106 protein-coding genes, 5 tRNA genes and 1 pseudogene (2 of these 112 running past the window's edge) are annotated in these 113181 nt (G+C 63.6%); 83 read left to right on the top strand and 29 right to left on the bottom strand.

The window, feature by feature from the left end; genetic code table 11:
* The 3 genes from TO66_RS08720 to TO66_RS08730 form a co-directional block, all read left to right on the top strand.
* On the top strand, positions 1-6 hold the 3' portion of the coding sequence (locus tag TO66_RS08720) for a glutathione S-transferase family protein (RefSeq protein WP_044461957.1). 654 nt of this gene lie to the left of the window's left edge; only the last 6 of its 660 coding nucleotides appear in the window; its start codon lies beyond the left edge, outside the window; the stop codon is at positions 4-6.
* 8 nt (positions 7-14) lie between these two features.
* Positions 15-821 carry a DUF4892 domain-containing protein gene (locus TO66_RS08725; RefSeq protein ID WP_044461958.1) on the top strand — a complete coding sequence of 269 codons (807 nt, stop codon included), beginning with the start codon at positions 15-17 and terminating at the stop codon, positions 819-821.
* Positions 822-913: 92 nt separating this feature from the next.
* Positions 914-1966 (top strand): AI-2E family transporter, encoded by a 1053-nt coding sequence (locus tag TO66_RS08730; protein ID WP_044461959.1) that lies wholly within the window; start codon positions 914-916, stop codon positions 1964-1966.
* Positions 1967-2610: 644 nt separating this feature from the next.
* On the opposite strand, the gene TO66_RS08735 is transcribed toward TO66_RS08730, so the two are convergent.
* Together TO66_RS08735 and TO66_RS08740 are read right to left on the bottom strand one after the other, a co-directional pair.
* Positions 2611-3645, bottom strand: a complete 1035-nt coding sequence (locus TO66_RS08735; protein WP_044461960.1) for a HAMP domain-containing sensor histidine kinase — start codon at positions 3643-3645, stop codon at positions 2611-2613.
* Positions 3645-4412, bottom strand: a complete 768-nt coding sequence (locus TO66_RS08740; protein ID WP_044461961.1) for a response regulator — start codon at positions 4410-4412, stop codon at positions 3645-3647. Before TO66_RS08740 ends, TO66_RS08735 begins: the two co-directional genes overlap by 1 nt.
* Before the next feature lie 311 nt (positions 4413-4723).
* On the opposite strand from TO66_RS08740, the gene pyrF reads away from it, so the two are divergent.
* Positions 4724-5422, top strand: a complete 699-nt coding sequence (gene pyrF / locus TO66_RS08745; RefSeq protein WP_044461962.1) for an orotidine-5'-phosphate decarboxylase — start codon at positions 4724-4726, stop codon at positions 5420-5422.
* Between the two features lie 88 nt (positions 5423-5510).
* On the opposite strand, the gene TO66_RS08750 is transcribed toward pyrF, so the two are convergent.
* Entirely contained in the window at positions 5511-6518 is a 1008-nt protein-coding gene (locus TO66_RS08750; RefSeq protein WP_044461963.1) for an NADP-dependent oxidoreductase, read from the bottom strand.
* 232 nt (positions 6519-6750) lie between these two features.
* Here TO66_RS08750 and TO66_RS08755 point away from each other — a divergent pair, with 232 nt between their 5' ends.
* The 3 genes and pseudogenes from TO66_RS08755 (at position 6751) to TO66_RS34265 (ending at position 9684) form a co-directional block, all read left to right on the top strand.
* On the top strand, positions 6751-7512 hold the full coding sequence (locus tag TO66_RS08755) for an SDR family oxidoreductase (RefSeq protein WP_044461964.1): 762 nt from the start codon (positions 6751-6753) through the stop codon (positions 7510-7512).
* A gap of 1209 nt (positions 7513-8721) precedes the next feature.
* Positions 8722-8775: pseudogene (locus TO66_RS34260) on the top strand (hypothetical protein); the annotation flags it as partial.
* Between the two features lie 204 nt (positions 8776-8979).
* Complete coding sequence (locus TO66_RS34265; protein WP_409077189.1) at positions 8980-9684, top strand: methyl-accepting chemotaxis protein; 705 nt, start codon at positions 8980-8982, stop codon at positions 9682-9684.
* A 90-nt stretch (positions 9685-9774) separates the two neighbouring features.
* Here TO66_RS34265 and TO66_RS08765 read toward each other — a convergent pair whose 3' ends face one another.
* Positions 9775-10545 (bottom strand): hypothetical protein, encoded by a 771-nt coding sequence (locus tag TO66_RS08765; protein ID WP_080926003.1) that lies wholly within the window; start codon positions 10543-10545, stop codon positions 9775-9777.
* 366 nt (positions 10546-10911) lie between these two features.
* Between TO66_RS08765 and TO66_RS08770 the strand changes: the two genes are divergently transcribed.
* The 4 genes from TO66_RS08770 (at position 10912) to TO66_RS08785 (ending at position 11322) form a co-directional block, all read left to right on the top strand.
* A tRNA-Glu gene (locus TO66_RS08770) sits at positions 10912-10987 on the top strand.
* Positions 10988-10989: 2 nt separating this feature from the next.
* Positions 10990-11065: transfer RNA gene (locus TO66_RS08775), tRNA-Gly, on the top strand.
* A gap of 102 nt (positions 11066-11167) precedes the next feature.
* Positions 11168-11243 (top strand) — tRNA-Glu (locus TO66_RS08780).
* Positions 11244-11246: 3 nt separating this feature from the next.
* Positions 11247-11322: transfer RNA gene (locus TO66_RS08785), tRNA-Gly, on the top strand.
* A 226-nt stretch (positions 11323-11548) separates the two neighbouring features.
* Here the strand turns inward: TO66_RS08785 and TO66_RS08790 are convergent.
* Positions 11549-15067, bottom strand: a complete 3519-nt coding sequence (locus tag TO66_RS08790) for a GLUG motif-containing protein (protein WP_044461967.1) — start codon at positions 15065-15067, stop codon at positions 11549-11551.
* 308 nt (positions 15068-15375) lie between these two features.
* Positions 15376-18636, bottom strand: a complete 3261-nt coding sequence (locus TO66_RS08795; protein WP_082061050.1) for an autotransporter outer membrane beta-barrel domain-containing protein — start codon at positions 18634-18636, stop codon at positions 15376-15378.
* Positions 18637-18993: 357 nt separating this feature from the next.
* Between TO66_RS08795 and TO66_RS08800 the strand changes: the two genes are divergently transcribed.
* The 4 genes from TO66_RS08800 (at position 18994) to TO66_RS08815 (ending at position 25052) form a co-directional block, all read left to right on the top strand.
* Positions 18994-19755, top strand: a complete 762-nt coding sequence (locus tag TO66_RS08800) for a molecular chaperone (RefSeq protein ID WP_310732174.1) — start codon at positions 18994-18996, stop codon at positions 19753-19755.
* Positions 19756-20252: 497 nt separating this feature from the next.
* On the top strand, positions 20253-20771 hold the full coding sequence (locus TO66_RS33875) for a fimbrial protein (RefSeq protein ID WP_227698228.1): 519 nt from the start codon (positions 20253-20255) through the stop codon (positions 20769-20771).
* Positions 20772-20989: 218 nt separating this feature from the next.
* On the top strand, positions 20990-21985 hold the full coding sequence (locus TO66_RS08810) for a fimbrial protein (RefSeq protein WP_044461970.1): 996 nt from the start codon (positions 20990-20992) through the stop codon (positions 21983-21985).
* A gap of 217 nt (positions 21986-22202) precedes the next feature.
* Complete coding sequence (locus TO66_RS08815) at positions 22203-25052, top strand: ATP-binding protein (protein ID WP_044461971.1); 2850 nt, start codon at positions 22203-22205, stop codon at positions 25050-25052.
* Between the two features lie 16 nt (positions 25053-25068).
* Here TO66_RS08815 and TO66_RS08820 read toward each other — a convergent pair whose 3' ends face one another.
* The 3 genes from TO66_RS08820 to TO66_RS08830 all read right to left on the bottom strand — a co-directional run bounded on the left by TO66_RS08820 (position 25069) and on the right by TO66_RS08830 (position 27206).
* A complete protein-coding gene (locus TO66_RS08820) occupies positions 25069-25707 on the bottom strand; it encodes a LysE family translocator (protein WP_044461972.1) in 639 nt (212 codons plus the stop codon).
* Position 25708: 1 nt separating this feature from the next.
* The gene (locus tag TO66_RS08825) at positions 25709-26479 is read right to left on the bottom strand and encodes a 2OG-Fe(II) oxygenase (RefSeq protein WP_044461973.1); all 771 of its coding nucleotides are present in this window, start codon (positions 26477-26479) and stop codon (positions 25709-25711) included.
* Between the two features lie 100 nt (positions 26480-26579).
* On the bottom strand, positions 26580-27206 hold the full coding sequence (locus TO66_RS08830; RefSeq protein WP_044461974.1) for a serine-tRNA(Ala) deacylase AlaX: 627 nt from the start codon (positions 27204-27206) through the stop codon (positions 26580-26582).
* A gap of 91 nt (positions 27207-27297) precedes the next feature.
* Here TO66_RS08830 and TO66_RS08835 point away from each other — a divergent pair, with 91 nt between their 5' ends.
* Positions 27298-28281: a LysR family transcriptional regulator gene (locus TO66_RS08835; RefSeq protein WP_044461975.1), complete on the top strand. Its 984-nt coding sequence runs from the start codon at positions 27298-27300 to the stop codon at positions 28279-28281.
* 76 nt (positions 28282-28357) lie between these two features.
* On the opposite strand, the gene TO66_RS08840 is transcribed toward TO66_RS08835, so the two are convergent.
* Both TO66_RS08840 and TO66_RS08845 read right to left on the bottom strand, forming a co-directional pair.
* Positions 28358-28765 carry a PA2817 family protein gene (locus tag TO66_RS08840; protein ID WP_007931642.1) on the bottom strand — a complete coding sequence of 136 codons (408 nt, stop codon included), beginning with the start codon at positions 28763-28765 and terminating at the stop codon, positions 28358-28360.
* Between the two features lie 82 nt (positions 28766-28847).
* Positions 28848-31295 carry an acyl-CoA dehydrogenase gene (locus TO66_RS08845; RefSeq protein ID WP_044461976.1) on the bottom strand — a complete coding sequence of 816 codons (2448 nt, stop codon included), beginning with the start codon at positions 31293-31295 and terminating at the stop codon, positions 28848-28850.
* Between the two features lie 243 nt (positions 31296-31538).
* Between TO66_RS08845 and TO66_RS08850 the strand changes: the two genes are divergently transcribed.
* The 4 genes from TO66_RS08850 (at position 31539) to TO66_RS08865 (ending at position 34705) form a co-directional block, all read left to right on the top strand.
* Positions 31539-32198 (top strand): transglutaminase family protein, encoded by a 660-nt coding sequence (locus TO66_RS08850; protein ID WP_044461977.1) that lies wholly within the window; start codon positions 31539-31541, stop codon positions 32196-32198.
* A gap of 42 nt (positions 32199-32240) precedes the next feature.
* Positions 32241-32864: a glutathione S-transferase family protein gene (locus tag TO66_RS08855; RefSeq protein WP_044461978.1), complete on the top strand. Its 624-nt coding sequence runs from the start codon at positions 32241-32243 to the stop codon at positions 32862-32864.
* Positions 32865-32996: 132 nt separating this feature from the next.
* Positions 32997-33929, top strand: a complete 933-nt coding sequence (locus TO66_RS08860) for an ABC transporter ATP-binding protein (RefSeq protein ID WP_044461979.1) — start codon at positions 32997-32999, stop codon at positions 33927-33929.
* The gene (locus TO66_RS08865; protein WP_044461980.1) at positions 33926-34705 is read left to right on the top strand and encodes an ABC transporter permease; all 780 of its coding nucleotides are present in this window, start codon (positions 33926-33928) and stop codon (positions 34703-34705) included. The genes TO66_RS08860 and TO66_RS08865 overlap by 4 nt, the downstream gene beginning before the upstream one ends.
* 48 nt (positions 34706-34753) lie before the next feature.
* Here TO66_RS08865 and TO66_RS08870 read toward each other — a convergent pair whose 3' ends face one another.
* Complete coding sequence (locus tag TO66_RS08870) at positions 34754-35269, bottom strand: DUF2062 domain-containing protein (RefSeq protein WP_044461981.1); 516 nt, start codon at positions 35267-35269, stop codon at positions 34754-34756.
* A gap of 147 nt (positions 35270-35416) precedes the next feature.
* Between TO66_RS08870 and TO66_RS08875 the strand changes: the two genes are divergently transcribed.
* The 12 genes from TO66_RS08875 to TO66_RS08930 all read left to right on the top strand — a co-directional run bounded on the left by TO66_RS08875 (position 35417) and on the right by TO66_RS08930 (position 46896).
* On the top strand, positions 35417-37648 hold the full coding sequence (locus TO66_RS08875) for a DNA internalization-related competence protein ComEC/Rec2 (RefSeq protein WP_044461982.1): 2232 nt from the start codon (positions 35417-35419) through the stop codon (positions 37646-37648).
* A gap of 102 nt (positions 37649-37750) precedes the next feature.
* Positions 37751-38386, top strand: a complete 636-nt coding sequence (locus TO66_RS08880; RefSeq protein ID WP_044461983.1) for a MotA/TolQ/ExbB proton channel family protein — start codon at positions 37751-37753, stop codon at positions 38384-38386.
* Positions 38383-38811 (top strand): biopolymer transporter ExbD, encoded by a 429-nt coding sequence (locus TO66_RS08885; protein WP_044461984.1) that lies wholly within the window; start codon positions 38383-38385, stop codon positions 38809-38811. The genes TO66_RS08880 and TO66_RS08885 overlap by 4 nt, the downstream gene beginning before the upstream one ends.
* Positions 38811-39821: a tetraacyldisaccharide 4'-kinase gene (lpxK, locus tag TO66_RS08890; protein ID WP_044461985.1), complete on the top strand. Its 1011-nt coding sequence runs from the start codon at positions 38811-38813 to the stop codon at positions 39819-39821. The genes TO66_RS08885 and lpxK overlap by 1 nt, the downstream gene beginning before the upstream one ends.
* A 24-nt stretch (positions 39822-39845) precedes the next feature.
* Positions 39846-40031, top strand: a complete 186-nt coding sequence (locus TO66_RS08895) for a Trm112 family protein (protein WP_044461986.1) — start codon at positions 39846-39848, stop codon at positions 40029-40031.
* On the top strand, positions 40028-40792 hold the full coding sequence (gene kdsB, locus TO66_RS08900) for a 3-deoxy-manno-octulosonate cytidylyltransferase (protein WP_044461987.1): 765 nt from the start codon (positions 40028-40030) through the stop codon (positions 40790-40792). The genes TO66_RS08895 and kdsB overlap by 4 nt, the downstream gene beginning before the upstream one ends.
* Positions 40792-41256 (top strand): low molecular weight protein-tyrosine-phosphatase, encoded by a 465-nt coding sequence (locus TO66_RS08905; RefSeq protein ID WP_044461988.1) that lies wholly within the window; start codon positions 40792-40794, stop codon positions 41254-41256. The genes kdsB and TO66_RS08905 overlap by 1 nt, the downstream gene beginning before the upstream one ends.
* Positions 41253-42272 carry a UDP-N-acetylmuramate dehydrogenase gene (gene murB, locus TO66_RS08910; protein WP_044461989.1) on the top strand — a complete coding sequence of 340 codons (1020 nt, stop codon included), beginning with the start codon at positions 41253-41255 and terminating at the stop codon, positions 42270-42272. Before TO66_RS08905 ends, murB begins: the two co-directional genes overlap by 4 nt.
* A gap of 253 nt (positions 42273-42525) precedes the next feature.
* Positions 42526-42996, top strand: a complete 471-nt coding sequence (locus TO66_RS08915) for a (2Fe-2S)-binding protein (RefSeq protein ID WP_044461990.1) — start codon at positions 42526-42528, stop codon at positions 42994-42996.
* Positions 42993-45311, top strand: coding sequence for a xanthine dehydrogenase family protein molybdopterin-binding subunit (locus TO66_RS08920; protein ID WP_044461991.1), 2319 nt, complete (start codon positions 42993-42995; stop codon positions 45309-45311). Before TO66_RS08915 ends, TO66_RS08920 begins: the two co-directional genes overlap by 4 nt.
* Positions 45311-46306, top strand: coding sequence for an XdhC family protein (locus tag TO66_RS08925; protein ID WP_044461992.1), 996 nt, complete (start codon positions 45311-45313; stop codon positions 46304-46306). The genes TO66_RS08920 and TO66_RS08925 overlap by 1 nt, the downstream gene beginning before the upstream one ends.
* Positions 46303-46896 carry an NTP transferase domain-containing protein gene (locus tag TO66_RS08930; protein ID WP_044461993.1) on the top strand — a complete coding sequence of 198 codons (594 nt, stop codon included), beginning with the start codon at positions 46303-46305 and terminating at the stop codon, positions 46894-46896. The genes TO66_RS08925 and TO66_RS08930 overlap by 4 nt, the downstream gene beginning before the upstream one ends.
* Positions 46897-47045: 149 nt before the next feature.
* Here the strand turns inward: TO66_RS08930 and rne are convergent, their stop codons facing one another.
* Entirely contained in the window at positions 47046-50288 is a 3243-nt protein-coding gene (gene rne, locus TO66_RS08935) for a ribonuclease E (protein ID WP_044461994.1), read from the bottom strand.
* A gap of 715 nt (positions 50289-51003) precedes the next feature.
* On the opposite strand from rne, the gene rluC reads away from it, so the two are divergent.
* From rluC to TO66_RS08950, 3 genes are read left to right on the top strand one after another with little or no spacing between them, the layout of a single operon-like run.
* On the top strand, positions 51004-51963 hold the full coding sequence (rluC, locus tag TO66_RS08940; RefSeq protein ID WP_044461995.1) for a 23S rRNA pseudouridine(955/2504/2580) synthase RluC: 960 nt from the start codon (positions 51004-51006) through the stop codon (positions 51961-51963).
* Positions 51953-52615 (top strand): HAD-IA family hydrolase, encoded by a 663-nt coding sequence (locus TO66_RS08945; protein ID WP_044461996.1) that lies wholly within the window; start codon positions 51953-51955, stop codon positions 52613-52615. Before rluC ends, TO66_RS08945 begins: the two co-directional genes overlap by 11 nt.
* A 20-nt stretch (positions 52616-52635) precedes the next feature.
* Positions 52636-53625 (top strand): S49 family peptidase, encoded by a 990-nt coding sequence (locus TO66_RS08950; protein WP_044461997.1) that lies wholly within the window; start codon positions 52636-52638, stop codon positions 53623-53625.
* A 51-nt stretch (positions 53626-53676) separates the two neighbouring features.
* Here TO66_RS08950 and TO66_RS08955 read toward each other — a convergent pair whose 3' ends face one another.
* Positions 53677-54255 carry a nucleoside triphosphate pyrophosphatase gene (locus TO66_RS08955; RefSeq protein ID WP_044461998.1) on the bottom strand — a complete coding sequence of 193 codons (579 nt, stop codon included), beginning with the start codon at positions 54253-54255 and terminating at the stop codon, positions 53677-53679.
* Between the two features lie 105 nt (positions 54256-54360).
* Between TO66_RS08955 and TO66_RS08960 the strand changes: the two genes are divergently transcribed.
* The 12 genes from TO66_RS08960 (at position 54361) to TO66_RS09010 (ending at position 64240) form a co-directional block, all read left to right on the top strand.
* Positions 54361-54888, top strand: coding sequence for a YceD family protein (locus TO66_RS08960; protein WP_009047832.1), 528 nt, complete (start codon positions 54361-54363; stop codon positions 54886-54888).
* A gap of 13 nt (positions 54889-54901) precedes the next feature.
* Positions 54902-55084 (top strand): 50S ribosomal protein L32, encoded by a 183-nt coding sequence (rpmF, locus tag TO66_RS32355; RefSeq protein ID WP_003179396.1) that lies wholly within the window; start codon positions 54902-54904, stop codon positions 55082-55084.
* A gap of 3 nt (positions 55085-55087) precedes the next feature.
* Positions 55088-56098: a phosphate acyltransferase PlsX gene (gene plsX / locus TO66_RS08965; protein ID WP_080926000.1), complete on the top strand. Its 1011-nt coding sequence runs from the start codon at positions 55088-55090 to the stop codon at positions 56096-56098.
* A 126-nt stretch (positions 56099-56224) separates the two neighbouring features.
* Positions 56225-57163 (top strand): ACP S-malonyltransferase, encoded by a 939-nt coding sequence (gene fabD, locus TO66_RS08970; RefSeq protein ID WP_044462000.1) that lies wholly within the window; start codon positions 56225-56227, stop codon positions 57161-57163.
* A gap of 16 nt (positions 57164-57179) precedes the next feature.
* Positions 57180-57920, top strand: a complete 741-nt coding sequence (fabG, locus tag TO66_RS08975) for a 3-oxoacyl-ACP reductase FabG (RefSeq protein WP_044462001.1) — start codon at positions 57180-57182, stop codon at positions 57918-57920.
* A gap of 196 nt (positions 57921-58116) precedes the next feature.
* Positions 58117-58353, top strand: coding sequence for an acyl carrier protein (acpP, locus tag TO66_RS08980; protein ID WP_003175607.1), 237 nt, complete (start codon positions 58117-58119; stop codon positions 58351-58353).
* Positions 58354-58464: 111 nt separating this feature from the next.
* Positions 58465-59709: a beta-ketoacyl-ACP synthase II gene (gene fabF, locus TO66_RS08985; protein WP_044462002.1), complete on the top strand. Its 1245-nt coding sequence runs from the start codon at positions 58465-58467 to the stop codon at positions 59707-59709.
* Positions 59709-60524: an aminodeoxychorismate lyase gene (gene pabC, locus TO66_RS08990; RefSeq protein ID WP_044462003.1), complete on the top strand. Its 816-nt coding sequence runs from the start codon at positions 59709-59711 to the stop codon at positions 60522-60524. Before fabF ends, pabC begins: the two co-directional genes overlap by 1 nt.
* Positions 60525-60527: 3 nt before the next feature.
* Positions 60528-61745, top strand: a complete 1218-nt coding sequence (gene mltG / locus TO66_RS08995) for an endolytic transglycosylase MltG (RefSeq protein WP_044462004.1) — start codon at positions 60528-60530, stop codon at positions 61743-61745.
* Between the two features lie 19 nt (positions 61746-61764).
* Complete coding sequence (tmk, locus tag TO66_RS09000) at positions 61765-62397, top strand: dTMP kinase (RefSeq protein ID WP_044462005.1); 633 nt, start codon at positions 61765-61767, stop codon at positions 62395-62397.
* Positions 62390-63376, top strand: coding sequence for a DNA polymerase III subunit delta' (locus tag TO66_RS09005; protein WP_044462006.1), 987 nt, complete (start codon positions 62390-62392; stop codon positions 63374-63376). Before tmk ends, TO66_RS09005 begins: the two co-directional genes overlap by 8 nt.
* 78 nt (positions 63377-63454) lie before the next feature.
* Positions 63455-64240 carry a TatD family hydrolase gene (locus TO66_RS09010; RefSeq protein WP_044465979.1) on the top strand — a complete coding sequence of 262 codons (786 nt, stop codon included), beginning with the start codon at positions 63455-63457 and terminating at the stop codon, positions 64238-64240.
* 217 nt (positions 64241-64457) lie between these two features.
* Here the strand turns inward: TO66_RS09010 and TO66_RS09015 are convergent, their stop codons facing one another.
* Positions 64458-65591, bottom strand: coding sequence for an aminotransferase class V-fold PLP-dependent enzyme (locus TO66_RS09015; protein ID WP_044462007.1), 1134 nt, complete (start codon positions 65589-65591; stop codon positions 64458-64460).
* A 78-nt stretch (positions 65592-65669) separates the two neighbouring features.
* On the opposite strand from TO66_RS09015, the gene TO66_RS09020 reads away from it, so the two are divergent.
* The 8 genes from TO66_RS09020 (at position 65670) to TO66_RS09055 (ending at position 73116) form a co-directional block, all read left to right on the top strand.
* Positions 65670-66308, top strand: a complete 639-nt coding sequence (locus tag TO66_RS09020; RefSeq protein ID WP_022643179.1) for a TetR/AcrR family transcriptional regulator — start codon at positions 65670-65672, stop codon at positions 66306-66308.
* Positions 66309-66446: 138 nt separating this feature from the next.
* Positions 66447-67415 (top strand): GTP 3',8-cyclase MoaA, encoded by a 969-nt coding sequence (locus tag TO66_RS09025; protein WP_044462008.1) that lies wholly within the window; start codon positions 66447-66449, stop codon positions 67413-67415.
* 204 nt (positions 67416-67619) lie between these two features.
* Complete coding sequence (locus TO66_RS09030; protein ID WP_044462009.1) at positions 67620-68222, top strand: DUF4823 domain-containing protein; 603 nt, start codon at positions 67620-67622, stop codon at positions 68220-68222.
* Between the two features lie 21 nt (positions 68223-68243).
* Entirely contained in the window at positions 68244-68807 is a 564-nt protein-coding gene (locus tag TO66_RS09035) for a DUF1285 domain-containing protein (RefSeq protein WP_044462010.1), read from the top strand.
* Between the two features lie 71 nt (positions 68808-68878).
* Positions 68879-69592: a GntR family transcriptional regulator gene (locus TO66_RS09040; protein WP_044462011.1), complete on the top strand. Its 714-nt coding sequence runs from the start codon at positions 68879-68881 to the stop codon at positions 69590-69592.
* Positions 69589-70587 (top strand): ADP-ribosylglycohydrolase family protein, encoded by a 999-nt coding sequence (locus TO66_RS09045; protein ID WP_044462012.1) that lies wholly within the window; start codon positions 69589-69591, stop codon positions 70585-70587. Before TO66_RS09040 ends, TO66_RS09045 begins: the two co-directional genes overlap by 4 nt.
* Before the next feature lie 152 nt (positions 70588-70739).
* The gene (locus TO66_RS09050) at positions 70740-72206 is read left to right on the top strand and encodes a cytosine permease (protein ID WP_044462013.1); all 1467 of its coding nucleotides are present in this window, start codon (positions 70740-70742) and stop codon (positions 72204-72206) included.
* The gene (locus tag TO66_RS09055; protein WP_044462014.1) at positions 72199-73116 is read left to right on the top strand and encodes a PfkB family carbohydrate kinase; all 918 of its coding nucleotides are present in this window, start codon (positions 72199-72201) and stop codon (positions 73114-73116) included. Before TO66_RS09050 ends, TO66_RS09055 begins: the two co-directional genes overlap by 8 nt.
* A 32-nt stretch (positions 73117-73148) precedes the next feature.
* On the opposite strand, the gene TO66_RS09060 is transcribed toward TO66_RS09055, so the two are convergent.
* The 5 genes from TO66_RS09060 to TO66_RS09080 form a co-directional block, all read right to left on the bottom strand.
* Complete coding sequence (locus TO66_RS09060) at positions 73149-73529, bottom strand: hypothetical protein (protein WP_044462015.1); 381 nt, start codon at positions 73527-73529, stop codon at positions 73149-73151.
* A gap of 124 nt (positions 73530-73653) precedes the next feature.
* A complete protein-coding gene (locus TO66_RS09065) occupies positions 73654-73908 on the bottom strand; it encodes a hypothetical protein (RefSeq protein ID WP_044462016.1) in 255 nt (84 codons plus the stop codon).
* A gap of 33 nt (positions 73909-73941) precedes the next feature.
* On the bottom strand, positions 73942-74259 hold the full coding sequence (locus TO66_RS09070; RefSeq protein WP_044462017.1) for a hypothetical protein: 318 nt from the start codon (positions 74257-74259) through the stop codon (positions 73942-73944).
* Positions 74260-74288: 29 nt separating this feature from the next.
* Positions 74289-75560: an MFS transporter gene (locus TO66_RS09075; protein WP_044462018.1), complete on the bottom strand. Its 1272-nt coding sequence runs from the start codon at positions 75558-75560 to the stop codon at positions 74289-74291.
* A 108-nt stretch (positions 75561-75668) separates the two neighbouring features.
* Positions 75669-76316, bottom strand: coding sequence for an HD domain-containing protein (locus TO66_RS09080; RefSeq protein WP_044462019.1), 648 nt, complete (start codon positions 76314-76316; stop codon positions 75669-75671).
* A gap of 207 nt (positions 76317-76523) precedes the next feature.
* Between TO66_RS09080 and TO66_RS09085 the strand changes: the two genes are divergently transcribed.
* The 12 genes from TO66_RS09085 to TO66_RS09140 all read left to right on the top strand — a co-directional run bounded on the left by TO66_RS09085 (position 76524) and on the right by TO66_RS09140 (position 89051).
* Positions 76524-77003, top strand: coding sequence for a GNAT family N-acetyltransferase (locus TO66_RS09085; protein ID WP_044465980.1), 480 nt, complete (start codon positions 76524-76526; stop codon positions 77001-77003).
* A 437-nt stretch (positions 77004-77440) separates the two neighbouring features.
* Complete coding sequence (locus tag TO66_RS09090) at positions 77441-78439, top strand: 2-dehydro-3-deoxygalactonokinase (protein ID WP_044462020.1); 999 nt, start codon at positions 77441-77443, stop codon at positions 78437-78439.
* A gap of 13 nt (positions 78440-78452) precedes the next feature.
* Positions 78453-79073 (top strand): 2-dehydro-3-deoxy-6-phosphogalactonate aldolase, encoded by a 621-nt coding sequence (locus TO66_RS09095; RefSeq protein WP_044462021.1) that lies wholly within the window; start codon positions 78453-78455, stop codon positions 79071-79073.
* 48 nt (positions 79074-79121) lie between these two features.
* Complete coding sequence (dgoD, locus tag TO66_RS09100; RefSeq protein WP_044462022.1) at positions 79122-80270, top strand: galactonate dehydratase; 1149 nt, start codon at positions 79122-79124, stop codon at positions 80268-80270.
* Positions 80271-80340: 70 nt separating this feature from the next.
* A complete protein-coding gene (locus TO66_RS09105) occupies positions 80341-81687 on the top strand; it encodes an MFS transporter (protein WP_044462023.1) in 1347 nt (448 codons plus the stop codon).
* Positions 81669-82547, top strand: coding sequence for an SMP-30/gluconolactonase/LRE family protein (locus TO66_RS09110; protein WP_044462024.1), 879 nt, complete (start codon positions 81669-81671; stop codon positions 82545-82547). The genes TO66_RS09105 and TO66_RS09110 overlap by 19 nt, the downstream gene beginning before the upstream one ends.
* A gap of 48 nt (positions 82548-82595) precedes the next feature.
* Entirely contained in the window at positions 82596-83414 is an 819-nt protein-coding gene (locus TO66_RS09115; RefSeq protein WP_044462025.1) for an SDR family oxidoreductase, read from the top strand.
* A 61-nt stretch (positions 83415-83475) separates the two neighbouring features.
* Complete coding sequence (locus TO66_RS09120) at positions 83476-84492, top strand: substrate-binding domain-containing protein (protein ID WP_044462026.1); 1017 nt, start codon at positions 83476-83478, stop codon at positions 84490-84492.
* Between the two features lie 91 nt (positions 84493-84583).
* The gene (gene araG, locus TO66_RS09125; RefSeq protein WP_177330393.1) at positions 84584-86098 is read left to right on the top strand and encodes an L-arabinose ABC transporter ATP-binding protein AraG; all 1515 of its coding nucleotides are present in this window, start codon (positions 84584-84586) and stop codon (positions 86096-86098) included.
* A 14-nt stretch (positions 86099-86112) separates the two neighbouring features.
* Positions 86113-87078, top strand: coding sequence for an L-arabinose ABC transporter permease AraH (gene araH, locus TO66_RS09130; RefSeq protein ID WP_044462028.1), 966 nt, complete (start codon positions 86113-86115; stop codon positions 87076-87078).
* Between the two features lie 10 nt (positions 87079-87088).
* Positions 87089-88168, top strand: coding sequence for an aldose epimerase family protein (locus TO66_RS09135; protein WP_044462029.1), 1080 nt, complete (start codon positions 87089-87091; stop codon positions 88166-88168).
* 85 nt (positions 88169-88253) lie between these two features.
* A complete protein-coding gene (locus tag TO66_RS09140; RefSeq protein ID WP_044462030.1) occupies positions 88254-89051 on the top strand; it encodes an IclR family transcriptional regulator in 798 nt (265 codons plus the stop codon).
* A 92-nt stretch (positions 89052-89143) separates the two neighbouring features.
* Here TO66_RS09140 and TO66_RS09145 read toward each other — a convergent pair whose 3' ends face one another.
* The gene (locus tag TO66_RS09145; protein WP_044462031.1) at positions 89144-90196 is read right to left on the bottom strand and encodes an NAD(P)-dependent alcohol dehydrogenase; all 1053 of its coding nucleotides are present in this window, start codon (positions 90194-90196) and stop codon (positions 89144-89146) included.
* 181 nt (positions 90197-90377) lie between these two features.
* Here TO66_RS09145 and TO66_RS09150 point away from each other — a divergent pair, with 181 nt between their 5' ends.
* Positions 90378-91268, top strand: coding sequence for an AraC family transcriptional regulator (locus TO66_RS09150; RefSeq protein ID WP_044462032.1), 891 nt, complete (start codon positions 90378-90380; stop codon positions 91266-91268).
* Between the two features lie 172 nt (positions 91269-91440).
* On the opposite strand, the gene TO66_RS09155 is transcribed toward TO66_RS09150, so the two are convergent.
* Positions 91441-93105: an electron transfer flavoprotein-ubiquinone oxidoreductase gene (locus TO66_RS09155; protein WP_044462033.1), complete on the bottom strand. Its 1665-nt coding sequence runs from the start codon at positions 93103-93105 to the stop codon at positions 91441-91443.
* Between the two features lie 548 nt (positions 93106-93653).
* Between TO66_RS09155 and TO66_RS09160 the strand changes: the two genes are divergently transcribed.
* The 11 genes from TO66_RS09160 (at position 93654) to TO66_RS09210 (ending at position 101622) form a co-directional block, all read left to right on the top strand.
* The gene (locus tag TO66_RS09160; RefSeq protein WP_044462034.1) at positions 93654-94403 is read left to right on the top strand and encodes an electron transfer flavoprotein subunit beta/FixA family protein; all 750 of its coding nucleotides are present in this window, start codon (positions 93654-93656) and stop codon (positions 94401-94403) included.
* A 2-nt stretch (positions 94404-94405) separates the two neighbouring features.
* Positions 94406-95335, top strand: coding sequence for an electron transfer flavoprotein subunit alpha/FixB family protein (locus TO66_RS09165; protein WP_044462035.1), 930 nt, complete (start codon positions 94406-94408; stop codon positions 95333-95335).
* Positions 95336-95415: 80 nt separating this feature from the next.
* Positions 95416-96240 (top strand): ABC transporter substrate-binding protein, encoded by an 825-nt coding sequence (locus TO66_RS09170; protein ID WP_044462036.1) that lies wholly within the window; start codon positions 95416-95418, stop codon positions 96238-96240.
* A 9-nt stretch (positions 96241-96249) separates the two neighbouring features.
* Positions 96250-96606 carry a DUF4398 domain-containing protein gene (locus tag TO66_RS09175; RefSeq protein ID WP_044462037.1) on the top strand — a complete coding sequence of 119 codons (357 nt, stop codon included), beginning with the start codon at positions 96250-96252 and terminating at the stop codon, positions 96604-96606.
* The gene (locus TO66_RS09180; RefSeq protein ID WP_044462038.1) at positions 96603-97415 is read left to right on the top strand and encodes an OmpA family protein; all 813 of its coding nucleotides are present in this window, start codon (positions 96603-96605) and stop codon (positions 97413-97415) included. The genes TO66_RS09175 and TO66_RS09180 overlap by 4 nt, the downstream gene beginning before the upstream one ends.
* A 200-nt stretch (positions 97416-97615) precedes the next feature.
* Positions 97616-99055: a PLP-dependent aminotransferase family protein gene (locus TO66_RS09185; RefSeq protein ID WP_044462039.1), complete on the top strand. Its 1440-nt coding sequence runs from the start codon at positions 97616-97618 to the stop codon at positions 99053-99055.
* A gap of 78 nt (positions 99056-99133) precedes the next feature.
* Positions 99134-99631: a hypothetical protein gene (locus tag TO66_RS09190; RefSeq protein ID WP_044462040.1), complete on the top strand. Its 498-nt coding sequence runs from the start codon at positions 99134-99136 to the stop codon at positions 99629-99631.
* Between the two features lie 167 nt (positions 99632-99798).
* On the top strand, positions 99799-100053 hold the full coding sequence (locus TO66_RS32360) for a YkgJ family cysteine cluster protein (protein WP_080925997.1): 255 nt from the start codon (positions 99799-99801) through the stop codon (positions 100051-100053).
* 42 nt (positions 100054-100095) lie between these two features.
* Entirely contained in the window at positions 100096-100701 is a 606-nt protein-coding gene (locus tag TO66_RS09200; RefSeq protein WP_044462042.1) for an START domain-containing protein, read from the top strand.
* Between the two features lie 125 nt (positions 100702-100826).
* The gene (locus tag TO66_RS09205; protein WP_044462043.1) at positions 100827-101060 is read left to right on the top strand and encodes a hypothetical protein; all 234 of its coding nucleotides are present in this window, start codon (positions 100827-100829) and stop codon (positions 101058-101060) included.
* Positions 101061-101280: 220 nt separating this feature from the next.
* Complete coding sequence (locus TO66_RS09210) at positions 101281-101622, top strand: ribonuclease E inhibitor RraB (RefSeq protein WP_044462044.1); 342 nt, start codon at positions 101281-101283, stop codon at positions 101620-101622.
* Positions 101623-102029: 407 nt separating this feature from the next.
* Here the strand turns inward: TO66_RS09210 and TO66_RS09215 are convergent, their stop codons facing one another.
* Positions 102030-102842, bottom strand: coding sequence for a cytochrome c (locus TO66_RS09215; protein WP_044462045.1), 813 nt, complete (start codon positions 102840-102842; stop codon positions 102030-102032).
* Between the two features lie 699 nt (positions 102843-103541).
* Between TO66_RS09215 and TO66_RS09220 the strand changes: the two genes are divergently transcribed.
* From TO66_RS09220 to TO66_RS09230, 3 genes are all read left to right on the top strand, one after another.
* Positions 103542-104747 (top strand): acetyl-CoA C-acetyltransferase, encoded by a 1206-nt coding sequence (locus TO66_RS09220; RefSeq protein WP_044462046.1) that lies wholly within the window; start codon positions 103542-103544, stop codon positions 104745-104747.
* A 25-nt stretch (positions 104748-104772) separates the two neighbouring features.
* The gene (locus tag TO66_RS09225) at positions 104773-106917 is read left to right on the top strand and encodes a 3-hydroxyacyl-CoA dehydrogenase NAD-binding domain-containing protein (RefSeq protein ID WP_044462047.1); all 2145 of its coding nucleotides are present in this window, start codon (positions 104773-104775) and stop codon (positions 106915-106917) included.
* Between the two features lie 105 nt (positions 106918-107022).
* A complete protein-coding gene (locus tag TO66_RS09230; protein ID WP_044462048.1) occupies positions 107023-107751 on the top strand; it encodes an amidotransferase in 729 nt (242 codons plus the stop codon).
* A gap of 91 nt (positions 107752-107842) precedes the next feature.
* Here TO66_RS09230 and TO66_RS09235 read toward each other — a convergent pair whose 3' ends face one another.
* The 3 genes from TO66_RS09235 to TO66_RS09245 form a co-directional block, all read right to left on the bottom strand.
* Positions 107843-108814 carry a magnesium and cobalt transport protein CorA gene (locus tag TO66_RS09235; RefSeq protein WP_044462049.1) on the bottom strand — a complete coding sequence of 324 codons (972 nt, stop codon included), beginning with the start codon at positions 108812-108814 and terminating at the stop codon, positions 107843-107845.
* A gap of 130 nt (positions 108815-108944) precedes the next feature.
* Positions 108945-109667: a 1-acyl-sn-glycerol-3-phosphate acyltransferase gene (locus tag TO66_RS09240; protein WP_044462050.1), complete on the bottom strand. Its 723-nt coding sequence runs from the start codon at positions 109665-109667 to the stop codon at positions 108945-108947.
* Positions 109668-109872: 205 nt separating this feature from the next.
* Positions 109873-110562 carry a crotonase/enoyl-CoA hydratase family protein gene (locus TO66_RS09245; RefSeq protein ID WP_044462051.1) on the bottom strand — a complete coding sequence of 230 codons (690 nt, stop codon included), beginning with the start codon at positions 110560-110562 and terminating at the stop codon, positions 109873-109875.
* 318 nt (positions 110563-110880) lie between these two features.
* On the opposite strand from TO66_RS09245, the gene TO66_RS09250 reads away from it, so the two are divergent.
* Positions 110881-110970, top strand: a tRNA-Ser gene (locus tag TO66_RS09250).
* 405 nt (positions 110971-111375) lie between these two features.
* Here the strand turns inward: TO66_RS09250 and TO66_RS33225 are convergent.
* The 3 genes in view from TO66_RS33225 to TO66_RS09265 are tightly spaced (each overlapping or abutting the next) and all read right to left on the bottom strand, a layout consistent with a single transcriptional unit that may run on beyond the window.
* Positions 111376-112323 (bottom strand): hypothetical protein, encoded by a 948-nt coding sequence (locus TO66_RS33225; RefSeq protein WP_156162047.1) that lies wholly within the window; start codon positions 112321-112323, stop codon positions 111376-111378.
* Complete coding sequence (locus TO66_RS09260) at positions 112323-112898, bottom strand: YmfQ family protein (RefSeq protein ID WP_044462053.1); 576 nt, start codon at positions 112896-112898, stop codon at positions 112323-112325. The genes TO66_RS33225 and TO66_RS09260 overlap by 1 nt, the downstream gene beginning before the upstream one ends.
* On the bottom strand, positions 112895-113181 hold the 3' portion of the coding sequence (locus TO66_RS09265) for a baseplate J/gp47 family protein (protein WP_044462054.1). Its footprint extends 784 nt past the window's final position; the window shows 287 of its 1071 coding nt (coding positions 785-1071); the start codon falls outside the window, past its right edge; the stop codon is at positions 112895-112897. Before TO66_RS09265 ends, TO66_RS09260 begins: the two co-directional genes overlap by 4 nt.

The raw sequence follows: 113181 nt of genomic DNA on the forward strand, positions 1-113181 counted from the left end.
CGATGAGAGCACCCATGCGTCTATTCACTGTCCTGCTGTTGTCCTGCACCAGCCCCTTGCTGTTCGCCGCCGATTTGCCCGGCAGCCATGACCTGCCGATCGTGCCGCGCATGACCGACGCGCAGATCGTCGATTACCGCGCCCCCGCCGAGATGGAGCGGATCTACCCCATGGGCTCGATCCGCAAGATCAGCGGGCAGCTGCGTTTCGACGGCCAGGTCGGTGCGCGGGGCACCACCACTTCGGTGACCTACGAATTGCCGCCGGAACATTCCTCGACCGCGGCCTTTACCGCCGCCCGCGAAGCCTTGCAAGGGCAGGGCGCCGAACTGTTGTTCTGGTGCCAGGCACGGGATTGCGGGGAAAGCAGCCTGTGGGCCAACGAGGTGTTCGGCAATGCCAAGCTGTACGGTGCCGATGCCCAGCAGGCGTATCTGCTGCTGCGCCTGGCCGCGCCCAACGAGCAATCGCTGGTGGCCCTGTACAGCATCACCCGGGGCAATCGCCGGGCGTACCTGCATGTCGAGCAATTCGACGCCAGTACGCCGCTGGGCGAGTTGTTGCCGACCTCGGCCACGCTGTTGCGCCAGCTCAAGGACACCGGCGAGCTGGACTTGCCCAGGCTCGCGGGCGATCCCCAGCCGACCTGGCTGATGTTGTTGTCGCGCGGGTTGAATCTGGATACCACGTTGCGGGTCAGTGTCTCCGGCGCGAACGCCGAAGCCTGGCGCCAGGCCCTGATCGGCCAGGGCGTACGGGCGGCGCGCATGGAAACCGGGGACGACAAGGCCCCGGGCCTGCGCCTGGAACTGTTGCGCTGAGTCGTTGCATCGCACTGCTGTAGGGAACCGGCCTGGGTGAACGCGCTGCCGTTCGCCTACGCTGGTTGAGTTGACCTTTCTCGAGAATCCATATGCTCAATAATGATCGCCTGCTGGTGCAGATCCTGCTTCTGGTGCTGTTCGGTGCCAGTTTCTGGGTCATGGCGCCGTTCTGGTCCGCGTTGTTCTGGGGAGCGGTCCTGGCGTTCGCCAGCTGGCCGCTGATGCGCTTGCTGACCCGCTGGCTGCATGGCCGCGAGTCCCTGGCCGCGGCGGTGCTGACCCTGGGCTGGATGTTGCTGGTGGCGGCGCCGCTGGTGTGGCTCGGCCTCAACCTGGCCGACCATGTGCGCGACGCTACGGGTTTTATCAAGGATGTCCAGGTCGATGGCCTGCCCGAGGCGCCGGCCTGGCTGGCGACCGTGCCTGTTGTCGGCGGGCGGCTGGTCGGGTTGTGGAACAGCATCGACCAGCAGGGCGCGGCGCTGATGGTGGCGGTCAAGCCTTACCTGGGGCAGGTCGGCAATTGGCTGCTGGCGCGCAGCGCGCAGATTGGCGGCGGGATCCTCGAACTGACGCTGAGCATCGTCTTCGTGTTTTTCTTCTATCGCGACGGCCCGCGCCTGGCGACCTTCGTCCATCGGCTGCTGGAGCGGCTGATCGGCGACCGCGCCGGCTACTACATCGAACTGGTGGCCGGGACGGTGCAACGGGTGGTCAACGGGGTGATCGGCACCGCGGCAGCGCAGGCGATCCTGGCCCTGGTCGGTTTCCTGATCGCCGGGGTGCCCGGCGCGCTGGTGCTGGGGATCGTGACGTTCCTGCTCAGCCTGATTCCCATGGGCCCCCCGTTGGTGTGGGTGCCCGCCACCGCCTGGCTGGCCTGGAAAGGCGAGTACGGGATGGCGGTGTTCCTCGGCATCTGGGGCACCTTCATCATCAGCGGCGTCGACAACGTGCTCAAACCCTACCTGATCAGCCGCGGCGGCAACCTGCCGCTGGTGATCGTCCTGCTCGGCGTCTTCGGTGGCCTGATCGCGTTCGGCTTTATCGGCCTGTTCATCGGCCCGACCCTGCTGGCCGTGGCCTACAGCCTGTTGACCGACTGGAGCGCCAGCCAGGCGCGGGTGGAAGACAAGCGCTGACCCGAGCGGCGATGCGTTCTAAAAATCGAAGCATGCCGCGCTTCCCGTAGCCGCTGCCGAGCGTGAGCGAGGCTGCGATCGGCAACGCAGTTGCCGCCAAGCCTGGCTCTGCGGTGCGTCAGTTGGAATGCGTAGCCTGGGTTTGCGCCTGCGTTGCAGGCGATCGCAGCCTCGCCGGGGCTTGGCAGCGGCTACAGGTTTTGCGGTGGGTGATAAATCGAGGTGTGCCGCGCTTCCTGTAGCCGCTGCCGAGCGTAAGCGAGGCTGCGATCGGCAACGCAGTTGCCGCCAGGCCTGACGCCGCGGTGGGGCGGTTGGAATGCGTTGTTTGGGGTTGCGCCTGCGTTGCAGGCGATCGCAGCCTCGCTGGGGCTCGGCAGCGGCTACAGGTTTGCGGTGGGTGATGAATCGAGGTGCGCCGCGCTTCCCGTAGCCGCTGCCGAGCGTGAGCGAGGCTGCGATCGGCAACGCAGTTGCCGCCAAGCCTGGTTCTGCGGCGCGTCAGGTGAAATGCGTTGTCTGGGTTTGCGCCTGCGTTGCAGGCGATCGCAGCCTCGCTGGGGCTTGGCAGCGGCTACAGGTTTGCGGTGGGGGATAAATCGAGGTGTAGCCCATTCCTTTGCGCCGGGCGCTATGCGAACGGCTCAGGTGCGGGGCAGGCGCATCACGGCCGTCAGGCCGCCTCCGGGGGTTTCTTCCAGGCACAGTTGCCCGCCCAGGCGTTCGGCGGCTTCGCGGGCAATGGTCATGCCCAGGCCGACGCCACCGGAGTTGCGATTGCGCGAACCTTCCAGGCGGTAGAAGGGCTCGAACACCGCTTCGCGCTGGTCTTCGGCGATACCCGGCCCCTGGTCGATCACCCGGATCAGCACTTCCTCACGGCTGTCCTGCAGGCTGATACGCGCGTGGCCGGCATAGCGCAGGGCATTGTCCAGCAGGTTGTTCAGGCACGAGCGTAGGGCCATCGGCTGTACCTGCAGGGGCATGCAATGGCCGCTGGTCTGCACATCGGCGCCCTGGTCCTGGGCATTTTCACAGAGCGACTCCACCAGCGCCTGCACATCCATCCACTGCACGGCCTCGCTGGTGCGCTGCTCGTGCAGGTAGCTGAGGGTCGCATCGAGCATGCCGATCATGTCGTCGAGGTCCTGGCGCATCTGGCCCTGCAGCTTGTGGTCCTCGATCTGCTCCAGCCGCAGCTTGAGGCGTGACAGCGGCGTGCGCAGGTCATGGGAAACCGCGCCGAGCATGCGCCCGCGCTGCTTGACCTGTTCGCGGATGCGCTGCTGCATCAGGTTGAAGGTATGCGCGGCCTGGCGCGCCTCCCGCGGGCCGGATTCCTCCAGCGGCGGGCTGTCGAGGTCTTCGCTGAGGCGTTCGGCGGCGTCGCTCAGGCGCTGGATCGGCCGCGTCAGCAGCTTGGCGCCGTACCAGGCGGCGATGATCAGCGAGATGAACTGAAAGGTCAGCGGCACGATCGGCCCGCCGAACCAGGGGCGCGGCGGCCGATGCTCGAAGCGCCCGTTGGCCGCGGGCTGGCCGCCGAATTCGCCGGCGGGCGGGCGCGGTGGCGGACCGTACAGGTGGAACCAGAAGAAGGCCAGCAGGTGGGCGAGCACGATCGCGATCAGCAACACGCCGAACAGGCGGCCGAAGAGCGTATCGAAGCGCCCGCGCATCAGCCGATGTCCCGGGCGTCGAACAGATAGCCTTCGCCGCGTACGGTCTTGATCAACTGCGGCGATTTCGGGTCGTCGCCGAGCTTCTGTCGCAGGCGCGAGACCAGCAGGTCGATGCTGCGGTCGAAGGCTTCGATGGAGCGCCCGCGCGCAGCGTCCAGCAACTGTTCTCGGCTCAGTACCCGACGCGGGCGTTCGATGAACACCCAGAGCAGGCGGAACTCGGCATTGGACAGCGGGACGACCAGGCCCTCGGCGGAGATCAATTGGCGCAACACGCTGTTCAGGCGCCAGTTGTCGAAGCGGATATTGGCCCGCTGTTCGGTGCGGTCGTCGCGTACCCGGCGCAGGATGGTCTGGATCCGCGCCACCAGTTCCCGCGGCTCGAAGGGCTTGGCCATGTAATCGTCGGCCCCCAGCTCCAGGCCGATGATCCGGTCGGTGGGCTCGCAACGGGCGGTGAGCATCAGGATCGGGATGTCCGACTCGGTGCGCAGCCAGCGGCACAGGGACAGGCCGTCTTCGCCGGGCAGCATCAGGTCGAGCACCACCACATCGAAGTGTTCCGCTTGCAGGGCCTGGCGCATCGCGGTCCCGTCGGTCACGCCGGTGGCGTGGATATTGAAGCGGGCCAGGTAGTCGACCAGCAGTTCGCGGATCGGGAGGTCGTCGTCGACGATCAGGGCGCGGGTGTTCCAGCGTTTGTCGTCACCGCTGGTGCCGGGCGCTTTCTGATCGTCGTTGAGAGGAGCTGGAGTGTTATGCATGCGTGCGATCATCTGCCAGTTAGGCTGCCGGCCAGAAAACCAAGGCGGCGAGGGCTTCAGCATAGGCGTCCGGCCCGGGGGCTGGAAGTGCTGTTGGGGAGTGTTGCGGCTGGCGAGGGTAGCCGGGCTGGTTGTTGCCGGCGTGTCGGAAGTGTATCGGGCTCGACACAATCGCCGCCAAGGGCCGCCGTCGGCAGGTTTGTGGCGACGGGCAACGGCCGTTGGCGATGAATTACCGATCATCGGGTCCCGGAGCGTCGTCGCTTGCGCTACAATCCGCGCCGATTTCGACTTGCCTGAGAGCCCCCTTCATGTCCGCTTGCCAGACTCCTATCATCGTCGCCCTGGACTTTCCCACCCGTGACGCCGCACTGAAACTGGCCGATCAGCTGGACCCCAAGCTGTGCCGGGTCAAAGTCGGCAAGGAACTGTTCACCAGTTGCGCGGCGGAAATCGTCGGCACCCTGCGCGACAAGGGCTTCGAGGTGTTCCTCGACCTGAAATTCCATGACATTCCCAACACCACCGCCATGGCCGTCAAGGCCGCCGCGGAGATGGGCGTGTGGATGGTCAATGTGCACTGTTCCGGCGGCCTGCGCATGATGGCTGCCTGCCGCGAAGTGCTGGACCAGCGCAGCGGCCCGAAACCGCTGCTGATCGGCGTGACCGTGCTGACCAGCATGGAGCGCGAGGACCTGGCCGGCATCGGCCTGGATATCGAGCCCCAGGAGCAGGTGCTGCGCCTGGCCGCCCTGGCGGAAAAAGCCGGCATGGACGGCCTGGTCTGCTCGGCCCTGGAAGCCCAGGCGCTGAAGACCGCACACCCGTCGCTACAATTGGTGACCCCGGGGATCCGTCCGGCAGGCAGCGCCCAGGACGACCAGCGGCGCATCCTCACCCCGCGCCAGGCGCTGGACGCCGGTTCCGACTACCTGGTGATCGGCCGCCCGATCAGCCAGGCGGCGGACCCGGCCAAGGCGCTGGCGGCCGTGGTGGCAGAGCTGGCGTAAGCGGCGACTGCCAGAACGATCGCGGGCAAGCCTCGCTCCTACAGTGTAGGAGCGAGGCTTGCCCGCGATGCTTTTCAGCCCTTGCTGATCAATCGACCTTCAACACCAGCTTGCCGAAGTTCTCGCCGCTGAACAGTTTCATCAGCGTTTCCGGGAACGTCTCCAGCCCCTCGACGATGTCCTCCTTGCTCTTGAGCTGCCCCTTGGCCATCCAGCCGGCCATTTCCTGCCCGGCGGCGGCGAACTGGGCGGCATAGTCCATCACCACGAAACCTTCCATGCGCGCGCGGTTGACCAGCAGCGACAGGTAGTTGGCCGGTCCCTTGACCGCTTCCTTGTTGTTGTACTGGCTGATGGCGCCGCAGATCACCACCCGCGCCTTGAGGTTCAGGCGGCCGAGCACGGCGTCGAGAATATCGCCGCCGACGTTATCGAAATACACGTCGACGCCTTTCGGGCATTCGCGCTTGAGCCCGGCGTGGACGTCTTCGCTCTTGTAGTCGATGGCCCCGTCGAAGCCCAGTTCGTCGATCAGGAACCGGCACTTGTCCTGGCCACCGGCAATGCCGACCACCCGGCAGCCTTTGATCTTGGCGATCTGCCCGGCAATGCTGCCCACTGCGCCGGCGGCGCCCGACAGCACCACGGTGTCGCCGGCTTTCGGCGCGCCGACGTCCAGCAGGGCGAAATAGGCGGTCATGCCGGTCATGCCCAGGGCCGACAGGTAGCGCGGCAGCGGCGCCAGCTTCGGGTCAACCTTATAGAAGCCGCGTGGCTCGCCGACGAAGTAGTCCTGTACCCCCAGGGCTCCATTGACGTAGTCGCCGACGGCGAAGCCGGGGTGGTTCGAGGCGATCACCTGGCCCACGCCCAGGGCGCGCATGACTTCGCCAATGCCCACCGGTGGGATATAGGACTTGCCTTCGTTCATCCAGCCGCGCATGGCCGGGTCGAGGGACAGGTAGTGGTTCTTCACCAGGATCTGGCCCGCCGCCGGTTCGCCGACGGGCACCTGCTGATAAGTGAAGGTTTCGCGGGTCGCCGCGCCCACCGGGCGCTTGGCGAGCAGGAACTGGCGATTGGTCTGGGCTGTCATGGCTGGCACTCGAGGCTCAATGGAGCCTTAGTTGATAGACCTTGCGCTGCCGGCCCGCAAGGTTTGCCGACGAGGCGAATGGGTATCGATCCAGTGGCGTGATGGTGGGCCCGGAGCGTTCATCACTGCAGTGCATGAGGGGGCAACCGGTGCCCTGATAGTGCTGCCGCGCCGCGTGTACCTGAGTCTAGACTGGCCGCACCCGATCCAACCATTCCATCGAGGGCATCACATGAGCATGACGTTTTCCGGCCAGGTCGTTCTGGTCACCGGCGCCGCGGCCGGCATTGGCCGGGCCACGGCCCTGGCGTTCGCCGCGCAAGGGTTGAAAGTGGTGGCGGCCGACCTGGACGCCGCCGGGGGCGAAGGCACGGTGCAGTTGATTCGCGACGCCGGTGGCGAAGCGCTGTTCGTGCGCTGCGACGTCACTGACGAAGCGGATGTGCAGCACCTGATGGCGCAGGTGGTGAGCAACTATGGCCGCCTCGACTATGCCTTCAACAACGCCGGGATCGAGATCGAGAAGGGCAAGCTGGCGGACGGCACCCTGGACGAGTTCGACGCGATCATGGGGGTCAACGTCAAGGGCGTGTGGCTGTGCATGAAGCACCAGTTGCCGCTGCTGCTGGCCCAGGGCGGCGGGGCCATCGTCAACACGGCTTCGGTGGCCGGCCTCGGCGCCGCGCCGAAGATGAGCATCTATGCCGCCTCCAAGCATGCGGTGATCGGCCTGACCAAGTCGGCGGCCATCGAATACGCGAAGAAGAAAATCCGCGTCAACGCGGTATGCCCGGCGGTGATCGACACCGACATGTTCCGCCGTGCCTACGAGGCCGATCCGCGGAAGGCCGAATTCGCCGCGGCCATGCACCCGGTCGGGCGCATCGGCAAGGTCGAGGAAATCGCCAGCGCGGTGCTGTACCTGTGCAGCGACGGCGCGGCCTTCACCACCGGCCATGCGCTGGCGGTCGACGGTGGCGCCACGGCGATCTGAGGCTGTCGCGCGGTGGGGACCGGCCCTGGTGAATGAGGCCTGCCAGGGCGGTACCAGATCGACATCGACCATTCTGAAAACGACTGTCACGTAGCTTTTTGCCATTATTCCGACGCCAGAGACTTGTGCTCCAGTACAGCCCGTTGCGAACCTGCAACACTCGAAAATGGCCCTGCCGCCATTGGCACTGGAAGGGGACTGAGCGCAATGAATTCGGCCACGAACGGACGTTTTGCCAACCTCGGCATGGCGAAGAAGCTGGGTATAGGTTTTACCCTGGTGCTGCTGTTGACGGCACTGGTGGCGGCCATCGGCGTCTGGTCCCTGCAGACCATCAGCCAGCGCTTCGACGGCCTCAAGCAGATGTCGTCCCTCAACAGCGGCCTGCTCAAGGTCCGCCTGCTCGAACAGAACTATGCCCTGCATGGCGACGCCAAGACTGCGGATGCCTTGCACGAGGGCGTCGACGGCCTGTTGACCCTGGCGGCGCAGCTCAAGGAGCGCTCGGCGGCGAATGTCCCGGTGATGCTCGATGTCGAGCAGGCGCTGGGGGCCTACCGCAAGGCCTTCGACGAGTTCGTCGAGCTGACCCAGGCCAAGGACCTGGCGCTGGAAATGGCCAGCTGGTCGGTGTCCAGCGTGGCCAACAACCTCGATGTGCTGCAGGCCGGCCTGGCCGACGACGGCACCTATACCCTCAAGGATTCGGCGGGCAAGGAGGGCAGCGAGTTCATCGAGCAGGCCAACCAGGTCAGCCAGGTGTCGCGGCTGATGCTGCAAGCGATGAGCGAGGCGCATGTGCGCCTGGACCAGAGCCGCAAGGGCGAGGAAGAGGTCGAGCAGGGCAAGATCGAACAGGCCGACCAGGCCCTGGCCCAGGCCGAGCAGCTCAAGGCGGTGGTCAAGGACACCGGTTACCAGACCGTGCTCAATGAAGTGGTCGGGCATATCGGCAGCTTCAGCGAAAAACTCGCCGAATACACCGGCTTGCTGGTGCAGGAAAAAAAGGTCTACCAGCAGCTGCATGAGCGCGCCACGCAGGTGATGGAGCGGGTCGACCAGGCCTATGGCGCGCAGGACCAGGCGATGCAGGCGGAGCTGAACAAGAACTCGCTGCTGATTGTCGCCTCGTCGGCCCTGGCCTTGCTGGTCGGCGTGCTGGCGGCCTGGATCATTACCCGGCTGATCGTCGCGCCGCTGCGCAGTGTGATGCGGGTGGCCCAGCAGATTGCCGCCGGCGACCTGAGCGCGCGGGTAGAGGTGACCCGCAAAGATGAGATCGGCCAGCTGATGCTGGCGATGCAGCAGATGGGCAACGGACTGAGCGGGATCGTCAGCGGCCTGCAGGCGGGGATCGAGCAACTGGCCAGTTCTGCCCAATCGCTGTCGGCGGTGACCGAGCAGGCCAATCTGGAAGTCAGCACGCAGAAGGAAGAAACCGAGCAGGTGGCCACGGCGATGAACCAGATGACCGCCACCGTGCACGATGTCGCGCGCAATGCCGAAGAAGCGGCGCAGGCCGCGCAGACCGCCGACGACAAGGTCGAAAGCGGCCAGCAGGTGGTGCGCCAGAGCATGCAGCGCATCGAGCAACTGGCGGATTCGGCGAACAGTGCCAGCTCCAGCATCGAAAGCCTCAGCGCCGAGATCCAGAACATCGGCACCGTGCTCGGCGTGATCAAGAGCGTCGCCGAGCAGACCAACCTGCTGGCGCTGAACGCGGCCATCGAAGCGGCGCGGGCCGGCGAGCAGGGCAGGGGGTTTGCGGTGGTGGCCGACGAAGTCCGGGCCCTGGCCAAGCGCACGCAGCAGTCCACCGAGGAAATCGAACGCCTGGTCAGCGCCCTGCGGGCGGCGGCGCAGTCGTCGGTGCAGCAGATCCAGAGCAGCGGCGAACTGGTCAAGCTGGCGGTCAGCGATGCCCTGCAGACCGAGAGCGCGCTGGGCAGCATCGCCACGGCGGTGTCGCTGATTCAGCAGATGAACCAGCAGATCGCCGCGGCCGCCGAGCAGCAGAGCTCGGTCGCCGAAGAGATCAACCGCAGTGTCACCAGCATTCGCGCCAGCGCCGATCAGTCGTCAGTGGCCATGCAAGGCAATGCGGCGTCGAGCATCGAGCTGGCGCAATTGGGGGCGGAGTTGAAGGGGATGGTCGGGCATTTCCGGTTGTGATGCCGGGCCGGTTCGTCACCGGCCACGCCGCCAGGGGCGCGGCGTGTTCGAGGAGTGTGCCGCGCGAAGGGCTCGCGCGGCCGCTGCCAGTCAGTCGTAAATGGCTTTCTTCTTCCAGTCGGCGTCGGCTTCGACGACTTTCAGGCCTTCGGTCAACTGATTGACTTCGCCTTCGACCGGCTGGGTGTTGGTCAGCACCATCGCGTTGGCGCGGCCCAGGAGCTTTTCCATGTACTCCAGCTGTTCGCGGTAGAGGGCCGGGTCCGGTTGCTTGCGCAGGTACTGCACGCCGCGTTCGAACGCCAGCCGGGCCTGCCCGGGTTGCTCCTGTTGCAGGGCGTACTGGCCGAGGTTGTTGAAGAACTCGATGTGCAGCAGCACCAGGATGTGGCGGATTTCCCGAATCCATTGCTTGGCTTCGTTGGCTGGCAGGAAGCCGTCCTGGGCGGCGCGGGTCACCTGGCCGTGCAGGGCTTCCAGGAGAAAGCGCACGTCCTTGGCCTTGGCTTCGGTCTGGATCGGGCAGGGCGGGTTGTTGACCGGAATCGATTCGCCCTGGCCGATCAGCGCATTCAATTCGGTGATGCGGGTCTTGAGCGCGGCATCTGACTTGTTCAGGTTGAGCAGACGCTGGACCACATTGAGTTCCAGCCGGGTCAGCAGCAGCTTGAGGGCCGGCGACATGAACTGACCGGGAAAGGTCTCGGTGATTTCGCCGCAGCGGCGCAGGCGGTCATTGAGCTCAACCTTGGTACGGGCCTTTTCCAGTTTGTTGTTTTCCACCACATGGTTCATGTAGCCAATGGCGATCAGTATTACGATCCCGGCTACTACTAGCAGGGTGATCATGAGTGGTGTCACCGTGTAAGACCTCTTTTCTGGGGTTCGCGTGCGAGTGGCGAGTGTAGTGACTTAGCTTTTGGGCGCATAGCGCAGGTCGACGAGAAGAAACAGTCCGATTCTCTGCTTATATAGGAAATGTCTGAATGGTTTCATATTGCCATTACCTGCGGAGGTGGACTATAGCGCCTTGTCGAGTGTCAGAATATAGGCGCCAAGACCCAGGCTGCACAAAAGCCCGAAAGGGCCGCCAAACCACCCCGAAGTCATTGATTTAAATAAATTTATATCAGGGGGTTGACGACCCCCCAATCCATCCATAGAATGCGCGCCACTTGCAGCGTAAAGCACACAGCGAAACGCGGCAGGGAGTGAATGTTGTAGCGTGTCCCCTTCGTCTAGTGGCCTAGGACACCGCCCTTTCACGGCGGTAACAGGGGTTCGAGTCCCCTAGGGGACGCCAATGCGGGAATAGCTCAGTTGGTAGAGCACGACCTTGCCAAGGTCGGGGTCGCGAGTTCGAGTCTCGTTTCCCGCTCCAATTTTAAGCAGCTTGGCCTTCGGGCGAAGTTGAGTGAAACCAGGAAGCCTCTTCGGATGTATTTCTGGAACTGAAACACAACACCATGGTGTTTCAGGCAGTGTCCCCTTCGTCTAGTGGCCTAGGACACCGCCCTTTCACGGCGGTAACAGGGGTTCGAGTCCCCTAGGGGACGCCATATGCGGGAATAGCTCAGTTGGTAGAGCACGACCTTGCCAAGGTCGGGGTCGCGAGTTCGAGTCTCGTTTCCCGCTCCAAATACAGAGTTACAGAGGCTTCAAGCGTCTGTGACTCGTCAAAAAAGGGTCCCTTCTGGGGCCCTTTTTCGTTTCTGGCGCAAAAGCGTGAGGTGCCCGGTCTTTCGATCGGCGGAGCATCCGATAAAAAAGGGGGCAATGATTCGTCCGAATCACTGCCCCCTTTTTAATGCTCGCGGTCAGGATAAAAGCCTGCCCCTTGCTAACCAGGGCAGGCCTTTCGCGCTTAGAACTGGCCGATCATCGGCACCTTGGTCGCTTCACCAAAGACGCTATTGAGCGACTGCGACCCGAAGTTCAAGCCGATCAAGCCGCCGTACTTCTGGCTGAGAAGAGGGGAGTAGTCGATCTTCCCACCTGCCGACGACAGGCGCACATTGCCAACGTTCAGCCCCACCAGTCCCCCCAGGCGTGCGGCATAACCACCGCTGACATTGCTGGTCGCCCTGGAGTTGCTGATCTGCCCGCCGTTGGTCCCGACCAGGCCGCCCACCTTGCTGTAGTCGCCGCCCTTGACCGAGCCTGTGGCGGAGGCGTTGTTGACGCGGCCTTGCAGGCTGCCGACCAGGCCACCGACCTCACTGTTGTTGCCGCCCGTTACCGTGGCGGAGACCGAGGAGTCAGCGATATCGGTATTACGGCTAAAGCCGATCAGGCCTCCAACGAAGGCGTTATTGCCGCCGGTGATCGACAGCGAGGTGGTAGAGGCATTGGCAATCACGGTGTCGCCGCTGAAGCCGACCAGACCGCCGATGTTGGCGTTGCTACCGCCTTTCACTGAGCCGGAAGTCGATACATTGGCAAGGCGTCCGCCCCAGTTGTGGCCGATCAAGCCGCCCACGTAGCTACTGTTCAGGTCAGACACGGTGTTGTTGGCCGAGCTGTTGCTGATCGTGCTGTACGCGCTCCTGCCAATCAGGCCACCAATCGCGTTCGCGCCTTGGCCCGTGACCTGGCCGCTGGCATGGGAGTCGCTGATCGAGCCCTGTTCATTGGCGCCGACCAGGCCGCCAATCTGGCTGTTATTACCGCCGACCACCGTGGTGGAAACCGTGGCGTTGGCAATCTTGTTGTTCTGGCTGTGACCGACCAGGCCGCCAATCCGGCTGTTGTTACCGCCGGCCACCGTGGGGGAGGCCGTGGCGTTGGCAATCTCGCTGTCCTGGCTATGGCCGATCAGGCCGCCGATGCTCGAGCCGTTGCCTCCGGTCACCAGTACGGAGGTGGACGAGGCGTTCTTGATGGAGGACTTGTCGCTATAGCCGATCAGGCCACCGATGTCGGCGTTGTCGCCGCCTTTCACCATGCCGGTAGCCAGGACATTGCTGATCTTGCTGTCCTGATTGTGGCCAATCAGGCCGCCGATGCTGCGGCTTTTCTGGTCGGTCACGTGGCCGCTGGCCACGCTGTTGGCGATCGTGCCGTTGCGGTTCTTGCCGACCAGGCCGCCGATCGCTTCCGTACCGTTGCCCGTGACCTGGCCTGCGGCGCGCGAGTCGCTGATCGAGCCCTGATCGTTGAAGCCGACCAGGCCACCGACCCGGCTGAGCGAGCCACCGGCGACATGGACGATGGAGCGAGAGTTGGCGATGCGCCCGGTATTTTTACCGACCAGGCCGCCGATGCTCAGGTTGCTGCCGGCGAGCTTGATCAGACCGGTGCTGGAGGCGTTGTCGATGATCCCGTCGCGGTTCATGCCGACCAGCCCGCCCGCGCCATAGGGGGCGTCCTGCATCTGGCCTTCAAGGCTGGTATCGACATGGCTGTTGCTGATTTTCGCCACGCCGTCCACGTTGCTGACGTTCTCGCCCACCAGGCCACCCATGACATAGGTGTACTGGTTGCCGATCACCTTGCCGCTGACCGAGGCGTTGTCGATGTTGCCGTGCAGGTTGAGCGCGACCAGGCCGCCCAGTGCGTTCAGGTGGGAAGCCCCGGTTACCGTGACATCCTTGGCCTTGACGTTGCGGATGCTGCCCGTGTTGACCCCGGCCAGGGTGCCGACCTGGGTGTTGTAGTGGGTGGAGGAGGTGCCGCTGGCCGAAATCCGCTCCAGGTTCAGGTTGCCGATCTGCCCCTGGTTCACGCCGAACAACCCGACGTAGCCGCTGGTGCCGTAGATGGACAGATCGCTGAGGGTATTGCCCAGGCCATCGAGGGTGCCGCTGAAGGAGTTGCCATCGCCGATGGTCTTGAAGCGGCCCTGGCCGGCGATCTGGTTACCCAGTACGTAACGGCCGTTCATATCGCTTTCGATACCGCGCAATTGCTCGAGGTTCTGCACCACGTGGTAGGCCTGGCCGTTGGCGCTGAAGCCGGCGCCCTTGCCGGACAGGGTCACGGCCTTGCCGTCCTTGAGGCTGTGTCCCTGGGTGGAATTCAGCTCCAGGCGCGCGCCTGCTCCGGTCAGCGCAACATTGTCGTTCAGGCTGATGCCGCGCGAGGCGCTGATCTTCACGGCGGCGTTGCTACCGGTGGCGTTCAGGGCGGCATTTACCTGGACATCGCCGTTCTTGGCCTTCAGGGCGAGGGTGTTGGCGCTGTTCCAGGCCACCGACTGGTTCACCGCCAGGTTGCTATCACTGTTCAGTTCGACGTTGGTGGTGGCCAGGTTCCGGGCCAGGGTATCGGCATGCAGCGTAGGAGCGTTGGACGAGTGCTCGGCCTTGGCGACGCTTACCTCGTTCGAACTGATCTTCCAGGTGCCAGTGGTTCCCTGGTCGGCCTGGGTATTCACTTGCATGCCCAGCGCGACTTCCACGCTGGCGCCGCGGTTCTCCACCACGCCGCCGTTCCCGGCGACGCCCTGGGCGCTGGCGTTCAAGCGGCCGGCTACGTGGACGCCACCGTTGCTGCCGCCCTCCAGGACAATCTTGCCGGCCTTGTTCTGCAGGGTGTTCGCTTCGATCACGCCCTGGTTGCTCACGACGGTTTTCAGCAGTTCGCTGGCGCTGCGGGCAGTCATCAGTACCTGGCCGCCATCGGCCTTGAGCAGGCCGCCGTTCTGCGCCAGGGCATCCACTGCGCCAGCGTTCACCTGCAGGTTGAGCAGGCCATTGCCATCGAAGTTGACGCTGAAATCCTTGCCGGCGGCCAACGCCACGCTGCCCATCTGGGCCTGGATCACCCCGCTGTTGCTGACCTGGGCGCCGAGCAAGGCGACACTGCCACCTTCACTGGCGGTGATCTGGCCGGCGTTGCTCACGGCTTTGCCGGAATTGCCGGAGAAGCGGTAGCTCCCTTCGAGGAAGTCCTTGTCGCTGATGTCCTGGGTGGAGGCGACCAGGCCGCCGACGTTGACCTGGGCGGATTTGCCGAAGACCACGCCGTTGGGGTTGACCAGGAACACCTGGCCGTTGGCGTCGATACGCCCCTGGATATCGCTGCCGTTGGTGCCGATCACGCGGTTGAGGGCGATCGAATCCTTGCCGGGTTGATGAAAGATGACGCTTTCATCGCCGGCGATGCTGAAGTCGTTCCACTGGGTGATCAGCTTGTTGCTTTGCTGGTCGATGGTCATCTGCTTGCCATCGTTGCCGATATGCATGGCGGCTTCGCCAGAGACCGTATGGGCGCCACCTGGCAAGGCGAAGGCCGGCGCCTGGGCCAGCAGGCCCAGCAGCGAGAGGCCGGCGGCGATCACCACCCGGTGCCGGCTGGACTTGGTTCGGCGGCGGGTTCCTTCACTGGCGACATTCCAGCAGCCGGTGGCCTGGTTCCAGATCAATGCATAGCTTTTATTCATGATGCGTCCTCTGTGTGAATACTCTGCTGATCCCCCCAGCAGAATGGGTAAGGCAAGGGCAAGGCAGGCTTGAATGGCCACGGCTGCGGTGTGCGTTTCCTCTGGGCCATGGCCGGGCCAGAAGGAGGCGGGGTATTAAGTGACAGGGGGAGGGGGGATAAAAATGAGAGCTTGCTTAACTGGTATTCGGCGTTTTCCTAGCTGAAAGTAAGCACTCTGAGGGTTTCTGGCGGAGCAGGCCCGGCCTATCGGCAATCGCCGCAAAGCCCGGGCCGGGTTTCCGTCGGTTATTGGTTTCAGTGCCGGGCTTACCAGGCGTAGCGATAACCCAGGCTGACCGACCAGGGTTTGTCCAGCGTCGAGCCGCTGACGTGTTCATAGTCGGCGTACAGGTGATGCCGGCTGCCCAGCGAGGCGCTGATGCCCAGGCCCAGCTCGTCGCGCCCGCCCGACAGGTCGGTGCGGGTGGCGATGCCGTTGGTACGCACGGTGCTCCTGCCGTCGAACTCCTGGGTATGGCCCAGCTTGACGTAGGGCTGCACGGTGCCGCCGCCGGGCAACGGGTATCGGCGGCCGACCCGGGAGCCGACCCGTAGCTGCTTTGAGTTGCCACTGCCGGCATCGACCTGCAGGCCATTGCTCGTGCGGTAATCGGCACCACGGGCATGCAGGAGGGTGCCGCCGACCTGCGGCTCGACGAACCAGCCTTCGCCGAACCTTATCTGGCGCCCGGCCTCGATCGACAGGCCGATGGCGTTTTGCTGAGTCCTGGCTTTCACGGGCTGGCCGTCGGTGGCGGAGACCTTGAAGTCCTGTTGAATACGATTGATCTTGAGCGCGCTGTCGACATACCAGCCGCGATCATCCAGCCAGGTGGCGTAGGCGCCGACGTGGTAGCTGTCGGCAGTGCCTTTGCCGTCGCCGGGGAAGCGTCGGTCGACGCTGCTGGTGCCGGTCATGCCGCCGACGTACCAGCGGCCGCCGTCGACGGGCAGGGCCAGGTCGGCGCCGACCTGCAGGCCGTCGACGGTTTGCTCGAAGGCGCGGCCGCCGCGGTTGTCGAGCTTTTGTCGTTCGCCGAAACCGCGGATCCACACGCCACCCTGGTCCTTGCCCTGGCGCAACTCACCCAGGCGCCTGAGCAGCGTGGCCTGTTCGGCCTGCCAGATCGCCTGCACGGTACTGGCGGCGGAGGTATCGATCGCCGCGTTGGCGGCGGTGGAAAGGCTGTCGGCGACAGGCGGCGTCACCGGGCCCGGTGGTGGTTCGGGAGTGATGCCCGGATCGGGATCGGGATCCGGTTTGGGATCAGGCTTGGGATCCGGTTTAGGATCTGGCTTGGGGTCCGGAGGTGGCACTTGCCCGACCCGGAACAGGCTCCAGTCGCCAGGGCGCTCGCCCGTGGGGTCGTTGCTTTTCAGCGCGTAGCGATAGGTGCCGGCATCGACCAGCTGGTCGCGGTTGGCCAGCTCGAAAGTCCCCGGGCCGCCGTCGCTCTGGATGAGCTTCAGGGCGCCGCCATCGGCGCTTGGTTCTGCACCGCTGTTGTTGACCAGTACCTGATGCCTGCCCTCGACCGTACCGCCGATGCGCAGCAGGTCGCCCAGGCCGGCGCCCAGGTCGGTGCGCATTTCGAACAGGCCGGCGCCGCTGAGATTGCCGCTTACATCCAGCACCTTGAAGGCGCTGCCCGCCGGCCCGAACGACACCCGGCCGCGGTTATCCAGTTGCGCCACCCTGGAGTTGTCGCGCAGGCGCCATTGGCTGCTGTCGTCGAGGCTCAGCCGGTCGACCGAGCGCCCGGCGTTGTCGAGCAGGGCGCCGCTCAGCAGTGAGTGGTCGCGCAGGGCGATGCTGGCCGAGCCGCTGTCGAGCCGCACGTCGCCCTCCAGGTGGCTGCGCTGGGCGTTGAGTTGCACATCGCGGGCGGCGGTGCTCTCCATCGCCTGGACATCGAGCAGCAGGCCATTGCCCGTGGCGGATCCGCCGATGAGGGTGCTGTCGCTCACCTCCCCAGTGAAGCCGCTGCCGTTGACGGCGATGGCTGCGCCGTCCGCGGTCTCGATATGGCTGTCACGGATGTCCATCCGGTTATCGACACCGGCGGCATAGGCGTAGACGGCGAGGCCCGCGGAGCTGGCGCCGCTGGTACGCAAATCGACACGGTCCAGGCTGACCGCCGCGCCCTGGTTGCCCATGCGCAGCCCGGGTGCCTCGGCCCCGTAGGTGCGTACCCGGGTGCCATCGAGATCCAGCCGCGCAGAGTTGGCGAGCAAGCCATAGGCGCCCTTGCCATGGGTGGTGACCGAGCTGTCATGCAGCGCGACCTGGGTCCCGGAAATCCGTGAGATCACCCCGGCGGCCGTGTCGCCAAAGGTCTCGATCGCGACGTTGCGCAGCGTGCTGGTGGCGCTGGAACTCTTGCCGGACGGATCGGAAAACGAGGTGTACAGGCCGTAGGCATTGGCGCCGCGGGTGGTGATGGAGCCGCCGTCCAGGGTGAAGACGCTGGCGCGGTTGCTGACTCCCACGCTGTTGCGCCCGGTGGTCTCGATGCTGCTGTCCCTGGCCTCGACGACGCTGTTGGCGCCCGGTATCCAGATCCCCGCCACGTCGTTGCCCTCGGCGACGAGCGCGACCCGCTCCAGGCTGGCCCGTGCGTTGTCGCTGTTGGCGTTCAAGCCGAAGCCCGTCGCGGAGCGCAGTCGCACATCGCGCAGTTCGACGCTGGAGGCGGGCGGCAGCGTACCGTTGGCGTAGGACGGGGTGGTGAGGTAGACCGCGTCGGTATGGGCGTCGACGGTACCGTCGGAGAAGTGCACGCTGCCGCCATTGACGCCAATGCCGGCGCCCGCGGCGGAGATGATGCTGCTGTGGGTGGCGGTCACCGTGCCACGTTCGGTGACGATGCCCTTGCCGCCCCACCGAGCGGAGGTATCGCTGGCTTCGAGCCGTACCCGGTCCAGGGTGATGTGGGCGCCGTCCTTGGCGTACACCGCATTGGATTCGTGGCCCTGGGCATTGATCTGCACGTCGCGGGCGTTGATCGTGCTGTCCTGGCCCTCGGCGTACAAGCCATCGGAACGATCGCCACGGGTGATGATCGAGCCGCCGGTGAGGTCGATGCTCGCGCCGTTGATGGCCTGCGCCGCGTGGGAAAGCACGCCTTCGGTCTCCAGCGTGGTGTTGTCCAGTAGCGCCTTGCTGCCCGCGTCCCGCACTAGCAGGGCCTGGGCGTAGCTGGCGCCCAGGGCGTCGATATGGCTGTCCGCCAGGCTCAGCGAGCCACCGGAGGCGACCGATACCCCCAGGGCGCCGCTGCCGGTACCGGCGCTGCCGGAGCGGATGTCGATGCCCTTGCCCGTGAGTGTGTTGCGGGTTCCGCTGATGGTGACGGCGGTGCCCGTGCCCGTCTGGGTCACGGTATCGCCGGGCAGCAGCGTGCGGTTTTCACCCGCGGGTGTCGAAAGGTCGAGGCTGGAGTAGTCCGCCGCGACGGCGGTGATGGGCAGTGTCGGAAACAGTGCACTCAGCAGCGTGAGCGGTATTCGGGGATTGGGCATTTTCATGGCGTGGCGTCCTCTGGACGCCCTTTGGCACGAAGGCCGTGGATCAAGATCGGATCGTGAAACGGACGGCGTTCGCACCCAGGGTGTCCGGGCGATTGAAGGGATGAATTTCGGCAAACCCGGCCATTTTTGGTACGCCATTCCACTGCCTGAATAAGACAAAACTTAAAGTACGGGGGTCTTACTACTCATAAGGAAGACAGAGATTTTTTTTAAGATTCCTCCTACAGCCATTAGAGCCGGCGCCCTGTACTTTGCCGGGGCTCGACTTTTTCGAGCGCTCTGGATTCCTGTCTGTCCGCCACCCTGCGCCACGCCGGGTGACTCCCTGGCCGAGCGCTAAGGGGAGCTTGCAAGGTGCTGCGGCGGGAATCTGTCTTTGTCGATTTCCGAGGGCTTTCCACCATGAAGATCCCAGCCATTGCCGGGCTGGCCCTGGCCATGCTTGCACTGTGTTTTTCCGCTGCCGCCGATGCCGCCATCAACTTGAGCGGCACCCGCGTGGTGCTGGCCGCGCCGGCCAAGGAAGGTTCGCTGCTGCTGCAGAACGCCTCGGCGGAAGACTTCATGCTCCAGGCCTGGGTCGAAGCCGATGCCACAGGCGAGGCGCCCTTTGCCATCACCCCGGCGCTCGACCGCCTGCGCGCCGGCCAGCAGAAGGCCTTGCGCATCCTGTATTACGGCGAGGGCCTGCCGACGGACAAGGAGTCGGTGTTCTGGCTGAACGTGCAGGAAGTCCCGCAAAAGGCCAGGACCGAGAACACCTTGCAGATCGCCGTGCGCCAACGCCTCAAGCTGTTCTACCGGCCGGCCGGGCTACCGGGCAAGGCGGAAGACGCCGCCAAGGAGCTGAAGTGGAAGCTGGTCGACAAGGGCGGGAAAAACCTTCTGGAAGTGACCAATCCTTCCCGTTTCCATGTGTCTTTTGCCTCGGTCACGGTGCGCAAGGGGGCCGAGAGTTATAGCGCTTCGATCGATATGGTGGCGCCGGGCTCCAACTTTGCGGTCGAGGTGCCTGGGCTAGTGGAGAGGGGGTACTCAAACGGGTTCAAGGTCGAGTTTCAGGCCATTGGTGATTACGGTGGAATGACTAAGCATATAAATGTCATTGCGAACTGACTTTGATACTTTTCCGTGGCTTTAGAGGGATATGTATGCATAATTTCATGTTTGGCATTGTTGCTATTTCCATACTGTTAGCGGCTGAGGATGCATTCTCAGCGTGCAGTTGGTCGGGCGGGACTCCCTCTCCTTTAGTCAGGAATATCATTGTGCCTTCAAAGATGGCCATAAATGCAGTCGCCATTGGTGATGAGCTTGCAAGGCACACCACTGATCTTTGGATTGGGCCAATATCCAGCCAGTGCCCGGGAGTGACAACATTAGATATCTCATTGCAGACAGGGTTGCTTCCATCATCGCAAGCTTACATTTATGAGACAGGAATCAAAGGAATAGGGGTCAAGTTTTGTATGCGAACGAGCCCGACAGGGGGTACTACTCGTTGTCTCCCTCACTCTAGACAAATTGATAATGGGTACGGACCGTTTGTTTCACAGGATATAAGCGTTATTTTTATTCGTACCGGTCGCGATGTGGCTTCGGGGAAGTTTTCCTTGAAGTTTAAGTCGGACTGGAAACATGTGGAACATACATTGACGGTTACCTCCGATAGCACTGTCGAACTGATCAACGATGTGATGTTCGCCGGTTGCGAATCCATTGGAGGAGCGGTGAATGTCCCCATGGGCAAGCAGACTATCCAGAACATCAGTAAAGGCAGCGTCAAGGAAGTGCCCTTCACCTTCGACGTGCGCTGCACCGGTCTGGCAGCCAATACCAGCGTGCCGGTCAAGGTCTATTTCGAAGGCAGTTCCCCGGGGGATGGTCTGCTCAACCTGACCAACCAGGGCCAGGCCGGTGTTGCCTCCGGGGTCGGTATTTCCGTGGTCAATGATAAAGGCATCAAGTTGCCGTTCGATATCGCCCGATCCATCAAGCTGGATTGGAATCGCTCGACTCCCGATGGCGAAATCTATCGTTTTGTCGGCTCGGCGAAGTATGTCCCGACCACGGGCACCATGACGGCGGGCAGGGGCGATGGAACGATGAACTTCGTGCTCAATTACAATTGATTTTTATAGAATAAAGTTACCTGTTTCAATAAGCCTGGATACGCGCTTCAGATTGTTGGCAACTCGGGCGAGGATATTTATGGGGAAAGGTTTGGTTTGTGTTTGGATTTGATGTCTGATTTTAAATGCTGGAACAAGTTGAGATAAATCTGTTTTTCTGTTGTTGAAACGTGGCAGTGATGGAATGGCGGGCTCTCACTTGCTTAAAGGAGTTTCGTATGCGTGGGATGATCTCTGGAGGAATAGCCGCACTGAGTTTTCTGGTCAGTGGTGAAGTATTTGCAGCCTGTACTTGGATTGACGGTACACCTGTTTCATTGAGAGATATCAGTGTTCCTTCACAACTGACTATCACCGCCAGCCCTGTGGGAGGCGAGATTGCGAAGTATTCACAGGCGCTTTGGCCCATTACGGCTAATAGTCGGTGCAAGGAAGACTCCAAATTTTCACAGAGTATCGAAACGGCGTTGCGCCCAGCATCGCAAGCGCAAGTCTATGAAACGGGGGTGGCCGGCGTTGGTGTCAAGTTTTGCATTGCCGAAGCTTATATGGGAGTGTCTTCTTATTGTCTTCCGCAACTTTCTTATTACTCTCCGGAATATCCTATTCCCATTCCAAAATATATGAACGTGATCTTCGTTCGTACCGGTCGTAATGTGGCGTCAGGGGATATTCTCCTGGACTTCAAATCCTTGTGGCAGCATGAGGAAAATAACCCGAACGGGAAGAACATGCTGACTATCCAGTCCCAGGGCAAAACCAAATTGGTCAATGATGTAATGTTTGCGGGCTGTGAATCCATCGGTGCGGTGGTGAACGTGCCCATGGGCAAACAGGTTATCCAGAACATCAAAACGGGCAATACCAAGGAAGTGCCGTTCATTTTCGACGTGCGCTGCTCCGGTCTGCCGGCCAACACCACGGCACCCGTCAAGGTCTATTTCGAGGGCGCTTCCCTGGCGGATGGCCTGCTCAAACTGAGCAATCAGGGGCAGTCGGGCGTGGCCTCTGGGGTTGGTATTTCCCTGGTCAACGATAAGGGCGTCAAGTTGCCGTTCGATATCGCGCGGTCTGTCCAGCTCGACTGGAACCGCTCGATGGCGGACGGCGAAATCTATCGTTTCAGTGGCAAGGCCAAATATGTCCCGACCACGGGCACCATGACGGCGGGCAAGGCGGATGCAACGATGAACTTCGTCCTCAATTACAACTGACCGCGACGGGAACGCCTATAGAGGCCGTTTCGCGATCCAGCACGCAATCGCCAGCAATACCGTTTTTCGCAGGCACCGCTGCCCGCTAGAATACTGTCAGATTTTTCTGATTCCACAGGCCAGAACGTTGCTCTCGATAAGAGAGTGACGCTGTTGTTCGTGGCGCGACGGCTCACTTGGGCATGTTGCCGGGGATCGACTGACGAGAAGGTATTCCATGATTGCAGCGTGTTGCCGGGCTGTCGTTTTCTGTCTGTTGTTGGCGCCAGCCCCTGCGCTGTTCGCCGAGGAACCGACGGTTGCCCTGGTCGGGCGGGTGGCGGTGAGCAGTCGCCCCTGGCTGAGCGAAGAGGACCGGCAGTGGCTGGCCAGCAGGGGACCGCTCAGGGTGGGGGTCACCACTCCTGACTATTCGCCCCTGGAGATGTTTGGCGGTGGTCGCTTCCAGGGGATCGCCGCGGATTACCTGGCGCTGCTGTTCGAGGCCAGCCCCACGGTGCGCCAGTATCCCTCTCGGCAAGCGGCGCTGCGGGCCCTGCGCGAGGGGGAAATCGACCTGCTTGGCAGTGGCAGCACGCTGGAGGCCAGGGAAAACGGGCTGCAACTGAGCAATGCCTATGTCGCCGATCAGCCGGTACTGGTCACGGCCGAAGACCAGCCCTTCGACCCGCAGCAGCGCGGCAGCACCCTGGCGGTCGCCGCCGGGTATGCCTCGCAGGAGCAACTGTCCGCGGCTTATCCGCATAGCCGCTTCCTGATTTTCGCCACGCCCATCCGCGCGCTCGAGGCACTGAGCCTGGGCGAGGTCGACGGGGTGATCAACGATGCGATTTCCACGCACTATCTGATCAATATCAATTACCTGCTGAACCTGCAGATCGAGAACTTCGCGCCGCTGGAAAGCCGTGGCTTCGGTTTTCTGCTGCGTGCCGGCGATACCCGCTTGCGTGGGGTGATCGATCGGGCCTTGCCGTCGATCCGCGCCCAGCATGGCGAAAACATCCTGCGCGGCTGGCGGGCGGGGCGCAGCCTGCAATTGAGCCAGCGGCGGGTGACGCTGACGCCGGCCGAGAATCGCTGGCTTGCCGCGCATCCGGACATTCCGGTGATCGTCAACGATTCGCTGGGGGCCCTGGGGCAGTTGGACAGCCAGGGACGGATCCAGGGCATCGGCCCCGACTATCTCAAGCTGATCGGCCAGCGCAGCGGCCTGACATTCCGCCCGGTGCCGGTGCAGAACTACGCCGAGATGAAGGCGCAGATGGGCGCTGGCAAGGCGATCATGACGTCCATCGTTTCCACGGACCCGCAAGCCGAGGCGGATATCGAACTCCTGCGGCCTTACCTGCGCAGCTCGGTGGTGCTGATGAGCCCCCGGGGCGGCGAGGATGACGCACCGCACGCCCTGAAGGACATGCAAGGCAAACGCCTGGCCAGCGTCGCGGGATATTTCATCAACCCGATCATCGAGCGGGATCACCCGGAAATCCGCCTGCAGGCCTATCCCAACTTCGTCGAGGCCATGCGCAGTGTCGACGAAGGGCGCAGCGATGCGCTGGTCACCGGGGATTACACCGGTCGATTCATGTCGGCGCAGCGCTTCAACAACCGCCTGTGGGTGAGCGCCATCCTCGACGAGTTTTCCCGGCCGATCAGCCTCGGCGTGCTCAAGGGCCAGGACGAGCTGAGCAGCATCCTGGAGAAGACCCAGGTGGCCATTGCGCCGGAGGAAGTGGCGGAAATCGTCGCCCAGTGGCAGCCGCGTTTCTCTTCCTCCGGCAGCCACTTCTGGCGTGACCATCGCAGCAGTGTGCTGCGGCTCGGCGGGGTGTTCGGCTTGCTGGTCCTGCTCTCGCTGGTCTGGGGTTTCTACCTGACCCGGCAAGTGCGCAAGACCCGCCGGGCCGAGGCCGAGCTGGCCTTGGCGCGGCAGAAGGCCGAAGCCGCCAACGAGGCCAAGAGCGTTTTCCTGTCCACCATGAGCCATGAGATCCGCACGCCGTTGAACGCGATCATCGGCCTGCAGGAAGTGGTGCAGCAGAAGGCCGAACAGGGCGAGCTGGACCTGCCGTCGCTGGCGGTGGCCCAGGAAGCGGCGCAGGGCCTGCTGTTGCTGCTGGGCAATGTTCTGGACCTGACCCGGATCGAGGCCGGGATGATCGACTCCGCGCCCGAGGCGGTGCAGCTCAAGGCCCTGCTCGAAGCCATCGCGCCGCTGGTGGTTGGCATGGCTCGGCAGAAGCACCTGGCGTTCGAGATGCAGTTCACCGGCGACGTGGAGCAATGGGTGCTGATCGATCCGCTGCATCTGAAGCAGGTGCTGTTCAACCTGCTGAGCAATGCCATCAAGTTCACCGCGCAGGGGCGGGTGATGCTGCGTGCCTCGGCAAGCCGGGAGGGCGATCGCCTGGGCCTGCTGCTGGAAGTCATCGACAGCGGTATCGGGATTTCGCCGCAGGATCAGGCCAGGCTGTTCGAGCCTTTCTCCCAGGTCGACGCGGCCCAGGCCGGGCAAACCTTCGGCAGCGGGCTGGGGCTGAATATCACCCGGCGGCTGGTGGAACTCATGGGGGGCAGCATCACCCTGAGCAGTGAACCGGACATCGGCTCCTGCTTCAGCGTGACCCTGCAACTGCCACTGGCCGAGGCGCCCGTGCAGGCCGTGCAGCCTGTAGCCGAGACGCGTGCGGAGCAAGCGGCGCTGAACATTCTGGTCGCCGAAGACAATGCCTTCAGCCGGGTGACGCTGGAAGAGCAATTGCAGGTGCTTGGCCACCGGGTGACGCTGGCCGAGGATGGCCAGGCGGCGCTGGAAGCCTGGCAGGCCGGTGAGTACGACGTGCTGATCACCGATAGCCAGATGCCGCGCCTGGGGGGGTATGAGTTGACTGTGCGTATCCGTCAGTTGGAGCGTGAGAGCGGCCGCCGGCGTTGCTGGATCCTGGGCGCGACGGCCAGTGCCGAGGAAGCGGAAATCCAGCGCTGCCGGGCCGCGGGCATGGACGAGGTGGTGTTCAAGCCCCTGACCCAGCAAGTGTTGAAGCAGGCGCTGGAGAATGCCGTGTAGCTGTCGATGCCAGGGTTTACATCGACAGGATCAGGCGCCCGGCGAACAGGATGAGGATCACGCCCATGGTGCGCTCGAACCAGTGGCCCATGCGCATGAACAGCAGGCGTACGCGCGGGCTGGAAAAGAACAGCGCGACGATCACGAACCACAGGGCGTTGATGAAGCACATCCAGACCCCGTAGAGCGCCTGTACCTTGAGTGGCGTGCTGGCGCTGATCACCGTGGTGAAGATCGCCAGGAAGAACAGCGTGGCCTTGGGGTTGGTCGCGTTGGTCAGGAAGCCGGTCATGAAGGCTCGCGGCAGAGTCTGGTGCGGAGTCGCATCGTCGTCTCCCTCGCTGCCCTCCAGCGAGGTCTTGGGCTTGCTGCGCAGCAGGCTGACCCCGAGGTAGAGAATGTAGGCACCGCCCACCACCTTGGCCACGCTCAGCAACCAGGGCGTGGTGTGCATCAGCGCACCGACGCCCAGCAGGGTGTACAGCACATGCACAGAAATGCCCGCGCCGATGCCGATGGCCGTGCACAGCCCGACCACCCGGCCAAAGCGCACGCTCTGGCGGATGGTCACGGCGAAGTCCGGGCCTGGCGCTACTACGGCAAGAAAGTGGATGGTGGCCAGGGCCAGGAATTCGCCTAGATAGTTGGCAAGCATTTCAACTCCAGAAGGTCAGGGGGGACGAGCTGCCGCGATAGCCGACAAAAAAGGACAGGCTCAGGCGCGGGCTGGCCACCCCCGGGGTGACTGCGTGCATGCGCCGTGAATTGAACATGATGAAGTCCCCGGGCTCCGGACGGACTTCCAGCGCGGGAGTGCCGAGCAGCCCGGGATCGATGCCGTAGCTGTCGCCGCGCATGTCGTCGAACTGGTCCGGCGAAATGTCGTGGTCCCACATCTGCAGGGCGCCGCCGGCGTCGGGCATGTTCAGGTAGAGGTTGCAGGCGAACTGGGCTTCCAGGCTGTGGGCCTGGAAGCTGTCCGGGGCGTCCTTGGCGAAAATGTCGTGGTGGGCGAGGAAACACACGCCGGGTTTCACCACGCGGGACAGGCCGACGTACATCTTGCGGCCGTAGAGGGTTTCCAGGTGGGCCCCGGCCGGCCAGGACTCGTCGAGCATGCAGCGCAGGGTGTCGACGGGGGAGGCGTAGGGCGCGCAGCGCGTGCGCAGCTCGGTGATATTGGCGGTAGCGCGTTCGAAATAGTCTTCGATCAGCAGCGGCTGGTTTTCCGCTTCATAGAACGCCATGCCGATCCGCCCGATGCTCGGGGCATTGATGTAGCCCTCGAAGCCGGGGGTGAGAATCTTGTCGCCCAGCTGCAGGGCCTGGCTGTGCGGCAGGAAGTTCTTGATACGCAGGGCGAGCACTTGTTCATGGGCCAGCTTTTTTATGCACGTCTCATCGAGACGCTCGACGTCAAGCATCATCTGCAGATCCCTCTATCCGATAATCGTCGAACCCGCGCACGCGGGTTTCCCCTGGGTCAGACGATGCGCCGATGAGGCGCAAGGCGGCATCGCCGATGAATCAGTCCACGCTGTAGTGGACCGAAAGCACTCCTTTCTTTTGCGAGAGGGACGCGATGGTGACGTTGCCCAGTTCCTTCAGGCGCTTGACGTGGGTGCCACCGCATCCATAGGCGGGAAGTTCGCCGAAACCGATTTCCCGCGCGCCTTCGCGCAGCGAGACCAGGCGCGGCAGGTCGGCGGCGATCCACTGATCGATGCCCTGTTGCAGGCTGTCGGCGTCGAGTTCCTGCGGGTGGTCGCCGGGCTTGAAGGACACGCGCCCCTCGCCGGGCCAGTGATGGGCCTTGATCGGCATCCAGCCGCGCGACTCGCCAAAATGGCCGATCAAGTGCCCGGCCGAATGCATGCGCGTGTTGAACTGGCGACGTTGCTCGTCGACCTGGACCTGGACCATGCCCGGGTTGACCGGCTGGTTGACGTAATGAACGATCCGCTCGGCTTCCTGGACCACCCGCGTGACCTGGCTGTCGCCGATCCAGCCGGTGTCGCAGGGTTGGCCACCGCCCTGCGGATGAAAGGGGGTGGCCCGCAGGACCACCGCGAACTCGTTGTCTTGCGGGGTGCATTCGAGCACTTCAACGTTGGCCTTGAGTTCATCATTATGAAAAAAGAGGCGAAGCGTCATATTCCGTGCCCTTATTAAAATGAATTTTTTAATTATAGGGTGGGGCGGAATTGCGTGATAATCCGTTCAAACCTCAAAGGACTGTTGCGCTGTGAGCATAAATCTTCCCTTGCCACTGCTGGGCGAAATGGCCATTTTCGTCAAGGTCGTCGAGGTCGGCAGCTTCTCCGAAGCCGCGCGCCAGTTGGGTTCTTCACCCTCGGCGGTGAGCCGCAGCATTTCCCGCCTGGAGAAGGCGCTGGCGATTCGCCTGTTGCAACGCACCACGCGCAAGCTGCGCCTGAGCGAAGGCGGCGAGGAAGTATTCAAGCGCTGTAGCGAGATGGTCAGCGCCGCCAAGTCAGTGATGGAAATCAGCGGCCAGTTCACTCACGAAGCCGAAGGGCTGGTGCGGGTCAGCGTGCCCAAGGCGGTGGGGCGTTTTGTCGTGCATCCGTACATGCCCGAGTTCCTGCGCCGCTACCCCAAGGTCGATGTCGAGCTGCTGCTGGAGGATCGCAACATCGACCTGATCGACGACAACGTCGACCTGGCGATCCGCATTACCGACCGGCCGCCAGCGGGGTTGGTGGGGCGCCAGTTGCTGACCATCGATCACATCCTGTGCGCCACCCCGCAATACCTGGCCGAGCACGGCACGCCCGAGCATCCTCACGACCTGCTGGGGCACAGTTGCATCTATCTGGGGGAGACGCCCAGCGATGCCCGTTGGAAGTTCAAGAAGGGCAGCAAGCTGGTGACAGTCGGCGTGCGCGGGCGTTATGCGGCCAATCACACCGGTGTGCGCCTGGGGGCGGTACTCGAACATATCGGCATCGGCAGCCTGCCGTACTTCACCGCGCGCCATGCCCTGGAGCAGGGCTTGCTGGTGCAGGTACTGCCAGACTGGACCTTCCTCGCCTCCTACCATGGCGGGGCCTGGCTGCTGCATTCGCCGACCCGCTACCTGCCGCCGAAACTGCGGGTGTTCATCGATTACCTGGTGGAGTGCCTGGCCCGGGAGCCGACCTTGAGCCGGCCCGGCAAGCAGGAAGGGAAACGCTACGAACTGCCCGAGGACGATGGCGCCCGCTGAGCTGTTGGTGGATGGGCTGGAAAAACAAAAGGCCCGCCGGTAAACCGTGCGGGCCTTTATCGTGTTCGGAGCAGACTCAGTGCTTGCTGTCCTGGGCGGAGAGCGCCAGCAGCTGTTTTTCCTGGTTCCAGTCGAACGGCTCGTCGTTCTGCTCGGCCTCGTAGCGGCGCTCCTCGAGGGCCTGGTACAGGTCGATTTCTTCATCGGGCATGTAGTGCAGGCAGTCGCCGGCGAAGAACCACAGCAGGTCGCGCGGCACCAGGTGAGCGACCTGTGGATAACGCTGCATCACCTGGCACAGCAGGTCCTGGCCCAGGTACTGGCTTTCGATCGGGTCGATCGGCAGCGAGGCGCGCAGTTCGTCGAAGCGTTCCAGGAACAGGGCATGGCTTTCTTCGGGAACCTGTTCGGCTTCACCCACGGCGACCAGGATACTGCGCAGGTGGTCGAGCAGGACGAGATGATCGGCAACGACGTTGGACATGACATGAGTCCTCAACAGCAAAACGGGCGCGGGAGTATATAGCCCCCGCGCCCGGTTTCATAATCCGCCTGGCTGTCGGGGCCTAGCGGGTTTTCCCTTCGCCCAGGGTCAGTTCGTCCTTGGCGAAGTCATCGACGTCTATGACTTTGCGGCGGGCGGCTTCGGCTTCGCGCAGGGTCTGGGCTTCCACCGGTTGCAGCACGCCGGCCTCCAGTGCCGCGTCGATCGCCGGTTCGCCGGCGGCCGGTTTGACCTGGCCGCTTTTCAGCGCCTCATGCAGTTTTTTCTGCAGCGGATGGCTGGCGCTCAGCAGATCGCAAGCGTGCTGCAGGGCGCCGACCGGGTCCTGTGCCGATTGTGGGCGGTAGCAGCCGGCCAGCAGTTCTTCCAGGGCCGGGTCGCCCTTGGCCCGGCCGATGACGGCGGCGACCTCGGCGTCGAGCTTGTCGGATGGGCCCTTGTGCCGACGGCCGAACGGGAAGACCACTGCGCGCAGCAGGCAACCCAGCACCCGGTTCGGGAAGTTGTCGAGCAATGCGTCCAGCGCCCGTTCCGACTGGCCGAGGCTTTCTTCCATGGCCCAGGTGAACAGCGGTTGCAGGTGTTCCGGCGAGTCCAGGTCGTGATAGCGCTTGAGGGCCGCGGAGGCCAGGTACAGGTGGCTGAGCACATCGCCGAGGCGCGCCGACAGGCGTTCGCGGCGCTTCAGCTCGCCGCCCAGCAGCATCATGCTCAGGTCGGCGAGCAGGGCGAAGGCCGCGGCCTGGCGATCGAGGGCGCGGAAGTAGCCCTGGCTGAGCTTGTCTCCCGGCGCAGGCTCGAAGTGCCCCAGGCCGAGGTTCAGCACCAGGGTGCTCGCGGCGTTGCTGACGGCAAAGCCGATGTGCTTGAGCAGCAGGCCGTCGAATTCCACCAGCGCCTGTTCATGGTCTTCGCGACCGGCCAGGGCCATTTCCTTGAGTACGAACGGATGGCAGCGAATGGCGCCCTGACCGAAGATCATCAGGTTGCGCGAGAGGATGTTCGCGCCTTCCACGGTGATGAAGATCGGTGCGCCTTGCCAGCTGCGGCCCAGGTAGTTGTTCGGGCCCATGATGATGGCCTTGCCGCCATGCACGTCCATGGCGTGGCCGATGCACTCGCGACCGCGCTCGGTCAGGTGGTACTTGAGGATGGCCGACAGCACCGAGGGCTTTTCCCCCAGGTCGACGGCGTTGGCCGTGAGCATGCGCGCGCTGTCCATCAGCCAGGCGTTGCCGCCGATGCGTGCCAGCGCTTCCTGGATGCCTTCGAAGGCGTTGAGGGGAACGTTGAACTGTTCGCGTACCTGCGCATATTGGCCGGTCACCAGGCTGGTGAACTTGGCCGCGCCGGTGCCGACCGCGGGCAGGGAGATGGACCGACCCACCGACAGGCAGTTCATCAGCATCATCCAGCCCTTGCCGAGCATTTCCTGGCCGCCGATGAGGAAGTCCAGGGGAATGAACACGTCCTTGCCCGAGTTCGGGCCGTTCATGAACGCAGCGCCGAGCGGCAGGTGGCGCCGGCCGATGTCCACGCCGGGGGTGTCGGTGGGGATCAGCGCCAGGCTGATGCCCAGGTCTTCCTCGTCGCCCAGCAGATGGTCCGGGTCGTAGGCCTTGAAGGCCAGGCCGAGGAGGGTGGCCACCGGGCCCAGGGTGATGTAGCGCTTCTCCCAGTTCAGGCGCAGGCCGAGGGTTTCCTCGCCTTGCCATTGGCCTTTGCAGATCACCCCGGTGTCGGGCATGGCGCCGGCGTCGGAGCCGGCCAGCGGGCCGGTGAGGGCGAAGCAGGGAATCTCGTCGCCGCGGGCCAGGCGCGGCAGGTAATGGTTGCGTTGTTCGTCGGTGCCGTAATGCAGCAGCAACTCGGCCGGGCCAAGGGAGTTGGGGACCATCACGGTGGACGCCAGGTCGCCGCTGCGGGTCGCCAGCTTCATTGCCACCTGTGAGTGGGCATAGGCGGAAAACCCTTTGCCGCCGAATTCCTTGGGGATGATCAGGGCAAAGAAGCCGTGATGCTTGATGTGCTCCCACGCGGCGGGCGGCAGGTCCAGCGCCTGGCCGACCTGCCAGTCGCTGACCATGGCGCACAACTCTTCGGTGGGGCCGTCGATAAAGGCCTGTTCCTCTTCGCTCAGTTGCGCCTTGGGATAGGCCAGCAGCTTGTTCCAGTCCGGACGGCCGCTGAACAGTTCGCCGTCCCACCAGACCGTGCCGGCATCGATGGCGTCGCGTTCGGTCTGCGACATCGGCGGCAGGACTTTCTGGAACCAGTTGAACAGCGGGGCGCTGAAGTATTTGCGGCGCAGGTCGGGCAGTAGCAAGGGCGCGGCGACCGCCGCCAGCAGGACCCAGAAGATCAGTAGCAGCCAGCCCGGTGCATGGCTGAAGGCGCCCATGGCCAAGAGGTAGACGGCCACCACGCCCAGGGCGGGCAGGGGCGCGGTGCGGCGGTGGGCCAGGTAGGCAATACCGACCAGCAGAACCAGTATCCACAACAACAGCATATTCAATCCTCCGTGAAACCAGGGGGCAAAATCACCCCAAGAGCTTAGTCGGCATCCGACAAAAGGGGTGACAGGGCAGTGCGCCTGAATGTGTCAGAAGAAGCGGACGCAGAGCGTCAGGCAACGGGCAGGCTGTCGATCTGGCAAGGCATGCGGCACCAGCCTCTGATGTTTGGCCGAAACGTCGTTATCGCTGGGGTGGGGCCGTGGTTAGACTCGAGACTTCACTCGGAGACCTTCCTCATGCACGAGTACCTGAGCCCCAGCCGCTTCATCGATAGTGACCACCCCGCGGTGGTGGAGTTCGCCGAAACTCATCGCGGCGCCAGCCGCGATCCGCTGGACCAGGCGGTCAGCCTCTACTACGCGGTGCGCGAAGCCGTGCGCTACAACCCCTACACCTTCAGCCTCGACCCCGAGACCCTGCGGGGCAGCCATGCCTTGGCCACCGGCGAAAGCTATTGCGTGCCCAAGGCCACCCTGCTCGCCGGTTGTGCGCGGCATTGCGGGATTGCGGCGCGCATCGGCCTGGCGGATGTGCGCAATCATCTGTCGACCCCGCGCCTGCTGGAATTGCTGCGCAGCGATGTCTTCGCCATGCACGGCTACACCGAGCTGTATCTGCAGGGGCGCTGGGTCAAGGCCACGCCGGCGTTCAACCGGAAACTCTGCGAGTTGTTCGACGTGGCGCCGCTGGAGTTCGATGGCCGCCACGACAGCGTGTTTCATCCCTTCAACCGCCAGGGGGAGCAGATGATGGAATATGTGCTGGATCACGGACAGTTCGCCGATGTGCCCGAAAGGTTTTTCTTCAAGCATCTGGAACAGTGCTACCCGCATCTGTTCGGCGGACAGATGCCGGCGATGCTGGGCGACATGCAGGGTGATTTGAGCCAGCCCTGAACCGGCGTAGACTGCCTCGGCATTCATCACTGAGGAGCGGTCATGCTGAAGATCTGGGGTCGGAAAAACTCGTCGAACGTCAGGAAAGCGTTGTGGTGCGCCGAAGAACTCGGCCTGGCCTACGAGGCGGTGGATGCCGGTGGCGCCTTCGGCGTGGTGGATACGCCGGCGTATCGGGCGATGAATCCCAACGGCCGGATTCCGTTGATCGAGGACGACGGCTTCGTGCTGTGGGAATCCAACACCATCGTGCGTTATCTCGCCGCGCGCCATGCCGCCGGCACGCCTTGGTATCCGGACGATGTGCAGGCGCGGGCGTCGGCCGAGAAGTGGATGGACTGGACCACCTCGACCTTCGCCGAACCCTTCCGCCATCTGTTCTGGGGTGTGCTGCGTACGCCCGCGGAGCAGCAGGACTGGGAGAAGATCGGCGCGGCGCTGAAAACCTGCGGCGAATTGCTGGCGGTGGTCGACCAGGCGCTGGCCGAGCGACCTTACCTGTCCGGTGACACCGTCGGCATGGGCGACATCCCCCTGGGCAGTTTTATCTACGCCTGGTTCGAAATGCCCATCGAACGCCCGCCATTGGCTAATCTGCAATCCTGGTATCAACGCTTGCAGCAACGCCCGGCCTATCGCAAGGCGGTGATGACCGCGTTGACTTAATACCGACTATCAATACAGGTGACTGTACTTGTGCGACGCCGGCACGCACCATTGGGCGTATCCGGCGCCGTTGCAATACAGCGATCCGCCCTTACCTATTAACGTTCTCCCTTCTTGGTGCATAAATCCGATATGAGTTCCGCTCTGTCCATCCGGCAGTTAACCAAAACCTACGGCAACGGTTTCCAGGCCCTGAGTGGTATCGATCTGGATGTCGCCGAAGGTGACTTCTTCGCCTTGCTCGGCCCCAACGGTGCCGGCAAATCCACCACCATCGGCATTCTCTCGACCCTGGTGAACAAGACCAGCGGCACGGTCAATGTCTTCGGCCATGACCTGGACCGCGAGCCCGCCGCGCTCAAGCGTTGCATCGGCGTGGTGCCGCAGGAATTCAACTTCAACCAGTTCGAGAAGACCTTCGATATCGTCGTGACCCAGGCCGGTTACTACGGCATCCCGAGCAAGATCGCCAAGGAACGGGCCGAGCAGTACCTGACGCAGCTCGGCTTGTGGGACAAGCGCGACGTGCCTTCGCGTTCGCTGTCCGGCGGCATGAAGCGCCGCCTGATGATTGCCCGCGCCCTGGTGCACGAGCCGCGCCTGCTGATCCTCGACGAGCCGACCGCTGGCGTGGACATCGAGCTGCGCCGCTCGATGTGGACCTTCCTCACCGAGCTGAACCAGAAAGGCATCACCATCATCCTCACCACCCATTACCTGGAAGAGGCCGAGCAGCTGTGCCGCAACATCGGCATCATCGACCACGGCACCATCGTCGAGAACACCAGCATGCGCCAGCTGCTCAGCCAGCTGCATGTTGAAACCTTCCTGCTCGACCTGAAGACCGACATGAAGGTGGCGCCGCAACTGGTCGGCTATCCGAGCCGGCTGGTCGATAGCCATACCCTGGAAGTCCAGGTCGACAAGGTGGTGGGGATCACCGCGCTGTTCGGCCAGTTGGCCCAGCAGAACATCGAGGTTCTGAGCCTGCGTAACAAAACCAATCGCCTTGAGGAGTTGTTCGTGTCCCTGGTGGAGAAAAACCTGTCGAAGGTGGCGGTATGACATCCGAGCTGCGGCCCAACCTTGTTGCCCTGAACACCATCGTCTATCGCGAGGTCCGGCGTTTCACCCGGATCTGGCCGCAGACCCTGCTGCCACCGGCGATCACCATGGTTCTGTACTTCGTGATCTTCGGCAACCTGATCGGCCGGCAGATCGGCGACATGGGTGGCTTCACCTATATGGAGTACATCGTGCCGGGCCTGATCATGATGTCGGTGATCACCAACTCCTACGGCAACGTGGTCTCGAGTTTCTTCGGCAGCAAGTTCCAGCGTTCCATCGAGGAACTGATGGTGTCGCCGGTGTCGCCGCATACCATCCTGATCGGCTACACCCTGGGTGGCGTGCTGCGCGGCCTGGCGGTGGGCGTGATCGTGACCCTGCTGTCGCTGTTCTTCACCCACCTGCAGGTGCATCACCTGGGAATCACCTTGCTGGTGGTGGTCCTGACCGCGACCATCTTTTCGCTGCTGGGCTTTATCAACGCGGTGTTCGCACGCAATTTCGACGATATCTCGATCATCCCGACCTTCGTGCTGACCCCCCTGACTTACCTGGGCGGGGTGTTCTACTCCATCAGCCTGCTGCCGCCGTTCTGGCAGACGGTGTCGCTGGCCAACCCGGTGCTGCACATGGTCAACGCTTTCCGTTTCGGCATCCTGGGCGTTTCGGATATCCGCATCAGCGTGGCCATTACCTTCATGCTGGTCGCCACCGTGGCCCTGTACTTCGGTTGCGCTCGCCTGCTGGTGAGCGGGCGCGGCATGCGCCAGTAAGTTCGCGCGCCTATGCAAACGGCCTCCCTCGGGAGGCCGTTTGCGTTTCTACTGCCGGCTCTGCTTGCGGCGGCGCCATTGCCGGCCGACCCACCAGCGCCAGTACAGCATGGTCAGGCAATAGGCGAGGGCGCCGAGCACCAGGCCGGCCACCACCGAGCCCAGCAGGAAGGGTTGCCAGAGGGTCGAGAGTTCGCCGCTGATCCATTCCCAGGTCAGCTCGTCGGGCAGGCTGCGCGGTGGCACATTCATCAGCCAGGCGCCGACCTGATAGGTGCAGAAGAACACCGGCGGCATGGTGATCGGATTGGTCAGCCAGACCAGGCTCACGGCAATCGGCAGGTTGCCGCGTACCGAAACGGCGAGGGCGGCGGCCAGCAACATTTGCGCGGGGATCGGCATGAAGGCGGCGAACAGGCCGACCGCCATGGCGCGTGCCACGGAGTGCCGGTTGAGGTGCCAGAGGTTGGGGTCGTGCAGCAAGGTGCCAAGAAAGCGTAAGGACTTGTGTTCCCTGATGCTGGTCGGGTCTGGCATGTAGCGTTTGAATAGGCGCCGGGGCATAAGGCTTCTCGGTCAGTTCAGGCGGCAAGTATGCCCGGATTCTAGAAGGCGCCCATTCAGACTTTGTGACAAATGATAAAGCTGGCGCAGCGTCCATTGGGCTAAGCCTGAGAGTGGGAATACTCCAGAACGCTCAAGGACGGGCCTATGCGTATCGCCATGCTGGCATTGGCAACGGGGTTGCTGACCCTGCGTTTCCTGCCGGTGCTGCCGGCCTTCGGATGGCTGGTCGCGCTGGTGGTCCTGGCCCTGATGCTGCTGCCGTTTCGCAGCTATCCCGTGGCCTTGTTCCTGTTCGGGCTGGTCTGGGCTTGCGCCAGCGCGCAACGCGCCCTGGATGATCGCCTGTCGGAACCGCTCGACGGCCAGACCCGCTGGCTCGAGGGCCGGGTCGTGGGGCTGCCGCAACAGGCCGACGGCATCCTGCGCTTCGAACTGGAAGACGCGCAGGCGCGGCGCGGGCCGATTCCCCGGCGCCTGCGCCTGGCCTGGTACGGCGGACCACCGCTGCACAGCGGCGAACGCTGGCGCCTGGCGGTGAAGCTCAAGCGGCCGCTCGGCCTGGTCAACCTGCAGGCCTTCGATCATGAGGCCTGGCTGCTGGCCCAGCGCATCGGTGCCACGGGGACGGTCAAGGATGGGCAGCGGCTGGTCGCCACCGAGGGCGGCTGGCGGGCACGCATTCGCCAGCGCTTGCTGCAAGTCGAGGCCCATGGGCGCGGCGGTGGCCTGGCGGCCCTGGTACTGGGCGACGGCTCGGGGCTCAGCCGGGAAGACTGGCGGGTGTTGCAGGATACGGGGACCGTGCACCTGATGGTGATATCCGGGCAGCACATCAGTTTGCTGGCTGCCGTGATGTACGCCCTGGTGGCCGGGCTGGCCCGTTATGGCCTGTGGCCCATGCGCTGGCCCTGGCTGCCCTGGGCGTGCGGGCTGGCCTTCGCCTCGGCCCTGGGCTATGGCCTGCTCGCGGGGTTCGACGTGCCGGTGCGCCGCGCCTGCGTGATGGTCGCCCTGGTGCTGATCTGGCGCCTGCGCTTTCGTCACCTGGGGGCCTGGTGGCCATTCCTGCTGGCGCTGAATGCCGTGCTGCTGTTCGAGCCGCTGGCCAGCCTGCAACCGGGATTCTGGTTGTCCTTTACCGCGGTGGCGGTGTTGATTCTGGTTTTTGGCGGGCGCCTGGGCGGCTGGCGCTGGTGGCAATCCTGGACCCGCATCCAGTGGCTGATCGCCATTGGCCTGTGCCCGGTACTGCTGGCGCTGGGGTTGCCCATCAGCCTCAGCGGGCCCCTGGCCAATCTGTTGGCGGAGCCTTGGATCAGCCTGTTGGTGCTGCCGCCGGCATTGCTCGGGACCTTGTTCCTGGCAGTGCCTTGGCTGGGCGAGGGGTTGTTGTGGCTGGCGGGCGGTTTGCTCGACCTGTTGTTCCGCGGCCTTGGCCTGCTGGCGGCTCGATGGCCCGCCTGGATAGCCCCGGACATACCGCTCTGGGCCTGGGGCATCAGCGCCCTGGGGGCCTTGCTGCTGTTGCTGCCCGCCGGTGTACCGCTGCGGCCGCTGGGCTGGCCGATGTTGCTGCTGATGGTGTTTCCACCGAAAAACACGCTGCCTTATGGCCTGGCGCAGGTCTGGCAACTGGATGTCGGGCAGGGGCTGGCGGTGGTGATTCGCACCCGGGAGCACGCACTGCTGTACGACGCCGGCCCGCGTTTCGGCGATTCCGACCTGGGGGAGCGCGTGGTGCTGCCGTCGTTGCGCAAGCTGGGCATCGAGCGCCTCGACCTGATGTTGCTCAGCCACGCCGATGCCGACCACGCCGGCGGGGCCGACGCTGTCCTGCGTGGGTTGCCAGTGGCCAGGCTGCTGGGCGGCGACCCCGAGGGCTTGCCGGCCCATCTGTCGGCGCAACCTTGTGCCAGCGGCGAGCAGTGGCAATGGGACGGCGTGCGCTTTTCCCTGTGGCAATGGTCGCAGGCGCGGACCGGCAACCAGAAATCCTGCGTGCTGCAGGTCGAAGCCAGGGGCGAGCGCCTGCTGCTGACCGGGGATATCGACGCCCAGGCCGAGCGCGCCCTGCTGGATACGCCGCTGGCCGTCCGGACCCACTGGCTGCAGGCACCGCACCATGGCAGCCGCAGTTCGTCGTCGGTGGCCCTGCTCAAGGCGCTGGCACCCTCGGCGGTGCTGATTTCCCGCGGGCATGGCAATGGTTTCGGGCATCCGCACCCGCAGGTCGTCGAACGTTATCGCCAGCAGGGCACCACGCTTTACGACAGCGCGCGGCATGGCGCGCTGCAAGTGATGCTGGGTACCTACGCCGAACCCGTGAGCCTGCGGGCGCAGCGGCGCTTTTGGCGCAAATGGCCACTATCTCCTTAAATAGCCTGGAGTTATTAAAGGCCCGGGGCATGCGACATCAGGTTCTTCGGTGCATTCGGCCCCTATGTTAGAGTGGCGCACTTTTTCGAGGGGACTGTCACTGTGTGGGAATTGGTCAAATCCGGCGGCTGGATGATGTTGCCGATCATTCTGAGCTCCATCGTCGCGGTGGCCATCGTCGCCGAGCGCCTGTGGACCCTGCGGGCCAGCCGCGTCACGCCGCCGCATCTGCTGGGGCAGGTGTGGCGCTGGATCAAGGACAAACAGCTCAATAAGGACAAGCTCAAGGAACTGCGCGCCCATTCTCCCCTGGGAGAAATCCTCGCCGCGGGCCTGGCCAACTCCAAGCATGGTCGCGAGATCATGAAGGAGTGCATCGAAGAGGCCGCCGCCCGGGTCATCCATGAACTGGAGCGCTACCTCAACGCCCTGGGCACCATCGCCGCCATGGCCCCGCTGCTGGGCCTGCTGGGTACGGTGCTGGGCATGATCGATATTTTCAGCTCGTTCATGGGCTCGGGCATGACCACCAACGCCCATGTTCTGGCGGGTGGTATTTCCAAGGCGCTGATCACCACCGCGTCCGGACTGATGGTCGGTATTCCGGCGGTGTTCTTCCACCGCTTCCTGCAACGCCGGGTCGATGAGCTGGTGGTGGGCATGGAGCAGGAAGCCATCAAGCTGGTCGAAGTGGTGCAGGGCGACCGCGACGTCGACCTGGCCGAGGGCAAAGCGTGAAATTCCGCCGCAAGCCACGGGAAACCATCGATATCAACCTCGCGTCGTTGATCGACGTGGTGTTTATCCTGCTGCTGTTTTTCGTCGTGACCACCACCTTTACCCGGGAAACCCAGTTGCGCGTCGACCTGCCGGAGGCCGTCAGCGGTTCCCCGGCCGAAGATCAGCAGACCAAGCAACTGGATATCGCCATCAGCGCCGACGGGGTGTTTTCGGTGAACAACCAGGTGCTGCCCAAGAGCGACCTGGCCAGCCTGATCGACGCCTTGCAGAAGGAGTCGGCCGGCGACACCAACCTGCCGCTGTCCATCAGCGCCGACGGCAAGACCCAGCATCAGGCGGTCATCACCGCGATGGACGCCGCCGGCAAGCTCGGTTTCAGCCATCTGCGCATGACCACCGTCGAGGCGGCGCCAGCACCCTGATGGCCATGTCCGATCGCTTGCTCGCTGCCTGGTACGACGGCCATCCCGCGCTGAAGCTGCTGCAGCCCCTGGAGTGGCTCTACCGGCGGGTAGTGGTGCGCAAGCGCGAACGCTTCCTGGCCGGGGAGAGTGCGGTCTACCAGCCGCCCGTGCCGCTGGTGGTGGTGGGCAACATCACCGTGGGCGGCACCGGCAAGACACCGCTGATCCTGTGGATGATCGAACACTGCCAGCGCAGCGGGCTGCGGGTCGGCGTGGTCAGCCGCGGTTATGGCGCCAAGCCGCCGCAACTGCCCTGGCGGGTCGCGGCCGAGCAGGGCGCCGACGTCGCTGGCGACGAGCCGCTGCTGATCGTCCAGCGTACCGGCGTGCCGCTGATGATCGATCCCGACCGCAGCCGCGCCATCCGCGCCTTGCTGGCCGCCGAGCCGCTGGACCTGATCCTCTCCGACGACGGCATGCAGCATTACCGCATGGCCCGCGATCTGGAACTGGTGCTGATCGATGCCGCGCGAGGGCTGGGCAACCGGCGCTGCCTGCCGGCCGGTCCGTTGCGTGAGCCCGTCGAGCGTCTGCAAAGCGTCGACGCGGTGCTGTTCAACGGCGCCAGCGAGGATCGCGAAGACGGTTTCGCCTTTCGCCTGATGCCCACCGCCCTGGTCAATCTGCAAAGCGGCGAACGCCGCGGGTTTGAGCATTTCGCGCCGGGGCAGGCGGTGCACGCGGTGGCCGGCATCGGCAACCCGCAACGTTTCTTCACTACCCTTGAAACGCTACACTGGCGGCCTGTCCCGCATGCTTTCGCCGACCACGCCGAATACAGCGCCCAGGCGCTGAGTTTCAGCCCTTCGCTGCCACTGGTCATGACCGAGAAAGACGCGGTGAAGTGCCGTGCTTTCGCGGCTGGCGACTGGTGGTACCTGGCGGTGGACGCTGTGCCATCCCCGGCCTTCGTGGCCTGGTTCGATACGCAGCTGATGCGGCTGTTGCCCGCTCGCCTGTTGCCTTAAACCCTTTCTATCCAGGGAATTCTCATGGACACCAAACTGCTCGATATCCTCGCTTGCCCGATCTGCAGGGGACCGCTGAAGCTCAGCGCCGACAAGACCGAGCTGATCAGCAAGGGCGCAGGCCTCGCCTATCCGATTCGCGACGGCATCCCGGTCATGCTGGAAAGCGAGGCCCGCACCCTCAGCACCGACGAGCGCCTGGATAAATGACCACAGCCTTTACCGTTGTCATTCCGGCGCGTTTCGCCTCCACCCGCCTGCCCGGCAAACCGCTGCAACTGATCGCCGGCAAGCCGATGATCCAGCACGTCTGGGAACAGGCCCGCAAGAGCGCCGCCCAGCGTGTGGTGGTGGCCACCGACGACGCGCGGATCGTCGAGGCATGCCAGGGTTTCGGCGCCGAAGCGGTACTGACCCGCGAGGACCATAATTCGGGCACCGATCGCCTGGCGGAAGTCGCCACTTTGCTGGGGCTTGCCGCGGATGCGATCGTGGTCAACGTCCAGGGCGACGAACCCTTGATCCCGCCGGCGGTGATCGACCAGGTGGCCGCCAACCTCGCGGCGCACACCGAAGCGCGAATGGCCACCCTGGCCGAGCCGATCGAAGACGTCGAGACCCTGTTCAATCCGAACGTGGTCAAGGTGGTCAGCGACCTCAACGGGCTGGCCCTGACCTTCAGTCGCGCCACCTTGCCCTGGGCCCGGGACGCCTTTGCGAAAAGCCGCGACCTGCTGCCGGCCGGCGTGCCTTATCGCCGTCATATCGGCATTTATGCCTACCGTGCCGGTTTCCTGCACGACTTCGTCGGCTGGGGCCCGTGCTGGCTGGAGAACACCGAGTCGCTGGAGCAGCTGCGAGCCCTGTGGCACGGCGTGCGCATCCACGTCGCCGATGCCCTGGAAGCGCCGCCGGCTGGCGTCGATACCGCCGAAGACCTTGAGCGCGTTCGTCGCCTGCTGGAGGCCTGATGCGGGTTCTGTTTGTCTGCCTGGGCAATATCTGCCGGTCGCCGACGGCGGAGGGCGTGTTGCGTCACAAGCTGCGCGAAGCGGGGTTGGCCGAGCGGATCGAAGTCGCCTCCGCGGGAACCGGCGAATGGCACATCGGCAAGGCGCCGGACAAGCGCAGCCAGCGTGCAGCCCTGCGGCGCGGTTATGACCTGTCGGCCCAGCGCGCCCGGCAGGTCAGCAGCGAGGACTTTGCCCGCTACGACCTGATCCTGGCGATGGACGAAAGCAACTTGCGCAACCTCAAGGCGCTGCAACCGGCGCAGGGCAAGGCCGAGCTGGATCTGTTCCTGCGGCGCTACGAGGCGGCGGTGAACGAGGTGCCGGATCCTTATTACGACGGCGAGCAGGGTTTCGAGCAGGTACTGGACCTGATCGAGTACGCCAGCGACCGGCTGGTGATCGAGCTGAAGGGGCGGCTATGAGCTTGCATCTGCAATCCGGGGTTTCCCTCAAGCCGTTCAACAGCTTCGGGGTCGATGTGCGTGCGCAGCTGTTCGCCGAAGCCCACAGCGACGCCGACGTGCGTGAGGCGCTGGCCTACTCGGCCGAGCATCGACTGCCGTTGCTGGTGATCGGTGGCGGCAGCAACCTGCTGCTGACCGGCGATATCCAGGCGCTGGTATTGCGCATGAGCAGCCGCGGCATACGCCTGCTGAGCGACGATGGCCAGCGGGTGGTGGTCGAGGCCGAGGCCGGCGAGACCTGGCATCCCTTCGTGCTGTGGACTCTGGAGCAGGGGCTGTCCGGCCTGGAAAACCTCAGCCTGATCCCGGGCACCGTGGGCGCTGCGCCGATGCAGAACATCGGCGCCTACGGGGTCGAGATCAAGGATGTGTTCGCCGGCCTGACCGCGCTGGACCGGCAGAGCGGCGAGCTGCGGGATTTCAGCCTGGAAGAATGCCGGTTCGCCTACCGCGACAGTCTGTTCAAGCAGCAGGCCGGTCGCTGGCTGATCCTGCGGGTGCGTTTCGCGTTGGCCCGCAGCCAGCACCTGCACCTGGAGTACGGCCCGGTGTGCCAGCGCTTGAGCGAGCAGGGCATCGAGCACCCGACCGCGACCGATGTCAGTCGCGCCATCTGTAGCATCCGCAGCGAAAAGCTGCCGGATCCGGCGGTGCTGGGCAATGCCGGCAGCTTCTTCAAGAATCCGGTGGTGCCCGCCGCCCTGGCGGCCCGGATTCGCCAGCAACATGCCGGGCTGGTGGGCTATCCCCAGCCGGACGGGCAAGTGAAGCTGGCGGCGGGCTGGCTGATCGAGCAGGCCGGCTGGAAAGGCTTTCGCGAGGGTGATGCCGGGGTTCATCGCCTGCAGTCGCTGGTGCTGGTCAATCATGGCCAGGCCACGGGCTTGCAGCTGTTGAGCCTGGCGCAAAGGATCCAGAAGGATATCGCCGAGCGCTTCCAGGTCGAGCTGGAGATGGAACCCAATCTCTATTGATCCCGCTCTGTTGAGCTACGCTGGAAACACCCCAGAGAAGCCTTGCACGGTTCACCCCTTGCAAGGCTTTTTTGTTAACGGCGACTTAACCTGGCTGCCTGACAATGCAACTATTTGTCCCCCAAAGGCCCGGTGAAGACGCCTGCGTCGTCATAAGAGAGCCCATTAGCCTGAGTCGATCTGCTTGCACCAGTCGTTGTACCCAACGGCAGATTGCTCGACCCCATAAACGAAAAAATATGCGGGCGTGCCCATGATTACCCTGAAACTCAACGGTCAAGATCATCAACTGGATGTCACCGAGGACATGCCGCTGCTCTGGGCTATCCGCGACGTGGCGGGTTACAACGGCACCAAGTTCGGGTGCGGCATGGGCCTGTGCGGCGCGTGCACCATTCATATCGACGGTGCGCCGGCGCGCAGTTGCATCACGCCGATCGGCTCGGTGGTCGGGCAGAACGTCAGCACCATCGACAACCTGCACAGCGACCCGATCGGCAAGGTCGTGCAGCAGGCCTGGCTGGACACCGCGGTCGCCCAGTGCGGCTACTGCCAGGGTGGGCAGATCATGTCAGCCACCGCCTTGCTCAAGACCCATCCCAACCCCAGCGACGAGCAGATCGAAGAGGCCATGGTCGGCAACATCTGTCGCTGCGGCACCTACAACCGGATCAAGACCGCGATCCGCCAGGCGTCCAGCCACCTGCAGGAGGCCAAGGCATGAGCCGCTTGCCGAACGATTTCGCCCTGAGCAACCTCAGCCGCCGTGGCTTTCTCAAGGGCGTCGGCGCCACCGGCGCGCTGGTGCTGGCGGCCAGTTGGGGTTGGCGGGATGCATTGGCCGAAGAGAAGAAATTCGGCGCCGATGGCATGCCCCATGGCTGGGTCGACGACCCGAAGGTGTACCTGAGTATCGCCGCCGACGGCAGTGTGACCGTGGTCTGCAACCGCTCGGAAATGGGCCAGGGCGTGCGCACCAGCCTGAGCATGGTGGTCGCTGACGAACTGGAGGCCGATTGGGCGCTGGTGAAGGTCCGGCAGGCGCCGGGCGACGAGGAGATTTTCGGCAACCAGGACACCGACGGTTCCCGCAGCATGCGCCACTGGTACGAACCGATGCGCCGCTGCGGCGCGGCCGCGCGGACCATGCTCGAACAGGCCGCGGCCGATCAGTGGAAGGTGCCGCTGGGCGAGTGCCGGGCCCACCTGCACAAGGTGGTTCACCAGCCTTCGGGCCGCGAGCTGGGCTATGGCGCCCTGGCCGGCGCGGCGAGCGCCCTGGCGGTGCCGGCCCGGGATAGCTTGCGTCTCAAGCAGCCCGGGGAGTTTCGCTACATCGGCAAGGAAGGCACCCGCGCCATCGATGGCGCGGATATCGTCAATGGCCGGGCGGTCTACGGCGCCGATGTGCATATCGACGGCATGCTCTTCGCCACCGTGGCGCGCCCGCGGGTGTATGGCGGCCAGGTCAAATTCGTCGATGACAGCGCGGCGCTGAAAGTCCCCGGTGTGATCAAGGTGGTACGCATCGACAGTCGCCCCCTGCCTTCCGAGTTCCAGCCGCTGGGCGGCGTGGCGGTGCTCGCGAGCAATACCTGGGCGGCGATCAAGGGGCGCGAGGCGCTGAAGATCGAATGGGATGACGGCGCCAACGCCGGGTACGACTCGATTGCCTATCGCAAGGAACTGGAGGCCGCGGCGCTCAAGCCGGGCAAGGTGGTGCGCAACACTGGCAATATCGACCAGGCCATGAGTGGCGCCGACAGCAGCCTGGAGGCCTCCTATTATCTGCCGCACCTGGCGCAGGCGCCGATGGAGCCGATGGTCGCCGTGGCGCGTTTCCAGGACGGCCATTGCGAAGCCTGGGCGCCTAGTCAGGCACCCCAGGTGACCCGCGAACGCATCGCCGAGCGCCTGGGCATTGCCTTCGACAAGGTAACGGTCAACATCACCTTGCTCGGCGGTGGCTTCGGGCGCAAATCCAAGCCCGACTTCGTCATTGAAGCCGCGATCCTCGCCAAGGAAGTGCCAGGCAAGGCCGTGCGGGTGCAATGGACCCGCGAGGACGACCTTCACAACTCCTACTTCCACACGGTGTCGGCGGAATACCTCAAGGCCGGCCTGGGCAAGGACGGCCTGCCATCCGCATGGCTGCACCGCACCGTGGCGCCGAGCATCACGGCGTTGTTTGCCCCGGGCATGAACCATGAGGCGGCGTTCGAACTGGGCATGGGCTTTACCAACATGGCCTATGCGATTCCCAACGTGCGCCTGGAGAACCCCGAGGCCGCCGTCCATACCCGGGTTGGCTGGTATCGCTCGGTGTCGAACATCCCGCATGGTTTTGCTATCCAGAGCTTCGTCGACGAACTGGCCCACAAAGCCGGTGAGGACCCGCTGCAGTACCAGCTCAAATTGCTCGGACCGGATCGCAAGATCGACCCGCGGACCCTGAGCGAAGAGTGGAACTACGGTGAGTCGCCGGAACGCTACCCGATCGACACCGGGCGGATGCGCGGCGTGCTCGAGACGGCCGCCAAGGCGGCGGGCTGGGGTCGCAGCCTGCCCAAGGGGCGCGGCCTGGGGCTGGCGGTGCATTACAGCTTCGTCACCTATGTGGCGGCGGTGATCGAGGTCGAGGTCAAGGACGATGGCACCCTGATTGTGCACAAGGCCGATATCGCCGTGGACTGCGGCCCGCAAATCAACCCCGAACGTATCCGCTCGCAGTTCGAGGGCGCCTGTGTGATGGGCCTGGGCAACGCGGTGGTGGGAGAGATCAGCTTCAAGGACGGCAAGGTCCAGCAGGACAACTTCCACATGTATGAAGTGGCGCGCATGTCCCTGGCGCCGAAGGAAGTGGCCGTGCATCTGGTGACGCCGCCAGGCGAGGTGCCGCTGGGCGGGGTCGGCGAGCCGGGCGTGCCGCCTATCGCGCCGGCGCTGTGCAATGCGATCTTCGCCGCCACCGGCAAGCGCATCCGCAATCTGCCGGTGCGTTACCAGTTGCAAGGCTGGCAACAGGCGGCGAAGGCCTGATGGACAGTGTCGACCTGAATGTCCTGCGCAGCGTGCTGGAGTGGCGCCGCGCGGGGCAGCGCGTGATGTTGTACAGCGTGGTCCAGACCTGGGGCAGTGCGCCGCGTCCGCCCGGCGCCATGCTGGCGTTGCGCGGCGACGGCGTGGTGATCGGTTCGGTCTCGGGTGGCTGTATCGAGGACGATCTGATTGCCCGTCTGCACGATGGTCGCCTGCCTGAGGAGGGACCGCCGGTGCAACTGGTGACTTACGGGGTGACTCGCGAGGAGGCGGCGCGTTTTGGCCTGCCATGCGGCGGCACCCTGCGCCTGACCGAGGAACGGGTCGGCGACCCGGCCTGGGTCGCCGAGTTGCTGGCCCGCTGCGAAGCCCATGAGATCGTTGCCCGGGAGTTGCACCTGGGCAGTGGCGAAGTGCGGTTGAGCGCGGCCGGCAAGACCGATGTGCTGAGCTTCGATGGCGAGACCTTGCGGGCGATCTACGGTCCGCGCTGGCGTTTGTTGCTGATCGGTGCCGGGCAATTGTCGCGGTACGTGGCGCAGATGGCGCGCTTGCTGGATTTCGAAGTGCTGATCTGCGACCCGCGCAAGGAGTTCGTCTACGGCTGGGAGGAGGGGCACGGGCGGTTTGTGCCGGGAATGCCGGACGAGGCTGTGCTGAGCATCGAGACCGACGAGCGGACGGCCATCGTCGCGCTGACTCATGACCCCAGGCTGGACGACATGGCGTTGCTGACCGCGCTCAACTCCCGGGCGTTCTATGTCGGCGCGCTGGGATCGCGAGTCAACAGTCGGAAGCGACGGGAGAATCTGGCGCTGCTGGGGTTGGAGCCACAGGCCATCGAGCGCTTGCACGGGCCGATCGGCCTGCCTATCGGCAGCCACACACCGCCCGAAATTGCCCTGTCGGTAATGTCGGAGATCGTCGCGATCAAGAATGGTATCGACCCGTCGCAGAAAAAAACCTTGGCGGTGGCCGAGCAGGTGGGCGCTTGAGCGAATGGCCGTGCGTGGTGATCCTGGCGGCGGGGCAAGGCAGTCGTTATCGCCAAGTGGCCGGGGCCGGGCAGGACAAGTTGCTGGCGCCGTGCCGCGGACGGGATGCGGTGGTCAGGCCGGTGCTCGAGCAGGTGCTGTCGAATCTGCCAGCATCGCTTGCTCGCAGGGTCCTGGTGACCACGGCGGACCGGCCCGAGGTGAAAGCCCTGGCTGAGGCGTATGGCTGCCAGGTGGTGCTCCTGGACTCACCCGGCATGGGTGACAGCCTGGCTGCCGCCGTTGCAGCCTGCGCCGACGCCAGGGGCTGGCTGGTGCTGCTGGGGGACATGCCCTTTATCCAGCCGTCGAGCATCGAGCTTGTGGCGCAAGGGCTGGGCGAGCGGACGATTCGGGTGCCGGTGCATGGCGGGACCTATGGCCATCCGGTGGCCTTTGGCACGGCCCTTGGGCCTGCGTTGCAGGGGTTGTCCGGGGATCGAGGGGCCAGGCCGCTATTTGCCTTGGGCCAGGTGGTCGAAGTGGCGTTGGAGGACGCGGGAGTGTTGTGGGATGTGGATGTGCCGCAGGCGCTGGTTTTTAGCGGCTGAAGCCTGGGCAGGGGGGAGCAGGGGCAGGCTTGGGCCTGTATGACGGCGACGCCGTTCCTGTGGGCGTGAGCTTGCCCGCGATGCTTTCGAAACCGCTATAAAAAAGCCCCGCCTGGGTGACCAGGCGGGGCTTTTTATCGGCTCAGGAATCAGGCGAGGGGTTTAGGCTCATGCTCTTCTTTCTGGGCCTTGGGGTGATGCTCTACCACTTCTTCTTCGACGGCACGCGGGGTTTCGTCAGCGGCAGGAGCGGCTTGCTCGATCACCGGCTCGGCGGCAGGGGCCACCTCGACAGCGGCTGGCGCAGGTTCGACGGCCACCACGGCTTCAGCCGGAGCTTCTGCGGCAGCAGCGGCGGCCAGTTCGGCTTCCTTCTGCAGACGCTCGGCTTCGCGCTTGCGACGGCGCACTTCGCGCGGGTCGTTCGGCGCTCGACCATTGCTGGTCAGGGCGCTGGCCGGGGCGGCCTCGACAACCGGTGCGACCGCTTCGGCGACAGGTGCTTCAACCGGAGCGACAACCACCGGCTCGGCAGCCACAGGGGCGGCAACTACCGGCTCGACGGCGACAGGTTGTGCCGCCACGACTTCTTCGGTCACGGTTTCCGTGACGGGAGCAGGCGCTTCGACAGCGGGTGCTTCGGCTTCAACCACCGCTGGCTCGACCGCTTGCTCGAAGGCGCGAGGCGCTTGCGGGGCGGGCTCTGCGACCGGCTGTTGGGCTGGCGCCTCGACTGCTGGCTCGACGGCGGCGGGTTGCTCGGCAATCACTTCTGGCGCCGCGTGTTCTTCGCGAGCCTGAGCCAGTTCAACAGCGGGTGCCGCAGGAGCTTCTACCACTGTCGTGGCTTCGACTGCCGGTGCTTCGGCTACAGGTGCTTCGACTACCGAAGGTTCGGTGGTCGGAGCGGTTTCCTGGACAGCGGCGGTGGCACGCTCGGCCTGCTCGTGAGCCTGGGCTTCGGCAGGGGCGCTGATCACGCTGCTGGCAACGGCGGCAGTCACCGCCAGGCCGGCGGCCAGATCGGCGCTGCTTGGTTCTTCGGCGTTTTCTTCCGAGCCTTCGATCACATTGCCGTTGGCGTCGCGCTGACGCTCGCGACGGTTGCTGCGACGACGCTGGCCACGGGAGCGGCGGCGTGGACGATCGCCCTCGGCGTTCTCCTGGCCGTCTTCCTGCAGTTGCTCTTCATTCGGCAGCAGCTCTTCTTCAGCTACGGCAGCGGCCTGTTCGGCGCGTGGTTGACGCTCTTCGCGCGGTGGACGCGGCTGACGCTCTTCCCGTGGCTGACGAGCCGGGCGCTCTTCAGCGGCAGCGGCTGGAGCGGTATCCAGCGGTTCGCGCAGTTCGCGCACGCGTTCTTCACGCTCGCCACGTGGCTTGCGCTCTTCACGTGGTGGACGCGGCTGACGCTCTTCGCGCGGCGGACGTGGTGCGCGCTCTTCGCGAGCGGTGGCCTGGACTTCCTCGCGGGCTTCGCGAACTTCACGTGGCTGACGCTCTTCGCGTGGCGCGCGCTCTTCACGTGGGGCACGTTCTTCGCGCGGCTTGCGCTCTTCGTCACGGCGACCGTTACGGTTGCGGCTCTGCTGGCGACCGTTGCGGCGTTCCTCGTTACGGGCAGGGCGCTCGGCGGCCGGTTTTTCCACTACGGCTGGAGCGGCTGGCTCTTCCTTGGTGGCGAACAGGCTGACCAGCGATTTCACCAGGCCCTTGAACAGGCTTGGCTCGGCAACGGCGGCTGGAGCGGCGACAGGCGCTGCGACGGCTTCGGTTGGAACCGGGGCGTTGGCGCGGGCCGGGGCAGTCTTGACCGCCGCTTCCTGGCGAACCAGGGTACGGGTCGCGGCGGCTGGCTGGACTTCTTCGGCCTCGGCGGCGGCAGCGGCGATTTCGTAGCTGGACTGGTTGTTGGCGGCTTCCGGGCTGTCATCGCGCAGGCGCTGCACTTCGAAGTGCGGCGTTTCGAGATGGTCGTTCGGCAGGATGACGATACGAGCGCGGGTGCGCAGTTCGATCTTGGTGATCGAGTTGCGTTTTTCGTTGAGCAGGAAAGCGGCGACCGGAATCGGCACTTGGGCGCGGACTTCGGCGGTGCGGTCTTTCAGGGCTTCTTCTTCGATCAGGCGCAGGATGGCCAGCGACAGCGATTCGACGTCGCGGATGATGCCGGTGCCGTTGCAGCGCGGGCAGACGATGCCGCTGCTTTCGCCGAGCGATGGACGCAGGCGCTGACGGGACATTTCCAGCAGGCCGAAGCGCGAGATGCGACCGACCTGGACGCGAGCGCGGTCGGCTTCCAGGCATTCGCGGACTTTTTCTTCCACGGCGCGCTGGTTCTTGGCGGGGGTCATGTCGATGAAGTCGATGACGATCAGGCCGCCGATGTCGCGCAGGCGCAGCTGGCGAGCGATTTCTTCCGCTGCCTCGAGGTTGGTCTGCAGGGCGGTCTCTTCGATGTCGCTGCCTTTGGTGGCGCGGGCCGAGTTGATGTCGATGGACACCAGGGCTTCGGTCGGATCGATGACGATGGAGCCGCCGGAAGGCAGTTCGACGACGCGCTGGAAAGCGGTTTCGATCTGGCTTTCGATCTGGAAACGGTTGAACAGCGGCACGCTGTCTTCGTACAGCTTGATCTTGCTGGCGTACTGCGGCATCACCTGGCGAATGAAGGTCAGGGCTTCGTCCTGGGCTTCGACGCTGTCGATCAACACTTCGCCGATGTCCTGGCGCAGGTAATCGCGGATGGCGCGGATGATTACGTTGCTTTCCTGGTAGATCAGGAAAGGCGCGGCGCGATCCAGCGATGCCTCCTTGATGGCGGTCCAGAGTTGCAGCAGGTAGTCGAGGTCCCACTGCATTTCTTCGCTGCTGCGGCCCAGGCCCGCAGTACGCACGATCAGGCCCATGTCGGCAGGGGCTACCAGGCCGTTCAGGGCTTCGCGCAGTTCGTTGCGCTCTTCGCCTTCGATGCGGCGAGAAATACCACCGGCACGCGGGTTGTTCGGCATCAGCACCAGGTAACGACCGGCCAGGCTGATGAAGGTGGTCAGGGCTGCGCCCTTGTTGCCACGTTCTTCTTTCTCGACCTGGACGATGACTTCCTGGCCTTCGCTCAGGACGTCCTTGATATTGACGCGGCCTTCGGGGGCTTTCTTGAAGTATTCGCGGGAGATTTCTTTGAGGGGCAGGAAGCCGTGGCGCTCAGAGCCGAAATCGACAAAGGCAGCCTCGAGGCTTGGTTCGATGCGAGTGATGCGGCCTTTATAGATGTTGGCCTTCTTCTGCTCGCGGGCACCGGACTCGATGTCCAGGTCGTAGAGGCGTTGGCCATCTACCAGGGCAACACGCAACTCTTCGGGTTGAGTTGCGTTAATCAGCATTCTTTTCATGTAGTACCGTCGGTTTCCGGGCTGCCGGAAACGGCGTTCGGCACACACGACTTCTCACGGTCGGTGTCAGGTGCGTCAGGAGCGGTTGGCCGCTCCAGTGTCTAGCGAATCCGGCCAGTTGGGGCGAACTCGCGACTCACGCGTCCTGCTTGCTGGGGTGACAAAAGGCACCTCTTAAGCAAAAGCTCAATCAGGAGGAGGAATCAACCGGTGGCTGTGGACGATATGAAGCGTCTTGATAAAGCCTAATGCTACACAGTCCGACGGTTGTGCATCTCCACCCTACACGTATCCCTGATAATTCGGGTGCTGCCGCGCGCAGAATCCGCAGCGGGTTGGCATTTACCGTGAACTCCGAAAGGGGAGGTCACGCATCATGGCTAATTTAGGCGGTGTTTCCGAAGCGTTCGCTTGGGTTCGTTCGCTGCTGACTGCACTTTGTGAACTGGCCGTTAATATTTGCTCGAAAGGCGAGTGAGAACTCTGCTTTTCGGCGGGCTTCAGGCCTCATGTCACCTGCGCTTGTTACAACTGCAAAACTCTACCGTTCGTAGCGAAAGCCCCGTAGGACGGCCTTGCGTCCTGGTGAATTGCGTTGGTCAGGGCCGGCTGTTGGCCGTTGGTCCGCTGTCCAGGCCGCTTTTGGCGGCGTTCGCGACTATAGCAGTAATCATTAAGTGCTTCAAATCCATAAAAAATTGTTATCATTTGCGCCATGACGACTACTGCCCCCTCCACCTCAGGCGTTCAACTGCTCGAGGTTTCGCCGGAATATGCCGGCCAACGAATCGACAATTTCCTTCTCGCTCGGCTCAAAGGCGTGCCCAAGACCTTGATTTATCGCATTTTGCGCAAAGGCGAAGTGCGGGTGAACAAGGGGCGGATCAAGCCCGAATACAAGCTGCAGGCGGGCGACATCGTGCGTGTGCCGCCGGTGCGTGTGCCCGAGCGTGACGAACCTGTGCCGGTGGCCCAGGGGTTGTTGCAGCGCCTGGAAGCGTCGATTGTCTACGAAGACAAAGCACTGATCGTGATCAACAAGCCCGCCGGTATCGCTGTGCACGGTGGTAGTGGGTTGAATTTCGGGGTGATCGAAGCCTTTCGTCAGTTGCGCCCCGATGCCAAGGAGTTGGAACTGGTGCATCGCCTCGATCGGGACACCTCCGGGCTGTTGATGATCGCCAAGAAGCGCAGCATGTTGCGCCATCTGCACGAAGCCTTGCGCGGTGACGGTGTCGACAAGCGCTATATGGCGCTGGTTCGGGGCAATTGGGCCACTTCGGTCAAGCAGGTTCGCGCGCCGTTGCTCAAGAGCAACCTGCGCTCCGGGGAGCGCATGGTCGAAGTCAATGAAGAGGGCAAGGAGGCTTTGACCCTGTTCAAGGTGCTGCGCCGTTTCGGCGATTTCGCCACCATGGTCGAAGCCAAGCCGGTAACTGGCCGTACTCACCAGATTCGTGTGCATACCCTGCATGCCGGCCATTGCATTGCCGGCGACAGCAAGTACGGTGATGACGATTTCACCAAGGAAATTCGCGATCTGGGCGGCAAGCGCCTGTTCCTGCATGCCTACATGCTGACCGTGCCGCTGCCCGATGGCGGCGAGTTGAAGCTGCAGGCGCCGGTGGATGAGATGTGGGCCAAGACCGTGGAGCGGCTGAGCAGTGCACCCTGAATACAAGCTGCTGATTTTCGATTGGGACGGCACCCTGGCCGATTCCATTGGTCGGATAGTCGAGTCGATGCACGTAGCCTCTGATCGTTCGGGGTTCGCGCGTTGCGACGATTTTGCGGTCAAGGGCATCATTGGCCTGGGGCTGCCTGAGGCGATCCGTACGCTGTATCCGGAAATCGGCGATGCCGAATTGATCGATTTCCGTCAGCACTATGCCGATCACTACATTGCCCTGGAGGCTGAGCCTTCTCCGTTGTTTGCGGGGGTGGCGCAGTCCCTCGAAGCGTTTCGGCGCGAGGGGTACCATCTGGCGGTGGCTACCGGCAAGGCGCGGCGAGGGTTGGATCGGGTGTTGAAGGCGCATGGCTGGGAAGATTATTTCGATATCACCCGGGCTGCCGACGAAACGGCGAGCAAGCCTCATCCATTGATGCTCGAGCAGATTCTTGCGCATTGCGAGGTGCGTCCCGAACAGGCGTTGATGGTGGGGGATTCCTCCTTCGATCTGCTGATGGCGCGCAATGCGGGCATGGCCTCGGTTGCGGTCAGTTATGGCGCGCAATCGCTGGAAGCCTTGCAGGTCTATGAGCCGCGCCTGGCTATTGATAGTTTCCCTCAGTTGCAGGCCTGGCTTGGCCAACACGACAACTGAGTTTTTCGGGGTTGAGAAGCATGAGCGACGAGTGGAAGGCGCCAACTGAATCGGCAGCCGACGATACCGGCGACAAAAGCTGGAAGCTGCTGGAAAAGACCCTGCTGGCCGGTGTGCAGGAGCAGCGGCGCGCACGGCGCTGGGGGATCTTTTTCAAGCTCCTGACCTTCGTTTATCTGTTTGTGGCGCTGCTGCTGTTCACGCCATTGATGGATATGGAAAAGTCCGCCGCCCGTGGCGCCGGTTATACGGCGCTGATCGAAGTGACGGGGATGATCGCGGACAAGGAGCCGGCCAGCGCCGATAACATTGTCACCAGCCTGAGGGCCGCTTTCGAGGATTCGAAGGTCAAGGGTATCGTGCTGCGTATCAACAGCTCGGGTGGCAGCCCGGTGCAGTCGGGTTATGTCTATGATGAAATCCGTCGTCTGCGCGGCCTGCATCCCGATATCAAGGTATATGCGGTCATTGCCGACCTTGGGGCTTCCGGCGCCTATTACATTGCCAGCGCTGCCGACCAGATCTATGCCGACAAGGCCAGCCTGGTAGGCTCCATCGGTGTCACGGCGGCCGGATATGGCTTTGTCGGCACCATGGAGAAGCTGGGTGTGGAGCGTCGTACCTACACTTCGGGCGAGCATAAGTCGTTCCTCGATCCGTTCCAGCCGCAAAAGCCCGAGGAAACCCAGTTCTGGCAGGGCGTGCTGGATACCACTCACCGCCAGTTCATCGCCAGCGTCAAGCAAGGGCGGGGCGAGCGTCTCAAGGACAAGGATCATCCTGAGCTGTTCTCCGGCCTGGTCTGGTCGGGCGAGCAGGCGCTGCAATTGGGGTTGATCGACGGTCTGGGTAGCGCCAGCTCGGTTGCTCGGGATGTGGTCGGTGAGAAGGAGTTGGTGGATTTCACCGTCCAGGAATCGCCTTTCGACTGTTTCTCGAAAAAGCTGGGTGCCAGCGTTGCCGAGCGTCTGGCCATGTGGATGGGTTTTCAGGGGCCGACGCTGCGCTGAGTCGTCGCCCCAATAAAAAAGCCGACCTTGGGTCGGCTTTTTTATTGGGTGTCAGGGAATTTCGATGCCTTCGGTGAGCAGCATGTCCACCAGGCGGATGAGCGGCAGGCCGATCAGGCTGCTGGCATCGCTGCCTTCGGTGCTGCGGAACAGGCTGATGCCCAGGCCTTCGGCCTTGAAGCTGCCGGCGCAGTCATAGGGTTGTTCGGCGAGCAGGTAGCGTTCGATGCGGGCGGGGCTCAGGTCGCGCATGTGCACGGTGAAAGGAATGCAATCGACCTGGCAGGTGCCGGTTTTGCTGTTGAGCAGGGCCAGGCCAGTAAGGAAGGTCACACTGGCGCCGCTGGCGGCGAGCAGTTGTTCGCGGGCCTTTTCGAAAGAATGGGGTTTGCCGATGATGCGCTCGCCAAGTGTCGCCACCTGGTCGGAACCGATGATCAGGTGGTCCGGATAAGCGGGCGCCAGGGCACGGGCTTTCTCTTCGGCCAGGCGCTTGACCAGGTCGACGGCAGGTTCGCCGGGCCGATGGCTTTCGTCGATATCCGGAGAGTGGCAGGCGAATGGCAGGCGCAGGCGGGTAAGCAATTCGCGGCGGTAAGCCGAGCTTGAGGCGAGTAATAAAGGCAGCATGCGCGTCTCCTGAGGCTGGCCGCGAATTCTAGCGGGGCTTGCAAGTGACGGACAGGGCTGAATTTCCTTTGACATGGCCGGGGGCATCCCTATAATGCTGCGCCTATGTTGAATGACCCGATTCCACCTCACGTTGACCCGCGCAAATTGGCCGACCGTGGCACCACCCTCCAGGGTGAACTGCTGCTGGCTGATTTGGAGAGACTCTGCGACCCGCTTTCCGACAATGTCGGTACGGTGCAGGCTAAATTCGTTTTCGAGCGTGACGAGCGTAAAGCTGTAGTTATCCACAGCTCCATCGACGTCGAAGTCAAAATGGTTTGCCAGCGTTGTCTTGAGCTGGTCACCCTGCCGATCCACAGTGAGTGCAGTTACGCTGTGGTGAAGGAGGGTGCGAATACCCAGTCGTTGCCGAAAGGTTATGACGTGCTGGAACTGGGCGAGGATCCTTTGGATCTGCAGGCGTTGATCGAGGAAGAGCTTTTGCTTGCCTTGCCCATCGTGCCTGCTCATCATCCGGAAGAATGCCAGCAGCCGGCGGGGCTCGATGAGCCCGAACCGAGCGAGGACGAGGTAACGCGGTCCAACCCGTTCAGTGTATTGGCGCAGTTAAAGCGTGACCCAAACGTTTAGGAGTTAATCAATTATGGCTGTTCAGCAGAACAAAAAATCCCGCTCTGCCCGTGACATGCGCCGTTCGCACGACGCTCTCGAGGCTAGCACCCTGTCCGTAGAAAAGACCACCGGTGAAGTTCACCTGCGTCACCACGTATCGCCAGAAGGCGTATACCGTGGTCGTAAAGTGATCGACAAGGGCGCTGACGAGTAATCCTTGTCCGCTCAAGTCATCGCGATTGACGCAATGGGCGGGGACTTCGGTCCCCGCAGCATTGTTCAGGCCAGTATTGCTTGCCTGTCTGCCTCCCCCTCGCTGCACCTGGCCCTCGTCGGTCAACCTTTCCTTCTAGAAGAACTGATTTCCGGTCATTCGGCTGTGGATCGCGCGCGCCTGACGGTTGTGCCTGCCGCGGAAGTCATTGGCATGGACGAAAAGCCTTCCCAGGCTTTGCGTGGCAAGCCGGATTCCTCCATGCGGGTAGCGCTCGAGCTGCTGCGTGATGGCAAGGTCCAGGCCTGTGTCAGTGCCGGTAACACCGGTGCGCTGATGGCGTTGTCGCGTTATGTATTGAAAACCCTTCCCGGCATCGACCGCCCGGCAATGGTGGCGGCTATCCCTACCCAGCGGGGCTATTGCCAGTTGCTGGATCTGGGGGCCAACGTCGATTGCAGTGCCGAGCATCTGTTCCAGTTCGCGGTCATGGGGTCGGTGGCGGCCGAGACGCTGGGAGTCGTTCGCCCGCGTGTCGCATTGCTCAATATCGGCACCGAGGACATCAAGGGTAACCAGCAGGTCAAGCTGGCGGCCAGCCTGTTGCAGAATGCCCGGGGCCTGAATTACATCGGTTTTGTCGAGGGGGACGGTTTGTATCGCGGTGAAGCCGATGTGGTGGTATGCGATGGTTTCGTCGGCAATATCCTGCTCAAGTCCAGCGAAGGGCTGGCGACCATGATTGCCGCGCGTATCGAGGCGCTGTTCAAGCAGAACATGGTTTCCCGTGTGGTGGGTGCCCTGGCGTTGCCGCTGATGCGGCGTTTGCAGGCCGATCTGGCGCCGGCGCGACATAATGGCGCGAGCTTTCTCGGCTTGCAGGGCATTGTCGTGAAAAGCCATGGCTCCGCGGGTGTCCAGGGGTTCCAGAGCGCTATTCAGCGGGCGTTGATCGAGATTCAGGAAAACCTTCCCGAGCGCCTGCACGGGCGCCTCGAGGATCTGCTGCTTTAGGCGTTTTCACGCGGTAATGCTTAAATGTGACCGCTCAGTTCAATTGACCATCCAACTGTCAGTTTCTTGCGTCCACCACGGTGCGACGTCAATTCTCCGACGACAAGATCATTAGGGGCTTGTTACATGTCTGCATCCCTCGCATTCGTCTTTCCAGGACAGGGCTCGCAGTCCCTCGGCATGTTGGCCGAGCTGGGCGCGCAGTACCCGCTGATCCTCGAAACCTTCAAAGAAGCTTCCGATGCACTGGGCTACGATCTGTGGGCCCTGACCCAAGAGGGTCCCGAAGAGCTGCTCAATCAGACCGATAAGACCCAGCCGGCCATCCTCACCGCTTCCATCGCCCTGTGGCGCCTGTGGCTGGCGGAAGGTGGCGCGCGTCCGGCGTTCGTTGCCGGTCACAGCCTGGGTGAATACAGCGCCCTGGTCGCCGCTGGCAGCCTGACGCTGGGCGAAGCCGTGAAGCTGGTAGAGCGCCGCGGTCAGTTGATGCAAGAAGCCGTTCCTGCAGGGCAGGGCGGCATGGCGGCGATTCTCGGCCTGGAAGATGCCGATGTACTGGCTGCCTGTGCCGAAGCGGCGCAGGGGGAAGTGGTCAGCGCGGTCAACTTCAACTCCCCGGGCCAGGTGGTCATCGCCGGCGCCAAGGCTGCGGTCGAGCGGGCCATCGAGGGTTGCAAGACCCGTGGCGCCAAGCGCGCCATGCCATTGCCTGTGAGCGTGCCGTCGCACTGCGAGCTGATGCGCCCGGCCGCCGAGCGTTTCGCCGAGGCGATTGCCGCCATCGACTGGCAGGCGCCGCAGATCCCATTGGTGCAGAACGTCAGCGCCGATGTGGCGCCAGACCTGGAAACCCTCAAGCGCGACCTGCTGGAGCAGTTGTACAAGCCGGTTCGCTGGGTGGAGTCGGTGCAGACCCTAGCCGCCAAGGGCGCAACCCAGCTGGTCGAGTGCGGTCCTGGCAAGGTCCTGGCCGGCCTCAACAAGCGCTGCGCCGAAGGTGTCTCGACCTCTAACCTGAATACCCCAGATGCCTTCGCTGCCGCTCGTGCGGCGCAGGCCTGAATTAGGAGAAGCTTGCATGAGTCTGCAAGGTAAAGTTGCACTGGTTACCGGTGCCAGTCGTGGTATTGGCCAGGCCATCGCGCTTGAGCTGGGTCGCCTGGGTGCGATCGTCGTGGGAACCGCGACTTCCGCTTCGGGTGCCGAGCGTATCGCTGCCACCCTGAAGGAAAACGGCATTCAGGGCACCGGTCTTGAGCTCAATGTCACCAGCGACGAGTCCGTTGCTGCCGTACTGGCCACCATTCAGGAGCAGTTCGGCGCGCCGGCGATCCTGGTGAATAACGCCGGTATTACCCGTGACAACCTGATGATGCGCATGAAAGACGACGAGTGGTACGACGTGGTCGATACCAACCTGAACAGTCTGTATCGCCTGACCAAGGGCGTTCTGCGCGGCATGACCAAGGCTCGTTGGGGGCGGATCATCAGTATCGGTTCGGTAGTGGGTGCCATGGGCAACGCCGGCCAAGTAAACTACGCCGCCGCCAAGGCCGGTCTGGAAGGTTTCAGCCGTGCCCTGGCACGTGAAGTCGGCTCGCGGTCGATTACCGTGAACTCGGTGACGCCGGGTTTCATCGATACCGACATGACTCGCGAATTGCCCGAAGCGCAGCGTGAAGCCCTGCAAACACAAATTCCGCTGGGTCGTCTGGGGCAGGCTCAAGAGATCGCGCAAGTGGTCGCTTTTCTTGCATCCGACGGCGCGGCATACGTGACTGGGGCTACAATCCCGGTGAACGGCGGGATGTACATGTAAGTGAAATGTGACGGATTGCTTCAAAAAAATGTCATACGAGCTGTCTAAAATCCGTTATAAAGCTGCAACCAATTTATAGGCAGATGGCTGAAGGGTCTGGGGAGTGAAGCTTTCAGTTGAAAAGCTGAAAAGCCTTTCTATACACTTACCCACCGGCCAGCTGCCTGAATTTGTCCATTAGGAGTGAAAACAAGGTATGAGCACCATCGAAGAGCGCGTCAAGAAAATCGTTGCCGAGCAACTGGGCGTCAAAGAAGAAGAAGTTGTTAACACCGCTTCCTTCGTTGAAGACCTGGGTGCCGACTCCCTTGACACCGTTGAGCTGGTGATGGCTCTGGAAGAGGAATTCGAGACCGAAATCCCTGACGAAGAAGCTGAGAAGATCACTACCGTTCAAGCAGCTATCGACTACGTTACCAGCCACCAGGCTTAATCGTATTTAGTCGTTTTTTGCTGTCATGGAAAAACCGCACTGCCGTTACGGCGTGCGGTTTTTTCTTTAGGCCCGATGCAAAGTGTCGTCATTAGAAAAAAGGAGAGTGCTGTGTCGCGTAGACGCGTCGTAGTCACCGGTATGGGTATGTTGTCGCCACTGGGTACGGATGTTCCGAGCAGTTGGCAGGGCATTCTGGCTGGCCGCAGTGGCATTGGTCTGATCGAACACACCGACCTTTCTGCCTATTCCACCCGTTTTGGCGGCTCGGTAAAGGGCTTCAATGTCGAGGAATACCTGTCGGTCAAAGAGGCTCGCAAACTCGACCTGTTCATTCAATACGGCCTGGCGGCCGGTTTTCAGGCGGTGCGCAATGCCGGCCTGGAAGTGACCGATGCCAACCGTGAGCGAATCGGCGTTGCCATGGGTTCGGGTATTGGCGGTCTGACCAATATCGAAGAAACCAGCCGCACGCTGCATGATTCCGGCCCGCGTCGAATTTCTCCGTTCTTCGTGCCAGGCTCGATCATCAATATGATTTCCGGGTTCCTGTCCATCCATCTGGGTGCCCAGGGGCCGAACTACGCTATTTCCACAGCCTGTACCACCGGTACCCACTGCATCGGCATGGCGGCGCGCAATATCGCCTTTGGCGAAGCCGACGTGATGATCGCCGGTGGCGCTGAAATGGCTGCCTGCGGCCTGGGCATGGGGGGCTTCGGTGCCTCGCGCGCACTGTCGACCCGCAACGACGAGCCGACCCGCGCCAGCCGTCCTTGGGACAAGGGCCGTGATGGCTTCGTGCTGTCCGACGGTGCCGGTGCGCTGGTACTCGAGGAGCTGGAGCACGCCAAGGCCCGTGGCGCGACCATCTATGCCGAACTGATAGGTTTTGGCATGAGCGGCGACGCCTACCACATGACTTCGCCACCCGCCGACGGCGCCGGTGCGGCGCGCTGCATCGTCAATGCACTGCGCGACGCCAAGCTGAACGTCGATCAGGTGCAGTACATCAACGCCCACGGTACCTCGACCCCTGCTGGCGACCTGGCGGAAGCCGAGGCGATCAAGACGGTGTTCGGCGATCACGCCTACAAACTGGCGGTCAGTTCCACCAAGTCCATGACCGGTCACCTGCTGGGGGCGGCGGGGGCGATCGAGGCCATCTTCAGTGTGCTGGCGATCAACAGCCAGGCAGCGCCGCCGACCATCAACCTCGATGAGCCGGATGAAGGTTGCGACCTCGATTTCGTGCCGCATACCGCGCGCAGCATGGACATCGATGTGGTGCTGTCGAACTCCTTCGGGTTTGGCGGGACCAACGGATCGTTGGTGTTCCGCCGGTTCGCCGGCTGATGCAGAGCTGGGTCGACGGTCAACCGGCTGACGTTCTGTCGCTCAAGGACCGCGGCCTGGCCTATGGCGACGGCCTGTTCGAGACCATCGCGGTCAGGGCCGGTCGGCCCTTGCTGCTGGAGCGGCACCTGGCGCGCCTGGCCGAGGGCTGTACGCGCCTGGCCATCGTGGCCGATCAAGTGCTGATTTGCCGTGAAATTACCGCCTACGCCGGGCTGTTGGGTGAGGGGGTGCTCAAGCTGATCCTCACGCGCGGCGACAGCCAGCGCGGCTATGCCGCCAGCCCGGGCGCGCCACCGCGACGTATCCTCCAGGGCAGCCCGCCCGCGGCTTACCCGGCGGCACATGGCGAGCAGGGCATCCGTTTGTTTCCCTGTGTCACTCGGCTGGCCGAACAGCCGCTGTTGGCCGGTCTCAAGCACCTCAACCGCCTGGAGCAGGTGCTGGCTCGTGCCGAATGGCAGGACAGCGAGCATGCCGAAGGCCTGATGCTCGATGTTTCCGGTCGAGTGATCGAGGGGGTGTTCAGCAATCTGTTCCTGGTGCGCGACAACACCTTGTTCACTGCCGACTTGAGCCGTTGCGGCGTCGCCGGGGTGATGCGTGCTGAAATATTGTTTCAGGCTGCATCATTGGGCATCGCCACGGAAATAGCCGACATCAGTCCCGAACAGTTGCAGCAGGCCGACGAAGTCTTTGTCTGCAACAGCGTTTATGGCATTTGGCCGGTGTTGGCCTGTGGCGCGCTGCGCTGGCCGGCCGGACCGCTCACCCGTAAACTGCAACGCATTGTTCGCACGCTACTGGATGCCTGATTTGTGAGACGAAAATTATTGCTTCTGCTGGAGACCGGGCTGGTTCTGGCCGGTCTGGCGCTGGGCGCCTCGGCCTGGAAGCTGAACTCGGCGCTGGAGCAGCCTCTCAACCTGACTCAAGAGCAATTGCTCGATGTGCCGGCCGGCTCGACCCCGGGCGGCACCTTCAACCGCCTGCAGGCCACGGGTGTCCTCAAGGATGCCTTCTGGCTGCGCCTGTACTGGCGTTTCAACCTGGAAGGGCAGCCGCTGCACAGTGGCGAATACCGCATGACCCCGGGAATGACCGCGCAGGGCCTGATCGGCGTCTGGCAGCGTGGCGAAGTGGTGCAGTACAGCCTGACGCTGGTGGAGGGCTGGACCTTCCGTCAATTGCGCGCGGCCCTGGCCCGGCACGACAAGCTCGAGCAGACCCTGGAGGGGTTGAGTGACAGCGAGGTCATGGAGAAGCTCGGCCACGCCGGGGTTTTCCCCGAGGGCCGATTCTTTCCCGATACCTACCGTTTCGTGCGTGGCATGAGCGATCTCGAGCTGCTGGGCAAAGCCTATAACCGTCTGGACGAGGTGCTGGCCAAGGAGTGGAGCAAGCGTGCCGCCGATGCGCCTTATACCGAGCCTTACCAGGCGCTGATCATGGCTTCGCTGGTGGAGAAGGAAACCGGCGTGCCTCAGGAGCGCGGGCAGATTGCCGGGGTGTTCGTGCGCCGCATGCAGGTCGGCATGCTGCTGCAGACCGATCCAACGGTGATCTACGGTCTGGGCGAGCGTTACAACGGCAAATTGACCCGTGCGCTGCTCAAGGAAGCGACGCCCTACAACACCTATGTGATCAGTGGCTTGCCGCCTACCCCGATCGCCATGGTCGGCCGCGAGGCGATCCATGCCGCGCTCAACCCGGCGCCGGGCAGCAGCCTGTATTTCGTGGCGCGAGGCGATGGCAGCCACGTGTTCTCCGACGATCTGGACGCGCATAACAACGCTGTGCGCGAGTTCCAGCTCAAGCGCCGCGCCGATTATCGTTCCAGCCCGGCACCGGCGGGCGGTCCGGCGGCTACCGAGGCATCGCCAGCCATTCCGGCGGCCTCGCCCGATACGGCGCCCGAGGCCGTTCCGCAGCTGCCAGCTCGGGACGCGCCTGCGTCGAGCCCGGAAACCTCGCCGCAGGAGCCGCCAGCCCCGGTCGAGGCGCCCGCTGAACCCGAGCCGAAAAGCCCGCAATGACTTTGATTAAGGACTGCCTGTGACTGGCTTGTTTATTACCCTGGAAGGCCCGGAAGGCGCCGGCAAGAGCACCAACCGCGAATACCTGGCCGAGCGCCTGCGCGCCGCGGGCATCGAGGTGTTGCTGACGCGTGAGCCAGGCGGCACGCCGCTGGCCGAGCGGATCCGCGAGGTGCTGCTGACGCCCGGCGACGAGGTCATGAATCCCGATACCGAGCTGTTGCTGGTGTTCGCCGCGCGGGCCCAGCATCTGGCCGAGGTGATCCGCCCGGCGCTGGCGCGGGGGGCGGTGGTGTTGTGCGATCGCTTTACCGATTCCACCTATGCCTACCAGGGCGGCGGTCGTGGCTTGTCGGTAGAGCGTATTGCTGCTCTGGAGCAGTTCGTTCAAGGTTCGCTGCGACCCGATCTGACCCTGGTGTTCGATCTGCCGGTCGAAGTAGGGCTGGAGCGCGCCAGCGCCCGTGGCCGCCTGGACCGTTTCGAAATGGAAGGGCGGGTGTTTTTCGAGGCGGTCCGCCAGGCCTACCTGGCGCGGGCGGCGGCCGACCCGGCGCGCTACCTGCTGGTGGATGCCGCGCAGCCGCTGTCTCAGGTCCAGCAGGCGCTGGACGCCCTGTTGCCGAAATTGCTGGAGCTGCACCGTGGCTGAAGCCTTTCCCTGGCAGGACGCGCTCTGGCAGCAACTTGCGGGCCGTGCGCAGCATGCGCATGCCTATCTGCTTCATGGGCCGGCGGGCATCGGCAAGCGCGCACTGGCCGAGCGCCTGATGGCGCGTTTGCTGTGCCAGCAGCCGGCGGGCCTGGATGCGTGCGGGCAGTGCAAGTCGTGCCTGTTGCTGCAGGCCGGTAGCCATCCGGACAACTATGTACTGGAGCCGGAGGAGGCGGACAAGGCGATCAAGGTCGATCAGGTGCGCGAACTGGTCAGCTTCGTGGTGCAGACCGCGCAGTTGGGCGGGCGCAAGGTGGTGCTGATCGAGCCGGTGGAGTCGATGAACATCAACGCTTCCAACGCGCTGCTGAAAAGCCTTGAAGAGCCGTCCGGCGACACGGTGCTGCTGTTGGTCAGCCACCAGCCGAGCCGCTTGTTGCCCACCATCAAAAGCCGCTGCGTACAGCAGGCTTGCCCGTTGCCCAGCGAAGCCATGAGCCTGCAATGGCTGAGCAAGGCCCTGCCGGACAGCCCGGAAGAGGAACGGGTCGAGCTGTTGACCCTGGCGGCCGGCTCGCCGCTGGCGGCAGTCAGCCTGCAGGCCCAGGGCGCGCGCGAACAGCGGGCGCAGGTGGTCGACGGGGTGAAGAAACTGCTCAAGCAGCAGCAATCGCCGACCCAGCTGGCCGAGGGTTGGAATGCCGTGCCTTTGCTCCTGCTGTTCGACTGGTTCTGCGACTGGTCGAATCTGATCCTGCGCTATCAGTTGACCCAGGACGAGGAGGGGCTGGGGCTGCCCGACATGCGCAAAGTGGTGCAGTACCTGGCGCAGAAATCCTCCCAGGGCAAGGTCCTGGAGATCCAGGACTGGATCCTTGCGCAACGCCAGAAGGTGTTGAACAAGGCCAATCTCAATCGGGTGCTGTTGCTCGAAGCCTTGCTGGTGCAGTGGGCCGCGCTGCCTGGCCGCGGCTGACAGCGGCGCCTGGATAAACTGAATCGCCGGCCATACTGGGCCGGCCTGTTCATTGACCGAATAGGGTTGCCGCTGTTTATGCTCGTAGATTCCCATTGTCACCTCGACCGCCTCGACCTCGCCGCCCACGACGGCTCCCTGGATGCCGCGCTGGAAGCGGCGCGTCAGCGCGGGGTCGGGCATTTCCTGTGCATCGGCGTCAGTGCCGACAACGCAGCCGACGTCAAAGCCCTGGCCGAGCGCTATGACGACGTCGACTGTTCGGTTGGCGTTCACCCGCTGGATGTCCAGCCCGGCGGCGCCCCAGCCCTGGACTGGTTGCTGCAGGAGCTGAATCACCCGCGGGTGGTGGCCATTGGCGAAACCGGCCTGGACTACCACTACGAGCCGGAAGCGGCGGAGCTGCAGCAGGAGTCCTTCCGCCTGCACCTGCAAGCCGCCCAGCAGACCGGCAAGCCGGTGATCGTCCATACCCGTGGCGCGCGCGCCGATACCCTGGCGCTGTTGCGCGAGGCGGCGTTGCCGCAGGGCGGAGTGTTGCATTGCTTTACCGAAGACTGGGACATGGCCAGGGCCGCGCTGGACCTGGGGTTCTATATTTCCCTGTCGGGGATTGTCACCTTCCGCAATGCCGATGCCTTGCGCGACGTGGCGCGCCAGGTGCCGGCCGATCGCCTGCTGGTGGAAACCGATTCGCCGTACCTGGCGCCGATCCCCTATCGCGGCAAGCCCAACCTGCCGCAGTACGTGCGCGAAGTCGCCGAGTTCCTGGCGATGCTGCGGGGCGAGTCCTACGAGGTTCTTGCCGCGCAGACCACGGAGAACTTCAAGCGCCTGTTCCCGCTGGCACGGGTCACAGGCTGAATCGCAGGCAAAAAAAACCCGGGTTCTGGGGGGTGAATCCGGGTTAAGACCATTAGGAGTAAAACAAAGGCACGCCGTCCCTTGGTACCTTCATCGGCGCTTCACTTGGGGGAGATGTCACGCCGACAGTTCAAGTATTGATCACTATTGCATTCAGTCCAGTTGGGGCTGCTCGTTTTTTAAACAATTTTGGAATACAAGCGCTTCCCTTGAGTTCTCATTGCTGGGCGATCTTGGCCACAATGGCGATAGTTTCGTCGATCACGCGCTTTTCTGTATAGAAATGTGGGGAAAAGCGAATTCCCGGCCCGCGAGGAATGCACACGACCTGCTGTTGGCGCAACGCCTCGTAGACCTCCTGATTATCGATGCCATCGATACTGAACGAAATAATGCCGCCACGCCGAGAGGGGTTGAGCGGGGTATGCAGGCGTACGCCGGGGAGGGCGCCCAAGCCGTCCTGGAGCCACTGCAGCCGTTCGGCGATCAGCGTCGCGACTTGCTCCATCCCCACTTCCTCCAGTAACGACAGGCTGGCCTCCAGGGCCATGGCGCCGAGCATGTTGGGGCTGCCGCATTCGAAGCGCCGGGCGCTCTTGGCTGGCTCCCACTCGTTGCGGCTGTAATCGCCCATGTGTTCCAGCATGTGCCAGCCGAATTCGTGCAGCTTGAGCTGGGCCCGCAGGTCGCTGCGGCAGTAGAACGCGCCGAGGCCTTCGGGGCCGAGCAGCCATTTGTGGCCGTCGGCCATGGCGAAGTCGCATTGATAGGCCTGGACGTCGAACGGTTGCGCGCCCAGTTGCTGGATGGCGTCGATGCAGAACAGCACGTTGCGTTGCTTGCAGCCGGCGCCCAGGCGCCGCAGGTCCAGGCGCAGGCCGCTGGCGAACTGCACGGCGCTGATCGCCATCAGTCGGGTATGTGGCCCGCAGGCGGCCAGCAGCGCGCCTTCCGGGTCGTCGCCCTTGAGGCTGACCTGGATCACTTCCACGCCCTGCGTGGCCAGGGCTTCCCAGACGACACGATTGGAAGGAAATTCTTCATCGCTGATGACGATCTGGTCACCTTTTTCCCAGGTCAGGCCAAAGGCGACGAACGAGAGTGCTTCCGAAGTATTTTTGACCAGTGCGATGTCATCCGTTGACGGTGCATTTAGCAGGCGCATCAGGCGTTCGCGCAGGCGTTGTTCGAGGGCCATCCAGTCCGGATAGTCCCTTGCGCCCAGTAAAACGTTCTCTTTGGCGAAGCGCGCCACGGCTTCGGCGGCCCTGTTCGGCCAGGGGGCAACGGCGGCATGATTCAAATAACGCAGGCCCGGAGCCTGTACAAATTCATCAAGAAACATAGTCATGGTCGGATGATCCGTGCATTTTGGCGCAATTTAGGCATAATACGCGGCTTCGATTTTGACCCCGACAGACCTTTTCTTATGCAGAAAGAACCTCGTAAGGTCCGTGAGTTTCGTCGCCGCGAGCAAGAAATTCTCGATACCGCGCTCAAGCTGTTCCTCGATCAAGGTGAAGACAGCGTCACCGTCGAGATGATCGCTGATGCCGTTGGTATCGGCAAAGGGACCATCTACAAGCACTTCAAGTCCAAGGCGGAGATCTATCTGCGTCTGATGCTCGACTACGAGCGCGACCTGAACGAGCTGCTGCACTCTGCCGATGTCGACAAGGATAAGGAAGCCCTGTCCCGGGCCTACTTCGAGTTCCGCATGCGCGATCCGCAGCGTTACCGGTTGTTCGATCGCCTGGAAGAGAAGGTGGTCAAGGGCAACCAGGTGCCGGAAATGGTCGAGGAGCTGCACAAGATCCGTGCTTCCAACTTCGAGCGCCTGACCTTGTTGATCAAGGGGCGCATCAGCGAAGGCAAGCTCGAGGACGTGCCGCCTTACTTCCACTATTGCGCGTCCTGGGCGCTGGTGCATGGCGCGGTCGCGCTGTACCACTCGCCGTTCTGGAGCAATGTGCTGGAGGACCAGGAAGGTTTCTTCCAGTTCCTGATGGATATCGGCGTGCGCATGGGTAACAAGCGCAAGCGCGATCCCGACACCTCCGGCAGCTGATTCATTCAGCGGCCTGATGGCGCCATGATTTCCCTATATGGCGCCGTGTCCCAGGAATATACTCAGGCATGAGGCTTGCCAAAACCTGATTTTTGAGTCAGGTTTTGCCGGTTCACTCTTCCTTCGCCGGGGTTCTCCATGATCGTTGACCGTCAAGGCAGGCGCTTTCGCAATCTGCGTGTCAGCCTGACATCCGCCTGCAACTATGCCTGTACCTACTGCGTGCCCAACGGCAAGCGGCTGGTGGCTGCCCAGGATGAGTTGTCGGCCGAGGCCATGGCGCGCGGCGTGGCTTATCTGATCGAGGCGGCAGGCATCGAGCGCCTGCGCATTACCGGTGGCGAGCCCCTGGTCAGTCCGAAGCTGGAAACCTTCATGGCCGCGGTGGGGCGGATGGGCCTGGAAGACATCAGCCTGACCACCAACGGCCAGCTCCTGGCGCGCAAGCTGCCGCTGTTGCTGGACGCCGGTATCCGGCGCATCAACGTTTCTCTCGACACCCTGGATGCCTCGGCTTTTCGCAGCATTGCCCGCGGCGGCGATCTGGCGACCGTGCTCGATGGCATGGAGCAGGCACGGGCCGCGGGCCTGAAGATCAAGGTCAATATGGTGCCGCTGCGCGGGCAGAACCTCGATCAGGTGCTGCCGTTGCTCGACTATTGCCTGGAGCGGGGCTACGAGCTGCGCTTCATCGAGCTGATGCGCATGGGCCACCTGGCCAGTGATTCCAACGCATTCCTGCAGCAGTTCGTGAGCCTGCAGCAGTTGTTGAGCCTGATCGGCGAGCGTTATGAATACCAGCAGGCCGATGCGCCCATGGATGCCACTGCCGTGCGCTATGAAATTCCCGGGCAAGGGCATTTCGGCGTGATCGCCAACGAAAGCGTACCGTTCTGCCGGACCTGCTCGCGGCTGCGGCTGTCGTCCACCGGCTGGCTGCACGGCTGCCTGTCGTCGAGCAATCGGCATTACGTTGGCGACCTTCTGGACAAGCCGCGTCATCAGGCCTTGCCGGCCTTGCAGCGTCTCTTGGTCAAGGCCCTGGGCGACAAACAGGATGTCGCCTTCTCCGGCGGTGCGACCGTGATGAAGATCATCGGCGGCTAAGCCTCCATTTCCCCTGTCTCGTTCCGGGTAGCCGCTGCCGCAAGCGCAGAGCGAGGACGCGGCGCTTGCCCATCCAGCCGAGCGGTCTCTTTCAAGCCAAACGCAATCGACGGGTCCGCAGCCGCCTCCAAAGCCTGAGCTGGCGCGGAAGCTGCATCTCGTGGCCATTCGCCGGTTTTCCGTCACCGGCTTCTGGAGGGAAGGATGCGTAGCCTGGTTTTGCTGCTGGCTTTTTTGGGGCTCGGCGGCTGCATGAATGTCAGCGATATGGGCGAGGGCGTTCGCTATCACATGAGCGACGCGGGGTTTCTCGACCACAGTAATACCCAGCGCTCCAACTCGTTCCGCGTGCAACCGGACTCGTTCATTTTCATCGCCCAGGGCGCCTTCGCGCCGCCGGGCAGTGCCTACCCGCGGCCTAACGTAGTGGCCGAGGAAGCCTTCAAGGGCTTTATCGAGTATTTCCCGATGGTCCGCCGCGCCCGGGCGCCGGAGGGCCTGGACCAGGCCATGGCCGAAGCGCGCGAGGCGGGGGCGCATTACCTGCTGTACACCCGGTTCGCCAAGGCCGACGACCGTATCGGCAACTCGGACGAGTGGTTCGACCAGGAAGCCGTGGACCGCCTGGGGATCGATAACGGGGTAATTCAGATCATGCTGATCGAGACCAGCACCCAATACCTGATCGATACCGCGCGCATCCGCAGCCGCGGCGGTTTACTGACGTTCCACGACAACAAGCCGGAAGACCTGATCGGGCCGCCGCTCGAACAATACGCCCGCAGCCTGTTAGGCTTGAGCGACTGAACCAGGCACGAGGAGAGCAGCATGAGTGGTCCGGGCAAAGCCAACGATCTGTTGGCGCAGATCCCCAAGACCGAGAAGGGCTTGCCACCGGTCCATCTGTGGAATCCCGATTTCTGTGGCGATATCGACATGCGTATCGCCCGCGACGGCACTTGGTATTACCTGGGCACCCCCATCGGCCGCAAACCGATGGTCAAGCTGTTCTCCAGCATCATTCGCCGCGACGGCGACGACTATTTCCTGATTACCCCGGTGGAGAAGGTCGGCATCCAGGTCGATGACGCTCCCTTTGTCGCCGTTCTTCTGGAAGTCGAAGGCGAGGGCGAGGCGCAACTCCTGCGCTTTACCACCAACGTCGACGAACAGGTCGAGGCAGGCGCCGAACACCCGCTGCAAGTGGTGACCGACCCGCAGACCCAGGAGCCGGCGCCGTACCTGAAGGTGCGCGGCAACCTGGAAGCGCTGGTGCACCGCAACGTGTTCTACCAATTGGTGGAACTGGCGGTCAGCCGCCCGATCGACGGTCAGGACTGGCTGGGCGTCTGGAGCGGCGGGGTGTTTTTCCCTATCGGCCTGGCGCCCTGAGGCCCGATTCCGCTTCTTTCATCGAATAAATATCTTGCGACGAAGATCCTGTTTCAGGTATCAATTTGTACATGATTAAACATGTTCGATTCGACAAGAAAAAACGCGTGGTCGATGAGTTGATCCGGCGCATCGAAAGCGGCCTCATGGAGGACGGTTTCCTGCTGCCGGGCGAGCATCAGCTGGCCCAGGAATTCTCGGTGAGTCGTGGCACCTTGCGCGAGGCCCTGGCCGAACTCAAACGCCGCAACTACATCGCCACCCAGAGCGGGGTCGGCTCCATCGTCACCTACGACGGCGTGGTGCTGGATCAGCAGAGCGGCTGGGCCCAGGCCCTGGCCGATACCGGCGCGCTGATCAATACCGAGGTGCTGCGCCTGGAAGCGGTGCAGCGCCCCGACCTGCTCAGCCGTTTCGGCACCGACCAGTTCATTGCCCTGGACCGACGCCGGCGATCCACCGACGGCACCGTGGTTTCCCTTGAACGTTCCCTGATGCCCGCCACCGGAGGCCTGGAAAGCCTGCCGCGGGTGGGGCTGATCGATGATTCCCTGACCATTACCCTGGCCGCCTACGGCTATATCGGCGAGCGCGGCGACCAATGGATCGGCGCCGAGCCACTGGACGAAGAACAGGCACAGTTGCTGGGGCGCCCGGTCGGCAGCGTGTTCCTCAAGGCCCTGCGGACCACCTATGACCGTCGCGGACGCTTCATGGAGCAGGTGGAAAGTTTCCTCGATCCGCTGCACTTCCGCCTGCACCTGCAGTTCGGAGCGCAGAAATGATCCCGCTGGATCGCGCGCTGGGCGCGTTCTACGGGCTAGCCCTGGGCGATGCCCTGGGCATGCCGACCCAATCCCTGAGCCGGCAGCAGATCCAGCAGCGCTTCGGTGCCATCAGCGGCCTGGAAGATGCCGGCCCCGACCAGCCGATCGCCGCCAACATGCCCCGGGGCTCGATCACCGACGACACCGAACAGGCGATCCTGGTCGGCGACCTGTTGCTTGCCGGCAAGGGCCGGATCGAGCCGGCGGCGCTGGCGCACCGCCTGATCGAATGGGAGGCGGCGATGCAGGCCAAGGGCTCCCAGGATCTTCTCGGGCCTTCGACCAAGCGTGCCATCGAGATGATCCTCGCCGGGCATACCGCCGAGGAAGCCGGGCGTTATGGCACCACCAACGGCGCAGCGATGCGCATCACCCCGGTGGGCATCATGGCGAATGTCGACGATGCCCCGGCGTTTATCCGCAGCGTGGTGGAGGCCTGCCAGGTCACCCATAACACCACCCTGGGCATCTCCAGCGCGGCGGCGGTGGCGGCGGTGGTGTCCGCGGGCATCAACGGCGTGCCGCTGGGCGATGCCTTGCAGATCGGCGTGCAGATCGCCCAGGAAGCCGAGCGCCATGGCCACTGGGTGGCCGGCGGGCGTATCGCCACGCGCATCAGTTGGGCGCGTACCCTGAGCGTTGAAAGCGACAAGGCGCTGCTGGCCGACCTGCTGTACGACCTGATCGGCACCTCCGTCGCCTCCCAGGAGTCGGTGGTGGTGTCGTTCGCCCTGGCGCACCAGGTCGCCATCGGCGAGCTGCAAGCGTTCGAAGCGCTGTGCATGGCGGCGAGCCTGGGTGGCGACACCGACACCATTGCCGCGATCCTCGGCGCGATGCTCGGGGCCTGCCAGGGGATGCACGGCTGGCCGACGGCCCTGATCGAGCAGGTCAAGCAGGTCAACGACCTGGATCTCGAACCGCTGGTGCGGGGCCTGCTGGCCCTGCGATAAGGCGACTGGCTGCATGGCCAAGGCTCCGCCATGGAGCCTGTCGCTGACCCTTTTTTGCCATGGATAGCAGGAATACGGCACGGAATGCCGGGATGGCCGGTCGCCTTCCGAAATTGCCGACAATCACAAATAAAGGCAGCAGGAGTTTCTTCATGAGTGCATCGAAGGCCGGGCCAAGCGCCGGGCAACTGGAAACCCGGGGCATCGAGCCGGTGCCGGAGAGCGAGTGCAACGGTCATCCGCTGCAACTGTTCTGGGTCTGGTTCGCCGCCAATATCAGTATTCTCGGCTTGCCGTTGGGGGCGACGCTGGTGGCCTTTCGCGGCCTGTCGATCTGGCAGGCGGTCGTGGTCGCGATCCTCGGCGCCGCCGGTTCGTTCGCGGTGGTGGGCATCATCTCCATCGCCGGGCGGCGCGGGCGGGCGCCGAGCCTGACGCTGTCGCGGGCGATCTTCGGGGTTCGCGGCAATATCGGCCCGACCCTGGTGTCGCTGATGTCGCGCCTGGGCTGGGAAACCGTCAACACCACCACTGCGGCCTTCGTCCTGCTATCCCTGTGCTCGATTCTGTTCGGCTCGCCGGTGGCGGCCAAGAGCGCGCCGCTGCTGACCCTGCTGTTCATCGGCCTCTTCGTGCTGCTGACCCTGGCCGTCTCCGGCCTCGGCCACGCCACCCTGCTGGTGATCCAGAAATGGGCGACCTATGTGTTCGGCGCACTGAACCTGCTGGTGGGCGGCTTTCTCTGCGCCACCATCGACTGGAGCGCGGTGTTCGGGGCGACCCCGGCGCCGCTGAGCGCGATGATCATCGGCGTCGGCACCATGGCCGCGGGCACCGGGATCGGCTGGGCCAACGCCGGCGCCGACATGTCGCGCTATCAGCACCGCAGCGTCAAGGCGGCGCGGCTGGTGGCCTCGGCGGCCTTCGGCGCGGGCATTCCGCTGGTGCTGCTGATTACCCTGGGTGGCCTGCTGTCGGTAGGCAACGACGACCTGGCCTCGGCCACCGACCCGATCGTGGCGATCCGCGACATGCTGCCGACCTGGATGGCGGTGCCGTACCTGATCACCGCGTTCGGCGGCCTGCTGCTGTCGAACAACCTGTCGGTGTACTCCGCCGGCCTCACCACCCTGACCCTTGGGCTCAAGGTCAAGCGGGTGTACGCGGTGGTGGTGGACATCGTGGCGATCTTCGCCGGCTCCCTCTACTTCATGTTGATCGCCGAGAGTTTCTACGGGCCGTTCATTACCTTCATTTCGCTGTTGGCGGTGCCTATCACCGCCTGGGTCGGGATTTTCGTGGTCGACCTGATCCATCGTCACTACTACAGCCCCAAGGACCTGCTGGATGTCAGCCCGACCAGCGCCTACTGGTATCGCGGTGGCGTCGAATGGCGCGCCTTCGGCGCCTGGGCGCTGGCCATAGTGCTGGGGCTGGGGTTCACCACCATCGGCACCACGGCCGACAACGTCTGGTTCGCCGGGCCGCTGGCCGATTCCTGGCTGGGTCATAACGGCCTGGGCTGGATCGTCACCTTCCTGGTGGCCGGCGGGGTGTATGCGGCACTGGGCGGGGCCCGGGACCGGCGCCGCGGATTTATCGAGAATGCCCATGCCTAGAATGCTGCACACCGGCCAGGTCATGATCGATCTGGTCATGGCCGTGGACCGCCTGCCCAGCTCCGGCGGCGATGTGCTGGCGCAGTCCGCCAGCTTCGAGGCCGGCGGCGGTTTCAACGTGATGGCCGCGGCCCGGCGTAATGGTTTGCCCGTGCTGTACCTGGGGCGGCACGGCAAGGGGCGCTTCGGCGAACTGGCTCGCGAGGCGATGCGCGCTGAAGGCATCGAGATCGCTCTTGCCGCCAGCCCTGCCGAGGACACCGGCCTGTGCGTGGCGCTGACCGAGGCCAGCGCCGAGCGCAGTTTCATTTCCTACATCGGCGCCGAGGGGCATCTTTCCCTGGAGGACCTGGCGGGCTTGGCGGTGCGTGACGACGACTACGTCTATGTCAGCGGCTACAGCCTGCTGCACCCAGGCAAGGCCCAGGCGCTACTGGACTGGTTGCTGGCCCTGCCACGGGCGGTCCGGGTGGTGTTCGACCCGGGCCCGCTGGTGGACTCGCCGGATTCCGCGGCCATGCGCGTGCTGCTGCCGCGCGTCGATACCTGGACCAGCAACAGTGTCGAAGCCTTGCGCTTCACCGCGACCACAAGCATCGCCGAGGCCTTGCGCCGGCTGCAGGCGATGTTGTCGCCGCAGGCCCTGCTGGTGGTGCGCGATGGCCCCCAGGGTTGCTGGGTCAGCCAGCATGGCCTGGATACTCATGTGCCGGGATTCAAGGTCCGGGCGGTGGACAGCAACGGCGCCGGCGACGCCCATGCCGGGGTCTTCGTCGCCGCGCTGGCCCAAGGGCTGGAACCTCTGCACGCGGCGCGTCGGGCCAATGCCGCGGCGGCCTTGGCGGTGACCCGCTGGGGCCCGGCCACCGCGCCGGGCACGGCGGAGGTGGATGCGCTGATCGACGCCTGAGGACGCGATCAGCCCCGGTCCGCGATCCGGGCTCAACCTGCCTTGCGCAGCGCGTCGATCAGTTCCTGCTTGCTCATGGTCGAGCGGCCACGAATGTTTTTCACCCGGGCTTCCTTCAACAGGCTGTCCTTGGTCTGGGTGCCGAGCGAGGCCTTGCTGTTGCGGGCATGGCCTTTGCGGCTGGCGGCCGCGCGTTCGGCCGAGGAATGGCGCGCCGCGCGCTTTTCCGCGGCGGGGGTGCGTTGCCCGGAGCCGCCGGCCTTTTCCCCGCCGCCGGACTGTTTGTTCACCGTGGCCCAGGCCCGTGCTTCGGCTTCGTCCTTGGGCACGCCCTTGTCTTCGTAGCCGGCTTCGATATGCGCGGCCTTGCGCTTCTGTTCGGCGGTGTATTTGGCTTTGCTTCCGCGAGGCATGAGGGCTCTCCTTTGGCGATGGGTACCTAGGATTGGGGGCGGGTGGTGGGCGATAAGTGCCCGGCACTCGACGAATGGGCCGGGTTGCCGATGCCCGCGTCATGGGGTGGGCATCGGCGGCTGGCTAGACGTCCAGCTTGCGAGCCGCCTCGACCCCGGAAACGGTGAGTTTGATCGGCAGGTTCAGCGCGGGTTCGCCCGCGTGGTCGAGGGTCACATGGCCGTCCTTGATCAGGCCGCGCTCCTGCAGCGCGGCCAGGGTAAGCGCCACTACTTTCTCGCCTCGGTAGTTATCCAGCACTTCCTTGCCCAGGCCGTTGGGATGGGCGTGCAGCAAGCGGGTGAGGACTTCTTTTTCCAGCTCTTTGTCGACGTTCATGCTGACCTCTGGATGGGGTGAGAGGGGCCTGGGTCATTGTTCGTTGCCGTGGCCTTCGGAGCCGGAGCCGCCGGTGGTGGTTTTCGGCTGGTTGTCCGGCGGCTCGGTGTCCCGCGTGCCGGCGCCGCCCTGGCGGCCAGTGTCGTTGCCCTGGGTGCGGGGATCGGTGCCCGTGGCAGGGGGCAGGGCGCCTTCATCGACCTGCGGCGGATTGATATTGATGTTCGGCGAACCTTGGGTGGCCGGGGACTTGGGCCGCTCCACCGGGTCCGTGGGGCCGGTGGAGCCGGCGAAGGCTGTCGAGGACAGCAGCCCGGCGAGGACGAGGATCGTCAGCTTGGACTGGATCATGATGTCGCCTCCATTGGTTTATAGAGTCGCTACCTGACGTTGGTCCGCCGCCGATTTTGATTGGTGCCTGATGAACGACGAACGGTTCGGGCCTCCTGCACCAGCCGGTTGGCTTGCAGCCCGCGCCAGGCCAGGCGCCCGACGCTGATCAGCCAGTTCAGCGTCGCCACCACCAGGACCGTCAGCAACAGCGCCGGCAGGCCTTGTTCGACGATGATCTTGCCGGCCAGCCACGGAAAGCCGAAGACCCCGATGAAGTAGGCCAGGCTGAACAGCAGCAGGGCTTGCGACGTGTCGTCGGGCGGTGCTTCGTTGGCCGCCAGGCCGTTGATCACCGAGTAGGTCAGGCCGTAGCCGATGCCCAGTACCAAAGCCGCCAGCAGATAGCTCGGCGCGTCGTCGACCATCAACTGGAACATCAGCACCGACAGCAGCATCAACCCCGAGAGCAGGCACGCCGCGCGGTAGGCGTCGCGCTTGACCACGAAGCCGGCGACCAGCAGGCGACTGCCGATGGCCGCCACCATGAAGCCGAGAAAGAACAGCGAATAATCCAGTGAGCGCGACGCCGCGTAGCTGGTCTGGAAACTCGACAGGCCGCCGAAGACGCAACCGCCAAGGCCGACCATGAGGATTGCGAACGACGCCTTCGAGGAGAGCACCCGGGCACTGCTGGCCCAGCTGATTCTCGCCGCGCCGCTCCCCAGATGGTTGGGGTGCCTGTTCAGCGCGCAGCCCAGGCGCCAGAAGATCAGCACGCCGATCAGGCTGGCGACCGCGGCGAGCATGAAGGCCGCGGTGAGCGGGTAACCCAGGGCGCTGGCCAGGCGCCCGAGCAACGGGCCGCAGCCGATGCCGCTCATCATGCTGCCCGACAACAGGGCGAAGAACCGCGCGCGCTGGGCGGGCGCCACCAGCATGGCGACGATGATCGGCCCCAGGGTATAGAACACGCCCCAGCCCAGGCCCAGGGTCAGGCCGAAGAACAGCAGCGTGTCGCCGAAGCCCGGGGTCAGGGCAAACCCCAGGCTGGCCACCACCAGCAGGCAGCCGAACAGGGCGATCGAACGCGCGGCGCCCAGCAGGTCGGACAGGTGTCCGGAGAAGATCACCGCGACAAAGGTGCTGAGCATCGCCACCGAAATCACGCTGCCGGCGTCCTGTTCGTTGCCGCCGCGGGAGCCGATCAGCAGCGCGAGCAGGAAGGTCGAGCCGTAGGACAGCGACAACAGGTAGCTGGCCAGGCAGAACAGCCCGAACAGCCGGATGGGGACCTGGGGGGATGGAATACCGCTGGGCATGTGCAGGCCTCATCTCTTGCTGGATTCATGAGGCGCCGTTCTACCACGGGCGGCTGTCGCGTTAGTTGTGATCTTGCTGGCTTCAGGATTAGCGCGCAGCGGAGTGAGTCAGCCGCCGATCTCATCGATGAACTCGTCCATGAAGCGCCGCAGGCGCTCGTGGCGTACTTGCGCCAGGCGCGCGCCGGTCACGGTCTGGAAGCCCTGGGCCAGGTGCAGCAGCTTGGTGTGGAAGTGGTCGAGGGTGAAGCGCGAGTCGTCATGCTCGCGCTGCCGGGCGTGCGGGTCCCGGGCGTCGTAGAGCGCGTGGTTCAGCCTGCCGCCGACATAGAAGGTGCGGGCCACGCCGATCGCGCCCAGGGAGTCGAGGCGATCGGCGTCCTGGAGGATCTTCGCCTCGAGGGTGACCGGGGCAATGGCGGCGGAAAAACTGTGCGCCTCGATGGCATGGGCCACCGCGGCGATCTGCGCCGGCGCCCAGCCCATCCCGGCGAGCAGCAGGGCGGCCTGTTCCGCGGCCATGCGCGAAGCCTGGGCGCGCAGGGGCGAGTCCTTTTCCACGGCGACGCAATCGTGCAGCAGGGTAGCGGCCAGCAAGACCTGCAGGTCGCCACCGTCCACCTCGGCGATCCGCCGCACGTTGGCCCACACCCGCTGCAGGTGCGACAGGTCGTGGGCGCCATCGTCGAGCTCCAGCGCGTGGTCCAGCAGGGTGGCGGCAAGTTCGGGCAGCGGGGCGAAAGCGTGGGCGGTCATCTGGAAGAGCTCATGAAGCTGTGGGCAGGCGCTACTGTAGCCGCAGCCGGAGGCGGCGATAAGGCCGGATTGAACAAACGCCCGGCGGTCGATCCCGACATGCACGACACCCGCCGCGACACTCGGCCGCTTCAGCCTGAAATGCCCGTGCATGTCCTTGCCCAGTCGATCTACTATGGCCGCCTGCCTTCCAACCGAGATCCCCCGATGTCCGTCGATATCCGTCCCGCCGTGCCCAGCGATGCCCAGCAAATCCTGGCCTTCATCACCGAGCTGGCCGATTACGAGCGCGCCCGCCATGAAGTCATCGCCAGTGTCGCCGACATCGAGCGCAGCCTGTTCAGCGAGGGCGCCACGGCGCACGGCCTGATCTGCCTGCGCGACGGCGTGCCGATCGGCTTCGCGGTGTTTTTCTTCAGTTATTCCACCTGGCTGGGCAGCAACTGCCTGTACCTGGAGGACCTCTACATCACCCCCGAGCAGCGCGGCGGCGGCGCCGGCAAGCAGTTGCTGCGCCATCTGGCGCGGATCGCCTGCGACAACGGCTGCGGACGTTTCGAGTGGAGCGTGCTGGAGTGGAACGAGCCGGCGATCCAGTTCTACAAATCGCTGGGCGCGCAGCCCCAGGAAGAATGGGTGAAGTACCGGATGGATGGGGATGTGTTGCGGGCTTTTGCCCACGGCTGAGCCGTTTTTCCCCTACCTTCAGGAACACCGCTCGACCTTCGCTTGCCCGCGTTGACCGCGGCTGGTCATCCCCTCCTTTCTGAATCCCCTGCTTGGCCGTTGCTACGGTAACGGCCGGCCGCCCGTCTTCCCCTTTCTGCATCCCCTCCGGCACTACCGCGTCCCTCTCCCGGCTCACCCCCCCCCGAACGTAGCCGCTGCCGAGCCCTCGGCGAGGCTGCGATCGCCCCCGTAGGGGGCGCAGATGCGTGAGGTCGCTGAAGGTCCCGCGGACCTTATCGCAGCCTCAAAGAGCGCTCGGAAGCGGTCACGAAATCGATAAAATCCCATAATATGGGACTTTAATTTATATATTGAGATTTTTATTGCACCGGGTTTATAGTCGCCGCCATCAGCTCTTACGCACTCACTGCCAACAACAACTCACAGGTGAAGCGATGCAGGCGCAATTGATCGCGCTCGACTGGGGAACGACCTCCCTTCGTGCTTACAAACTCGCCGCCGGCGGGCAAGTGCTGGAACAGCGCTCGCTGACCTCGGGGATCATGCAGTTGCCCCAGGGCGCGCGAGTGGTGGCGGGGCGGATGTGCAGCGACGGTTTCGAGCTGGCCTTCGATGCGGCCTGTGGCGACTGGCTCGATGCCCAGCCCGATCTGCCGGTGATTGCCTGCGGCATGGTCGGCAGTGCCCAGGGCTGGCGCGAGGCGAGCTATTGCGCCACTCCGGCGAATGTCGCCCAGCTCGGCCAGGCCCTGGTGACCCTGCGCAGCCAACGCGGGGTGGATGTGCATATCGTGCCGGGGGTGATTCAGCACTCGCGCTTGCCGAACGTCATGCGTGGCGAGGAAACCCAGGTGCTGGGGGCGCTGCCGCAACTGGCGGCCGAGGCAGGGGACGACGTGTTGATCGGCCTGCCGGGCAGCCATTCCAAATGGGTCCAGGTGGCCGACGGCTGCATCGCGCATTTCGACACCTTCATGACCGGCGAACTGTTCGCCGTGCTCAGCGAACACAGCATTCTCGGCCGGACCCAGGTGCGGGGCGAAAGGTTCGACGCCGAAGCCTTCGACCGGGGCGTGCAGGTGGCCTCGTCCGCCGACGGCGCGATCGGGCCGTTGTCGACCCTGTTCAGCGCCCGCAGCCTGGGCCTGACCGGCGCGCTGAGCGCCAGCGCACAACCGGACTACCTCTCCGGATTGTTGATCGGCCACGAACTCTCGGCCCTGGCCGGCGTGCTGCGCCGCCAGCGTGGCGCCGGGCCGCTGCCGTCGATCGTGCTGATCGGCCATGCGCAACTCTGCGCCCGCTACAGCCGGGCGCTGTCCGCCTGCGGTTTCCCCCGGGCGATCCTGGCCGAGCAGGCCACCGAACGCGGTTTGTGGCACCTGGCCGAAGTGGCCGGGCTGCTGGCGCGCGTCCCTTGCGTCCACCCTTGAAAAGAGGTCCGACATGCTCAAGCAAGCACTGGCACACAACGGCCTGATCGCCATTCTCCGGGGGCTGCGGCCGCAGGAGGCGGCAGCTATCGGCGACGTGCTCTATCAGGCCGGGTTGCGGGTCATCGAAGTGCCGCTCAACTCGCCCCAGCCCTTTGACAGCATCCGCATCCTGCGCGAGGCCTTGCCCGCCGATTGCCTGATCGGCGCCGGCACGGTGCTGACTGCCGAGCAGGTCGGGCAGGTCAAGGCCGCGGGTGGCCAGGTGATCGTCATGCCCCACAGCGACCCCAGGGTCTTGCGCGCGGTCAAGGCCGCCGGCCTGTACCTGTCCCCTGGCGTGGCCACGCCGACCGAGGCCTTTGCCGCGCTGGCCGAGGGCGCCGACGTACTGAAGCTGTTCCCGGCCGAGCAGATGGGCCCGGCGGTGGTGAAGGCCTGGCTCGCGGTATTGCCGGCCGGCACGGTGTTGCTGCCGGTGGGCGGGATCGCCCCGGACAACATGCAAATGTACTTCGACGCCGGGGTGAAGGGCTTCGGCCTGGGCTCCGGGTTGTTCAGGCCGGGCATGTGCGCCGCCGACGTGGCGAGCCGCGCCGCGGCCTATGTCGCGGCCTGGCGTGCGCTGGCCTGAGACTTTCCGGCGCCCTGGAGCGCTGCATCCGACAAGAGAGATAACAAGATGAAAATCACCCGACTGACCACCTTCATCGTTCCGCCACGCTGGTGCTTTCTCAAGGTCGAGACCGACGCGGGCGTCACCGGCTGGGGCGAGCCGGTGGTAGAGGGGCGGGCGCATACCGTGGCCGCCGCCGTGGACGAGCTGGCCGACTATCTGGTCGGCAAGGACCCGCGCAATATCGAGGACATCTGGACCGTGCTCTACCGTGGCGGTTTCTACCGCGGCGGGGCGATCCACATGAGCGCCCTGGCCGGTATCGACCAGGCGCTGTGGGACATCAAGGGCAAGGCCCTGGGAGTGTCGGTCAGCGACCTGCTGGGCGGCCAGGTGCGGGACAAGATCCGCGTCTATTCGTGGATCGGCGGCGACCGGCCGGCCGACACCGCGCAGGCAGCCAGGGAGGCGGTGGCGCGGGGCTTCACCGCGGTGAAAATGAACGGCACCGAGGAGCTGCAGTTCCTCGACACCTTCGACAAGGTCGACCTGGCCCTGGCCAACGTCGCCGCGGTGCGGGACGCGGTCGGCCCCAACGTCGGCATCGGCGTCGACTTCCATGGCCGGGTGCACAAGCCCATGGCCAAGGTGCTGATGAAGGAACTCGATCCCTACAAGCTGATGTTCATCGAAGAACCGGTGCTCAGCGAAAACTACGAGGCCTTGAAGGAACTGGCGCCGCTGACCAGTACCCCGATCGCCCTGGGCGAGCGCTTGTTCTCGCGCTGGGATTTCAAGCGTGTGCTCAGCGAGGGTTACGTCGACATCATCCAGCCGGATGCCTCCCATGCCGGCGGCATCACCGAGACCCGCAAGATCGCCAACATGGCCGAAGCCTACGACGTGGCGCTGGCCCTGCATTGCCCGCTGGGGCCGATCGCCCTGGCCGCCTGCCTGCAACTGGACGCGGCCTGCTACAACGCCTTCATCCAGGAGCAGAGCCTGGGCATCCATTACAACGAAAGCAACGACCTGCTGGATTACCTCAAGCAGCCGCAAGTCTTCGACTACCAGCAAGGCATGGTGAAGATCCCCGACGGCCCGGGCCTGGGCATCGAGATCAACGAGGAATACGTGATCGAGCGCGCGGCCATCGGCCATCGCTGGCGCAATCCGGTGTGGCGCCACGCCGACGGCAGTTTCGCCGAATGGTGAGTTGACTCGGCACGTCCTCGCCCATGTACAGAAATGCATAGCCCTCAATAACCATAAGAAGAGGCACCCCATGCAATCGCAAACCTTCACCGGGCAGGCGTCGCTGGCCACGCCCAGCCGCAAGCGCTTTTTCATCATGGTGCTGCTGTTCATCACGGTGGTGATCAACTACCTGGACCGCAGCAACCTGTCGATTGCGGCGCCGGCGCTGACCAGTGACCTGGGGATCGACCCGATTCATGTCGGGCTGATTTTTTCCGCCTTCGGCTGGACCTACGCGGCCATGCAGATTCCCGGCGGCTGGCTGGTGGACCGGGTGCCGCCGCGGATTCTCTACACGGTGGCGCTGTTGTTGTGGTCGCTGGCGACGGTGTGGCTCGGTTTCGCCGCCAGCTTTATCGCCCTGTTCGTCCTGCGCATGGCGGTGGGTGCGCTGGAGGCGCCGGCGTATCCGATCAACAGCCGGGTGGTGACCACCTGGTTTCCCGAATGCGAGCGCGCCACGGCTATCGGTTTCTATACCTCCGGGCAATTCGTCGGGCTGGCCTTTCTCACCCCGGTGCTGGCCTGGCTGCAGCATGCCTTTGGCTGGCACATGGTGTTCGTCGCCACCGGCGCGGTGGGGATCCTGTGGGCCGCGATCTGGTATGCGGTGTATCGCGAGCCGCGGGATTTCAAGGGGGCCAACCAGGCGGAAATCGAGCTGATACGCGAGGGCGGCGGCCTGGTGGACATCCAGCGCGAGAGCGCCAGGAGCAAGGCGCGTTTCAGTTGGAGCGACCTGGGCATCGTCCTGAGCAAGCGCAAGCTGTGGGGCATTTACTTGGGGCAGTTCTGCCTCAACTCGACCCTGTGGTTCTTCCTCACCTGGTTCCCCACTTACCTGGTGAAGTACCGCGGCATGGATTTCATCAAGTCCGGCCTGCTGGCGTCGTTGCCGTTTCTCGCGGCATTCGTCGGCGTACTGTGTTCCGGGTTCTTCTCCGACTGGCTGATCCGCCGCGGCGCCTCGGTGGGCTTTGCCCGCAAGCTGCCGATCATTGGCGGGCTGCTGATTTCCACCGCGATCATCGGGGCCAATTTCGTCGAGTCGACGCCGCTGGTGATCGCCTTCCTGGCGCTGGCGTTCTTCGGCAACGGCCTGGCCTCGATCACCTGGTCGCTGGTCTCGACCCTGGCCCCGGCGCGGCTGCTGGGGCTGACCGGCGGGGTGTTCAACTTCATCGGCAACCTGTCGGCGATTGCCACGCCGATCGTCATCGGCTTCCTGGCGAGCGGCGACTCTTTCGCCCCGGCCATTACCTACATCGCGGTGCTGGCGCTGGTGGGCGCGCTGTCCTATGTGCTGCTGGTGGGCAAGGTCGAACGCATCGAACTCTCAGCACAGGAGCAGGCGCCATGCACTGGCAAGCGGTGAGCACCGAGCGCTTCAGGCTGGCCGAAGGCCCGTTCTGGGACGGCGCGACCCAGGCCTTGTACTGGGTGGACATTGCGGCGCGTCTGGCCTGTCGCCTGGGCCAGGGCCGCTATCGCTACTGGCACCTGCCCGAGGCCGTATCGGCGTTCATCCCCTGCGAGCGGGGCGACGCCCTGGTGACCCTGCCCAGCGGCGTGTATCGCCTGGACCTGGATTCGCCGGCGCGCCAGCCCGCCCTGAGCCTGTTCTGCGTGGCCGACCGGGTCTGCGGCAACCGGCCCAACGAGGCCCGCTGCGACGCCCGCGGGCGGCTGTGGCTGGGCAGCATGCAGAACAACCTCGACGAGCAGGGCGGCGACCTGCCGCTTACCCGGCGTTCGGGCGGCCTGTTCCGGGTGGATGCCGATGCCCGGGTCACGCCGCTGCTGGAGGGGCTGGGCATCGTCAATACCTTGCTGTGGAACGCCTCGGGCGATGAGCTCTATTGCGCGGACAGCCTGGACGGTCAGTTGTACGCCTATGCCGTGGCGCCCGATGGCTGCCTCGGCCCGCGCCGGACGTGGGCCCAGCCCAGTGTGCGGGGCGTGCCGGACGGCTCGGCGATGGACAGCCAGGGCTACGTCTGGAATGCGCGCTGGGAAGGCCATTGCCTGATTCGCTATGCCCCCGACGGGCGCCTCGACCGGGTGATCGAGCTACCGGTCAGGTATCCCACCAGCTGCGTCTTCGGCGGGCCGGACCTGCGCACCCTGTATGTCACCAGCGCCCGTAGCGCCCAGGGTGGTGCGGCCCTGGACGGGGCGCTACTGATGGCCAGGGTCGAGACGGCAGGCTTGCCCTGCCAGCGTTTCGCCGGCTGAAGTCTTACTTACCCAAGGCCGTCCGGCCTTGCCAGCAGGAGTTTTGCAATGGCTCAAGCACTGTCGTTACCCGAGGTTCCGGCGCCGAAGTACGGCGACCGTCTGCAAGACAAGGTGGTGATCGTGACCGGCGCCGCCCAGGGCATTGGCGAGGCGATCGTCGCCTGCTTCCAGGCCCAGCAGGCGCGGCTGGTGATCGCCGATATCCAGGGCGAGAAGGTCGAGCAGGTCGCGGCGCACTGGCGCGACCGCGGCGCCCAGGTGTATGCCCAGGCGCTGGACGTCAGCGTCCGGGAGCAGTGGCGCGCGGTCGTGGACCTGGCCATCGCGCGTTTCGGCCGGGTCGATGTGCTGGTCAACTGCGCCGGGGTGAATGTGTTTCGCGATCCGCTGGCCATGACCGACGAAGACTGGCGCCGCTGCTTCGCCATCGACCTCGACGGCGCCTGGTTCGGTTGCCGCGAGGTGCTGCCGCACATGATCGAACAGGGTACGGGCAACATCATCAACATCGCCTCGACCCATTCCAGCCACATCATCCCCGGCTGCTTTCCCTACCCGGTGGCCAAGCACGGCCTGCTCGGGCTGACCCGCGCCCTGGGCATCGAATACGCCCCACAGGGCATTCGCGTGAATGCCATCGCCCCGGGCTACATCGAAACCCAGCTCAACGTCGACTACTGGAACGGTTTCCCCGACCCCCAGGCCGAGCGCCAGCGGGCGCTCGACCTGCACCCGCCGCGGCGCATCGGCCAGCCGGTCGAGGTGGCGATGACCGCGTTGTTCCTGGCCACCGACGAAGCGCCTTTCATCAATGCCGCCTGCCTGATGATCGATGGTGGGCGCTCGGTGCTTTACCACGATTGACCCCGACCTTTCGGGACGCTGTTCGGTAGATAACGATCCAAAAACAACAAGAGGGTTATTTATGTCTGCGCATCGCCTGTCCGTTGGTTTCACCCTGCGCGCGCTGGGTTGCGCCGCCGCGCTGTTTGCCGCCAGTGCCTTGTCGAGCCTGGCCGGCGCCGAGGAAGTGAAGATCGGTTTCCTGGTCAAGCAGGCCGAGGAACCCTGGTTCCAGACCGAATGGGCCTTCGCCGAGAAGGCCGGCAAGGACAAGGGCTTCACGGTGATCAAGATCGCCGTGCCCGACGGCGAGAAGACCCTGGCCGCCATCGATACGCTGGCCGCCAATGGCGCCAAGGGGTTTGTCATCTGCCCGCCGGACACCTCGCTGGGCCCGGCGATCATGGCCAAGGCCAGGCTCAACGGGCTCAAGGTGCTGGCGGTGGACGACCGTTTCGTCGACGCCCACGGCCAGCCCATGGAAGACGTTCCCTACGTCGGCCTGGCGGCATTCAAGATCGGCCAGAAGCAAGGCCTGGCGATGGTCGAGGAAGCGAAAAGGCGCGGCTGGGACCTGAACGCCACCTACGCGGTGATCAACACCTTCGACGAACTGGATACCGGCAAGAAGCGCACCGATGGTTCGGTGGATTCGCTGAAGGCTGCAGGGCTGCCGGCGGACCACATCCTGTTCACCGCACAGAAGACTCTCGACGTGCCGGGGAGCATGGACGCGACCAATTCGGCGCTGGTCAAGCTGCCGGGCACGGCGACCCACCTGCTGATCGGCGGCATGAACGACAGCGCGGTGCTGGGCGGCGTGCGCGCCACCGAAAGTGCCGGCTTCAAGGCGGCCAACGTGATCGGGGTGGGCATCAACGGCACCGACGCCATCGGCGAACTGAAAAAGGCCGACAGCGGTTTCTTCGGTTCGATGCTGCTCAGCCCCGACACTTCCGGCTACGAAACCGCCCGGCAGATGTTCGAGTGGGTCACCACGGGCAAGGAGCCGGCCAAGTACACGGCCCTGGATAACGTGACCCTGATTACCCGGGCCAATTTCCAGCAGGAACTGACGCGGATCGGGCTGTGGAAGTGAAGGCGGGTGGCGCGGCGCCGCAGCCCGGCGTGGCGGTCTTGGGTCTGACGCAAGCGCGTGCGCTTTCGGGCAGGCGACGCGGGAGGTGCGCATGATGCAGTCAATGAATGTCAGCCGGAGCCTGCGCTTCAACGGCATCGGCAAGGAATTCCCCGGGGTCAGGGCCCTGTCGCAGATCAGTTTCGAGGCGCGGCCCCATAGCGTGCATGCGCTAATGGGCGAGAACGGCGCCGGCAAGTCGACGCTGCTGAAGATTCTCGGCGGTTTCTATGAGCCCGACAGTGGCCATTTGCAGATCGGCGAGCAGGCCCTGGGTTTCAGGTCGGCGGCCGACAGCATCGCCCACGGTGTGGCGGTGATCCACCAGGAGCTGCAACTGGTGCCGGAAATGAGCGTGGCGGAAAACCTGTTGCTGGGGCATATGCCGGCGCGCTTTGGCGTGGTCGATCGCGGCGCCATGCTGCGTCGGGCGCGGGAGTTGCTCAAGGGGCTGGCCGACGAGATCGATCCGGCGGCCCGCCTGGGCAGCCTGTCCCTGGGGCAACGGCAATTGGTGGAGATTGCCAAGGCCATGTCGCGCGATGCCCATGTGATCGCCTTCGACGAGCCGACCAGCAGCCTGTCGGCGCGGGAGATCGAGCGGTTGATGGTGATCATCGCCCGGTTGCGCGACGAGGGGCGGGTGATTCTCTACGTCTCGCACCGCATGGAGGAGGTGTTCCGCATCTGCGATGCGGTGACGGTGTTCAAGGACGGGCGCTTCGTCTGCACCTTCGAGGACATGCGGCAACTGAGCGTCGACCGCCTGGTGAGCTGCATGGTCGGGCGCGATATCGAGGACATCTACAACTATCGTCCGCGCCCGCATGGCGACCAGGCGCTGAGGGTGGAAGGGCTGCTGGGCCCGGGAGTGACGCAACCGGCCAGTTTCAGTGTGGACCAGGGCGAGGTGCTCGGCCTGTTCGGCCTGGTCGGCGCCGGGCGCACCGAGCTGTTGCGCCTGCTGGCGGGGCTGGCGCGCAGCACGGCCGGGCAACTGGTGCTGCACGGGCAGGGCGTGGTGTTCAAGACGCCTCGCGACGCCATCGCCGCCGGGGTGCTGCTGTGCCCTGAGGACCGCAAGAAAGAAGGCATCGTGCCGCGCGCCAGCGTCGCGGAGAACATCAATATCAGCGCGCGCGGCGGCCATGCAGGGTTCGGCTGGCTGATCCGTGGTGGCTGGGAACGCGACAACGCCCAGCGGCAGATCAGCGCGCTGAACATCCGCACGCCTTCGGCCGACCAGCCGATTCTCTATCTGTCCGGCGGCAACCAGCAGAAAGCCATTCTCGGCCGCTGGCTGTCGATGCCGATGAAGGTGCTGCTGCTCGACGAGCCGACCCGGGGCATCGATATCGGGGCCAAGGCCGAGATCTACCAGATTATCCACCGCCTGGCCGAACAGGGCATCGCCGTGATCGTGGTGTCCAGCGACCTGATGGAGGTCATGGGAATCGCCGATCGCATCCTGGTCATGAGCGAAGGCGCGATCACCGGCGAACTGACTCGCAGCGAGGCCGACGAAGCCCGCCTGTTGCAACTGGCCCTCCCGCGTTCGCGGGACTGAAGATCGAGGTGTGTATGTCGCAGGTAAAGAAAAGCAATGCGTTCTGGCTGGGGTTCAACCAGCGCAAGTTCGTCGATGACTGGGTGATGCTGCTGGCCGCCCTGGGCATCTTCGTGCTCTGCGCGCTGTTCATCGACAACTTCCTGTCGGCGCTGAACATGCGCGGGCTGGGCCTGGCGATTTCCACCACCGGGATCGCCGCGTGCACCATGCTGTTCTGCCTGGCATCGGGGCACTTCGACCTGTCGGTGGGCTCGGTCATCGCTTGCGCCGGCGTGGTGGCGGGGATCGTCATCCGCGATACCGACAGCGTGCTGTTCGGCGTTTCGGCCGCGCTGGCCATGGGCCTGTGCGTGGGCCTGATCAACGGCATCGTGATCGCCAAGCTGCGGATCAACGCCTTGATCACCACCCTGGCGACCATGCAGATCGTGCGCGGGCTGGCGTATATCTTCTCCAACGGCAAGGCGGTCGGGGTGATGAACGAAGGGTTTTTCGTATTCGGCAACGGCCAGCTGTTCGGCGTGCCGGTGCCGATCCTGATCACCCTCCTGTGTTTCGTGTTCTTCGGCTGGCTGCTCAATTACACCACCTATGGGCGCAACACCATGGCCATCGGCGGCAACCAGGAAGCGGCCCTGCTGGCCGGGGTCCAGGTGGACCGGACCAAAATCGTCATCTTTGCCGTGCACGGCGTGATCGGCGCGCTGGCCGGGGTGATCCTGGCGTCGCGCATGACCTCGGGCCAGCCGATGATCGGCCAGGGGTTCGAGCTGACGGTAATCTCGGCCTGCGTGTTGGGCGGTGTGTCCCTGAGCGGCGGCATCGGCCTGATCCGCCATGTGCTTGCCGGGGTGTTGATCCTGGCAATCATCGAGAACGCGATGAACCTGAAGAACATCGACACCTTCTACCAGTACGTGATCCGCGGCTCGATCCTGCTGGTGGCGGTCATCATCGACCGGCTCAAGCAGCGTTGAAGGGGCGGCCATGAGCGGGCGTTGCGAGCAACAGCTCTTCGGCCACCTGGACGACGGCACGCCGGTGCACGCTTACCTGCTGAGCAATGCCCGCGGCATGCAGGCCCGGGTGCTGGCCTACGGCGGCATCCTGCAGGCACTGAGGGTCGCGGACCGGTACGGCGCGTTCGACGATGTGGTGCTCGGCTTCGATACGCTCCAGGACTATCGGCGGCATCACCGCCTGTACCTCGGCGCACTGATCGGACGCTACGCCAATCGCCTGGCCGGCGGCCGCTTCGAGCTGGACGGGCGGCGCTACCAGGTGCCGCTCAACGATGGCCCGAATGCCTTGCACGGCGGTCTCGGGGGCCTGGACAAGCAGCTCTGGACGGCGACCCCCTGCGCAGGGCCCGGCCATGTCGGGGTGCGGCTGTGCTGTCGGTCGCCGGAGGGCGACATGGGCTTTCCCGGCAACGTGCAGGTCGAAGTCACTTACCGCCTCGACGACCATGACCGGCTGTGCCTCGACTATCAGGCGGTGACTGATCGGGCGACCGTGCTCAATCTGACCCAGCATGCCTATTTCAACCTGGCGGGCGCCGGCAACGGCGATATCCTTGCCCAGGTCGCGAGGTTGCGGGCCGGGCATTACCTGCCGCTGGACCGGCACCTGATTCCCACGGGGGAACCGGCGCCGGTGGCGGGTACGCCGCTGGACCTGCGCCAGCCGACGCCTGTCGGCCGGCGCCTGGATGCCGAGCATCCGCAGCTGCGCCTCGGCGGCTGGCAGCAACGCGGCTTCAACCATTACTGGCTGCTCGACGCCGAGGGCGACCTCGCGCGCCCCGCGGCGGACCTGCACGATCCGCACAGCGGGCGTCGCCTGGAGCTGTTCACCAGCGAACGGGGGGTGCAGTTCTACACCGCCAATGCCTTCGACGGCAGCGTCCGCGGCAAGGCCGGCAAGCGTTATCCGCGCTGGGCCGGGTTCGCCCTGGAAGCGCACGGCCCGCCCAATGCTGTGAATCTGCCGGGATGGGCCGGCGCCCGGCTCGACCCGGGCCAGGTGTATCGGCAAACCACCTTGTTCAAGTTTTCCACGGTGTGAGCGGCAGCCTCGGAAAGAGGGCATGCAGGCCCACGGCCGAGCGGCCATAATGGCCTTCGTTTTTCGTACACCCTTAAGGCTGGATATGCAGGAAGACGCCGCAAAAAACGCCAGGGATGCCGCTCCCACGGGCACCCAGACATTGCTCCGCGGACTGGCGGTGGTGCAGGCCGTGGCCGGCGGTGCCCGCGACCTCAAGGAAATCGCCCGGCTGATCGGCACCACGCGCAGCACGACCCATCGCCTGGCCAGTTGCCTGGTGGACGAGCGCTACCTGAGGGTAGTGCCGCAGGTCGGCTATCTGCTGGGGCCGAAGCTGATCGAACTGGGGTTCCAGGCGCGCGAGGCGTTGCCGCTGGCGACCCTGGCCACACCCTTCCTCGACGAACTATCGGCCCTGACCGGCGACACAGTTCACCTGGCGATCCGCGACGACGACGATGTGCTGTACCTGCACAAGAACCCGGGGCGCAACGGCCCGGAAATGCGTTCGCGGGTTGGTCATCGCATGCCGCTGGCGCGTACCGGGATCGGCAAGGCGCTGTTGCTCGACGACGCGCTGCTGGAATGGCAGCGCCTGTATGAAGCGAGTCTGCCGGTAGGAGGGCGGAACGTGCTCTGGCCACAGCACGAAGAACCGACCTGGGAACAGTTCCGCCAGCGCATGGAAGAATATGTGGCAGGCGGTTATGCCTTCGACCTGGAGGACAACGAACCGTCGATTCGTTGCGTGGCGGCGCCAGTGCGCGATGCCAGTGGCAAGATCGTCGCCGGCATCAGCATCGCCAGCACCGTGCCTTACATGCCGCTGGAGAAGATGGCCGAGCTGGTCCCGGTGATCAAGCGGGCCGCCGCCGGCATTTCCGCCGAGCTCGGCGGCTGAGTCAGGCTTCTGTAGGAGCGGAGCTTATCCGCGATGGGATTTTTCCAGGTCCGTCGCCATTGCGGGCAAGCCTCGCTCCTGCAGAACACGGTTTATGGCTTGAGGGTGGCCATGTCGATGACGAAGCGGTATTTCACGTCACCGGCGATCATGCGCTCGTAAGCCTCGTTGATCTGGCGGATGTCGAGCATTTCGATGTCGCAGCTGATGTTGTGCTCGGCGCAGAAATCCAGCACTTCCTGGGTCTCGGCGATGCCACCGATCAACGAGCCGGCCAGCACGCGACGGCCCAGCACCAGCTTGGCGGCGTGCACGGGCGGGTCTATCGGCTCGATCAGGCCGACCAGGATATGCACGCCGTCGTAGCGCAGGGTATCCAGGTAAGGGTTGAGGTCGTGCTGCACTGGGATGGTGTCCAGCAGGAAATCGAAGTGCCCGGCCGCCGCCTGCATCTGTGCGGCGTCGGTGGACACGATCACATGGTCGGCGCCCTGGCGGCGAGCTTCCTCGGCCTTGCTCGCCGAGCGGGTGAACAGCGTCACCTGCGCGCCCAGGGCCTTGGCGAACTTGATGCCCATGTGGCCCAGGCCGCCCATGCCGAGGATGCCTACCTTGTCACCGGCCTTCACTCCGTAGTGCTTGAGCGGCGAGTAGGTGGTGATGCCCGCGCAGAGAATCGGCGCGGCGCTGGCCAGGTCGAGTTTCTCGGGGATGCGCACCACGAAGTGCTCGCTGACTACGATGCTGTCGGAGTAACCGCCCAGGGTGTTGCTGCCGTCGATTCGGTCCGGGGTGGCGTAGGTCAGGGTCGGGCCCTCCAGGCAGTATTGCTCCAGGTTGGCGGCGCAGGCCTCGCAGTGCCGGCAAGAGTCGACCATGCAGCCGACGCCCACCAGGTCGCCGACCTTGTGCTTGCTGACATTGGCGCCGACGGCGGTGACCTTGCCGACGATCTCGTGGCCCGGCATCAGCGGGTACACGGCGATGCCCCATTCGTTGCGGGCCTGGTGGATATCGGAGTGGCAGACGCCGCAGTAGAGAATCTCGATGGCCACGTCGTCCGGGCGTGGGCTGCGGCGCTGGAAACTCATGGGGGCGAGGGGCGTGGTGGCTGACTGGGCGGCATAACCGATGGCTGTGTACATGATGGACCTCGCAAAAGCACTGACAGGTGAGGCGAGCCATTCTCGGGGTCGCGCCCTGGAGCGAACATGGCGATTCCTCGCCATGTCATGCCTATTCCTCCGGCTTCGGCCCCTGGCATGGAGGCACTGGCGTCCAGACCTGCGATGATGTTTCCATCCCTTTTTCCGTGAAGTTTTCGCCATGCAGTTGACCCGCCATCTTGATGCCAACGCTACCCTGGTGTCCCTGATCCAGCCCCTTGCGAACCGTGACGGTTTCGTCGCCACGGCGCTGCCCGGGGTCAAGGTGCTGCGGGCCAGCTGCGACGTGGCCCGCGGCCCGCAGATCTACGAGCCGAGCCTGATGATCATCGTCCAGGGCAGCAAGCTGGCGTACCTGGGGTCGCGGATCCTCGAGTACGGCGCCGGGCATTACCTGATCCAGGCGCTCTCTGTGCCATTCGAGTGCGAGACCTTCGCCATGCCCGATGCGCCGCTGTATGGGGTGTCGGTGGCTATCGACCGGGTGTTGCTGGGCGAGCTGGTGCTGGCGATGGGGACGGCGCCGGGGCGCGATCTCCAGGCGCAGACCCCGGAGTCCATGACCTCGGTGGTGTTCGACGACACCATGCGTGGCTGTGTGGAGCGGCTGCTGCGCTGCCTGCACGATCCGCTGGAGTGCAAGGTCATGGGCCAGGCGCGCCTGCGCGAGCTGATGTTCACCGTCCTGCGCGGTCCCCAGGCCGATGTGCTGCGTGCGCTGGTGGAGCAGCATGGGCGCCTCGCACGGATTTCCGGGGCGCTGAACCATTTGCACGAGCATTACACCGAGCCGCTGAACGTCGAGACCCTGGCCCGTTGCGCGAACATGAGCGCCTCGACCTTTCACGAACATTTCAAGCGCAGCACGCTGCTGTCGCCGGTGCAGTACCTCAAGCGCCTGCGCTTGCTCAAGGCGCAGCAGTTGCTGCTGGGGGAGGGGCTGGGCGTGGCCCAGGTGGCGCATCGGGTGGGCTACCAGAGCACCTCGCAGTTCAGCCGCGAGTACAAGCGCTACTTCGAGCGCAATCCGGGAGACGAGCGCGCCGCTTGATGGGCTGGCAGCGCCCTGTAGGAGCGAGGCTTGCCCGCGATGAACGATGACGCGGTCTGACAGATACATCGTCAAGGCCTTATCGCACGCAAGCTGTGCTCCTACAGAAGCAGTGAACGCAGGCCATAAAAAAGGCTCCCGAATGGGAGCCTTTTTTCTTCAAGCGTTGGTCTTACATGTTCGGGTAAGTCGGGCCGCCCGCGCCTTCCGGCGTGACCCAGGTGATGTTCTGGGCCGGGTCCTTGATGTCGCACGTCTTGCAGTGCACGCAGTTCTGGGCGTTGATCTGGAAGCGCTTCTCGCCGTCTTCCTTGGTGATCACCTCATACACACCGGCCGGGCAGTAGCGCTGCGCCGGTTCGTCGTACAGCGGCAGGTTCTTGTTCAGCGGAATGCTCGGATCGGTCAGCTTCAGGTGGCAAGGCTGCTCTTCTTCATGGTTGGTACCGGAGATGAACACCGAGCTCAACTTGTCGAAGCTGAGCTTGCCGTCCGGTTTCGGGTAGTCGATCTTCTTGCAGTCCGCCGCGAGCTTCAGGCAGGCGTAGTCCGGCTTGGTGTCGTGCAGGGTGAACGGCAGCTTGCCGCCGAACAGGTTCTGGTCGACCCAGTTGAAGCCGCCGCCGAGGATTGCGCCGTACTTGTGGATCGCCGGGCCGAAGTTGCGGCTGGCGAACAGTTCCTCGTACAGCCAGCTGGACTTGAACGCTTCGACATAGGTGTTCAATTCGTCGGCGCCCTCGGAGCCGGCGAACAGCGCATCGGCCACGGCGTCGGCGGCGAGCATGCCGGACTTCATGGCGGTGTGGCTGCCCTTGATCTTGGCGAAGTTCAGGGTGCCCAGGTCGCAACCGATCAGCGCACCGCCCTTGAACACCATCTTCGGCAGCGAGTTCAGGCCGCCTTTGCAGATGGCCCGTGCGCCGTAGCTGACGCGCTTGCCGCCTTCCAGGTACTGCTTGAGCACCGGGTGGTGCTTGAGGCGCTGGAATTCGTCGAAGGGCGACAGGTAGGTATTGCTGTAGGACAGGTCGACGATCAGGCCGACCACCACCTGGTTGTTTTCCAGGTGATAGAGGAAGGAGCCGCCGGTGTTCTCGGTACCCATGATGTCCAGCGGCCAGCCGGCGGTGTGCACCACCAGGCCTGGCTGATGCTTGGCCGGGTCGATTTCCCAGATTTCCTTGAGACCGATGCCGTAGTGCTGGGCGTCGGCGTCGCTGTCCAGGTTGAAGCGCTTGATCAACTGCTTGCCGATATGGCCACGGCAGCCTTCGGCGAACAGGGTGTACTTGCCGCGCAGTTCCATGCCGGGGGTGTAGAGGCCTTCCTTCGGGTTGCCTTCGCGGTCGACACCCAGGTCGCCGGTGATGATCCCGCGGACCACGCCGTTCTCGTCGAACAAGGCTTCCTGGGCGGCGAAACCCGGGTAGATTTCCACGCCCAGGTTCTCGGCCTGCTGGGCCAGCCAGCGGCACAGGTTACCGAGGGAGATGATGTAGTTGCCTTCGTTGTGCATGGTCTTGGGCACAAAGAAGTCAGGAATTTTCTGCGCGCTGTCGGGGTTCTTCAGGACATAGATGTCATCGCGCGTGACCGGCGTGTTCAGTGGCGCACCGAGCGCCTTCCAGTCCGGGAACAGCTCGTTCAGGGCGCGTGGTTCGAACACGGCACCGGACAGAATGTGAGCACCGACTTCGGAGCCTTTCTCGACCACGCAGACGCTGATTTCCTTACCGGCTTCGGCGGCCTTCTGCTTCAGTCGGCAGGCGGCGGACAAGCCAGCGGGGCCGGCACCGACGATGACCACGTCGAATTCCATGTATTCGCGTTCCACTAGGCTATCTCCTACTCAAGGCTCAACGGTTTTTTCTAATTGGAGGTTGGGTGTCGCATCGATGGTTTTCTCCGCCGGACAGGGGAGGGGACAATGAACGACCCGCCTTTTTCTCTAGGCGGCGCATTATATCTACACCACTCTTAGCGTCCAATACAAACGTTTGTTTGAATTTGCTGGAGCCCGTGTAGAATCAGAGAAACGCGGCTTATGACTGACTATTTTGCCGTATTGACCAGAATAGGCGTTCCGGTCAAGATACGGTCGGTTTTGCGCTCGCCGTAGGCTGACTGTTGGTTTCAAGAGCACCTCTAAAGACAGGGCGAAGGCAGTACACAAGGTGACGCAACGCGCAGTTTACATGCCGCGATAAAGAATGACCGGTCAGTCGCCACTGACGAACGGTCATCATCCCGTGAGCAAGGTCATCTGTCTGCTGTCCCAAGGGGCAATGTCAGCGTTTTTAGAGGTGCCCTTGTGCCCGATGAGCATCAACCGCCAGGTTCGCCTAGGCGACTTTCTTTTCACCGGAGAGTAACGAGGAATCCATGAAGGTTCTTGTAGCTGTCAAACGCGTTGTCGATTACAACGTCAAGGTTCGCGTCAAGGCGGACAATTCCGGCGTCGACCTCGCCAACGTCAAGATGTCGATGAACCCTTTCTGCGAAATCGCAGTGGAAGAAGCCGTACGCCTGAAAGAGAAGGGCGTAGCGACTGAAATCGTCGTCGTCTCCATCGGTCCTGCTACTGCTCAAGAGCAACTGCGTACCGCCCTGGCGCTGGGTGCCGATCGTGCCATCCTCGTCGAATCCGCCGATGAACTGAACTCCCTGGCCGTGGCCAAGCTGCTCAAGGCCGTGGTCGACAAGGAACAGCCGCAACTGGTGATCCTTGGCAAGCAAGCCATCGACAGCGACAACAACCAGACCGGCCAGATGCTGGCGGCCCTGAGCGGCTACGCTCAAGGCACCTTCGCCTCCAAGGTCATCGTTGAGGGCGACAAGGTTGCCGTGACCCGTGAAATCGACGGCGGCCTGCAGACCGTTTCGCTGAGCCTGCCGGCGATCGTCACCACCGACCTGCGTTTGAACGAGCCGCGCTACGCGTCCCTGCCAAACATCATGAAAGCCAAGAAGAAGCCTCTCGAGACGCTGACTCCGGACGCTTTGGGCGTTTCCACCGCCTCGACCAACAAGACCCTGAAAGTCGAAGCACCGGCTGCACGCAGCGCGGGTATCAAGGTCAAGTCGGTCGCTGAACTGGTCGAGAAACTGAAAAACGAAGCGAAGGTAATCTGACTATGACTATCTTGGTAATCGCCGAACACGACAACAAGGCGCTGGCCCCGGCCACCCTGAACACCGTTGCTGCCGCTGCCAAAATCGGCGGCGACATCCACGTGCTGGTTGCCGGCCAGGGCGCTGGCGCCGTGGCTGAAGCCGCCGCGAAAATCGCTGGCGTGAGCAAGGTCCTGAACGCTGACAACGCCGCTTACGCGCATCAGCTGCCGGAAAACGTTGCACCGCTGGTTGCCGAGTTGGGCAAGGGCTACAGCCACATCCTGGCCGCCGCCACGTCCAACGGTAAAAACATCCTGCCGCGGGTTGCCGCCCAACTGGACGTCGACCAGATCTCCGAGATCATCTCGGTAGAAAGCGCCGACACCTTCAAGCGTCCGATCTATGCCGGTAACGCCATCGCTACCGTGCAATCGAACGCCGCCGTGAAAGTCATCACCGTGCGCGCCACCGGTTTCGACCCGGTTGCCGCCGAAGGCGGTTCGGCCGCCGTGGAAGCGGTGGCTGCCGCTCACGATGCCGGCAAGTCGAGCTTCGTCGGCGAAGAGCTGGCCAAGTCCGACCGTCCTGAACTGACCGCTGCCAAGATCGTCGTTTCCGGCGGCCGCGGCATGCAGAACGGCGACAACTTCAAGCACCTGTACGCCCTGGCCGACAAGCTGGGCGCTGCCGTGGGCGCTTCGCGCGCCGCGGTCGACGCAGGTTTCGTACCGAACGACATGCAGGTCGGCCAGACCGGCAAGATCGTTGCGCCACAGCTGTACATCGCCGTCGGTATCTCCGGCGCGATCCAGCACCTGGCCGGCATGAAAGACTCCAAGGTGATCGTGGCGATCAACAAGGATGAAGAAGCACCGATCTTCCAGGTCGCCGATTACGGCCTGGTGGCGGACTTGTTCGAAGCCGTACCTGAGCTGGAGAAGCTGGTCTAATCCAGCGGCTTCACTTATAAAGAGCCCGGTCTTTTGGCCGGGCTTTTTATTGTCTGGAATGCGAGTGGGAGAATTTCGCCATGGATCTGCGCCGCCTGGGTGGCTTGTCGCTGCTGCTGGGACTGACGCTGCTGCCGTTGTCGTCGATGGCCGCCGGTAAATGCGAGCGCCTGGTGGTGACCGGCAGCCCGGATGCCCCGCCCTATTTATGGCGCGACCCGCAGGACCCCGACCACCTGATTGGCGCCAGCGCCGAGCTGTTGCAGCAGGTGGCGAAGGATCTGGGGATCAAGGTCGAACTGCTATACGCCGGCAAACGCTCGGCGGCCCTGGACGAAGTGCGCAGCGGGCGGATGGACATGCTGGCCGACGCGCCGCTGACGGTAAGCGAGCTGGAAGCCCTGGACTATATCCATCCGCCGCTGCTGGAAAACGATTTCCTGGTCTGGACCCGTAAAGGCTCGACGCTGAGCTACAGCCAGCCGTCGGACCTGCACGGACACAGTGGTGCGTTGTCGGAAAGGGCGCGCTTGACGCCATCGTTCGACGCCTTCGCCAAGGAGCAGTTGAACCTGACCCGCATGCCGAACCTGACCCAGGCCTTCCAGAAGCTCTTGCTGGGGGAGGTGGAGTACGTACTGGCCGGGCGTTATGCCGGCACGGCCCTGGCCCAGTCGCTGGGCATGGCCAATGATCTGCTGGCATTTCCGCAGCCCGCCGACAAACCCGGCCTGTTCCTGGCCGTCTCGCACAACTCCGCCTGCAACGACCCATGGTTGCGCGGACAGTTGGCGAAAAAGATGACAGAATTGCCCGCGTCCGGTCTGACGGAAGCCGTGTTGCAGCGCAATCTCGAGCGTTGGAAGGCGCAATTGCAGCAGCCTGTCAGCACCCCAAAACAGTAGGGATTTCTTGTGAGTATTCGACCTCTTTTCGCTGCCCTGGCCGTCCTGGCTCTGGCGGGTTGCGCAGCCGATCCGGCGCCGAATGAACAAATGCGCCTGACCGAACAGACCCTGGCCCAGGCCAAGGCCGTGGGGGCCACGGCCGAAGACGTGCCGGAGCTGAAGCTGGCCGAAGACAAATTCGCCCGGGCGCAGCGCAACATGCAGGAACAGTCGTTCAAGCATGCGCGCATGCGTGCCGAGCAAGCGGAGCTGGATGCGCGCCTGGCCGAAGCACGGGTCCTGACCCTCAAGAGCCAGGAACAACTGAACATGCTCCAGACCCGCATCACTCGCCTGCGCAAGCAACTGGGAGATGCCCAATGACTCGCCTGACCCGCGTCTTGAGTGGCGCCCTGTTGATCGCCTTTGCCGGTCTCTATGGCTGTGCCGGGCAGCGCAGCGACGCAGCCTTGGAACAGGCCAGCGAAGACTTCCAGAAGGTCAAGGAAGACTCCAACGTGCTGCGCATCGCCCCCAAGGATGTGATCCGTGCCGGTGAGTCCCTGGCCCGGGCCGATCGTCTGTCCAGCTACTGGGGCAGCGGTGGCGATGTGGTGCATTACGCCTACCTCAGCCAGCGCTACAGCGAAATTGCCCGCGAGCACACCAATCAGGCATTGAATCAGGAGCAGGCGGCCAAGCTCGAACTGGAGCGCCAGCGCCTGCAACTGGCCCTGCGCGAGGCCAAGCTGGTGAGCGTGCAGCAGCAGGGCAAGTGGCTGGAGGAGCAGATCATCAACCTGGCCACCACCCAGACCGATCGCGGGCTGGTGATGACCCTGGGCGACGTGCTGTTCGATACCGGTGAAGCGGAGCTGAAAAGCTCGGCCAATCGCACCGTGCTAAAGGTCGTGCAGTTCCTCCAGCTGAACCCCAAGCGCGTGGTGCGGATCGAGGGTTATACGGACAACACCGGCGACAAGCAGAGCAATCTGAAACTGTCCCGCGATCGGGCGCAGTCCGTGGCCGACATCCTGGTGGACCTGGGCGTCGAGGAGAAACGCGTCCAGGTCGAAGGTTACGGCGATGAATACCCGGTCGAGGCCAATGCCTCGGAACGTGGGCGGGCGCAGAACCGTCGGGTGGAAATCGTCTTCTCCGACGAGCAGGGCCAGCTCGGCGCGGCTCGCTAAGGCAGCGATAGTTCAGAAACCCGGCTTCCTTCAGGAGCCGGGTTTTTTTGTGCCTGACGATTGGTACACAGAACAGTACAGTTTTTGCTGACACCGCCCTGTACCGTCGACTATTGTGGCAACTGTCCCAGTACACTTATGAACTGTTCCGGTATCGTCATCCACAACAATAAAATGCCGGTGAAATCGAGTGCAGCGTCATGACCAATCTCTTGCTTTATCAACGTATCGCTCAGCAGCTGGCTGAGGATATCCGTCGTGGTGTGTACCAGCCGGGAGAGCGCGTACCCTCGGTACGCAAGATGAGCTCGCAGCTCAATGTCAGCCATGCGACGGTGCTCCAGGCGTATGCCAATCTCGAGGATCAGGGCCTGATCCGGGCCCGTCCGCAGTCGGGCTACTACGTGCACCAGACCCCGGCGCTGACCGCGCCGACCCCGGACATCGCCCGGGTCGAAAGGCCGGGCCTGGTAACGCGCAGCAGCATCATTCACCAGGTATTGGTGGAGTCGCGCCGCGAAGGCGTGTTTCCGTTAGGCGCCGCGGTGCCGAGTGTCGATTACCTGCCGGTGCGGGCGCTACACCAGCAACTGGCCAAGGTCACCCGGTTTCACAGCCCGCGGGCGTTCAGCTACATGTTCAGTCCCGGCTTCGAGCCGCTGCGCCGCCAGGTCGCCATCCGCATGCGCGATGCCGGCGTGGTGGTCGACCCGTCGGAAGTGGTGATTACCCATGGCTGCGTGGACGCGCTGCAGATGTCGTTGCGCGTGCTGACCCGTCCGGGCGACCTGATCGCCGCGGAGTCGCCGACCTATTACGGCTTGCTGCAACTGGCCGACCTGCTGGGGCTCAAGGTCATCGAGATCCCCAGCGACCCTTCCACCGGCATGAGCCTGGAGGCGCTGCAACTGGCGGCCAACCAGTGGTCGATCAAGGCCTTGGTCCTGACCACGCGCCTGAGCAATCCCTTGGGCGGCACCATGCCGGAAGAACGCCAGAAGCAACTGCTGCGCCTGGCCTCGGACTTCGATATCCAGGTGGTCGAGGACGATATCTACGGCGAATTGATGTTCGAGGTAGGGCGTACCAAGGCATTGAAAGCCTATGACCGGCTGGACCGGGTGATCTACTGCTCGAGCTTTTCCAAGACCCTGTCGCCCGGGGTGCGCATCGGCTGGATGATTGCCGGCAAGTACCAGCAGGAAATCCAGCGCCTGCAGACGTTCAGCACTCACTCGGCCTGCAGCGTGACCCAGATGGGCGTTGCGGCCTACCTGGAGAACGGCGGCTACGACCGGCACCTGCGCTTCATCCGCCAGGAGTACCGCAAGAACCTCAGCGCCTTTCAGCTGGCGGTGCAGCAGTATTTTCCGGAGGGCACGCAGATTACCCGTCCCAATGGCGGTTTCATTCTCTGGGTCAGCCTGCCAGGGCGGGTCAATACCCAGGAATTGCATGTCCGGGCGTTGCAGCAGGGCATCAGTATCGCGCCGGGGTTGATCTTCAGTAATACCGAGCAGTTCAACCACTGCATCCGCCTCAATTGCGGCACTCCCTGGAACCGCGAGGCCGAGCGGGCCTTGATGACCCTGGGCATGTTGGCCAGCCAACTGTGCCTGGAGGCTACGGGCGGTTTTTGACGGATCGGCGGTCGTGCTTGTTTTCGAGCAGTCAAAAAGCGAGCATATGGCTCTTTGCCGCTGATCCATTGTCTTTTTATGAAAGCGATTTTTCCTATTGCCTGGGTGTTGGTCTGTGCGTTGGGTGCCGTGGGCATTGGCGGCGCGATGGCTGCCCCGGGTCCGGAAAAGGTGGCGAGCACGGCTGAGCACAAGACGCAGAAGCCGGCTCCTGTGAAAAAGGCTGCACCCGTGAAGAAGGCTGCCGCCACCAGCAAGCCCAAACCGGTGAAGAGGCGTGCGCCGATCGCTTCCAAATCCAAGTCTGCCAGCGAGATCGCCAGGACGCCTTTGCCCTCGGCCAAGGTGGATTTGAGCCTGCCCCCGGAAATGGTCAAGCAGCTGCAACCGATCGGTACCGTCAACCAGCCCAAGCGCATCCCGTTACTGCCACCGATGTTCGGCGAAAAGCCCAAGGATGACAGTCCGTTCCAGCTCAACGGCCGCTTGCTGAGCAACGAAATGCAATTGCAACTGCGCAACGACGAGCGACGTGACATCGAAGGCGCGGCGCTGGATTTCGAGTTCAAGCAGTAAACCCCGCCCCGACTGTGACCTGTTGCGCCGACGCTTTGTCGGAGACTGGTCAGTCACGCGAACCTGAACCTAAAAACCCGCTCGCGGCCAATTTCAAACGGCTGTTTTAGCGGTTACTCTAGTCCGCGCCATTTCAATACATTGCCCGCCGTGAGGAGCTTGTCGTCATGAATTGCCGTGAAGGCTGTGGCGCCTGTTGCATCGCCCCTTCCATCAGTAGCCCGATTCCCGGAATGCCCCATGGCAAGCCGGCCGGAGAACGTTGCATCCATCTTTCTGTCGAACAGCTGTGCGGCTTGTTCGGCCTGCCCGAACGGCCAGCCGTATGTGGTGGGTTCCAGCCGGATGTCGAGGTGTGCGGCAGCGATCGGGAAGAGGCTATCCGCTTGATCGGCTGGTGGGAGCAAATGACGGCGGCGTGAAGTGTTTCAATGATCGGAACTTCAACAATAAGGAATAAGACAATGGGTTCGCTGCATCGAATTGCTGTGCTCTGTGGGTTGACCGTTCTACTGTCGGCAACGGCCCACGCCGAAGATTGGCAAACGGCCAAGGATGAAGACGGCATCAAGGTCTCCTTGAGTGAAGTGGCCGGTTCCAAATACAAGGCCTACCGGGGCGTGACCACCATGAAGACCACCATGGCCAAGTTGCGCGCCCTGCAGGAGGATGTGGCCGGTGCCTGCGCCTGGATCCATGAGTGCAAGTCGCAGAAGCTGCTCAAGCACGAAGGCGACCAGAGCTGGACCTATACCCAGTTCAACACCCCTTGGCCGGTTACGGCGCGGGATTCGGTGCTGCATGTCACCACCAGCGAAGGCGCCGATGGCAGCCTGATCCGCAAGCTCGAAGGCGTACCGACCTACATTCCCGAGGAAAAAGGTTTCGTGCGCGTGGCCCAGGTCGAAGGCTTCTGGAAGTTCGTGCCCAAGGGCGCGGACCAGATCGAAGTGACCTATCAGGTGCATACCGATCCTGGCGGCAGCGTGCCGTCGTGGTTGTCCAACAAATTCGTCGTGGATGCGCCGTTCAATACCCTCAAGGCCTTGAAGGCGCGCGCTGAGAAATAAGCGCTGGCGTAAACAAGAAAGGCTGCCAATAGGCAGCCTTTTTTATCCCCCGTCCGAACGATTATCCATGCGCCAGGGTCGACATCTTGTGGGTCCATTCATGGACTCTTCCCAGGAGGCACTTGATGCAAAAATGGCAAATCGTTTTCGTCGACGATCATGGTGTCCAGTCAGTGGAGCAATTCGACTGTGAGCAACAGCCCAGCATGGAACGGGCGGCACAATTGATTCGCGCAAAGCTCCTGCCGGTTCCGGCGGAACTTGACCTCAATGACCTGGAAGGGCGCACGGCCGAGCCCACAGTCAAGAACCTGAAATACCAGCACAGTATCCAGATCCTCAGTATCCAGCCCATTTGATCCCTTATGCATAAAGCTCGTTGGAGCTTGAACCAGGTCTTGGCAGTGTCAGTGTCTTGGCGCTACTCTGGATTCGAGATCAGCGAATGAATCGCTAAGGTCTGGTCTTGTCAGCTACATGCTTGTTTCCTGGCGGCGATCTTCTCGCCGCGGGCCTGCACCGTGCGGTGGCAGGCAGGGAGTACGGAAAGTCTATCCATCGGTTTGAGGAGGACGTTTCATGAGCACAGCCTATCAAGAAGACATCAGCAGCAGCGTGCTGCGCCGCATGAAAGAAGGCGGTTTCGACTTTTCACGATTCCATCCCATCGAGTTCTACGCTGTTTTCCCGGACGAGGAGCGGGCACGCAGGGCGGCAGGACAGTTTCGCGGTGAATCCTTGAATGCCCAGGTCAGTGTGCGCGATGACGGCGCCTGGTACCTGGAGCTGAGCAAGGTGATGTACGCCACCTATGGCGGCATCGGGGACTTCGAACAGGACTTCGAAGCGGTGGTTGCCCCCTTGGGCGGGATCATAGAAGGCTGGGGCGTGAAGCAGGAGGTTCGAGGGCGACTCGTGTAGGGCTTATGAATAGCGTCAAGACTCAGCATCGGCTGACCTTCGGGTCGGCCGATTGCGTTTTTGCCACCAGGACCTGTAGGAGCGCAGCTTGCGCGCGATAAGGATGACGCGGTATTCCGGCAAAACCGCGTCGGCCTTATCGCGGGCAAGCCTCGCTCCTACAAAAAAGGGCAAAAAAAAGGCCACCCGCTGAGGGTGGCCAAAAGGGAAGACCGGTAAGGAGAGGAAACCGGTCGGGACATTCCGGACCCGGCTGCCAGTGGCGCCATGAAGGGGGAGCATCGACTTCGCGCTGCGCAGAAGTCATGTGAGCTGTTGCGATGAATTCTGCGTAGTTTTGCCGTAACGGTGAAATCAAGTCTGGCTATGCCCTCGATAGGCATTGCCAGGCTGTGGTCGTGCGCAGGTCATTGCCCAGACTGCTTGCGCCCCGCCATATGCTTCAGGTAACCCAGCAGCAGCTCCAGCTCGGCGTCCGGCAGTACGCTGCTGGAGAAGCCCGGCATCTTCGCCTGCGGCCAGCGGCGCAGGCTTTGCGGATCACGGATATAGCGCTTGAGAAAGTCCGCACCGAAGTACTCGGTGGGGTTGTAGGGGATATTCAGGTCGGGACCGAACTGCGAATCGCCGGCGCCGTTGAGGCGATGGCAGGCCAGGCAGTTCTTCTGGAACAGGGCGAAGCCCCGGTTCACCGGGTCGGTGGCGGCCAGTTTCGGGTCCGGGAGCAGTGCCGGGAAACGTTCGGCCACCGCTGCCAGGCGTTTGATGCTGGCGACCTGGAACGGCCATTGCTCTGGACTGATATGCCCGGCCTGGGGGTGAGTCCACACCAGGTAGAACGGTCCGGCGCTGGGCTTGCCCTCGGCCAGGGGAGGCCAGGGCTTGGCCGGATCTTCGATGGCCAGCCAGGCCTGGGCACCAGCTGTGTTGAGCAGCGGCGCGGCGGGCATTTCGGCGGCGAAGCCGTCCAGGGCGACCGCCTGTAGGTGGTCGTCGGCGCGGATGCCGGTGAGCAGGGCCGAGACAGGCAGTGCGCGGTAATTCATGTCGCGCTTGTACGACACGTCATCCTTGATCTTGATGTTGCGTGCCTGTGGGTGCTTGAGCAGTTCCTCGGTCTGCCAGGTGCGGCTGTCGGCGCCCAGTTCCAGGGTCAATTGCGCGGCGTGCGCGGGCGTGGTGAGCAGCAGCGCGCTGCACAGGAGAATGAGAGATTTCAATTGATCGCTGTCCGTCGCAAGGTGGAGAGGGCCGCGTACAGCCCGTCTCCAGTTTTCTGAAAGGCGCGACGTTACGCTGATTCAGCGCGGCCGCGATGTCAGGAAGAGTGGCACACAAGCGCCCGCCCCGGTAGTGAACCGGAGCGCAAGGATGCAATGGCGTGACGGAATGCCCACGCCTCTAGCCGATCACTTTGGTGAGATTCGGCAAGATCAGCAGCAAGGTGGTGGCGAACAGAATGAGCCCCGCTTGACGAACTTTCGAATGCTTGAACATGGCTGAATGCCTTTTGTTGTTATTCCTGAACATCAAATGCATGCCTGTCTCTTCGCTCTGGTCGCAGGGTCAGAGTCAGGCGATGTGTCCCTTTTCTTGCGCGTGCACCGGCAAGACCCGGCTGCAACGATTCACTACCTACAGCTCCTACCTTAGGGGCCTTGTAACCCTTGGCTTAGATCCATTTCATATCAGCTAATGAAAAAAGCCTTTCAAACAGGCATGAGGCGTTGTGCCATCTTCTTGCTCGCCCTCTGTCTAGACACATCCGCCAGCGGCCAAAGGCGATCCCTTAGCTCACTACCGTTCGTCTGAGCGTGACCGTCAAGGTCAGTGAGCGCATCGGTCATTGAATCCGCGCCTGGCGCGGCCAAGAGTGGAGCCCTGTCATCCATTCATCTGCACAGCGGTTCGAGGACGTCATGACCCAGGCTTTGATATTCGACGCATTACGCACCCCCCGTGGCAAAGGCAAGGCCGACGGTGCCTTGCACAGCGTCAAACCGGTGAACCTGCTGGCGGGGTTGCTCGATGCCCTGCAGCGTCGCAACGAGCTCGACACCAGCCAGGTCGACGACATCGTGCTGGGTTGCGTGACGCCCATCGGCGATCAGGGCGCGGACATCGCCAGGACCGCGGCGCTGGTGGCCGACTGGGATGTCAGCGTGGCCGGGGTGCAGATCAACCGTTTCTGCGCCTCGGGCCTCGAGGCGGTGAACCTGGGTGCGATGAAAGTGCGCTCCGGTTTCGAGGACCTGGTGGTGGTCGGCGGCGTCGAGTCGATGTCGCGGGTGCCCATGGGCAGCGACGGCGGGGCCTGGGTACTCGACCCGCAAACCAATATGCACAGCCATTTCACCCCGCAGGGTATCGGCGCGGACCTGATCGCCACCCTCGAAGGCTTCAGCCGCGAGGACGTGGATGGCTTCGCCCTGCAGTCGCAGCAGAAGGCGGCCCGGGCCCGGGCCAACGGTTCGTTCAACAAGTCCCTGGTGCCGGTGCAGGACCAGAACGGCATTGTCCTGTTGGATCACGATGAATTCATACGTGCGGACTCGACCCTGGAGGGCCTGGGCAAGCTCAAGCCCAGTTTCGAGATGATCGGCCAGATGGGGTTCGATGCCACCGCCTTGCGGGTCTACAGCCATGTCGAGCGCATCCGCCATGTGCATACGCCAGGCAACAGCTCCGGGATAGTCGACGGCGCGGCGCTGATGCTCATCGGTTCCGAGGCGAAGGGCCTGGCGCTCGGGCTCAAGCCACGGGCGCGGATTGTCGCCACGGCCGTCACCAGCACCGATCCGACCATCATGCTCACCGGGCCGGCGCCGGCCACGCGCAAGGCGCTGGCCAAGGCCGGGCTGCGAGTCGAGGACATCGATCTGTTCGAGGTCAACGAGGCCTTCGCCTCGGTGGTGTTGAAGTTCATCAAGGACATGGCCATCGATCCGGCCAAGGTCAACGTCAATGGCGGCTCCATCGCCATGGGCCACCCATTGGGCGCGACCGGCTGCGCGATCCTCGGCACCCTGCTCGACGAGCTCGAGGCGCGGGGCCGGCGTTACGGCCTGGCGACCCTGTGTGTCGGCGGCGGCATGGGTATCGCCACCATCATCGAACGCCTCTGAGCCCCGACTTCAAGGAATCACTTTCATGACCGAAGCCATCCGTTACGAAAAGGGCCAGGACCAGATCGTCGTCCTGACCATCGATATGCCAGGCCAGAGTGCCAACACCATGAACGGGGTGTACCGCGAGGCCATGGCCGCCTGTGTCGCCCGCTTGCAAGCCGAGCAGGAATCGATCGCCGGGGTAATTGTCACATCGGCGAAAAAGACCTTCTTCGCCGGGGGCGATCTCAATGAGCTGATCAAGATCGGCAAGCCCGAGGCTCAGGCCTTCTATGACATGGTGCTGAACCTCAAGGGCCAGTTGCGGGCCCTGGAGACTCTGGGCAAGCCGGTCGTGGCGGCGATCAACGGCGCCGCCCTCGGTGGCGGCTGGGAAATCTGCCTGGCCTGTCATCACCGCGTCGCCCTGGACGACAAGAACCTGCAGATCGGCCTGCCGGAGGTCACCCTCGGCCTGCTGCCGGGCGGCGGCGGTGTGGTGCGCATGGTGCGCATGCTGGGGCTGGAAAAGGCCCTGCCGTATCTGCTGGAAGGCAAGAAGGTCCGTCCGCAACAGGCGTTGCAGGCAGGGCTGATCGACGAACTGGCCAGCGACCGCGACGACCTGCTGGCCAAGGCCAAGGCCTGGATAGTCGCCAACCCGGCGGCCAGGCAGCGCTGGGACGTGGCGGGCTACCAGATCCCCGGCGGCACGCCGGCGCACCCGAAAGTCGCGCAGATGCTGGCTATCGCGCCGTCGATCCTGCGCAGCAAGACCCAAGGCTGCCTGCCGGCGCCGGAGAAGATTCTCTGCGCCGCGGTGGAAGGCGCCCAGGTCGATTTCGATACCGCGCAGTTGATCGAGACCCGCTATTTCACCGAGCTGACCACCGGCCAGGTGGCGAAAAACATGATCGGGACCTTCTGGTTCCAGCTCAACGAGATCAACGCCGGCGGTTCCCGGCCCCAGGGCTTTGCGCCTTATGTGACCCGGAAAGTCGGCATTCTCGGCGCCGGCATGATGGGCGCCGGAATCGCCTATGTCAGCGCGCTGGCCGGTATCGAGGTGGTGCTCAAGGACATCAGCCTGGCCGCGGCCGAGAAGGGCAAGGCGCATTCGGCGGCGCTGCTGGAGAAGAAGGTCGCCCGTGGCCAGTTGAGCGCCGAACAGCGCGATGCCACGCTGGCGCGGATCCGCCCTGCGGAGCAGGAGGCCGACCTGGCCGGATGCGACCTGATCATCGAGGCGGTGTACGAAGATCGCGAACTCAAGGCCAAGGTTTCCAAAGCCGCGCAACAGGTGGTCGGCGCCGATGCGGTGATCGCTTCCAATACCTCGACGCTGCCCATCAGTGGCCTGGCCAAGGCGGTGCCCGATCAAGGCAAATTCATCGGCCTGCACTTCTTCAGCCCGGTGGAGAAAATGCCCCTGGTGGAAATCATCAAGGGCGAGCACACCAGCGATGAAACCCTGGCCCGTGGTTTCGATTTCGTCTTGCAGATCAGAAAGACCCCGATCGTGGTCAACGACAGCCGCGGCTTCTTCACATCGCGGGTGTTCGGCACCTTCACCAATGAAGGCATCGCCATGCTCGGCGAGGGTGTGGCCGCGCCGATGATCGAGACCGAGGCGCGCAAGGCGGGCATGCCGATCGGCCCGCTGGCGATCTCCGATGAGGTTTCCCTGAGCTTGATGAGCCATATCCGCCAACAGACCGCCAGGGACCTGCAGGCCGAAGGCAAGCTGCTGGTGGCGCATCCGGCCTTTGCCGTGATCGATTTGCTGCTCAACGAATACAAGCGTGCCGGCAAGGCCGCTGGCGGTGGTTTCTACGAGTATCCGGCGGCGGGGCAGAAGCACCTGTGGCCCCAGCTGAAAGCCCGCTTCGAGCAGGCCGACGGGCAGATTCCCGCGCAGGACGTGCGCGATCGCCTGCTGTTCGTACAAGCCATCGAGACTGTGCGCTGCGTGGAGGAGGGGGTGTTGCGCTCGACCGCCGATGCCAACATCGGCTCGATCTTCGGCATCGGCTTCGCCGCCTGGACCGGCGGTGCCCTGCAGTTCATCAACCAGTACGGCCTGAAAGACTTCATCGCCCGTGCCCAATACCTGGCCGAGCAATATGGCGAACGGTTCGCGCCGCCGGCGCTGCTGTTGGAAAAAGCCGCCAAGGGACAGCTGTTCTGAGCCTGAAGGGGATAAAGTGACGCATCGCGGGGCTTGCCTTGGCCGAGTGTTTCAAGGCAGGCTCTGGGGTGTTCATTATTCCCATCATCGTGTCAGGTATTTTTTATGTCGCTACGCATCTGCATTCTGGAAACCGACATCCTGCGTCCAGAATTGGTCGATCAATACCAGGGATACGGGCAGATGTTCCAGCGCCTGTTTTCGCAGCAGCCAATCGCTGCCGAATTCACCGTCTACAACGTGATGCAGGGCGATTATCCGAGCGACGACCTGAGCTTCGACGCCTACCTGGTCACCGGGAGCAAGGCCGATTCCTTCGGCACCGATCCCTGGATTCAAACCCTCAAGACCTACCTGCTGGACCGCTACCAGCGTGGCGACAAACTGCTGGGCATCTGCTTTGGCCACCAACTGCTGGCGCTGTTGCTGGGCGGCAAGAGCGAGCGCGCGACCCAGGGGTGGGGCGTGGGCACCCACAACTACAAGCTGGCGGCCAAGGCGCCGTGGATGAGCCCGGTGGTGGAGGAACTGACGCTGTTGATCAGCCACCAGGACCAGGTCACCGCCTTGCCGGAAAACGCCACGGTCATCGCCTCCAGCGATTTCTGCCCGTTCGCCGCCTATCACATCAATGACCAGGTGCTGTGCTTCCAGGGGCACCCGGAGTTCATCCATGACTATTCGCGGGCACTGTTGGACCTGCGTCAGCAGCACTTGGGCGAACAGGTCTATCAGAAGGGCATCGCCAGCCTGGACCGGGCTCATCACGGCAGCACCGTGGCTGAATGGATGATGCGTTTCGTGGCGCACAAGCCGCAGGCCGCTTCGCTCTGAATCCTCGGTATCGCGAGCAGGCCGGCAAAGCGCTCAGCGCCCTGTAGGAGCGAAGCGTGCTCGCGATAGCGTCATCTCTGATACATCTGCCTCAAAGCCATCCCGAGCGCTTGAAGCTCGCCCACAACCCGGTACATCCCACCACCAGGAATGCCAGCACGCCGAAGTAGCCGTAATGCAGCTTCAGCTCGGGCATGTTGTCGAAGTTCATCCCATAGATCCCGGCCACCGCCGTCGGGAACGCGAGGATCGCTGCCCAGGCGGCGAACTTGCGTTGCACCACGCTTTGGCGCGAGGCCTCCAGCAGGACGCCGATCTCGATGGTCTGGCTGGCGATGTCGCGCAGGGTCGCCAGGTCTTCCATCTGCCGGGTGACGTGGATCTGCACGTCGCGAAAGTAGGGGCGCATGTTCTTGTCGATAAACGGGAAGCTGAGTTTCTGCAGCTCTTCGCTGATCTCCACCATGGGCGCCACATGACGGCGCAGGCGCAGCACATCGCGACGCAGGCTGTGCAGGTGCTGGATATCGCGCTCGTTGAGCGCACTGCACAACACGCTGTGTTCCAGCTCGTCGATCTCGGCGTGAATGGCTTCGCTCACCGGCTGGTAGTTTTCCGTGACGAAATCCAGCAGCGCGTACAGCACGAAGTCTTCGCCGTGCTCGAGCAGCAATGGCCGCGCTTCACAGCGCTGGCGTACGGCGGAATAGGATTTGGAGTGACCGTTGCGGGCAGTGATGATGTAGCCATTGCCGGCAAAGATGTGGGTCTCGATGAACTCCAGCTTGCCGTTTTCGCGCACCGGGGAGTAAGTGACGATAAACAGCGCGTCGCCGAAGGTTTCGAGTTTCGGCCGGCTGTGTTTTTCCAGCGCGTCCTCGATGGCCAGTTCATGGAGGTTGAACTGGCGTTGCAGGTTGGCCAGTTCCTGGGCGTTGGGTTCTTCGAGGCCGATCCAGACGAAGTGTCCGGGTTTGGCGGCCCAGGCCGCGCCCTCGTCGAGGGTGATATTGGTGACTTTCTTGCCCGCGCTGTAGACGGCGGCGGCAACGACTCTGCCCATGGTGCTGGTTCGCTTCTTCTTATCCGGATGAGGGGAAAACACCGTGCAGCTTAGCCTCATGAGTGTTCAGAGTCAGCCCGCAGGTCGGAGTTCATCGGACAAGAAAAAGCCCGCGCGCGGCGGGCTGTTTTCAGGCGGTCTGGAGCTGGCGGTCCATCGACTCGATGCACGCGCGCATCTGTTCGCGGCATTGTTCGATCAGCCTTGGCATGTCCTCCATGCTCAGGCCCGCGGTAGGGATCGCCGGCAGCGAGCGGATCAGGATCTTGCCGCTGTGCCAGCGGTTGAGGCGCATATGGCGGATATAGCTGCTGGCGCATACCGGAACGATCGGCACGCCCGCGGCGATAGCCATCTGGAAGGCGCCTTTCTTGAACGGCAGCAGCTCTTCGCCGAGGTTGCGGGTGCCTTCCGGGAAGACCCAGATCGACGTGTCCTTGTGCTGCAGGGTGTGGGTGGTGGTCAGCATCGAACGGCGTGCCTTATGCGCGTTGCCGCGGTCGATCAGCACGTTGCCCGCAAGCCAGAACAGCTGGCCGAACAAGGGCACCCATTTCAGGCTTTTCTTGCCAATGCACACGGTGCGCGGCGGCACCACATTGCCGAACACGAACAGGTCGTAGTTGGACTGGTGGTTGGCGACGATCACGCAGCTGTCGGGCTTGTTCATCAACGGCCCGACCTCGGCCTTGACCCGCAGGCGCAGGATGCACATGGCCGGCCAGGCATACAGGCGGGCGCACAGGCGGCTGTTGTCCGGGTTGAACGGGCGGCACAGCCCCAGCACCACGCCGAGTATTCCCGCTGCAATAAAATGCAGGCCCATCAACGACATACGAAACAGAAACAGCATCTACAGGCCCACCGGGGACAAAAGGTGGCGCAGTGTACGGATGTGCACTGTTTTCGGCAATTACCTGTAGGGAAGAAGGAGATAGCCGATGTTTAAGGGCATGTTTCCGACTCTTTGCTCAGCCGCGCGCCAGAGCGTTCGCGGGCGCACGGGGCAGAAAAAAGCCCGGCGCGAAGGCCGGGCTGGCAGGCGACGGGGCCGGGCTTCAGCCCATGTGTTCCTGATCGAGGATGATCGCGTTGTCCAGCGCTTCCAGCAGCGCCTTGCGCACTTTCAGCTTGGTGTTCTTGTGGGCGGTCATGTTGATCTTTTTCAGTTGCCGGGCTGCGGCCAGGGCCGCGCCTTGCAGTTCCTCGGCGCTCACCAGCTTGTCGAGGAAGCCGGCGTCCACCGCGCCTTGCGGGTCGAACATCTCGCCATTGATCACCGAGCGGTGCAGCGCGGATTTACGCAGGCGGTCACGGGCCAGCTCGATGCCGGCGTGGTGCATGGTCATGCCGATCTGCACTTCGTTCAGGCCGATGCTGAACGGGCCCTCGACGCCGATGCGGTAATCCGCGGACAGCAGCAGGAATGCGCCCTTGGCCACAGCGTGCCCAGGGCAGGCGACGATGACGGGGAAGGGGTGCGACAGCAGGCGACGGGCCAGGGTCGAACCGGCGGTCACCAGGCTCACGGCTTCCTTGGGGCCGGCGGTCATCACCTTCAGGTCGTAGCCGCCCGACAGAATGCCTGGCTGCCCGGTGACGATCACCACCGCGCGATCGGCAGTGGCCTGGTCCAGTGCGGCGTTGAAAGCGGCAATCACGTCCGGGGAAATGGCATTGACCTTGCCATTGCTCAAGGTCAGGGTCGCGATACCGTCTTCGAGGTGGTAAGAGATCAACTCACTCATGACGCAATTCCTTGTATTGAAGTGGGGCAGACGTTACCCACCGCCACAGGTCAGGTAAAGCGCTGTGACTGACCGGTGAGTCAGCCCTTGGCGGCCTGACAAGCGTAGCCAGCCAGCTGGAGTGGGTATCGGCCCTTCTATAAGGCTGGCAGCCAGGCCAGAGATTGGCCGGTTTGCCATGGCCTCGGCACTCTCCTGGCGGGCGGATCCGCAGAAATGCCTTAAGCGCATGAAAATTCTGAAAAAAACCTTTGCCATCGGAAAAGCTTTCGACTACATTAGCGCGCCTCGACAGACTGAATCGGTTTGACGAGACACGGTTGGGTGTCCGAGTGGCTTAAGGAGCACGCCTGGAAAGTGTGTATACAGGAAACTGTATCGAGGGTTCGAATCCCTCCTCAACCGCCATATTCGATCCACGAAAAACCCCTGGTTTCCTTGAGAAGCCAGGGGTTTTTTGCTTTCTGGCGCGGCAGGAAAGTGCTTCAGGGCGCCAAGGCCTGGAGCTGCCTCGACGGCTCGGGTGTAAGCGCGCGCCGGATTTGGCACTACTTGGCGCCGAGATTGGCACCGCTTGAACTCACTGTGATCATGCAGTTTTGCGAGTTCTTTGGCACTTCAACAGCGTGCCCCTGTCGCCGAACAGAAGGCATCACAGTGGCGGTCGCTCAGACTCAACTAGTGCCATAAACGCGATGATCAGCGGATCGTCATCTTCAAGAGTGCCCAGGTGCGGGTAAGCGCCTTCGTCCTGATCACATCCAAAAATAGCGACAACCTCTGTTTGAGCCTCGTCAGAAAACTGAACGCATTTCATATTTTGTACCCCGACACAAAAATATCCACCGTGAAGCCGGCTGTAGATTGCGAGTTTGTCTCACGGTGGAACAGTGCTTGCTTTGTGATCAGCGGCAGGTCGATAAAGGTGCCAGGCACCCCCTGGTTCGTTGACACATAACCACCGAACACCTGTAGCCCCATACCGTTTGCATCAGCCGCCAGTTGCATACTTAGGCCACCAGTGCCAGAGGAAGCGCCCAACATTGCTGAACCACTCACGGTTTTCGCATTGCGCGGCACAGCTCCGCCAATAGCAAGGCTTGTCAGGGAACCGGCCAAGGCTGTAGCGCTCAGAACGCCGATTCTTAGGAAGGTAACCGAACGATCCTCCTGATAGGCCGGCATAAACTGCGCAACCCCATTCACCGGCCAGACGCTAACAAGAGCGGACGCCGCATACCCCGACGTTAAGTTAAACGCCGGATAAACGTTGGGAAGAAAAAAGTTGCCGTTCACCGCGAGCAATGCCGATGTGTTAGATGTTGGGTTGTAGATTGCGTATATGCCTATAAACCCGGATGTCGGGACTGGTCCCACATCAATTCCGCCAGGACCAGTAACGGCCAAATTGACGGTTTTACTAAAGTTTTTCAGGACCCAAGCCTGTCCGCCATTTTCAGTCTTGACCACTACTTCATCCGCCGTAAATGTCGCTGTCTGGCTTGCCGCAGTAACTGACATTTTGGCATTGACAGCTCCAGCAGGAGCGCCGGAAATTGACCGTATCGCGGTCACCACCTGGTTATCTTTGGTAGGGTCAAGCGCCAGGCCTACCCCTTCCACAACGGCGACTAGCTCACGCTGAACAGTGTTAAGCCAATCTGCCTTAATCAGAGTGGCACCCACGCCGGCGCCAGGGTTGCCCTCTGTCCATTCTCCTCCGGCGTTCGCCGTATTTGTGCTGTGTCCAATTTTTTTCATCAGTTGTCTCCGTAGCCAAACAGCAAGATCGATTCGGCGGGCATCATTTGCCGAAGCCGACATTCAAGAGCCTTATTGCCCCAGGCGGCTAATGGGTCTCCTGCTCCAGAGACCCCGACTCTGGAGTAACTGACGCTCACAGCCGGAGCGTTGACGAGCCATGTGAATGCCCAATCGCCGCCATAAATAGGGTCTCCCGCTTGCGCAATGCCTGCGCGGGCGGGCCGAAAGGTGGTGATGGTGATGTCGTAGCCCAGGCTCTTGGCCAGAGCGATAAAGAAGGACTTGCTCTGTCCGCCACGACCTTGCAGCTTGCTGACAACCGCTTGCACGCGCTGACCGACAGATTGGGAGACGCCCAGAAGGCAAGGATCAGGCAGAGCAAGCACTCGCTCCCAATCTGAAAGGCCCTCTCCGGTATCGGGGAAGATGGCGCTATAAATCGCCTCGACACTGTTGTCAGCCAGGGTCAGGGCGTTGGCTTCGGCCTCAATAGCCGCCGATAGATTGGGGGCTGTACCGTCATAAGAGACAGGCGGTAGCAACAGTCGGAGCTGGTCGGCAAGAGTGGTCATTCCAGCAGCCCCAGAGTGATGGTTCCGGGGCGAATCCAGCCGACCAGGCTCGGATCACTTGAGGCGGCCAGGTTACTCGCCGGGGTTATCACAGAGCGATCTGTGACGCCTGCCAAGTTGTTTACCATGGCTTCGATCTGCGAGCGCTTGAGCGCTTCACGCGGCCTCAATGCCCCAAGCAAGGCGTCATAGGCTTTCTGAGCGGCGACCTGAACATCTTCAAGCTGATAACCGGGGGCCAGCTCCACTAAGGCGGTGGAGTCGACGGTGCGAATAGTTGGGG

The sequence above is a fragment of the Pseudomonas sp. MRSN 12121 genome, from assembly GCF_000931465.1.
Classification (GTDB): Bacteria; Pseudomonadota; Gammaproteobacteria; order Pseudomonadales; family Pseudomonadaceae; genus Aquipseudomonas.

Coding starts and splice junctions, on each gene's coding strand:
- TO66_RS08725 (WP_044461958.1), top strand. CDS start 15: ATGCGTCTATTCACTGTCCTGCTGTTGTCCTGCACCAGCCCCTTGCTG.
- TO66_RS08730 (WP_044461959.1), top strand. CDS start 914: ATGCTCAATAATGATCGCCTGCTGGTGCAGATCCTGCTTCTGGTGCTG.
- TO66_RS08735 (WP_044461960.1), bottom strand. CDS start 3,645: ATGCGCGGGCGCTTCGATACGCTCTTCGGCCGCCTGTTCGGCGTGTTG.
- TO66_RS08740 (WP_044461961.1), bottom strand. CDS start 4,412: ATGCATAACACTCCAGCTCCTCTCAACGACGATCAGAAAGCGCCCGGC.
- pyrF (WP_044461962.1), top strand. CDS start 4,724: ATGTCCGCTTGCCAGACTCCTATCATCGTCGCCCTGGACTTTCCCACC.
- TO66_RS08750 (WP_044461963.1), bottom strand. CDS start 6,518: ATGACAGCCCAGACCAATCGCCAGTTCCTGCTCGCCAAGCGCCCGGTG.
- TO66_RS08755 (WP_044461964.1), top strand. CDS start 6,751: ATGAGCATGACGTTTTCCGGCCAGGTCGTTCTGGTCACCGGCGCCGCG.
- TO66_RS34265 (WP_409077189.1), top strand. CDS start 8,980: ATGACCGCCACCGTGCACGATGTCGCGCGCAATGCCGAAGAAGCGGCG.
- TO66_RS08790 (WP_044461967.1), bottom strand. CDS start 15,067: ATGAATAAAAGCTATGCATTGATCTGGAACCAGGCCACCGGCTGCTGG.
- TO66_RS08795 (WP_082061050.1), bottom strand. CDS start 18,636: ATGAAAATGCCCAATCCCCGAATACCGCTCACGCTGCTGAGTGCACTG.
- TO66_RS08810 (WP_044461970.1), top strand. CDS start 20,990: ATGCGTGGGATGATCTCTGGAGGAATAGCCGCACTGAGTTTTCTGGTC.
- TO66_RS08815 (WP_044461971.1), top strand. CDS start 22,203: ATGATTGCAGCGTGTTGCCGGGCTGTCGTTTTCTGTCTGTTGTTGGCG.
- TO66_RS08820 (WP_044461972.1), bottom strand. CDS start 25,707: ATGCTTGCCAACTATCTAGGCGAATTCCTGGCCCTGGCCACCATCCAC.
- TO66_RS08825 (WP_044461973.1), bottom strand. CDS start 26,479: ATGATGCTTGACGTCGAGCGTCTCGATGAGACGTGCATAAAAAAGCTG.
- TO66_RS08830 (WP_044461974.1), bottom strand. CDS start 27,206: ATGACGCTTCGCCTCTTTTTTCATAATGATGAACTCAAGGCCAACGTT.
- TO66_RS08840 (WP_007931642.1), bottom strand. CDS start 28,765: ATGTCCAACGTCGTTGCCGATCATCTCGTCCTGCTCGACCACCTGCGC.
- TO66_RS08845 (WP_044461976.1), bottom strand. CDS start 31,295: ATGCTGTTGTTGTGGATACTGGTTCTGCTGGTCGGTATTGCCTACCTG.
- TO66_RS08850 (WP_044461977.1), top strand. CDS start 31,539: ATGCACGAGTACCTGAGCCCCAGCCGCTTCATCGATAGTGACCACCCC.
- TO66_RS08855 (WP_044461978.1), top strand. CDS start 32,241: ATGCTGAAGATCTGGGGTCGGAAAAACTCGTCGAACGTCAGGAAAGCG.
- TO66_RS08860 (WP_044461979.1), top strand. CDS start 32,997: ATGAGTTCCGCTCTGTCCATCCGGCAGTTAACCAAAACCTACGGCAAC.
- TO66_RS08865 (WP_044461980.1), top strand. CDS start 33,926: ATGACATCCGAGCTGCGGCCCAACCTTGTTGCCCTGAACACCATCGTC.
- TO66_RS08870 (WP_044461981.1), bottom strand. CDS start 35,269: ATGCCCCGGCGCCTATTCAAACGCTACATGCCAGACCCGACCAGCATC.
- TO66_RS08875 (WP_044461982.1), top strand. CDS start 35,417: ATGCGTATCGCCATGCTGGCATTGGCAACGGGGTTGCTGACCCTGCGT.
- lpxK (WP_044461985.1), top strand. CDS start 38,811: ATGGCCATGTCCGATCGCTTGCTCGCTGCCTGGTACGACGGCCATCCC.
- TO66_RS08895 (WP_044461986.1), top strand. CDS start 39,846: ATGGACACCAAACTGCTCGATATCCTCGCTTGCCCGATCTGCAGGGGA.
- kdsB (WP_044461987.1), top strand. CDS start 40,028: ATGACCACAGCCTTTACCGTTGTCATTCCGGCGCGTTTCGCCTCCACC.
- TO66_RS08905 (WP_044461988.1), top strand. CDS start 40,792: ATGCGGGTTCTGTTTGTCTGCCTGGGCAATATCTGCCGGTCGCCGACG.
- murB (WP_044461989.1), top strand. CDS start 41,253: ATGAGCTTGCATCTGCAATCCGGGGTTTCCCTCAAGCCGTTCAACAGC.
- TO66_RS08915 (WP_044461990.1), top strand. CDS start 42,526: ATGATTACCCTGAAACTCAACGGTCAAGATCATCAACTGGATGTCACC.
- TO66_RS08920 (WP_044461991.1), top strand. CDS start 42,993: ATGAGCCGCTTGCCGAACGATTTCGCCCTGAGCAACCTCAGCCGCCGT.
- TO66_RS08925 (WP_044461992.1), top strand. CDS start 45,311: ATGGACAGTGTCGACCTGAATGTCCTGCGCAGCGTGCTGGAGTGGCGC.
- rne (WP_044461994.1), bottom strand. CDS start 50,288: ATGAAAAGAATGCTGATTAACGCAACTCAACCCGAAGAGTTGCGTGTT.
- rluC (WP_044461995.1), top strand. CDS start 51,004: ATGACGACTACTGCCCCCTCCACCTCAGGCGTTCAACTGCTCGAGGTT.
- TO66_RS08950 (WP_044461997.1), top strand. CDS start 52,636: ATGAGCGACGAGTGGAAGGCGCCAACTGAATCGGCAGCCGACGATACC.
- TO66_RS08955 (WP_044461998.1), bottom strand. CDS start 54,255: ATGCTGCCTTTATTACTCGCCTCAAGCTCGGCTTACCGCCGCGAATTG.
- TO66_RS08960 (WP_009047832.1), top strand. CDS start 54,361: ATGTTGAATGACCCGATTCCACCTCACGTTGACCCGCGCAAATTGGCC.
- rpmF (WP_003179396.1), top strand. CDS start 54,902: ATGGCTGTTCAGCAGAACAAAAAATCCCGCTCTGCCCGTGACATGCGC.
- fabD (WP_044462000.1), top strand. CDS start 56,225: ATGTCTGCATCCCTCGCATTCGTCTTTCCAGGACAGGGCTCGCAGTCC.
- fabG (WP_044462001.1), top strand. CDS start 57,180: ATGAGTCTGCAAGGTAAAGTTGCACTGGTTACCGGTGCCAGTCGTGGT.
- acpP (WP_003175607.1), top strand. CDS start 58,117: ATGAGCACCATCGAAGAGCGCGTCAAGAAAATCGTTGCCGAGCAACTG.
- pabC (WP_044462003.1), top strand. CDS start 59,709: ATGCAGAGCTGGGTCGACGGTCAACCGGCTGACGTTCTGTCGCTCAAG.
- TO66_RS09010 (WP_044465979.1), top strand. CDS start 63,455: ATGCTCGTAGATTCCCATTGTCACCTCGACCGCCTCGACCTCGCCGCC.
- TO66_RS09015 (WP_044462007.1), bottom strand. CDS start 65,591: ATGACTATGTTTCTTGATGAATTTGTACAGGCTCCGGGCCTGCGTTAT.
- TO66_RS09020 (WP_022643179.1), top strand. CDS start 65,670: ATGCAGAAAGAACCTCGTAAGGTCCGTGAGTTTCGTCGCCGCGAGCAA.
- TO66_RS09025 (WP_044462008.1), top strand. CDS start 66,447: ATGATCGTTGACCGTCAAGGCAGGCGCTTTCGCAATCTGCGTGTCAGC.
- TO66_RS09030 (WP_044462009.1), top strand. CDS start 67,620: ATGCGTAGCCTGGTTTTGCTGCTGGCTTTTTTGGGGCTCGGCGGCTGC.
- TO66_RS09035 (WP_044462010.1), top strand. CDS start 68,244: ATGAGTGGTCCGGGCAAAGCCAACGATCTGTTGGCGCAGATCCCCAAG.
- TO66_RS09040 (WP_044462011.1), top strand. CDS start 68,879: ATGATTAAACATGTTCGATTCGACAAGAAAAAACGCGTGGTCGATGAG.
- TO66_RS09045 (WP_044462012.1), top strand. CDS start 69,589: ATGATCCCGCTGGATCGCGCGCTGGGCGCGTTCTACGGGCTAGCCCTG.
- TO66_RS09050 (WP_044462013.1), top strand. CDS start 70,740: ATGAGTGCATCGAAGGCCGGGCCAAGCGCCGGGCAACTGGAAACCCGG.
- TO66_RS09055 (WP_044462014.1), top strand. CDS start 72,199: ATGCCTAGAATGCTGCACACCGGCCAGGTCATGATCGATCTGGTCATG.
- TO66_RS09060 (WP_044462015.1), bottom strand. CDS start 73,529: ATGCCTCGCGGAAGCAAAGCCAAATACACCGCCGAACAGAAGCGCAAG.
- TO66_RS09065 (WP_044462016.1), bottom strand. CDS start 73,908: ATGAACGTCGACAAAGAGCTGGAAAAAGAAGTCCTCACCCGCTTGCTG.
- TO66_RS09070 (WP_044462017.1), bottom strand. CDS start 74,259: ATGATCCAGTCCAAGCTGACGATCCTCGTCCTCGCCGGGCTGCTGTCC.
- TO66_RS09075 (WP_044462018.1), bottom strand. CDS start 75,560: ATGCCCAGCGGTATTCCATCCCCCCAGGTCCCCATCCGGCTGTTCGGG.
- TO66_RS09080 (WP_044462019.1), bottom strand. CDS start 76,316: ATGACCGCCCACGCTTTCGCCCCGCTGCCCGAACTTGCCGCCACCCTG.
- TO66_RS09085 (WP_044465980.1), top strand. CDS start 76,524: ATGTCCGTCGATATCCGTCCCGCCGTGCCCAGCGATGCCCAGCAAATC.
- TO66_RS09090 (WP_044462020.1), top strand. CDS start 77,441: ATGCAGGCGCAATTGATCGCGCTCGACTGGGGAACGACCTCCCTTCGT.
- TO66_RS09095 (WP_044462021.1), top strand. CDS start 78,453: ATGCTCAAGCAAGCACTGGCACACAACGGCCTGATCGCCATTCTCCGG.
- dgoD (WP_044462022.1), top strand. CDS start 79,122: ATGAAAATCACCCGACTGACCACCTTCATCGTTCCGCCACGCTGGTGC.
- TO66_RS09105 (WP_044462023.1), top strand. CDS start 80,341: ATGCAATCGCAAACCTTCACCGGGCAGGCGTCGCTGGCCACGCCCAGC.
- TO66_RS09110 (WP_044462024.1), top strand. CDS start 81,669: ATGCACTGGCAAGCGGTGAGCACCGAGCGCTTCAGGCTGGCCGAAGGC.
- TO66_RS09115 (WP_044462025.1), top strand. CDS start 82,596: ATGGCTCAAGCACTGTCGTTACCCGAGGTTCCGGCGCCGAAGTACGGC.
- TO66_RS09120 (WP_044462026.1), top strand. CDS start 83,476: ATGTCTGCGCATCGCCTGTCCGTTGGTTTCACCCTGCGCGCGCTGGGT.
- araG (WP_177330393.1), top strand. CDS start 84,584: ATGATGCAGTCAATGAATGTCAGCCGGAGCCTGCGCTTCAACGGCATC.
- araH (WP_044462028.1), top strand. CDS start 86,113: ATGTCGCAGGTAAAGAAAAGCAATGCGTTCTGGCTGGGGTTCAACCAG.
- TO66_RS09135 (WP_044462029.1), top strand. CDS start 87,089: ATGAGCGGGCGTTGCGAGCAACAGCTCTTCGGCCACCTGGACGACGGC.
- TO66_RS09140 (WP_044462030.1), top strand. CDS start 88,254: ATGCAGGAAGACGCCGCAAAAAACGCCAGGGATGCCGCTCCCACGGGC.
- TO66_RS09145 (WP_044462031.1), bottom strand. CDS start 90,196: ATGTACACAGCCATCGGTTATGCCGCCCAGTCAGCCACCACGCCCCTC.
- TO66_RS09150 (WP_044462032.1), top strand. CDS start 90,378: ATGCAGTTGACCCGCCATCTTGATGCCAACGCTACCCTGGTGTCCCTG.
- TO66_RS09160 (WP_044462034.1), top strand. CDS start 93,654: ATGAAGGTTCTTGTAGCTGTCAAACGCGTTGTCGATTACAACGTCAAG.
- TO66_RS09165 (WP_044462035.1), top strand. CDS start 94,406: ATGACTATCTTGGTAATCGCCGAACACGACAACAAGGCGCTGGCCCCG.
- TO66_RS09170 (WP_044462036.1), top strand. CDS start 95,416: ATGGATCTGCGCCGCCTGGGTGGCTTGTCGCTGCTGCTGGGACTGACG.
- TO66_RS09180 (WP_044462038.1), top strand. CDS start 96,603: ATGACTCGCCTGACCCGCGTCTTGAGTGGCGCCCTGTTGATCGCCTTT.
- TO66_RS09185 (WP_044462039.1), top strand. CDS start 97,616: ATGACCAATCTCTTGCTTTATCAACGTATCGCTCAGCAGCTGGCTGAG.
- TO66_RS09190 (WP_044462040.1), top strand. CDS start 99,134: ATGAAAGCGATTTTTCCTATTGCCTGGGTGTTGGTCTGTGCGTTGGGT.
- TO66_RS32360 (WP_080925997.1), top strand. CDS start 99,799: ATGAATTGCCGTGAAGGCTGTGGCGCCTGTTGCATCGCCCCTTCCATC.
- TO66_RS09200 (WP_044462042.1), top strand. CDS start 100,096: ATGGGTTCGCTGCATCGAATTGCTGTGCTCTGTGGGTTGACCGTTCTA.
- TO66_RS09205 (WP_044462043.1), top strand. CDS start 100,827: ATGCAAAAATGGCAAATCGTTTTCGTCGACGATCATGGTGTCCAGTCA.
- TO66_RS09210 (WP_044462044.1), top strand. CDS start 101,281: ATGAGCACAGCCTATCAAGAAGACATCAGCAGCAGCGTGCTGCGCCGC.
- TO66_RS09220 (WP_044462046.1), top strand. CDS start 103,542: ATGACCCAGGCTTTGATATTCGACGCATTACGCACCCCCCGTGGCAAA.
- TO66_RS09225 (WP_044462047.1), top strand. CDS start 104,773: ATGACCGAAGCCATCCGTTACGAAAAGGGCCAGGACCAGATCGTCGTC.
- TO66_RS09230 (WP_044462048.1), top strand. CDS start 107,023: ATGTCGCTACGCATCTGCATTCTGGAAACCGACATCCTGCGTCCAGAA.
- TO66_RS09235 (WP_044462049.1), bottom strand. CDS start 108,814: ATGGGCAGAGTCGTTGCCGCCGCCGTCTACAGCGCGGGCAAGAAAGTC.
- TO66_RS09240 (WP_044462050.1), bottom strand. CDS start 109,667: ATGCTGTTTCTGTTTCGTATGTCGTTGATGGGCCTGCATTTTATTGCA.
- TO66_RS09245 (WP_044462051.1), bottom strand. CDS start 110,562: ATGAGTGAGTTGATCTCTTACCACCTCGAAGACGGTATCGCGACCCTG.
- TO66_RS33225 (WP_156162047.1), bottom strand. CDS start 112,323: ATGAAAAAAATTGGACACAGCACAAATACGGCGAACGCCGGAGGAGAA.
- TO66_RS09260 (WP_044462053.1), bottom strand. CDS start 112,898: ATGACCACTCTTGCCGACCAGCTCCGACTGTTGCTACCGCCTGTCTCT.